The following is a 115,343-nucleotide window of genomic DNA, read 5'->3' on the forward strand; positions in this document are numbered from 1 at the left end:
GGTCAAGCACGACCGCGACCTGTTCTTCACCGCCAACCCGATCGGCAACCGCTGGCTGGAGCTGACCGTCGAGGACCGGCAACCCGCCTTCGACCAGGACTTCTTCCGGCACGTGCTGACCGAGAACCAGCGCGGCTTCACCGACCCGGCCGACCGGGCGACCAGCGGCCTCAGCGGCCTGCGGACCTTCCTGACCAGCACCATCGACGCCCTGGCCGACGACGCCGGCCTGGTCGACGAGATGTTCGTGGTCATCGGCCCGGTGCTCGCCGTCGCCGGCCTGCACGCCGAGTACCTGGCCATGGCGGGGCGGCGCTTCGACGACCACCGCCTGCTGGAGTGCGCGCGCCTGGTCGACCGGGTCTGCCACCACTGGGCGGCCCTGCGCATCGCCGTGGCCACCTGCCGCGCCGACCGCGCCGCGGCCGTGCCGTCGCTGCGCCGCCGCGCCCAGCGGCTGCTCACCGAGCACGAACTCGTGCTGACCGAGATCGACCGCGTGCTCGCGTAGGGGAAATCCCCTACTCCCGGCCGGAGCCCGGTTTCGGCCATTCTGTTTCCGTCTGGTCCTGAATCCGTCGGAATCATCGACGGACAATGCGGGAGGAATGCTGAAGTGAGCGTTCAGTCTTGCCCGGAATGCGCGGCGGACGTGGCTTTCGCCGCACCCCCGGAACTCAACGAGATCATCGAGTGCGGTGAGTGCGCGGGCGAGTTGGAGGTCGTCTCCGTCGACCCGCTGATCATCGCGGTCGCGCCCGAGGCCGAGGAGGACTGGGGCGAGTGATCCGCGCCGCGATCGTCGGGGGAGCCGGGTACATCGGAGGTGAACTCCTCCGGCTCCTCCTCGGCCACCCCGAGGTGGAGGTGGTGGCCAGTACCTCCGCCCGGCTCGCCGGCAGGCGGGTGGACGGCAGCCACCCGAACCTGCGCGGCCTGACCGACCTCGTCCACAGCAGCCCCGACGCCCTGCCCGACTGCGACGCGGTGTTCTTCGCCAGCTCCGGCCTGGACGATCCGGCCCAGCGGGCCGCCCTGGCGAGCCGCGCCAAGCTGGTCTTCGACCTCAGCGCCGACCTCCGGCTCACCGACCCGGCCCTGTTCGCCAAGCACTACGGCGCGCACCCGACCCCGGACCTCCTCGGCACCGCCACCCGCGGCCTGCCCGAGGTCGACCGGGCGGCCCTGCGCACCGCGAACCTGGTGTCCGTGCCCGGCTGCATGGCCACCGCGGGCATCCTCGGCCTGCGCCCGCTCGTCGAGTTCATCGACGGACCGGTCACCGTGGATGGTCGCGTCGGCTCCAGCGGATCCGGCGCCTCCGCCGGCGAGATGAACCTGCACGCCGAACGCGCCAACGTGCTCCGCGTGTTCGCCCCGCTCGGCCACCGGCACCAGGCCGAGATCAGCCAGGCCACCGGGCTGACCGTGCGCATGACCGCCACCGGCGTGGACGCGGTGCGCGGGGTGCAGGTGCTCTGCCGCACGCAGGTGCGGGCGGGCGTCACCGAGACCGACATCCGCAAGGCCTACCGCGCCGCGTACGCCGACGAGCCGTTCGTGCGCGTGGTGGCCCAGAAGCGCGGCAACTACCGCCTGCCCGAACCGAAGATCCTGCTCGGCTCGAACTTCTGCGACGTCGGCTTCGCCCTCGACGCGGACACCCGCGAGCTGCTGGTCGTCGGCGCCCTGGACAACCTGGTCAAGGGCGGCTCGGGCAACGCCGTGCAGAGCCTGAACATCCGGATGGGCTGGGACGAGCGCCTCGGCCTCGGCTTCCCGGGGCTGCACCCCGTCTGAGCCGGTGTCCGCACCGCGACCCAGGGAGATCATCATGACCGACCACGTCACCGTGGTGAAGTGCGGCGGCGGCCGCACGCTGGACCGGGAGGCGGTCTGCCGCGACCTGGCCGCGCTGTCCGCCGCCGGCGGACCGGTGGTGCTGGTGCACGGCGGCGCGGCCGACGCGGACCAGCTCGCCGGGCGGCTCGGGGTGCCGCAGCGCAGGCTGACCACCCCGAGCGGTTCCTCCAGCCGCTACACCGACCCGGCCACGCTGGAGGTGCTGCTGATGGCGCTGGCCGGCAAGATCAAGCCCGGTCTGGTCGCCGCGCTCGCCCGGCACGGCGCCCGCGCCGCCGGCCTGACCGGCATGGACGGCAACCTGTTGCGCGCCAAGCGCACCGCCACCCACCGGGCGGTGCTGGACGGGCGCACCGTGGTCGTCCGCGACGACCACAACGGCCGCATCCGCGCCGTGGACCCCGCGATCCTGACCACGCTGCTCGACCGGGGGATCGTGCCGGTGGTGTCCCCGCCCGCGCTGGGTGAGGACAGCCAGCCGGTCAACGTGGACGCCGACCGGGCCGCCGCGGCCATCGCCGCCGCGCTGTCCACAGTGGTCCCCGCGACCCTGGTGCTGCTCACCGCCGCGCCCGGGGTGCTGGCGGACCACACCGACGAGCGCACGCTGCTGCCCGACTTCCGGGTGCCGCCGGCGGGTCCGGTCGGCGCGGAGGCCACCGGCGGCATGACCGTGAAGCTGCAAGCCGCCCGCGACGCCCTCCTGGGCGGCGTGGGCACGGTAGTCATCGCCGACGGACGCGGCGACAGCCCGGTGAGCAACGCGCTCGCCGGTGCCGGGACCCGCGTGCGCGTGGCCGAACTGGCAGGGAGCCACTGATGTCGAGTCCGGTGCGGCCCGCTGGGCGCAGCCTCGCGGACACCCGCAAGGCACTGCTCGCGCTGCGGGAGAAGCAGCAGAAGTCGCTGCGCGCCACCAGCGACACCGTCACCCCGGTCCCGCGCGACAGGGCGCTGCCACTGTCGTTCGCCCAGCAGCGGCTGTGGTTTCTGGACCAGTGGGCGCCGGGCCAGGCCGTGTACAACTCGCCGGTCGCGCTGCTGCTGCGCACCGAGCTGGACCACACGGCCTTCCAGGGCGCGCTGACCGACCTGGTGGCGCGGCACGAGGTGCTGCGCACGCGCTACCCGGTCGAGAACGGCGTGCCCTACCAGGAGATCGAGCCCGCGCCGGAGTCGGTGCCGCTGCCGGTGACCGACCTGACCGGGGCCTCGCGCACCGAGGTCGAGGACTGGGTGTCCGCGTTCGCCCAGCAGCCCTTCGACCTGGAGCGCGGTCCCGTCCTGCGCGCGGCCCTCGGCAAGCTCAGCGACCGCGAGCACGTGCTGGTGCTGAACACCCACCACATCGCCACCGACGGCGCCTCCACCGGCATCGTCACCACCGAACTGGTCGAGCTGTACCAGGCCCGCCGCCAGCACCGGCCGGCGCTGCTGCCCGCGCTGCCGGTGCAGTACGCCGACTACGCGGTCTGGCAGCGCGGCCACCTCACCGGCGAGGTCCTGGACAAGCAGCTGGCCTACTGGCGCCAGCGCCTCGCCGACCTGCCCACCCTGGACCTGCCCACCGACCGGCCTCGGCCGGTGACCCCCAGCCAGGCGGGCGCGACCCTGCAGACCCTGCTGCCGCCGGCGCTGCGCGACCGGCTCAACGCGGTGGCCCGCGAGGAGCGCGTCACCCTGCTCACCGTGGTGCTGGCCGCGTTCACCGCGCTGATGGCCCGCTACACCGGGCAGGAGGACATCGTGCTCGGCTCGGTGTTCGCCGGCCGCACCCGCCCCGAGGTCGAAGGCCTGGTCGGCTTCTTCGCCAACACGCTCGTGCTGCGCACCTCGGTGCACGGCGACCCGAGCTTCCGGGAGCTGCTGGCCCGCGTCAACGAGACCGTGCTCGGCGCGCACTTCCACCAGGACCTGCCGTTCGGTCGCCTGGTCGAGGAGCTGCGCCCGGACCGCGACCCCAGCCGCAACCCGCTGTTCCAGACCTGCTTCACCCTGCAGCACGCCACCGTGGAGTCGGCGACGGTCGGGGACATCGAGGCCGAGACCTTCGACATGGAGCTGGGCACCGCGCGGTTCGACCTGGCCGTGCAGCTCACCGAGATCCCCGAAGGCCTGCGCCTGTGGGCGGAGTACTCCACCGACCTGTTCGACACCGACCGCATCCAGCGGCTGTTCGACCACTACACCGAGATCCTCACCGCCGTCGCCGCGAGCACCGCGCCGCGGCTGAGCGAGCTGCCGGTGCTGACCGAGGCCGAGCGCGAGGCGCTCACCGGCACCTGGAACGACACCGCGCGCCCGGTGCCCGACAGCACCTTGCACCAGCTGTTCGAGTCCGTTGTGGACAGATACCCGGACGCGGTGGCCACCCGGTTCGAGGGCACCCGGCTGACCTACGCCGAGCTGGACGCCCGCGCCAACCAGCTCGCCTGGGCGTTGCGCGGCAACGGTGTCGGGCCGGAGACCGTGGTCGGCGTGCTGCTGGAGCGCGGCCCCGGCCTGCCAACGGCCTTCCTCGGCATCCACAAGGCGGGCGGCGCCTACCTGCCCCTGGACCCGGACCACCCGGCCGCGCGCTGGGAGCTGGTGCTCGCCGAGGCCCGGTCCACCCTGGTGGTCACCACCACCGACCGCGCCGGCGCGCTGCCCGACGGCGTCACCGCGATCTGCCTGGACGCGCTCGGCGAGCAGTCCGCGCGGCGCCCGCCGGTCACCGCCCGGCCGGACAACCTGGCCTACCTGATCTTCACGTCGGGCTCCACCGGCCGCCCCAAGGGCGTGCAGGTCGAGCACCGCTCCATCGTCAACTTCACCGCGGGCATCATCGAGGAGTTCCGGCTGGGCGTGGGCGACCGCGTGCTCCAGTTCGCCAACCCCGCCTTCGACGTCAGCCTGTTCGACTTCTTCGCCGCCCTGTGCTCCGGCGCCACCCTGGTGGCGGCCCCGCGCCGCACCCTGCTGGACCCGGCCGGCCTGACCGAGCTGATGCGCGCCGAGCGGGTCACCGTCACCGACCTGCCGCCCGCCGTGCTCGGCCTGCTCGACCCGACCGCGTTCCCCGACCTGCGCGCCCTGTTCGTCGGCCTGGAGGCCTTCCCGGGCGAGCTGGTCAACCGGTGGAACACCCCGGGCCGCGAGTTCCACAACGGCTACGGCCCCACCGAGGCGACCGTGGCGTGCGTGGACCACCGCTGCCCGAAGGTCGAGCACACCGCGATGCCGCCCATCGGCGCGCCCCTGGCGAACTACCAGGCGCACGTGCTCGACGAGCACGGGAACCTGGTGCCGGTCGGCGTACCCGGTGAGCTGCACATCGGCGGGGTCGGCGTGGCCCGGGGCTACGCCAACCAGCCAGGGCGGACCGCGGAGAAGTTCGTCCCGGACCCCTTCGGGCCCCCCGGCAGCCGCCTGTACCGCACCGGTGACCTGGTGCGCCGCCGCGCCAACGGCGACCTGGAGTTCGTCGGCCGGGTGGACAACCAGGTCAAGATCCGCGGCCTGCGCGTGGAGCCCAGCGAGATCGAGCACGTCATCAAGCAGCACCCGGCGGTCGACGAGGTCGTGGTGATCGGCCGGCACCACGGCGCCGAGGCCCGCCTGCTCGCCTACCTGACCACAGTGGACGGACAGTGGCTGGACACCGAGCAGCTGCGCGGGCACCTCACCGGCGAGCTGCCCGCCTACCTGGTGCCCGCGGTGTTCACGGTGCTGCCCGAACTGCCCCGCACGGCCAGCGGCAAGCTCGACCGCACCCGCCTGCCCGAGCCCGGGGTGCGCGCCGCGGTCCGCGAGTCCGTGCCACCGCGCAACCCCACCGAGGAGACCCTGGCGGTCATCTGGCGCGAGCTGCTCGGCCTGCCGGAGCAGGCGCCGGTCGACGTGCACGACAACTTCTTCGCCGAGGGCGGCACCTCGCTCACGATCACGCGGCTGGCCTCGCGCATCCGCGACGCCTTCGGCGTGAGCCTCCAACTGCAGGACCTGTTCACCAAGGCCAGCATCGCCCAGCTCGCCGAGCTGGTCGAGGCCGAGGAGATCGCCGGCGTCGACGACGAGGAGCTGCTGCGGCTGCTGCGGGAGGTGGACGGATGAGCGCGTCCCTGCTCGACCACGACCCGGTGCTCACCCCGGCGCAGGTGGAGTTCCGCCGCCAGGTGCGGGCCTTCTTCGCCGAGGACCGGGTGCGCGAACTCGCCGAGGAGATCGCCGGCTACCCGGTGGGCACCGAGGCCGCGCTGCTGCCGGTCTACCGCTGGCTCGGTGAACGGGGCTGGCTGGCCCCGAACTGGCCGGTGGAGTACGGCGGCGCCGGGCTCGGCGCGGTCGAGGCGGCCATCGTCACCGAGGAGATGACCCTGGCGGGCATCCCCGACGACGTGCACGTGCTCAGCATCGACATCGTCGGCCTGTTCCTGCTGCTCAAGGGCACCGAGCAGCAGAAGCGCGCGCACCTGCCCGCCCTGGCGGCGGGGGAGCGCATCGCCACCGTGCTCTTCACCGAGCCCGAGGCCGGCTCCGACCTGGCCGCGCTGCGGACCCGGGCGGTGCGCGACGGCGACGGCTGGCGCCTGTCCGGCAGCAAGGTCTACAACATGAAGTCCCAGTACGGCGACGTGGCGCTGTGCGCGGCCCGCACCAGCGACAGCCCGGTGGGCATGCACGGCATCACGTTGTTCCTGCTGCCGCTGCGCTCACCCGGCGTGCACGTCGAACCCGTGCCCAGCTACGCCAACGACCGGTTCAACCTGGTCGTCATCGACGGCGTGCGGCTCACCGAGGCCGACGTGATCGGGCGCGTGGACGACGGCTGGGCGCTGATGAACGAGATGCTCCAGCTGGAGCGCACCGGCATCGACTTCCACGCCAAGGCCCGCCGCCTGCTCGACCTCGTGCTCCGGCGCGCGGCCGAGACCGGGCGGCTGGCCGACCCGGCCTACGCCATCCCACTGGCCGAGCTGGACGCGAAGCTGCGCGCCGGGCACGCCCTGGCCTGGCAGATGGTCCGCGACCTCGGCGAGCACAACCCGGACCCGGTCGCCTCGGCGATGTCCAAGTGGTACGTCACCGAGCTGTTCCAGCCGATCCTGACCGCCGCGGCCGACATCGACGGCATGGACGCGCTGCTCACCGCCTGGGACGGCGACGCGCCCGCACTCGGCCAGCTGGAGGCCGGCTACCGGTTCGGGCCCTCGCACCGGCTGGCCTCCGGCACCTCCGAGGTGATGCTCATGCTGATCGCGACCAACGGACTGGGGCTGCTCTGATGACCGCCGTCGCCGAACTCTTCCACCCCGACCTCAACCCCACCCTGCGCAGGCTGGGCGAGCGGCCCAGGGGCGCGGGCCGCGCCGGACCGTCCGAAGAGGACAGGCAGGTGCGCGAGTCGGTGTGGGCCACCCTGGCCGAGCTGGACGGGCTGCGCGGTCCCGGGCTGCTCGACACCGCCGAGCTGATGGGCCCCGGCCTGTACCAGAGCCCGTTCCTGGACACCGTCTTCGCCGCCGAGCTGCTCGCCGCGGACGGGCGCTTCGGCGCCGAGCTGGACCGGATCGCCGCCGGGGAGCTGACCCTGGCCGTGGCCATGCGCGAGCACGGCACCGACGAACCCGACCAGCCGGCCGCGCTGACCGTGGCGCGGGACCGGGTCACCGGCGTGCGCCGGTTCGTCGCCTTCGCCGCCGAGGTGGATCACCTGCTCGTCGTCGGCGGCCAGGAACCGGTGCTGGCCCTGGTGCCCGTGCGGCAGCGGGGCGTGCGCACCCGCAGACAGGACGACCTCGGCCGCGGCGACCTCTACGAGGTGGTCCTGACCGGTGCGCGGGCCCGGCTGCTCACCTCGGGCGGGCACTACGCCACCGCGCTCGCGAACGCGCGGCTGCGGCTGGCCGCGCACCTGGCCGGGATCGCGCGCGGTGCCGTGGAGCTGTCCGCCGCGCACCTGAAGGACCGGCGGGCCTTTGGCGCGCCCCTGGCCCGCCAGCAGGTCCTGGCGCACCGGCTGGCCGCGCTCGCCGCGCGCACCACCGCCGTGCTGACCTTCGCCCGCACCGCCGCCAGGGCCGCCGGAACCGGCGCGGACGTGCGACTGCCCGCCGCGCAGGCGCTGTTCCTGGCCGCCGACCTGGCCCGGGAAGCGGCCGCCGAGGCCGTGCACCTGCACGGCGCGCGCGGGCTGACCGAGGAGTGCGACGCGAGCGTCTTCCACCGCAGGGCCGCGGTCACCGCACTCACCCTCGGCACCCCGGCCGGGCTGCGCCGCCTGGCGGCCACCCTGCTCGCGAACGCACACACGGTTTGAGACGGAGACGTTGTGACGACCCCAGCCACCGATCCGGTGCCCCTGCTCCAGGAGCTGATCCGGATCAACACCACCAACCCGCCCGGTGACGAGGGCGCCTGCGTGGCCCACATCGCCGAGATCCTGGCCCAGTGCCCGGAGGTCGACGTCCAGGTCCTGGGCCCCGACAACGACCGCACGAACCTCGTCGCCCGTTTCCCCGGCCGGGGCGAGGCCGCGCCGCTGCTGCTGCACGGCCACTCCGACGTGGTCCCGGTGACCGGCCAGGACTGGCTCTACCCGCCGTTCGAGGGCCTGCTCGTCAACGGCGAGGTGTGGGGCAGGGGCGCGATCGACATGAAGGGCGGGCTGGCCATGATGCTCTCCGCCCTGATGCGCCTGCGCGCGGCCGGGGAACGCCCCGCCGGGGACGTGCTGCTGGCCGTGGTGGCCGACGAGGAGAACGGCAGCCGCGTCGGCGCCGGATACCTGGTGGACAACCACCCGGAGCTGTTCGCCGGCGTCCGCTGCGCGATCGGCGAGGAGGGCGGCGCGGGCGTCGAACTCGGCGGCCGCCGCTTCCACCCGGTCGTGGTCGCGGAGAAGCGGGCGTGCTGGCTGCGCATCACCCTGCGCGGCCCGGGCGGCCACGGTTCGCGCCTGGCCCCGCCGGACACCCCGATGGCCAAGCTCGGCCGCCTGCTCACCGTGCTCAGCGGGGTGCGCCTGCCCCGCCACCAGACCCCCGCCGCCGACCGCATGCTGGCCACCCTGGCCGCGGCGCTGCCGGAACCGCTGGACGAGGCGGTGCGCAGGCTGCGCGCCGACCACGTCCGCGACGGCGTCCCGGCCAGCCTGCCGCTGCCCGAGGCGCTGTACCTGGACTCGGTGCTGCGCCACACGGTCAACCCGACCATCGTGCGCACCACCGAGAAGATCAACGTGGTGCCGGGCGAGATCTCGGTCGACCTGGACGGGCGCATCCTGCCCGGGGAGTTCTCCGTGGCCGACTTCACCGCCGAGCTGCGCGAGCTGATCGGCGCGGACGTCCAGGTGGACCTGCTGCTGGAGGGCTCGAAGGTCGATCCGGCCAAGCTGGTCGAACCCGAGTTCGGCGACTTCTACGACTGCCTGGTCGAGATCCTCACCAAGGCCGACCCGGACGCCGTGCCGCTGCCGATGATCACCCCGGCGTCCACCGACGCGCGCCTGTTCGCCCAGCTGGGCATCCGCTGCTACGGCTGGCTGCCCATGCAGCTCCCGGCCGGCAGCGACCACCGCAGCCTGCTGCACCGCGCGAACGAGCGCATCCCCGTGGACGCCCTTGAGTTCGGCACCCAGTGCCTGACCGAGCTGCTCCGCACCTACCGGTACACCAACTGCTAGGGAGCCCCTGCCATGCGATCGGCCTGGTTGAGCGAGGACCGCAAGGCCCTGCTGCGTCAGCTGCGACAGCGCGAGGGCCTCGGCGGCGCCGTGCCCGGGATCCAGGCCCGCCCCGACCCGGCCGCGCCCGCCCCGCTGTCCCACGGTCAGCGCAGGCTCTGGTTCTTCGACCGCCTCCAGCCCGGCAGCGCGCTGTACAACGTGGCCGCGGCCGTCCGCTTCCGCGGCGCCCTCGACCACGGCGCGCTCCGGCGCGCCCTCACCGCGATCCTGACCCGGCACGAGGTGCTGCGCACGACCTACCACGCCGACGACACCGGCGGCGCGGTCGCGGTCGTCGGCCCGGTGCCGCCCGTCGAGCTGCCGGTGTCCGATGTGGACGACGCCGTGGCCGAGGCGCGCCGGCTGGCGGTGCGGCCGTTCGACCTGGCCACCGGTCCGGTGCTGCGCACCCACCTGCTGCGCGCAGCCGAGGACGAGCACCTGCTGGTGCTCGCCGTGCACCACATCGCCTGCGACGGCTGGTCCCTGGAGATCCTGCTGCGCGAGCTGGTCGCCCGCTACCGCGACCCCGGGGCCGTGCTCGCCGAGCTGCCCGTGCAGTACGCCGACTACGCCGCCTGGCAGCAGGAGTGGCTGGCCTCCCCCGCGGCGGAGCAGCAGCTCGCGCACTGGCGCGACCGCCTCGCCGACGCGCCGTTGCTCGACGTGCCCGCCGACCACGCCCGGCCCGCCGAACCCACCTTCGCCGGCGGCACGCACACCTTCACCCTGACCCCCGAGGCCGGGCGCGCGCTGACCGCTCTGGCCGAGGCCGAGCGCACCACGCCGTTCGTGGTCGCGCTGACCGCGTTCGCCGCCGTGCTCGGCCGCTGGTCCGGGCAGCGGGACCTGGTCATCGGCATCCCCGTCGCGGGCCGTTCCCGCGCCGAGGTCGCGCCCCTGGTCGGGTTCTTCGTCAACACCCTGCCGCTGCGCCTGGACCTCTCCGGCGACCCGACCGTCCTGGACCTGCTGCGCCAGGTCCGCTCGGCGGTGCTGGACGCCCGGTCCCACGCCGACATCCCGTTCGACCACCTGGTGGAGAAGCTGCGCCCGGCCCGCGACGCCGGTGGCCGCACCCCGCTGGTCCGGCACCTGTTCCAGACCGACGAGGCCCCGTTCCGGCCGGTCACCGCGGGCGCGGTCGAGCTGGAGGTGGTGCCGCTGAGCACCGGGACCGCCAAGTTCGACCTCAACGTGGACCTGACCCCGCTGCCGGACGGCGGGTGGACCGGGCACGTCGAGTACAGCCGCGAGCTGTACGCCGACGAGACCACCGCCCGGCTCACCGACAGCCTGCGCCTGGTGCTCTCCGCACTGGCGCCCGGGCTGCCGGTGTCGCGGCTGCCGCTGCTCACCGCCGAGCACCGCGCCGAGCTGGTCGACCGGCACAGCGGCGCCGCCGTGCCCGCGCCGCGCTCCGGGCCGGCCACCCTGCACGGGCACATCGAGGCCCAGGTCGACGCCACCCCGCACGCCGAGGCCGTGCGCTTCGAGGACACCGCGATCAGCTACGCCGAGCTGGACCGCCGCGCCAACCAGCTCGCGCACCTGCTGCGCGCGCGCGGCGTCGGCCCGGACACCGTGGTCGGCGTGTGCCTGCCCAGGAGCATCGAGCTGATGGTGGCGCTGGTCGCCGTGCTCAAGGCGGGCGGCGCCTACCTGCCGCTGGACACCGGCTACCCGGCCGCGCGCCTGGCGGGCATGCTCACCGACGCGCACGCCGCCGTGGTGATCGGCGACAGCGGCGAGTTCACCGTGGACGGTGTCGAGCTGGTCTGCCCGAAGCGGGACGCGGCGCTGATCGCCGCCCAGCCGAGGACCCGGCCCGCCGTCGAGGTGTCCGAGCGCGACCTCGCCTACGTGATCTTCACCTCCGGCTCGACCGGCCGCCCCAAGGGCGCGATGAACGAGCACCGGGGCGCGCTCAACCGCCTCCTGTGGATGCAGCGGGCCTTCCCGCTCGCACCGGGCGAGGGCGTGCTGCAGAAAACCCCGATCGGCTTCGACGTGTCGGTGTGGGAGCTGTTCTGGCCGCTCATGGTCGGCGCCCGCGTGGTGCTGGCCCGGCCGGGCGGCCACGGCGACCCGGACTACCTGGCCGGGCTGATCGACGCCGCGTCGATCAGCACCGCGCACTTCGTGCCGTCCATGCTGGCCGCCTTCCTCACCGCACCCGATCTCGCCCGCGCCGGCGCGCTGCGGCGCATCGTGTGCAGCGGCGAGGAGCTGCCCGCGAGCCTGGTCGACGACTGCGCGCGGCTGCTGCCGGACGTGCCGGTGTTCAACCTCTACGGCCCGACCGAGGCCGCGGTCGACGTCACCTGGTACGACTGCCGCGACGGCTACGGCCACCGCGTGCCGATCGGCTTCCCGGTGGACGGCGCCCGGATCTACCTGGTGGACGAGCACCTCGCGCCCGTGCCCGCGGGCATGCCCGGTGAGCTGCTGATCGGCGGCGTGCCGGTGGGCCGGGGCTACCGCGACCGGCCGGCGCTCACCGCCGCCCGGTTCATCCCGGACCCCTTCGGCGACCCAGGCGAGCGCCTGTACCGCACCGGCGACCTGGCGCGCCGGCGCCCGGACGGCGCGATCGAGTACCTGGGCCGCATCGACAACCAGGTGAAGCTGCGCGGCATGCGCATCGAGCTGGGCGAGATCGAGGCCGCGCTGACCGCGCTGCCGGGCGTGGACTCGGCGGTGGCCGGGCTGCACACCGCGCACACCGGCCCGCGCCTGGCGGCCTGGCTGCGCGCGTCGCCAGCGCCCGACCTGGCACGGGTGCGCGCGGCGTTGCGGGAGAAGCTGCCCGCGCACATGGTGCCCACCGACCTCGTGCTGGTCGACGAGTGGCCGTTGAGCCCCAACGGCAAGCTCGACCGCCGCCGGCTGCCCGAACCCGCCGCGGCCGACGCCGGGGGCGAGCACGTGCCCCCGGCCGACGACACCGAGCGCGCCCTGGCGCTGCTGTGGCAGGAGGTGCTCGGCGTGGACCGCGTCGGCACCACCGACAACTTCTTCGACCTGGGCGGCCACTCCCTGCTGGCCACGCAGCTCATCCTCCGCGTGCGCTCGGCCTTCGGCGTCGAGCTGCCGCTGAACAAGCTGTTCGCCTCCCCGACCGTGGCCGCCATGGCACGGGCCGTCCGGGAGGGCACCGCCCGGCGCCCGGCGAGCGGTCCCGGCCTGCGCCGGGTGGACCGCTCCCGCTACCGCGCCCCCGTCCCGTCCACCGCCCCGTCCACCGTCCCGCAGGAGCCAACCCGATGACCGAGGACCTGTACGTCCTGCCCGCCAGCTTCGGGCAGAAGCGGCTGTGGCTGCTGGAGCAGGTGCAGCCGGACACCCCGCTGTACACGATGGCGGCGGCCCTGCACCTGCGCGGCCCGCTGGACACCGAGGCGCTGAACCGGGCGCTGACCGCGGTGGTCGAGCGGCACGAGGTGCTGCGCACGGTGCTGCGCCTGGCGGGCGGCGACGTGGTCCAGGTGGTCCGCGCCCCGGCACCGGTGGCGCTGGAGGTGTCCACAGTGGACGGGGACGTGGCCGCCGCGGTGGCCCGCGCCGAGGAACTGGCGGCGATCCCGTTCGACCTGGCCGAAGGGCCCCTGCTGCGCTGCCACCTCCTGCGCCTGTCGGCGCGGGAGCACGTGCTGCTGAACGTCGTGCACCACACGGTGGCCGACGGCTGGTCGATGGGGGTGCTGCTGAACGAACTGATCACCCGGTACGCCGACCCGGCGGCCGAACTGCCGGAGCTGACCGTCCAGTACGCGGACTACTCGGTGTGGCAGCAGGAGCAGCTGGACAGCGGCGAGCTGAACGACCAGGTCGAGTACTGGCGCACGGAGCTGGACGGCGTCCAGGCACTGCGCCTGCCCGCCGACCACACCACCCGGGCCACCTCCGGCGCGCACACGGTCCCGGTGCGGGTCCCGGCCGCGGTGGTCCGCCAGTTCCGGCTGGTGGGCCCGAACGGCGTGACGGCAGCCATGGTGGCGATGGCGGCCTACGCGACGATGCTGTCCCGCTGGAGCCGCCAGACCGACCTGGTGGTGGGAATCCCGGTGGCTGGCCGCAGCGAGGTCGAACTGGAACCCCTGGTGGGCTTCTTCGTGAACACCCTGCCGATCCGGCTGGACCTCAGCGACAACCCCACCTTCCTGGACCTGCTGACCCAGGTCCGGGACCGCTGCCTGAGGGCCTACGCCAACGCGGACGTCCCGTTCGAGCTTCTGGTGGAGGAGCTGAAGCCGGAGCGCCGCGCGGGCCGGCTCCCCCTGGTGCAAACCATGCTGGCGATCAACAACACCAGCCTGCCCAGCGCAACCGGCATCCAGGGGCTGACCATCGAGCCCCTCCCGCTGTCCACGGCCACCGCCCAGTTCGACATCTCCGCGGACCTCGCCGAAGACCAGGACGCCCTGACCGGCACCCTGACCCTCGCCGCGGACCTGTTCACCGCGGACTCGGCCACCCTGGCGGCGAAGTCGCTCACCACGATCCTCCGCACCGCGGTGGCCAGCCCGAGCACCCGCCTGACCGACCTGCCCTGCCCCATCGCCGACGCCCGCCCCCTGGCGGACGCCCCGCTGCCGCAGGACCCGGCCAGCCCACCGGCGGCGGAGGCCGGCGACCCGTCCCCGCGCACCCCGGTGGAGTTGCTGCTGACCCGCCTGTGGTCGGAGATCCTGGAGGTCGACACGGTGAACGTGCACCAGGAGTTCTACGCCTCCGGCGGCAACTCGCTGCGCGCCGTGCGGGTGGTCATGCGTGCCAGGGAGATGGGCGTGGAACTCCCGGTGGACCTGGTCCTGGGTGAACACACCATCCGCCAACTGGCCCGCGGCCAGCTGGGCGGGACCCCGGCGGCCGCCCGGTCACAGGCGCCGGGCGAGGACGCGGCGCCCGGGCTCCTGGTCTGACCTCGAAGGACCTCCGGGGCGCGGGAACCAGACGGGGGCCACCGCGGTGTGGCGCGCGCGGCCGTGGACCGCCGCGCGCCCGGCCCACCAGCAGGTCCGCCGTCTGGTCAGCCACGCCCGAACCCGCGCCCGGTCCGGACCCGGCGGCTGGAGGATTCCTCGCATCCCCGGCCCGGTGGTGCGGAAATCCGCGATCTGCCGGGCACATCTGGGGACGAGCACGCGGATCGGTCTGATTCGTCCCGTTCGCGGATCCGCGGGTGACGACACCGGGTCGCACCAGTCCCGGTGACGAGGAGAGCGATCACGAGCCCCACGGTTCAGCGGCATGTGGTGGTCCTGGGTGGCAGCGCGGGTATCGGCCTGGCGACCGCGCGCCTGGCCGTCGACCGCGGTGCTCGGGTCACCCTGGGCGGCCGCGACCGGGAGCGGCTCGCCGCCGCCGCGGCCACCGTCGACGGCGCGGCGGGGATCCCGGTCGACGCGGCGGACCGGGTCTCCTTGGCCGAGTTCTTCCGCGCCGCGGGCCCGGTCGACGACGTCGTGATCACCGTGACCCGCCGGGGTTCCCGCCCGCCCGCCCCGACCCTGTCGCGCGAGGTGTGCCGCTGGCCGGCCGCGGTCCCGGCCGGCTGTCCCGCCGGACGGCTCAGGGCGTCCGCAGCGACCGCACCGGCCCGAACACCACGGGCAGTGCCGAGGCCATGAGCACGACCGGCGCGATCCACAGCACGCCGCCCGCCCCCCACGAGTCCACCAGCACGCCCGACAGGGCCGCGCCCACGGGAACGGCCCCGGAGTTCATGAGCCGATAGGTGGCGGTCATCCGGGCGTGCAGGTGCGGCGGGGTGAGGCGCTGCCGGAGGGTCACCGAGACCACGCTGCCCGTGGCGGAGCCCACGCAGCCGAGGAAGTAGCCGAGCGCGGCGAGGGAGGTGGCCCGCGCCGCCGACCCGGCAGCCCAGGGCAGCAGGAAGTACGACGTGGTGGACAGCACGAGCGCCGCCAGGAAGGTGTTGCCGTACCCGACCCGGGCGATGACCGCGGGCGCGAGCAGCGCGCCGCAGACCGCGCCGAGCCCGCCCACGACCATGACCACGCCGTACAACCCGCTGCCCAGCCCGAGATCCCGGACGAAGTGAACGAGGAACCCGACCGTGACCAGCTCGATGCCGGCGTTGTAGATGGCCGCGTGCACGGCGATGGACCGGATGTGGCGGTTGCCGAACACGGCCCGCAACCCGTCCACCAGCTCCCGCCGCACGTCCCGCCGCACGGGCGCGGTGGGCACCTCCCGATGCCGGATTCCCAGCAGGCACACCGCCGACACCCCGTACGACAGCGCGTCCAGGACCACGGTGGACGCGGACCCGACGATGCCGTTCAGCCACCCCGCGATCCCCGGCCCCACCACCGAGCCGACCGCCTGGTCCGCGCTGAGCTTGCTGTTGGCCGAGTCCAGGTGCTGTGCCGCGACCAGGCGCGGGAGGTAGCTGGCCGCCGCGATGTCGAACACCACGCTCATCGATCCCACGGCCAGCGCCACGACGTACAGCTGTGTCAGCGTCAGCGCGTCCAGCCACGCCGCCAGCGGCACGGTCAGCAACAGCGCCGCCCGGCACAGATCCATCGTGATCATCACCGGTCGTCGCGCCCGCCGTTCCAGCCACACCCCGGCGAACAGCGGCAGCGCGAAGAACGGGGCCGTGTACAGCGCCTGCAGCACGCCGACCTCGGTGGCCGTGGCGCCCAGCGTGGAGATCACCAGCAGCGGCAGCACGAACAGGGTGATCTGCGAGCCCAACTGGGACACCAGGTCCCCGCCCCACAGCAGCCGGAAACCGCGCAGCCGCCGCCGGTCCGAGTCCACAGTGGACTTCTCGGTCGTGGTCATCGCCCGTCCTTGGTCGAGGGGTACGCACAGCGAACCTGACAGGACCGCCGGGTCGGGGGGAGTAGGGGAAACACCCGATCCCGCCCGGCCCCCGCAACCAGCAGGGTGGTCACCAGTCGCGCGGCGGGTCGAGCCGCGTCCTGGACGAACCTTGTGAGGGCGTTGCCGATGACCTGGCGTGATGTGCTCTCCGGCGTGGCCCGGCGCCGCCCGGACGCTACCGCGTTCACCTTCCACCCCGACTCCGGCGGCGCGCCGGACCGGCTGAGCTACGGCGAGCTGGACCGCCGCTCCCGCGCCATCGGGGCCGAGCTGCTGGCCAGGGGGCTCGGCGGGAAGACCGCGGTGCTGCTGTTCCCGGCGGGCCTGGACTACGTGGCCACCTTCTTCGGCTGCCTCTACGCCGGGGTGCTCGCGGTGCCCGCCTACCCGCCGAGCCGGCACAAGCGCTCGATCGACCGCCTCGGCGCGATCCTGGCCGACAGCGGCGCCGACACCGCGCTGACCACCGCCGGGGTCCGCGACAGGCTCGGCCCGCGCCTGTCCGCCGTGCCCGGCCTGGACCGGCTGCGCCTGCTCGCCACCGACGAGATCACCGACGAGATCGCCGCCGACGCCGCCGCCAGCTTCGTCGAGCCGGAGCTGACCGGCGACACCGTCGCCTTCCTCCAGTACACCTCCGGTTCCACCGCCACCCCGCGCGGGGTGGTGCTCACCAACGAGAACCTCCTCGCCAACACCGCGCTCATCGCGCAGCGCTTCGAACTCGACGAGGACATGCGCGGCGTGTCCTGGCTGCCGATGTACCACGACATGGGCCTGATCGGCTCGGTCATGGCCACCGTGCGCGCCGGCGGCCGGATGGCCCTGCTCGCGCCCAGCAGCTTCGCCAGCGACCCCGTGCGCTGGCTGCGCCTGATCAGCGACGAGCGCGCCACCGTCTCCGGCGGCCCCAACTTCGCCTTCGACCTGTGCGTCGACCGCGTCACCCCCGAGCAGCGCGCCGAACTGGACCTCAGCTCCTGGCGCGTGGCCTTCAACGGCGCCGAGCCGATCCGCGCGCGGAGCCTGGCCCGCTTCGCCGAGACCTTCGCCGACACCGGCTTCCGCGCCGAGGCCTTCCTGCCCTGCTACGGCCTTGCCGAAGGCTCCCTGCTGGTCAGCGCCGGACCCGTCGGCAGCGGTTTTCGCACGCACGCGGCGCCCGAGGGCTCCGGCGCGGCCGGGGAGATCGTGGCCAGCGGTGCCATGCCGCCCCAGCAGCGCGTCGAGATCGTCGACCCGGACATGCACGAGCCGTGCGCGGACGGCGAGGTCGGCGAGATCTGGGTCAGCGGCCCCTCCGTCGCCCAGGGCTACTGGAACCGCCCCGACGCCTCCGCCACCACCTTCGGCGCCCGCATCGCGGGCGAGCACACCGCGGCGTTCCTGCGCACCGGCGACCTCGGCTTCCGCACCGGCGGCCAGCTCTACGTCACCGGCCGCCGCAAGGACCTCGTGATCATCCGCGGCCGCAACCACTACCCGCAGGACATCGAGCTGACCGTGGAGTCCGTCCACCCTGGCCTGCGGCCCAACGGCGGCGCTGCCTTCTCCGTCCAGGACGACGCGGGCGAGGAACGCCTGGTCGTCGTGCACGAGCTGCGCAACGACCACGGCGTCGACGACCTCGACGCCCTGGCCCGACGCGTCCAGCAGGTGGTCGCCGAGCGGCACGAGGTCCGCCCGCGGTCGGTGGTGCTGCTGCGCGTCGGCGGCCTGCCCCGCACCTCCAGCGGCAAGGTCGCCCGGCACGCCGCCCGCGCCGGCTTCCGCGCCGACGACCTCCTCGTGCTCGCCCGCGTCGACGAGGCCGACACCCCCGCGCCCACCACCGAGCCCACCACCGCGCCCGCCGCCGCGCCCACCGGCCTGCCCGCCGCCGCACCCGAGGACACCCACCCCGAGGCGGTGGCCGAGTTCCTGCGCACCGTGGTCGCCGAGCTGCTGCGCACCGCCCCCGCCGAGGTCCCGCTGGACCAGCCGCTGATCGAACTCGGCCTGGACTCCCTGGACACGGTGCGCGTGCAGCACCGCGTGCAGAGCTGGCTGCGCGTGCAGGTCGTCGTGGAGGAGGCGCTGTCGGCCACGATCACCGAGCTGGCCGCGACGTTGGCCGCCGCGCCGCGCACCGCCGAGGCCGCCGAACCGGTCGCCGACACCCCCGCCGACCACCCGCTCTCCCACAACCAGCGGGCCATGTGGTTCCTCAACCAGCTCGCCCCGCACAGCGCCGCCTACCACATCACCGCCGCCGCCGACCTGCGAGGCGAGCTGGACGCGCCCGCCCTGGGCCGCGCCCTCGCCGCCGTGGTCGCCCGCCACCCCGCGCTGCGCACCACCTTCCCCGTGGTCGACGGCGAGCCGGTGCAGCGCGTGCACGCCCACCTGCCCGCCACCTGCACCACCCACGACGCCCGGGAGTGGACCGAGCAGCAGCTCGCCGACGCCGTCCACGACGCCGCCTTCCGGCCCTTCGACGTCGCCGAGGGCCCCCTGGTGCGCGTCGCGGTCTTCCACCGCGCCGCCACCGAGCACCGGCTCGTGATCAGCCTGCACCACCTCGTCACCGACCTGTGGTCGATGGAGGTGCTGCTGCGCGAGCTGGACCTGCACTACCGCGCGGAGCTGACCCAGTCCACAGTGGACCTGCCGCCGGTCACCGGCTACCCGGCCGCCGCGCGCTGGCGGGCCGGTGTGCTCGACGGCGGCGAGGCCGACCGGCTGTGGGAGTTCTGGCGCACCGAGCTGGCCGAGGCCCCGCACGTGCTGGAACTGCCCGCCGACCACCCACGCCCGCCCGAACAGCGCTTCCGGGGCAGGGTCCGCCGCTTCACGCTGGACACCGCGCTCACCGCGCGCCTGACCGGCCTGGCCACCGCCACCGGCAGCACGCTGTACACGGTGCTGCTCTCCGCCTTCCAGGTGGTGCTCTCCCGCTACACCGGCCAGCGCGACCTGCTCGTCGGCTCCCCGGTGCACGGCCGCGACCGCGCCGAGGTCTCCGGCACCATCGGCTGCTTCGTCAACACCGCGGTGCTGCGCGCCCAGCTCGACCCGGCGGAGAGCTTCACCCAGCTGCTGCACCGCGCCGGCCCGCGCGTGCGCACCGCGCTCGCCCACGCCGACCTGCCACTGTCCGAGCTGGTCGAACGCCTCCAGGTGACCCGAAACCCCAGCCGCCAGCCCCTGGTGCAGGCCATGTTCACCCTCCAGCGCCCCACCGGTCCGCAGGGCAACGCCCTCGCCGCGTTCGTGCTCGGGCACCCGGGCGCGAGCCTGGAGTTCGGCGGCCTGACCCTGCGCCCGGTCACCCTGGACCAGCCGAACACCCAGCTGGACCTCGCCCTGACCTTCGCCGAGACCGGCGGGCAGCTCGGCGCGCTGCTCCAGTACGACACCGACCTGTTCACCGACGCCACCGCCGCCCGGTTCGCCGCGCACCTGGAGACCTTCCTGCGCGCGGTCGCCGCGCACCCGGACCGGCCGCTGCACGCCATCGACCTGCTCAGCCCGGCTGAACGGGACACCGCGCTGCGCTCCTGGAACACCACCGAGACCCCCTACGACCCCCACCGCACGGTGGTGGACCGGATCGCCGAGCAGGCCGCCCGCACCCCGGACGCCCCGGCCGTCGCCCACGACGAGCAGCACCTGACCGGCCCCGACCCGGCCGCCGTCCTCGGCGTGCCCACGCTCACCTACGCCGAGCTGGACCGCGCCGCCAACCGCCTGGCGCACCGGCTCGTCGCCGAGGGCGTCGGCCCGGAGCAGGTCGTCGGCGTGCACCTGCCGCGCTCACTGGAGCTGGCGGTCGCGCTCATCGCGGTGCACCGCGCCGGCGGCGCCTACCTGCCGATCGACCCGGACCTGCCGCCCGAGCGCCTGTCCTACATGCTCGCCGACAGCGGCGCGCGGCTGGTGCTCACCCACTCCGCGGTGGACGGGGCGCTGGCCGGCGTGCCGGTCCGGCGGATCCGCGTGGACGAGCTGCCCCACGACGGCCCGGACACCGCGCCGGACGTGCGTGTGCACCCCCTCAACACCGCCTACGTCCTCTACACCTCCGGCTCCACCGGCCGCCCCAAGGGCGTGCAGGTGCAGCACGCGTCGATGGTCAACTTCCTGGTCGGCATGCAGGAGCTGCTCGACTTCCGGGCCGGGCAGCGGCTGCTCGCGCTGACCACGTTCTCCTTCGACATCTCCGTGCTGGAGCTGTTCCTGCCGCTGGTCACCGGCGGTACCAGCCACATCGCGGGCCGCTCGGTCAAGGCCGACGGCGACCAGCTGCGCCTGCGCCTGGAGTCCGGCGTCGTGGACAGCGTGCAGGCCACCCCGGCCAGCTGGCAGCTGCTGTGCGACGCGGGCTGGACCGGCACCCCCGGCCTGGTCATGCTCTCCGGTGGGGAAGCGCTGCCGCCCAGGCTCGCCGAGCGCCTCGGCGGCCTCGGCGAGCAGCTGTGGAACCTCTACGGCCCCACCGAGACCACCGTGTGGTCCTCGGCCACCGCGGTCGACCCGGCGGCCGGCCCGATCCCGATCGGCGCGCCCATCGCCAACACCCGGATCTACGTGCTGGACGAGTGGCTGCAGCCGGTGCCCGAGGGCGTCACCGGCGAGGTGTGCATCGGCGGCGACGGCCTGGCCAGGGGCTACCTCGGCCGCCCGGGGCTGAGCGCGGAGAAGTTCGTCGCCGACCCGCACAGTCCGCGCCCTGGCAGCCGCATGTACCGCACCGGCGACCTGGCGAGGGTGCGCCCCGGCGGCCGCATCGAGTTCCTCGGCCGCGCCGACCACCAGGTCAAGTTCCACGGCCACCGCATCGAGCTGGGGGAGATCGAGGCCGCGCTCGGCCGCCACCCCGCGGTCCGCCGCGCGGTCGTGCAGGTGGTGGGGGAGCGCGCGATGGTCGCCCACGTGCAGCCGCGCTCCCGCGCCAGCACCGCCGCGTTCGACCGGCAGGAAGCCAACCGGGCGCTGCGCGAGGCACTGCGCCAGAGCCTGCCCGCCTACATGGTGCCCACGCACTTCACCTGGGTGGCCGAGTTCCCGCTCAGCGCCAGCGGGAAGGTCGACCGCAAGCGGCTGCCCGTCCCCGAGGACCTCGGTGCCGGGCAGGCGAGACAGGCCCCGGTCACCCCCACCGAGAAGGCGCTGGCCGACATCATCGGCGATCTCCTCGGCGGCGCGTCCGTCGGCCGGCGCGACAACCTGTTCGAGCTGGGCGCGCACTCGCTGCTCGTCTCCCGCCTGGCCATCCGGGTGCGGGAGTCCTTCGGCGTGGCGCTGCCGCTGCGCAGGCTGTTCGAGTCGCCCACCGTGGCCGGACTGGCCGAGCTGGTCGACAACTCCGAGGCCCGCAGCACCGCCCCGGCCATCACCAAGGTCGACCGGGCGCGCTACCCGGGCCCCACCACCGTCCAGCGCAGTGACGTGCTGCGCAAGCTCCAGGCCGCGCGTGCCCTCCGCTCGCGTGCCGACGACTGACCCCGTGGAGAATCCGATGACCGCCGAGCCGATGGTGTTCCCCGCGGCTTACGCCCAGCAGCGCCTGATGATCATCGAGCAGCTGTTCCCCGGTACCGCCGCCTACCACGTGCCGTTCGCGATCCGCCTGCGCGGCACGCTGGACAAGCCCGCGCTGACCCGTTCCGTCGAGGCCATCGTGGCCAGGCACGAGGCCCTGCGCACCGTGTTCACCACCAGCGACGGCGTGGCCGTGCAGGTCGTGCACCCGGTGATGGCGGTGCCGCTGGAGGAGCTGGACCTGACCGGCACGCCCGAGGCCGCCGACGAGCGCCTGCTCGCCGAGTTCCTCGGTCAGCAGGCGCGCCGCCCGTTCGACATCGCGGCGCGCCTGGTCCGGGTCACGCTGTTGCGCCTGGCCGAGGACGAGCACGTGCTCGCCGTGACCATGCACCACCTGGTGTCGGACATGTGGTCCTGCGGGATCTTCGTCCGCGAGCTGGCCGCCTGCTACCCCGCGTTGCTGGCCGGGGAGGAGGTGGCGCTGCCGGAGCTGCCCGTGCAGTACGTGGACTACACCATCTGGCAGCGCGAGCACCTCGGCGAGGCCAAGCTCGCGCCGCTGGTGGAGTTCTGGCGCAAGGAGCTGGACGGCGCGCCGCCCGTGCTGGAGCTGCCCGGCGACCGGCCCCGGCCGTCCGTGCAGACCTTCCAGGGCGAGATGCTGCCGGTGAAGCTGAGCCCGGAGCTGTCCCGCGCGGTCACCGCGCTGTCCCGGCGCCTGGGCGCCACGCCGTTCATGACCGTGCTGGCCGCGTTCAAGACCGCCGTCGGCCGCTGGGCGAGCAGCAAGGACGTCGTGGTCAGCACCGGTGTGGCCACGCGCACCGCGCAGGTGGAGGCACTGATCGGGTGCTTCATCAACGTCGTGCTCTTCCGCACCTCGCTGGCCGGGGACCCGACGTTCGGCGAGCTGGTCGGCCGGGTGAAGCGGACCGTGCTGGACGCCTTCGAGCACCAGGACCTGCCGTTCGAGAAGCTGGTCGAGGAGATCGCCCCGCAGCGCGACCTCAGCCACCAGCCGCTCACCCAGGTCATGTTCGTCATGCAGAACGCGCCCATGCCCAACCCGGCCATCGGCGAGCTGGACGTCTCCACCGTGCACGTGCCCAGGCACGCCACCCAGGTCGACTTCGACCTCCAGCTGTGGGACGGCGGCTCGTGCTACGAGGGCTTCATCGAGTACAGCGCCGACCTGTTCGACCCGGCCACCATCGAGCGGATGTGGTCGCAGTTCACCCACCTGCTCGCCGCCGCGGTGGCCGCGCCGGACACCCGCCTGTCCGAGCTGCCCCTGCTCACCCCCGCCGAGCTGGACACCATCGTCGGCGAGTGGAACGACACCGGCGCCGAGCTGCCCGAGGTGTGCCTGCACGAGCTGTTCGAGCGGCACGCCCGCGCCCAGCCGGACGCGGAGGCCGTGCGGCACCGGGACGGTGTGATCACCTACGGCGAGCTGAACGCGCGGGCCGACCGGATCGCGGCCGCGCTGCGCGCCCAGGGCGTCGGCCCGGACTCGGTGGTGGGCGCCTGCTTCGGGCCCCGGCCCGCACGGGTCGCGGCCTTCCTCGGCATCCTCAAGTCCGGCGGCGCGCAGCTGCCCCTCGACCCCGGGTACCCGGCCGAGCGGCTGGCGTTCATGATCGAGGACGCCCGGCCCGTCGTGGTGCTCACCGAGCGCGCGGTCGCCGGCCGGGTGCCCGCCGGGGTGCGCGTGCTGTGCGTGGAGGACCTGGCCGAGGCCGCGGTGGCGGAACCCTCGGCGGTGACCCCGGCGAACCTGGCCTACGTCATCTACACCTCCGGTTCCACCGGCCGCCCCAAGGGCATCTGCGTGGCGCACCGGGGCGTGGTCAACAACATCCTCGACCTCAACCGCGTCGGCCGGGTCGGTCCCGGCGACCGGCTGCTCGCGCTGTCCTCGGCCAGCTTCGACATGTCCGTCTACGACCTGCTCGGTCCGCTGGCCGGCGGCGCCACCGTGGTGCTGCCCGACCCCGACCGGCACCAGGACCCGAAGCACTGGGTCGACCTGGTCGCCGCGCACGGCGCGACGGTGTGGAACTCCGCGCCCGCGCTGCTGGAGTCCCTCGTGGACGACGCGGCCGCGCGCGGGGTGCGCCTGGACTCGCTGCGCCTGGCCTTCCTCGGCGGCGACTGGGTGTCCGTCACCCTGCCCGAGCGGGCCCGCCGGGTCACCGGCGAGTTCCGCGTGGTCGTGCTGGGCGGCGCCACGGAGGCCTCCATCCACAGCACGATCTTCGAGGTCGAGCGGGCCGATCCGGCGTGGGTGAGCGTGCCGTACGGGCGGCCCATGGACAACCAGCAGGTCCTGGTGCTCGACCAGGACGGCAACCCGGCGCCGGTCGGCGTCGCGGGCGAGCTGATGCTCGGTGGCGCCGGCCTGGCGCGCGGTTACCTGAACCGGCCCGCGCTGACCGCGGACAAGTTCGTGCCGCACCCCTGCGCCGGGCGCTACCCGCACATCCCGGCGGGCGCGCGGCTCTACCGCACCGGCGACCTGGCCCGCATGCGCGCTGACGGCGTGCTGGAGCTGCTGGGGCGCATCGACTTCCTCACCAAGGTGCGCGGGTTCCGCATCGAACTGGGCGAGGTCACCGCGGCCCTGCTCAGCCACCCCGCCGTCGCGGAGGCCGTGGTGGTGGCCCGCACCGACTCCGGCGCGGAGGCCAAGCTCGTCGGCTACTACGTGCCCACCTCGGGGCCGGAGCCCACGACCAGCGACCTGCGCGCGCACATCAGGTCGACACTGCCGGACTACATGGTGCCCTCGGCGTTCGTCGCCCTGGACGCGCTCCCGCTGTCGCCCAACGGGAAGCTCGACCGCAAGGCGCTGCCCGCCCCGGGCACCGCGCGCCCGACCCTGGAAGCCGCCTACCTGGCACCGCGCACCCCGGTGGAGGAGGTGCTCGCCGAGCTGTGGAGCACCGTGCTGGACATCGACCGGGTCGGCGTGCGCGACGACTTCTTCGAGCTGGGCGGCTACTCGCTGGCCGCCACCCGCATCGCCGCGCTCGTGGGCGAGACCTTCGGCGTCGACGTGCCGCTGCGCGCGGTGTTCGAGGCCCCGACCGTCGCCGAACAGGCCGCGGTCCTGGTCGCCGCGGGCGGGGAGCAGGACGTGGACGTGACCGCCATCGCGCAGATGGCCCTGGACATCGAGCAGCTGGGCGAGGACGAGGTCGCCGCACTGCTCGCCGAGCAGCAGTGAGGGAGCCGGGCATGGACCTCGATTCGTTGCCCCCCGTGGGCCTGTCGTCGCTGGCCGTGGCGGGCGCGCAGCGCCTGCGCCACCAGGACCCGGTGCTGCACGACCTGCTGGAGCGCGAGCAGCGCCGCCAGTCCGACACCCTGGCCATGATCGCCTCCGCGAGCTGGTCGGACCCGTCCGTGCTGGCCTGCGAGGGCAGCGCGAGCGGCAACATCACCACGGAGGGCTACCCGGGCCGCCGGTACCACGCGGGCTGCGAGGTCGTCGACGAGATCGAACGCCTGGCGATCGACCGGGCGAAGGCGGCCTTCGGCGCGCGTTACGCGAACGTGCAGCCGCACTCCGGCAGCACGGCCAACCAGCTGGTGATGACGGCTCTGCTCAACCCGGGCGACCTGGTGATGGGCCTGGAACTCGCGGCGGGCGGGCACCTGACGCACGGCTCGGCGGTCTCCTTCTCCGGCCGCTACTTCCGCTCGGTCTCCTACGGCGTGGACGAGCAGGGCCTGCTGGACTACGCGCAGATCGAACGCCTGGCCGTCGAGCACCGCCCGAAGCTGATCATCTGCGGGGCGAGCGCGTACCCCAGGGAGATCGACTTCGCGCGCTTCCGCGAGATCGCCGACCACGTGGGCGCGTTCCTGCTGGCCGACATCTCGCACATCGCGGGCCTGGTGGCGGCGGGCGTGCACCCGAGCCCGGTCGACCACGCGCACGTGACCACCACCAGCACCTACAAGCAGCTCTACGGCCCCAGGGGCGGCCTGGTGCTGGTCGGCAGGGACGCGGACCTGCGCGTGCACGGCCGCCCGCTGACCGCGGTGCTGCAGAACGCGGTCTTCCCGTACTTCCAGGGCACCCCGCGCATCAACGGCATCGCGGCCAAGGCCCGCGCGTTCGACCAGCTGAACACCCCGGAGTTCCGGCTGCTGGCCACCCGCATCCTCGGCACCGCCCGCACCCTGGCCGCGGAGCTGGCCGCCAGGGGCTGGCCGATCGTCACCGGCGGCACGGACAACCACATGGTCCTCGCCGACGTGGGCGCCCGGGGCCTGACCGGGGCGATCGCCGAGCAGGCCCTGGAGTCCTGCGGCATCATCGTCAACCGCAACAAGATCCACAACGACGGCCGCCCGGCCCGCATCGCCGGCGGCATCCGGTTCGGCACCAACATCCTGGCCCTGCGGGGCATGGACGACGCGGCGATCGCCGAGTGCGCCGCGATCGTGGACCAGGTCTGGACCTCCCTCACCCCGCTGGACGACACGGACTTCCTGCTGCCGGACCAGGTGCGCCAGTCGGCGCGGGCCGCGGTGGCCACCCTCTGCTGGCGCTTCCCGCTCCCGGCCTAGCCGCGGTGCCGGTCGGTCAGGGGCTCGCCGATCTGCAACCCGCAGCAGCGAGCGACCCCTGGGACCGAGGGAGACCCCGGAGCCGCCCTGGCCGAGGACGGCACGCCGAAGCCGCCCAGGGAGTTCCCCCGGGCGGCTTCGGCGGTGCTGAGCGGGCGTGAGCGGACGGTCAGGCCTGGTCCTGGTCCTGATCCTCGTCCTGGTCCTCGTCCTCGCTGGCCTTCCGCTCCGCCGCGCTGCGCTCCACGCAGAACTCGTTGCCCGCCGGGTCGGCCAGCACCACCCAGCCCTTGCCGTCCTCGGTGCGCCGGTCCTCGACCAAGCTCGCCCCCGCCGCCAGCAGCCGCTCGACCTCGGCGTCCCGCGGCAGGTCCGGCTGCAGGTCCAGGTGCACGCGGTTGCGCACGGCCGGCTTCGCGTCCGGGACCCGCACGAACAGCAGCATGGGACCTTCCCCGGCGGGCGGTTCCAGGCCCACCTCGTCGTCGCCGGGCTCATCCTCCGGGTGCACCGGGTGGCCCAGCACCTGGCTCCAGAACAAGGCCAGGTCGTAGGGCTCGTGCGGGGCACCGCAGTTCAGTGTGACGTGACGGACGACGGACTTCACACGCTCTCCCTCATGCCGTGCCGGTGACACGGCGGTTGCGGTTCGTGGCGGGGCGGTCCCGGGTCGGCCGCCGCCCGGCGGTGCGCGGGCCACCGCTGGGCGAGGAGCGGCCGTCGGTCACGCCCGGCCCCGGCCAGCAGCCGCTCGGCCGGCGCGGCCCCAGCGCGTCCCCGGCCGGTCATCCGCGGGCAGGACCATCGTCTGGCCAGCCCGACCCGGCGGCCGAGCGGACGGCGCGGTGCCCCACCGCCAACCTCCCTGTTCGGTCGTCGCAGAGTATCGGCCGACCCCGCCACCGGGCACAGTCGGGAGGATTCCCGACGCCGCCGCACGCCCTCGCGCTGCCAGGCTCGCCCCAGACGCAGCGGGAGAGGAGCCGAGGGTGACCGTGGTGACCCGGGAGGCGGCCGAACTGGCCGCCCTGGCCGTGCTGGCGAGCCGGTACACCGGTACGACCGAGCCGGCGTTCGAGGTGGCGGGCGCGCCCGCACCGGTGACGGTGTCCGTGACCGGGCAGGAGACCTTCGGCGAGCTGCTGACCGCCGCCGAACAGGCACTGTCCACTGTGGGATATTCGGGCGGGGGGTTCGCGCTCGCCGACGACACCCTCGACACCGAGGCCCTGGCGGCGCACCTGGCCCGGCTGGCCGGGACCGATCCGGCCACCCCCGTCGCCGGGCTGCCCGTGCTCACCGAGGACGAGCGCGAGACGGTGGTGCGCCGCTGGAACGCCACCGCCGCGCACTACCCGGAGGCGCCAGGGGCGAGCCTGCCGTGCCTGTTCGAGCGCTGGGCGCGGGTGCAGCCCGAGCACCCGGCGCTGCGCTTCGACGGCGAGCAGCTCACCTACGCCGAGCTGAACCGCCGCGCGAACCGCCTCGCCCGGCACCTCACCCGGCTGGGCGCCGGCCCGGAGACCGTGGTGGGCGTGCTCTTCGAACGCGGTCCGGCCCTGCCCACCGCGCTGCTCGCCATCCTCAAGGCGGGCGCGGCGTACGTGCCCCTGGACCCCGAGCACCCGGCCGACCGCCTCGCCTACCTCACCGGGGACGCCGGCTGCGCGCTCGTGCTCACCACCGCCGGCCTGGCCGCGCGCCTGCCGGAGGAGGTGCTGCCGATCTGCCTGGACGAGCCCGCCGTGCGCGCCGCCGTCGACGCGCAGCCGGACACCGACCCCGCGGCCGGGCCGCGCCCGGACTCCCTGGCCTACGTGCTCTACACCTCCGGCTCCACCGGCCTGCCCAAGGGCACGCTCGTGCAGCACGCCTCCGTGGTCAACCTGGTGCTGCACAGCCGCGCCGCCTACCGCATCGGCCCGGGCGACCGGGTCCTCCAGTTCGCCAACCCCTGCTTCGACGTCAGCGTGTGGGACATCTTCGGCACCCTGTGCAACGGCGCGACCCTGGTGCAGGCGCCGCGCCTGACACTGCTGGACCCGCGGGCGCTCGTCGAGCACATGCGCGCCGAACGCGTCACCGTCGTCGAGCTGCCGCCCGCGGTGGCCGCCCTGCTCGACCCGTCCGACCTGCCCGACCTGCGCATGGCCAACATGGGCGGCGAGGCCCTGCCGCTGGAGGTCGCGCGGCGCTTCCGCACCGGGGACCGCCTGGTGCACAACAGCTACGGCCCCACCGAGGTCACCGTGACCTCCACCGACTACCTGCTGCCGCGCGTGGTCGACCGCACGCCGCCGATCGGGCGCGCCATCGCCAACCTCCAGTGCTACGTGCTCGACCCGGCGGGCGAGCCCGTCCCGGTCGGCGCGCCCGGCGAGCTGCTCATGGGCGGTGCCGGCGTCGCGCGCGGCTACCTCAACCGGGGCGCGCTGACCGCGGAGAAGTTCGTGCCCGACCCGTTCGGCCCGCCCGGCGCCCGCCTGTACCGCACCGGTGACCTGGTGCGCTGGCGCCCGGACGGCCAGCTGGAGTTCCTGGGCCGCATCGACACCCAGCTCAAGGTCAACGGCATCCGCGTGGAGCCCGGCGAGGTCGAGGCCGCGCTGTGCACGCACCCGGACGTGGCCGCGGCCGTGGTGGACGTGCGCGGCGAGGCGGGCAACCGCCTGCTGGTCGCCTTCCTGGTCCCCGTCGAAGGGGCGACCGCCCCGGACACCACGGCGCTGCGCGCGCACCTGCGCGGCCGCCTGCCCGCCAACCTGATACCCGCCCGGGTCCACCCGGTGCCCGCCCTGCCGCTGACGCTCAGCGGCAAGGTCGACCGCCGGGCCCTGCACCGCGTCGCCGACTCCCAGTGAGAGGAAACCCCATGTCCGGTATCACCACCTGGCTCACCGGGCTGCCCAGCTCCGGCAAGTCCACCATCGCCGCGGCGGTGGCCGCCGAGCTGGGCAGGACCCACCCGGTCGAGATCCTGGACGGCGACGTGCTGCGCCGGGAGTTCTTCCCCGAGCTGGGCTTCAGCCGCGCCGACCGCGAGGAGAACGTGCGCCGCACCGGCCGCCTCGCCCTCACCCTGGCCAGCCACGGCGTGCACGTCCTGGTCCCGGTGATCGCCCCCTACCGCGACAGCCGGGACTGGGTGCGCGCCCTGCACGCCGACCAGGGCGTGCGCTTCGCCGAGGTGCACGTCGACGCCCCGCTCGCGGTGTGCCAGCACCGCGACGTGAAGGGCCTCTACGCCAAGGCCAGCCGCGGCGAGCTGACCGGCCTGACCGGCGTGGACGACCCCTACGAGGCCCCGCCGACCCCGGAGCTGCGCCTGCGCACGAACGAACTGAGCCTGCCGGCCTGCGTCTCGGCCGTGCTGGAACTGGTGCTGGGCACCCCGGTGGGCGTCCACCCGGTCGGCGCCCACTGACCCCGTCGCGGCGAGAGCCCACCCGGCCGGACCGGGTGGGCTCTCGCCGTGGCCGCCGAAACCGGCCGCCCCCGGCGCGGGGGCGCGCCGCGTCAGGCCACCGGGACGGGCAGCCGCCGCTCGCGCAGCGCCTCGTAGAACGGCAGGTGGTGGGCGCTGAACTCGGCCAGCCTCGGGTTGTTCTCGACCGTGTCCGCGTACTCGGTGCGGCGCGCGTCAAAGCCCGAACTGTTGGCCACCGACTGGTGCCAGCGGTTCGAGCGCTCCCACTCCGCCCGCGCCCCCGGCTGCCAGGACAGGGTCTCCGGCCGGTGCTCGATGCCCGCCCACGCGCAGTAGGCGGCCAGCGTCGCGTCCGGGCGCGCGGCCAGATCCTCGGCGTCGAGCACCACGGCCCGCCCGCCCGCCGCCAGCACCGCCTGGTACAGCTCGGACATCTGCTCCAGACCGATGCCGTCGCGGGTCATGTCCGGTTTGAGCGCGTAGTAGGAGGCGGCGATCTCGTCCGGGTGGCGGATCAGGAAGGCGTGCCGGGTCTCGCGCAGGAACGCCGCGTCGGCCAGCACCTCCGGGTAGCGGTAGTCGGTGGTGTCCTTGAAGAACACCGGCCGGGTCCGCGCGTGCCCTCGGATCGCGGCGATGAGTTCCGGCCCGGTGCGCACCTCCGCCTCGCCGACCGTGGTCGCGCCGTAGTCGACGAGGTTGCAGAAGGGCTCGTGCAGGGCGGTGAACTCGCCGCGTTCGACCATGCTGCGGAAGAACGCTGTGGACCGGGCCCGGGGCGCGCTCCACAGTGCGAGCACGCGGGGGCGGGCGAGAGGAGTCTGCATGCCGCCAGGCTCGCGGGCGCGCGCGGACCCGGGGCAGTCGGGGATAGCCCCTATCCCGCACGAGGACCCCGGCGCGGTTGCATCAGGCGCGACACCCGTCACCACGCGCTGCCTGGGAGGGCACATGCAGGCTTCGTCAACGCTGGCGGCGATCCCCCGGCCGGCGCCGCCGGTCCCACCGTTGTCGCACCTGGACGCGCTCGAATCCGAGGCGGTCCACATCTTCCGCGAGGTCGCGGGCGAGTTCGACCGGCCGGTCATCCTGTTCTCCGGCGGCAAGGACTCCACCCTGCTCGTGCACCTGGCGCGCAAGGCGTTCTGGCCGGCGCCCATGCCGTTCCCGCTGCTGCACGTCGACACCGGCCACAACTTCCCTGAGGTGCTGCGCTTCCGCGACGAGCTGGCCCGGTCGCTGGGCGCCCGCCTGGTCGTGGCGCACGTGCAGGACTGGATCGACGACGGCCGCCTCACCGAACGCGCCGACGGCACCCGCAACCCGCTGCAGACCGTGCCGCTGCTGGACACCATCGCGGCCAACCGGTTCGACGCGGTCTTCGGCGGCGGCCGCCGCGACGAGGAACGCGCCCGCGCCAAGGAACGGATCTTCAGCCTGCGCAACGCCTTCGGCCAGTGGGAGCCCAAGCGGCAGCGCCCCGAGCTGTGGAACCTCTACAACGGCAGGCACCGACCCGGTGAGCAGGTCCGCGTGTTCCCGCTGTCGAACTGGACCGAGCTGGACGTGTGGCGCTACATCGAGCGCGAGGGCATCGAGCTGCCGGAGATCTACTACGCGCACGAGCGCCCGGTGTTCCGCCGCGACGGCATGTGGCTCACCGAGGGCCCGTGGTTCGGCCCCCGCCCGGACGAACACGTCGAGACCAGGCTGGTGCGCTACCGCACGGTCGGCGACGGCTCGTGCACCGGCGCGGTCGAGTCCAGCGCGCGCACCGTGGGTGAGGTGATCGCCGAGGTCTCCGCGAGCCGGCTCACCGAGCGCGGCGCGACCCGCGCCGACGACCGGCTGTCCGAGGCCGCCATGGAGGACCGCAAACGAGAGGGCTACTTCTGATGACGCAGCTGCTGAGACTGGCCACCGCGGGCTCGGTGGACGACGGCAAGTCCACCCTGGTCGGCAGGCTGCTCCACGACACCAAGTCCGTGCTCGCCGACCAACTGGCCGCGGTGGAGCGCGCGAGCGTCGACAGAGGACTGTCCACACCGGACCTGTCGCTGCTGGTGGACGGCCTGCGCGCGGAGCGCGAGCAGGGCATCACCATCGACGTGGCCTACCGCTACTTCGCCACCCCGCGCCGCAGCTTCGTGCTCGCCGACACCCCCGGGCACGTGCAGTACACCCGCAACACGGTCACCGGCGCCTCCACGGTGCAGCTGGCCATGCTGCTGGTGGACGCGCGCAAGGGCGTGGTCGAGCAGACCCGCCGGCACGCCGCGGTGCTCGCGCTGCTGGGCGTGCCGGAGCTGGTGCTGGTGGTCAACAAGATCGACCTGGTCGGTTACGCGGAAGCGGTGTTCCAGGAGATCAGCGCCGAGTTCCGCGGGCACGCCGCCGCCCTGGGCTACGCCGCCTCGGACGTGGTCTGCGTGCCGGTGTCCGCGCTGGCGGGCGACAACGTGGTCGAGCCCTCGGTCAACACGCCCTGGTACGACGGCCCGACGCTGCTGCACCACCTGGAGACCGTCCCGGTCGCCCCGGACCCGCACGAGCGCCCGTTCCGCTTCCCGGTGCAGCAGGTGATCCGCCCGCGCACCGCCGAGCACCCGGACTACCGGGGCTACGCGGGCCAGGTCGCGGCCGGCGTGGTGCGCCCCGGCGACGAGGTCGTGGTGCTGCCCTCGGGGCGGCCAAGCACGGTCACCGGCATCCACACCCCGGACGGCCCGTTGGCCGCGGCGCAGGCCGGTCGGTCGGTGACGCTGCTGCTGGCCGACGAGGTCGACGTCTCCCGGGGTGACCTGATCGCCTCGGCGTCCGCGCCGCCCCAGCTGACCGACGAGTTGGACGCCACCCTGTGCTGGCTGCACGAGACACCGCTGCGACCGGGGGCGCGGGTGCTGGTCAAGCACGGCACGCGCACGGTCCCGGCGATCGTGACGGCGCTGGTCAGCCGCTTCGACGAGCAGACGCTCAGCAACACCGACGCCCCGGAGAGCTTCACGCTCAACGACATCGGCCGCGCCCGGCTGCGCACCGCCGAGCCGCTGCCGGTCGACGAGTACACCCAGGACCGCCGCACCGGCGCGTTCCTGGTCATCTCCCCGGCCGACGGCGCCACCCTCGCCGCGGGACTGGTCGGCGCGCCCCTTCCCGTGCTCTGACCACGGCACGAAGCCCCCGGGACGCGGGCCCCGGGGGCTTCGTCGTGTCCGCGTCAGAGCGTCAGCTGCCGCACGGCCTGCGTCTGCCCGAAGCCACCGGGTGACCAGGCCACCGTGTCCGGTCGGGCGGGCAGCGCCACCTCCGGCACGCGCGCGCCCCACGCCACCAGGCGCAGCGGCAGGTGCGCGCCCCGGAAGCTCACGGTGAGCGTGAAGCCCTCGTCCGGCGCCACGTAGTGCAGCGCCCACCGCCACTGGTTGCCGGCGTCGCGGTTGTCCTTGGCGGGCAGCTCGCGGCCGTTGAGGCGCACCGAGGTCATGCCGGTCGCCGCGTACACCGACAGCGCGGTGGCCTTGGCCTGGGCCGGGCTGATCCGCAGCGTCACCGTGCGCACCCCGTCCTCGGCCGCGCGCTCGTCGAGGATCTCCGCCTGCGGCACCGGAATGACGGCGTCGCGGGCCGGGCCCTGGCGCAGCGGTTCGGTGGGCAGGCCGGGGAAGGTCTCCGACACCGTCTCCGGCGCACCGGTCAGCTGCCGGTCCAGCCAGGGTTCCCCGGCCGGGGTGGGGCTGCGCAGCGCGGCGGCACCGGTGTCCACGTCCTTGGTGTAGGACAGCGACAGCTGCACCGGGTGCGCGGCGTCGGTGCGGTCGGTCAGCGGACCGGCCGCCACCAGCAGCACGCCCACCACGCCCGCCGCGACCAGCGCGGAACCCGGGACGCGCGGCACCGCGGGCAGGGCGGGCAACAGCAGCAGCGCCAGCACCAGCATGGTCACCGCGACCAGCGCCAGCCCGACCGTGGGCAGCAGGACGACCAGCAGCGGCAGCACCAGCGCCACCGCCGGAAACGCCGCCGCGGCCAGGGCGAGCGGCCGCCACGGCGAGCCCTCGGCCGGCAGCAGCGCGAGCCCGGCCACCGCGCCCAGCGCCGGCCAGGTGAACAGGTAGGCCGCCCCGGGCAACAGCACCGCCGCGAGCAGGCCCAGCACCGTGAACCAGATGGCCACCGCGGCCGCGACCACCGGTGCGGACCAGCGCCGCCGCACCCAGCGCAGCCACGCCACGCAGCACACCAGGACCAGCACGGCCAACCCGGCGGTCGGCAGCTCCGGCCGGTACGGGTCACCGAACTCGAAGTTCGCGTAGGCGGGCGCCACCAGCGTCAGCACCCGCCAGCCGAGCCAGCCGAGCACCGCCGAGCCGAGCACCGGCACCAGCACCAGCCCGGACACCGCGCCGACCGGGCGCAGACCGGTGGTGTCCCGGCGCCGCCACAGCACCACGCCCAGCCCCAGCGCGGACAGCCCGGCCAGCACCAGGCCCAGCCACTGCGGGTACCGCACGAGCACGCCGAACGCGGTGAAGTAGGTGATCTCCCCGGCACCGGCCAGGTCCAGCTCCGCCGCGCCCAGGGCCCGGGTGGCCGCGAGCACCGTGTCACCCATGTCCTGCAGGCTCTCCGGGCTCAGGTTCGCCAGGTCGTCCAGGGGCGTGTCGTAGCGCGCGGACCCGCCGACCACCGCGAAGTTCATGCCGGTGAACCCGGCTTCCTTGAACACCGTGAAGTCGGTGTCGTTGGGCAGCACCTGGTAGATCTCGTCGGAGGTCGAGGTGGTGAACGGCAGGCTGCCGGTCAGGTTGGGCACGACGGCCGCGGTGTGCGGGCCGGCCTCGAACATGACCAGGCGCCCCCTGGTGCCCCGCGCCTCCAGGTTCAGGATGACCGTGTGCGCGCGGTCGCCGGAGTCGGGGGAGTCGGCGAAGGCCTGCGCGCCCAACTGCCCGGGCTCCTCGGCGTCGGTGAGGAGCACCTCGACGGTGTTGCGCGGCGCCGGCTCGGCGGTCAGCGCGCGCATCGTCTCCAGGATCGTGGCCACGGCCATGCCGTCGTCGGTGGCCCCAGGACCGAGCACCACCGAGTCGTAGTGCGCGACCAGGAGCACCCGGCCAGTGCCGCCGGAGCCGGGCAGGGCGGCGCGGATGTTGTGCACCCGGCCGCCCAGGTGCGAGCCGCTGGGCCACACGCGCTGCGCCGTGGTGTCCTGCACGCGCGGGTTGAGCCCCAGGGCGGCGAGCTGCCCGACCAGGTACTCGCGCACCCGGGCGTTCGCGTCCGACCCGGTCGGGCGGGGCTCGGTCGCGATCCGCTCGACGTGCGCCTTGGCCCGCGCCGAGGCGAAGTCCGCGGCCGGGGTGTCCACCCCGCGGGGCGCCGGGGTCGTCAACGGGATCAGGGCCAGGGCGGCGACCACCGCCACGGCCAGCAAGGTCAGCGGGGCCGCCAGGCCCACCCGCCGCCTCGGCACGCTCTTCCTCAGCACGATCTCTCCAATCCGGGGCTTCCCGAGCGACTATCGCCTTCAGCACGCCCCGGACCGTAGGCTCAAGCCCTGGTCACAAGTGGTCTGGCAACAACAGGAACCCCCCGCCGCCGCCGTCCTGGCCCGGACCTCCGGGATCGCGGCGGTCTCGAACCGTTCCGGTGCCCCCAGCAGAATTCGCACCCGCGCTCCCACCTCCCGGGGGCTGTGGGGCGAGCACCGCGTCAACCCCCGCTGGTGGTTTCGGCCGTCGGTACTCCTGCGCCGTGGGATTCACGGCCATCCGCGGCGGCCTCGACCTCTGGCTAGGCGTCGGCCGGTGGAACCAGGAAGCCCCACACCCCCTCACTGCCGTCGATTCGTCCTTCGCTCGCACTTGTCGGCTCACGCACCTGCCACCCGGCCGGCCAATCTGACGTGATGTCCTGGTCCAGCCGGACTCTTGCCCCGTCGAACCTAATGGTGTCGTGAAAGGTCGCATCGAACCAGGCAGTGCTGTGAAAGGTGGTCTTGGCGAATCCGGCGAATTGATGGAAGGCCGCCTCGTCGAACCAACAGCTGTCGTGGAAGATTGCCTCTTCGAATTCGGCGGTTTCGTGGAAGGCAGCCTCGATGAACCAGGCGGAGCGGCGAAAGGTTGCACTGCTGAATCTGGCAGTGCGGTGGAAGGTCGCCCCGACGAAGCCGGCGAAACCCCGGAAGACCGTGCTGTGGAACGAGGCTAAGCCGTGGAACGTTGTTCCTCTGAAGTCCGCGCTGCTGACCTCGCACTGGTCGAAGTGCCAGTCGTGCAGGGTTGAGCCGGACAGATCGAGATTGATGCCCGCCCAAAAGTTGGTGTTGGTGGGTTCTCCGAAGTTGGTGCGACGGTCGGGCCGGAGATGGTTGATGAGGATGCGCTGGGCGGCTTGGCGGACCTGGCGTTCCTCGGCCCGCAGTTGGGCCCGCTCCTCACCGATCCGTCGGTCGTCCGCGGTGCCGGCGGCGGCGTGCTGCTCGTCCTGGACCTCGGTGTCGGAGAGTTCTTCAGCACAAGGCTGGGGCATTCGCAGGTAGGCGCAGATGACATCGACGATGGTCTGCCGGTGTTCCTCGTTGGCCTGAGCCAGGCGCTCCAGCGCGTACAGCCCGCCCAGACGCACCGGGGCCTTGTCCGAGCCGAGCTGCTCAACGGCCTTGGTGTACAGCTCGGTGATCCGCCGCTCGGTGGCGTCGTGCCGGGCATCCGCGGCGGCCTGCTCCTTCAGCCACAGGTCGTGCTCGGTGGACCGCTGTCGGCGCACCGCCAACAGCAGCGCCAGCGCCGCGCCGGTTCCGCCGGCTGTGGCCAACCCGACACGTACCGCCTGTGCCTGCTCCTGGGTGCGGATCGGTTCACTCAGCCCGTCAGCCTGCCGCCACAGCCACCACCCCACGCCAGAGCCACCGGCGATCACCAGGACCGCGGAGGCCGCCACCCACCACCACCGCAGCGGACGCAGGCGCGGGCGTGACGGATCGGGCCGGGACGAAGCACCTTGCTCAGCCACGTCCCGATCCTGCCCGGCTTCACCTGCCCGCAGGGGCTGATCCGCGTGAACCAGGTGTTGGAGCGGGAACGAGGCCTGAGAAGCCCAGTGCCGTGGTGAAACCCCAGATCGCGTGACTCTCCGTATCGTGACCAAGGTCACGTCGCCGGGTGCCCCAAACGAGACTTGATCAACATCTCGCGGGTTCCGTCGGCACACCATCGGCACGGACACCCGAAAAGAGCCGGGTTTGGCCGGCTACGGCCGGACATGATCGGGAAAGCAGAAGGCCCGCTGATCTGCGATAACAGCAGGTCAACGGGCCTTTCGTGGTGGTGCCCCCGGCAGGATTCGAACCTGCGCTCCCGCCTCCGGAGGGCGGTGCTCTATCCCCTGAGCTACGGGGGCCACCTCGCTTGCGCGATGGGAGAAGCTTAGCGCACTCCCGGAGTGGTTTTTACCGGGGGGTCCACCAACGGGTGGCTGAGGTGGCGGCACCCCTGTTGACCTGCGCGGATGATCAGCGCTGTGGCGAGTGGCGGGGTGGTGTGGCCCGTGCGGGCGAGGGCTGCCGGCCGGGCGTGGCCGGGGGACAATGGCAGTGGGGTAGCTCACGTGTGCCCTGAACGGGTGGTGGTGCTGTTCTCGCGTTGAACTTATGCGCATGTGACTATATGTTTGGCCGCGCGCGGACCGAGAGTGATCGGGCACGGCTGAGGAGGTAGTCGATGGGACAGGGGCACGGCCACGGGCATCTGCCGCCGCCTGGTGGGGGCAGCGCGTCGGCCAGGCATCTCAACCGGCTGTGGCTCTCCTTCGCCATCAGCGCGGCGTTCATGCTGGTCGAGGTCGTGGTCAGCATGACGACATCGTCCCTGGCGCTGGCCTCGGACGCCGCGCACATGTTCACCGACGTGCTCGGCGTTGGCATGGCGCTCGCCGCGATCGTCCTGGCCCGCCGCTCCCGGCGCACCCGCAACCGCACGTTCGGCCTCTACCGGGCGGAGGTGCTGGCCGCACTGGCCAACGCCGTGCTGCTGTTCGGGGTGGCCGGCTACGTGCTCTACGAGGCGGTCGGCCGGCTCGCGGCCCCGCCCGAGGTGCCCGGCCTGCCCGTGCTGCTGGTCGCGGCCGGCGGGCTGGTGGCCAACCTGGCCTCGTTCCTGCTGCTGCGGGACGGCGCGCAGGAGAGCCTGAACGTGCGCGGCGCCTACCTCGAAGTGCTCGCCGACCTGATCGGCTCGGTGGGGGTGCTGGTCAGCGGGGCGATCACGCTGCTGTTCGGCTGGCGCTACGCCGACCCGCTGATCGGTGTGGCCATCGGCCTGTTCGTGCTGCCCCGGACGTGGAAGCTGGCCAGGCGGGCGGTGCACATCCTGTTCCAGCACGCGCCGGAGCGGCTCGACGTGGCCGAGATGAGCAGCCGGCTCACCCAGGTGGCCGGGGTCAACGAGGTGCACGACCTGCACGTGTGGACGCTCACCTCGGGCATGGAGGTGGCCTCGGCCCACCTCGCCACCGAGGCGAACGCCGACCCGGCCGTGGTGCTCGCGGCGGCCCAGCGGCTGCTGGCCGAGGAGTACCGGATCGAGCACGCCACCCTGCAGGTCGAGCCCACCACGTCGGCCCACCGCTGTCACGAGCTGAGCTGGTGACGGCGGCGGTCAGTGCGGCAGCCAGTTGGCTACAAGGTGTAGTCATTGCGCCGAAGGTGGTCTGGTTCTCACCCGTTTGTCGGAGCGCCAGGCCGGGTTTTGTGGCTTAGCGTTACTAGACCCGATTGGAGTCGGTTGGTCCTTGCTGCGGCAAGGGCCTGGGTGGGGGCCGTGACCTCGGCCCGCCGCCCCGGGAAGAGGCAGGCGCCGCGCACGGGACAACGCCTGGCTCACGCCAACGGGCCGCCACCCGGGAGAGGGTGACGGCCCGTTGGTCGTGGTGATCACCAGACCGGCGTCGGCCGGTTTTCGCGGCGGCTAGTTCTGCAGCGGCTCGGCGCCCCGCTGGCGCAGCATCTCGGTCATCACGGTGACCTCGTTGCCCTGCGACTTGAGCATGTTGTCGGCCAGCGTGCGGACCACGCTCTGGCTGGCGTGCTTGGCCGCGTAGTCGGCCATGGGCGCGCCACCCTGGTGGTGGCGCAGCATCAACTGGAGGAAGTAGACGTCGAAGTCCCGGCCGGACAGCGAGCGCAGCCGGGCCAGCTCGCTCCCGGTGGCCATGCCGGGCATGGGCGCGGACGCGTCAGCCGGTGCGGCACCGCTGCTGGTGGCGCCCGAGTGGCCGTGTCCACCCGACTCGGCCATCCAGGCCATGTGCTGGCCACCGACCACCTGGTCGGGCTGGTTCCACAGGCTCAGCCAGCCCTTCATCCGGCCCACCTGCTCCTGCTGGGTGCTCTCGATGTCGAAGGCCAACTGCCGGACCTCCGGATCGGTGCTGCGCTCCCGCGCCGCGTTGGCCATCTGCACGCCCTGCAGGTGGTGCTGGGACATGTCCTGGCAGAAGCCCACGTCCACCGAGTCGGCCGCGGGCACACCCGGCGCGGAGTCGGCGAACGGGAGCCGGATGAGCAGCCCGACCGTGGCCCCCAGCAGCAGCACGGCCACCACCGCGGCCGACATGACCAGGGTCCGGGTGGCCGTGCCGGCGCGGGAACCGGCCGCCGACCGGTCGGTGTCCAACGTCACATCGCCCGGACGGGGGTCGGTGGGCTGCTCGTCGTGGGTCACCGGGCTCATCCGCCGTTCTGCGTGCCCGAACTCTGGGTGCCCGAACCCTGCGTGCCCGAGTTCTGGGTGCCCGAACCCTGGGTGCCCGAGTTCTCGGTCGAGCCGCTGGCCGGCGGGTTCGAACCCGAGGTCACCGCGCCGGTGGTCCCGGTCTGCGGGTTGCCCATCTGCTGTTGCTGCTCGTCGGTGGCGGTCTCGCCACCGTCCATCGGCACCGCGTCCGCACCCGGCGGCTCGGCCACGAACGCCGGCGGGTTGTCCGGGTCGAACTGGCCGGGGCCGAGCGCGTCGCAGGACGCGCCGATCTCCGGGTAGGTGTACTGGTTGGTGCGCAGCGACTGGATGAACTGGTCGATCCGCTCGTCGTCAACGCTGTCCAGCTTCAGCTGGTGACCCCAGGACTGCAGGGAGACCGGCTTGTCCAGCCCCGGGTAGGGCGACATCATCATGTACTGCTGGCCGTTGACCTTGCCCGCCAGCTTGGTCAGGGCGTCCCCGGTCACCTGGTCCGGGTTGTAGGCGATCCAGATCGCGCCGTGCTCCAGCGAGTGCACCATGTTCTCGGTGCGCACCGGGTTCGGGTACACCACACCGGTGCACGCCGCCCAGGCGTTGTCGTGCGGTCCACCGAACGGCGGGCTCTGGTCGTAGGCCACCCGCTGGGTCGCGGACACGTGCTTGCCCGACGGGTACTCCTTCTTCACCACCCCGGCGATCTGGTCGGACGGGTCCTTGTTGGTGTCCGAGGGCTTCCACTTCGCCAGCGCCGCCTCGCGCTCGTTGCGCGCGGAGATCTGGCTGTACGCGTAGCCGAACACCGTGCCGGCGAGCGCCAGGACGGCGACCACCGCGATGATCGTGCCCCAGGGCGTGGATTTCTTCGTCACCACCGAGGCGCGCGCCTGCTGCAGGCTGCGCTGCGCCTTGGTCTTCCTACCGCTGGTCATGCCCGATGGACCTCGTCTCGTGACCTACATGACGCCGATGTCACTGCCGCGTGCTGTGCGCGCGCTGACCGCGCGCCGCCGGCCAGTGTAGAGATCCCGCGTCGGAATCCTGTCAATCCAGGCCAACGCAGGGTGACCAACGTCCCCGAAGTGGTGATCGTGGCGGTATCCGGGCGTCCGTTCGGGCCATCACCGGGCGGTTCGCGGGCCATAACCCGCTCGTTAGCTGCGGGAACACATGCCTAAAATCTGCTGGGTGACTCCCGCAGCGCTCGCCGACCTCGTTCGTACCACCGCCGTGCACGTGCTGTCCACGCGTGGCCTGGACACCACCGCCCTGCCCGCCGCGGTGACGATCGAGCGCCCGCGCAACCCCGAGCACGGCGACTATGCCACAAACCTGGCCCTGCAGAGCGCCAAGCGGCTCGGCCTGTCCCCCCGCGAGCTGGCCGGCTGGCTGGCCGAGGCGCTGGCCGAGACCGACGCCATCGCCGCGGCCGAGGTCGCCGGCCCCGGCTTCCTGAACCTGCGGCTGGCCGCCGACGCCCAGGGCGACATCGTCCGGGCCGCGCTGCAGGCCGGCGACGACTACGGCCGGGGCGAGGCGCTCGCCGGCCGGTCGATCAACCTGGAGTTCGTCTCGGCCAACCCCACCGGCCCCATCCACCTGGGCGGCACCCGCTGGGCCGCGGTCGGCGACGCGCTCGGCCGCATCCTGGCCGCGCAGGGCGCCCAGGTCACCCGCGAGTACTACTTCAACGACGCCGGCGCGCAGATCGACCGGTTCGTCCGGTCGCTGATCGCCGCGGCCAAGGGCGAGCCCGCGCCCGAGGACGGCTACGGCGGCGCCTACATCGCCGACATCGCCGCCGAGGTGCTGCGCCGCGAACCCAGCGCGCTGTCCCTGCCCGGGGCCGAGCGGCACGAGGCCTTCCGGCGGATCGGCGTCGGCCTGATGTTCGACGAGATCAAGCGGAGCCTGCACGAGTTCGGCACCGACTTCGACGTCTACTTCCACGAGAACTCCCTGCACACCTCCGGCGCGGTCAGCAGGGCCGTGGAACAGCTCAAGGAGTCCGGTGCCCTCTACCACGCCGACGGCGCCTGGTGGCTGCGCTCCACCGAGTACGGCGACGACAAGGACCGGGTGGTGATCAAGAGCGACGGCCAGCCCGCCTACATCGCCGGTGACATCGCCTACTTCCAGGACAAGCGCGGCCGCGGCTTCGACCTGTGCATCTACATGCTCGGCGCGGACCACCACGGCTACATCGGCCGGCTCAAGGCCGCCGCCGCCGCGTTCGGCGACGACCCGGACAGCGTCGAGGTGCTCATCGGCCAGATGGTCAACCTGGTCAAGGACGGCAAGCCGGTGCGGATGAGCAAGCGCGCCGGCACCGTGGTCACCCTGGAGGACCTGGTCGACGCGGTCGGCGTGGACGCCGCCCGCTACTCCATGATCCGCTCCTCGGTGGACTCCTCGCTGGACGTGGACCTGGACCTGTTCAGCAAGCGCAGCAACGAGAACCCGGTGTTCTACGTGCAGTACGCGCACGCCCGGCTGGCCTCGATGGCCCGCAACGCCGCCGAGTTGGGCATCGACCTCGGTGACGTGGCCGACGCCGACCTGGGCCTGCTCACCCACGACCGGGAGGGCGAGCTGATCCGCACCATCGGCGAGTTCCCCGCCGTGGTGGCCACCGCGGCCGAGTTGCGCGAGCCGCACCGCCTCGCCCGCTACCTGGAGTCGCTGGCCAGCGCCTACCACAAGTGGTACGACACCTGTCGGGCGCTGCCCCAGGGCGACGAGCCGGTCACCCCGCTCAACATCGCCCGCCTGCACCTGAACAACGCGGCCCGCCAGGTCCTGGCCAACGGCCTCGGCCTGCTGGGCGTGACCGCACCGGAGCGGATGTGATGCGCGCCCACCCCGCCGGCCCCCGGCACGCCGACGTCATCGTGCCGGCCAACACCGCCGGCCCCCGCCCCACCGGCCACGAGGAACTGGACCGGCTGCACCCTGCGGTGTGGCCGCGCAACGCCGAGCGCGGCGCGGACGGCGTGGTCCGTCTGTCCGGTGTGGACGTTCGGGCGCTGGCCGAGGAGTACGGCACGCCCCTGTTCGTCGTGGACGAGGCCGACTTCCGGTCCCGCTGCGCCGACCACGCCACCGCGTTCGGCGACCCCGCCCTGGTGCACTACGCCGCCAAGGCGTTCCTCAGCGTGGAGATCGCCCGCTGGATCGCCCAGGAGGGCCTGAGCCTGGACGTGTGCAGCGGCGGCGAGCTGGCCGTGGCACTGGCCGCGGACTTCCCACCGGAGCGGATCACCTTCCACGGCAACAACAAGTCCGTGGCCGAACTGGTCAGGGCGGTGGAGGCCGGCATCGGCACGGTCGTGCTCGACTCGTTCCACGAGATCGCCCGGCTGGACCAGATCGCCAGGGAACGCGGCGTGCGCCAGTCCGTGCTCATCCGGGTGACCGTGGGCGTGGAGGCGCACACCCACGAGTTCATCGCCACCGCGCACGAGGACCAGAAGTTCGGCTTCTCCCTGGCCGCCGGCGACGCGGCCGAGGCGGCCCGCCGGGTGCTCAAGGCCGAGGGCCTGCGCCTGGTCGGCCTGCACAGCCACATCGGCTCGCAGATCTACGACGCCAACGGGTTCGAGGTGGCCGCCCGCCGCGTGGTCGGGCTGCTGCGCGCACTGCACGACGAGCACGGCGCCACCGCCATGACCGACGTGACCACCCTGGACCTCGGTGGCGGCCTCGGCATCGCCTACACGCCCAACGACGACCCGCCGCCCCCGGCCCAGCTGGCCAGGCAGCTGCACGAGATCGTGCGGCGCGAGTGCGAGCAGGCCGGCCTGCCCGTGCCCAGGGTCGCGGTCGAGCCGGGCCGGGCCATCGCCGGACCGGGCACGGTCACCCTCTACGAGGTCGGCACCATCAAGGACGTCACCCTCGACGCCGGCGCCCAGCGCCGCTACGTCAGCGTGGACGGCGGCATGAGCGACAACATCCGCACCGCCCTCTACGACGCGGTCTACGACTGCCGGCTGGTGTCGCGCTCCGCCGGCGAGCAGGCCGAGGCCACGCTGTCCCGCGTGGCGGGAAAGCACTGTGAGTCTGGTGACGTTGTGGTGCGGGACTGCTGGCTTCCCGACAACCTGGGACCGGGCGACCTGCTCGCGGTCGCCGCCACCGGCGCCTACTGCTACGCCATGGCCAACGGCTACAACCGGCTGCCCCGCCCGGCCGTGGTGGCGGTCCGCGACGGGCGGGCGCGGCTGCTGTTGCGTCGGGAGACCGACGCCGACCTGTTCCGGCTGGAGGCTTAGTGACCTGGGGTAATGCCACTGGGGGCACACCCAAACCGGTGCGTGTGGCACTGCTCGGCTGTGGGACGGTGGGCACCGAGGTCGTCCGGCTGCTGCGCGAGCAGGCCACCGACCTGGCCGCGCGCGTCGGCGCGCCCGTGGAGCTGACCGGCATCGGCGTGCGCCGACCCAACAAGCACCGCGGCCAGGTGCCCGCCGAACTGCTCACCACCGACGCCGCCGCCCTGGTCGACTCGGACGTGGACGTGGTGGTCGAGGTCATCGGCGGCATCGAGCCGGCCCGCACCCTGCTGGTGACGGCGCTGCGCGCGGGCAAGTCCGTGGTGACCGCCAACAAGGCGCTGCTCGCCGAGCACGGCGCCGAGCTGTTCGCCGCCGCCGACGCCTCCGGCGCCGACCTGTACTTCGAGGCGGCCGTGGCCGGGGCCATCCCGCTGCTGCGGCCGCTGCGCGAGTCACTGGCCGGTGACCGCATCACCCGGGTGATGGGCATCGTCAACGGCACCACCAACTACATCCTGTCCGCCATGGACAGCACCGGCGCCGGCTACGCCGAGACCCTGGAGGAGGCCAGCCGGCTGGGCTACGCCGAGGCCGACCCCACCGCCGACGTGGACGGCTACGACGCCGCGTCCAAGGCGGCGATCCTGGCGTCGCTGGCCTTCCACACCCGGGTCACCGCCGCCGACGTGCACCGCGAGGGCATCGCCTCGGTCACCGCGGCCGACATCGCCGCGGCCAAGGCGATCGACCGCACGGTCAAGCTGCTGGCCATCTGCGAGCGGGTCACCCACGCCGACGGCCGCGAGTCGGTGTCGGCCAGGGTGCACCCGGCCATGATCCCGCGCAGCCACCCGCTGGCCGGCGTGGGCGGCGCGTTCAACGCGGTGTTCGTCGAGGCCGACGCCGCCGGCCAGCTCATGTTCTACGGCCGGGGCGCTGGTGGCGCGCCCACCGCCAGCGCCGTGCTCGGCGACCTGGTCGCGGCCGCCCGCAACCGGGTGGTGGCCGGCCGGGGGCCGCGCGAGTCCGCCTACGCCGACCTGCCGGCGCAGCCCATGGGCCAGGTCTCGACCAGGTACCACATCAGCCTGGACGTGGCCGACCGGGCCGGGGTGCTCGCCCAGGTCGCCGCGGTGTTCGCCGAGCACGACGTGAGCATCGCCGCGGTCCGCCAGGAGGGCCGCGTCAACGACGCGAGCCTGGTCATCGTGACGCACGGCGCCTCGGACGCGGCGCTGCGCTCCACCGTGGACAAGATCGGTGGACTGCCCGTGGTGCGGGAGGTCGTCAGCGTCATGCGAGTGGAGGGCGAACAGCCGTGACCGTCGCTTCTGGGCCGCTGGGGGCCGGCACCCTGGCCGGTGCGGGCTGGCCGGGCGTGATCAACGCCTACGCCGACCGGATCGCCCTGCCCGAGGGCGCCGAGGTGATCACCCTGCACGAGGGCGGCACCCCGCTGGTCGAGGCGCCGCACCTGGCCGAGCTGACCGGCTGCCGGGTGCTGCTCAAGGTGGAGGGCGCCAACCCCACCGGCTCGTTCAAGGACCGCGGCCTGACCGTGGCCATCACGCACGCCCGCGCCACCGGCAGCAAGGCGGTGATCTGCGCGTCCACCGGCAACACCTCGGCGTCGGCCGCCGCCTACGCGGCCAGGGCCGGGATGACCAGCGCGGTGCTGGTGCCCAGCGGCAAGATCGCCCTGGGCAAGCTGGCCCAGGCCGTGATGTACGGGGCGCGCATCCTCCAGGTCGACGGCAACTTCGACGACTGCCTCGAACTGGCCCGCAAGACCGCGGCCGACCACCCGGTCACCCTGGTGAACTCGGTCAACCCGGTGCGCATCGAGGGCCAGAAGACCGCGGCCTTCGAGATCTGCGACGTGCTCGGCCGCGCGCCGGACGTGCACTGCCTGCCGGTGGGCAACGCCGGCAACATCACCGCGTACTGGAAGGGCTACCGGGAGTACGCCGAGGACGGCGTGGTGGCCGGCACGCCCCGGATGTTCGGCTTCCAGGCGGCCGGCGCGGCCCCGCTGGTGCACGGCGCGCCGGTCAGCCACCCGGAGACCGTGGCCACCGCCATCCGGATCGGCAGCCCGGCGTCCTGGGCCGGGGCGATCGCCGCCCGCGACGAGTCGGACGGGCTCATCGCCGCCGTCACCGACGAGCAGATCCTGGCCGCCTACCGGCTGCTGGCCGCCCGCGAGGGCGTGTTCGTGGAACCCGGTTCGGCCGCCAGCGTGGCCGGGCTGCTGGCCACCGCGCGCGACGGCCGGCTGCCCGCCGGGTCGCTGGTGGTCTGCACGGTCACCGGCCACGGCCTCAAGGACCCCGACACCGCCCTGCTCGGCCTGGGTGAACTCGCCCCCGTGCCGGTCGACCCCGGCGCGGTCGCGGCCGCGCTGGAGCTGGCGTGACCGCCGCCGGGACCAGGGTGGCCGCCCGGTCCTCGGGGGTGGGCGCCTCGGGCGTGCGGGTCACGGTTCCGGCGTCCTCGGCCAACCTCGGGTCCGGCTTCGACGCCCTGGGCCTGGCCCTGGCCCTGCACGACGTGGTCGAGGTCCGGCCCACCCAGGCCGGGCTCACCGTGTCGGTCACCGGCGCCGGCCAGGACCAGGTTCCGCTGGACGAGCGCCACCTGGTGGTGCGCGCCCTGCGGGCCGCCTGCGAGGTGACCGGGATCACGCCACCGGGTCTGGATGTGCGCTGCCGCAACGCCATTCCGCACTCCCGGGGCCTCGGCTCGTCCGCCGCCGCGGCCGTGGCCGGGGTGGCCGCCGGGTTCGCCCTGGCCGGCCGGCCGGTGGACGCCGAGGCGCTGCGGCTGGCCGCCGAGTTCGAGGGCCACGCCGACAACGCCGCCGCGAGCCTGTACGGCGGCCTGGTGGTCGCCTGGTCGGAGCAGGGCCGGTTCGCCGCGGTGCGCCTGGAGCCGCACCCCGCGCTGGCCCCGGTGCTGCTGGTGCCCGAACAGGAGTCCACCACGCACACCACCCGCGGCCTGCTGCCCGACCGGGTGCCGCACGCCGACGCCGCGTTCGCGGCCGGCCGGGCCGCCCTGGCCGTGCACGCGTTCACCCGGGAGCCCGCGCTGCTGCTGGCCGCCACCGAGGACCGGCTGCACCAGTCCTACCGGGAGAGTGCCTGGCCGCGAACCCTGCGCGTGGTCAACGACCTGCGCGCGCTTGGCGTGCCCGCCGCGGTCTCCGGCGCCGGGCCCACCGTGCTGGCGCTGCCCGGCGCGGCCGGCCTGCCCGCCGAGGTCGACCTGACCGGGTTCACCGCCCACCACCTGGCCGTGGACCGCGCCGGCGTCCGGGTCGAACCGATCGGCGGCGAACCCGACAGCGGTGGACCCGACAGCGGCGGACCCGACAGCGGTGGACCTGTTCGGGTGTCCTGAAACCAGGCACAGCGGACGAACCAGCCCGCGTCGCGCCCGCCACGGCGACCCACTACGGTATGCCCTGGTGCCACGGTAATCGGGTAGCTGGAATACCAGCCGGGCGCCTGACGTTGACTGGAACACGCCACACCGAGGCAGGTTGTTGCACCTGGCCCGAGCGGCGTCTACCCTCGGGGGCGATCAGTCACCGCGCGCACGGGCGCCGGTGCAGTTCCCGGGCATTCGTTCCGGGTCGCATCTCCTGCTGAGCTGGCTCTGCGCCGTTAGGGCGGGGTCGACGCTGACAGGTACCCGATTGCCGCGGTGGCCGAAGTCCCATGTAGGCGGTCCCGTCGTTCGTGTGAACACTCTCGCGCCTGGGCCGCCTCCACTGGGCGAACGTGCCGGTCCGCATCCCGTCGGACGGCAGGTCCGCTGGACCGCGTAGGAGGCGTGGTCCGGTCAGGAAGGACATGTGTGAGCAACACCGATCTGTTGAGCAGCGACGCGGGTCCTGCTTCATCACCAGCCGCAGCGGCTGGTTCACACGACCTGCAGGCCGTGTCGTCCGCCACCCGGTCCAACACCAAGGAGAACACGCTGACCACTTCCAACGGCAGCTCGCCGCGTCGTCGTGCCGGCCTGTCCGGCATGGTGCTCGCCGAGCTGAGGGAGCTTGCCGGCCAGCTGGGCATCACCGGGATCGCGGGCATGCGCAAGGGCGACCTGATCGCCGCGATCAAGGAACGGCAGGGCGGTACCTCCGGTCGGGGCAATGCCGCGACGCCGCCGAAGGCCGCCGAGCAGAGCACCGCCGCGCCCGCCGCTGAGAAGCCGGCGAGCCGGCCCACCCGCCGCCGCGTGCAGCAGGAGCCCGACCCGGCCCAGCAGCAGCTGGCCGTGCTGGACCGGCAGGCGGACAAGCCCGCCGAGGCACCGGCCGAGACCGCCCAGCCCGCCGCTGACCGCTCGGCCGGCGGCGAGGACGAGGGCACCCGCCGGGGCAACCGCAGGCGCCGGGCCAGCTCCCGGCCGGCGGGCAGCCCGGACGGCGCCGAGCGCACAGCCGGTGACGGCCAGGCCGAGCGCGGGCAGGGCGAGCGCGGGCGCGCCGAGCGCGGCGACGAGCGCACTGGCGAGCGCCAGCAGTCCGAGCGCGCCGACCGGTCCGGTGAGCGCACCGGCGACCGGTCCGCGGACCGGTCGGGTGACCGCGCCGGGGACCGGTCCAGCGACCGCTCCAGCGACCGCTCCGGCGACCGCTCCGGCGACCGCCAGCAGGGCGGCCGGCCCAGCGCCGACGACGATGACGACCGCAACCGGCGGGGCCGCCGGTTCCGCGACCGCCGGCGGCGTGGGGGCCGCGGCGAGGGCGGCAGCAGCAGCGGCGGCGGCAGCGACACCGAGATCCGCGAGGACGACGTGCTGCTGCCGGTGGCCGGCATCCTCGACGTGCTGGAGAACTACGCGTTCGTCCGCACCTCGGGCTACCTGGCCGGCCCCAACGACGTGTACGTGTCGCTGTCGCTGGTGCGCAAGTACGGCCTGCGCCGCGGTGACGGCATCAAGGGCGTGGTGCGCCAGCCGCGCGAGGGCGAGCAGCAGCGGCAGAAGTTCAACCCGCTGGTGCGGGTGGACTCGATCAACGGCATGGAGCCGGAGGCCGCCAAGAACCGCCCCGAGTTCCACAAGCTGACCCCGCTGTACCCGAACGAGCGGCTGCGGCTGGAGACCGAGCCGCACATCCTCACCACCCGGGTGATCGACCTGGTGATGCCGGTGGGCAAGGGGCAGCGCGCGCTGATCGTGTCGCCGCCCAAGGCCGGCAAGACCTCGGTGCTCCAGGCGATCGCCAACGCGATCACCACGAACAACCCGGAGTGCCACCTGATGGTGGTGCTCGCCGACGAGCGGCCCGAGGAAGTCACCGACATGCAGCGGTCGGTGAAGGGCGAGGTCATCGCCTCCACCTTCGACCGCCCGCCGTCGGACCACACCACCGTGGCCGAGCTGTCCATCGAGCGGGCCAAGCGGCTGGTGGAGATGGGCTACGACGTGGTCGTGCTGCTGGACTCGATCACCCGTCTCGGCCGGGCCTACAACCTGGCCGCGCCGGCGTCCGGTCGCATCCTGTCCGGTGGTGTGGACTCCACCGCCCTGTACCCGCCGAAGCGGTTCCTGGGCGCGGCCCGCAACATCGAGGGCGGCGGCTCGCTGACCATCTTCGCCACCGCGCTGGTGGAGACCGGGTCCACCATGGACACGGTCATCTTCGAGGAGTTCAAGGGCACCGGTAACGCCGAGCTGAAGCTGGACCGCAAGATCGCGGACAAGCGGACGTTCCCGGCCGTGGACGTGGACCAGTCCAGCACCCGGAAGGAGGAGCTGCTGCTCTCCCCGGACGAGCTGGCCGTCACCCACAAGCTGCGCCGGGTGCTGCACGCCCTGGACAGCCAGCAGGCGATCGAGCTGCTGCTCGACCGGTTGCGCAAGACGCGCACCAACATCGAGTTCCTGATGCAGATCGCCAAGAGCGCCCCGGGCAACGACGACTGACCAGTCGAGCGGCCCAGCGCCAGGCAGGCCGACGGCCCCACCGGATCGCGAAATCCGGTGGGGCCGTTGGTTTTCTCGCGTTCGCGTTCTCCGCCGATGGACGGATCCGGACTACCGGCTGGGCACGGCGCCCGGCGTCCAGCCGAGGTAGTTGTTGGAGTAGCCGTAGCCGCCGCCGGCCGTGGTGACGTGGCCGATCTTGCCGCCGACGCTGGTGGCGTAGAAGCCGCCGGCGCCGTCGGAGATGCCCACGTGCCCGTACCGGCTGATGTTCCAGTACGCGAAGGCACCGGCCGGTGGGTTGCGGTCACCCCTGTGCTTGGTGCTGGCGCCGTTCCAGTAGTGGGCGATGGCCGAGGGCCACACCCCGGTGGTCCGAACTGCCTCCTGTTTGTTGTTGATTAGTAACCAACTGCCGCAAGAAGCTAGTGAGGGATTTCCGTGGCGTCACTACGCCGGACGGCCCAACCTGGATCAGTGGCTCGACGGGCGAACCCGTGCGCGAACCAGGCACGGCCCACCCGCGCCGACCAGAACCGTTGGTCGGATGGGTCGACCCGGGCCGGCGGGTCGGTCAGGGCTCGGTCAGCGACCGGCGGCGATCGGGGCGGCCGCGTTCCCGGCTGCTGCCCTCCCGGACGCGGGGTTCTCGGCCCCTGAGCCTTCGGCCCCTGAGCCTTCGGCCCCTGAGCCTTCGACCGCTGAGCCTCCGACCGGTGGGCCCGCGGTCACCGGGCGCTCGACCGGGGAGGCCTCGGTCGCGGTGTCCGAGTCCGCCGCCTGCCGGTGCCGCCAGCACACCACGGCCAGCGCGGCCACGGCGGGCACGCCGACACCCGCGGCCACCGCGGTCGGCAGGGACAGGCCGTCGATGCCCAGGCCCACGGCCAGCACCGCGACCGGGTAGGACCAGCGCAGCCAGCGCCGCTGCCAGCGCGCACCCCAGCTCACCCGGCCGCTGGTGGCAATGGTCACCGCGGCGGCGGCACCGAACACCGAACTGGACAGGACCACGTGGAAGCCGGGCCGGGTGATCATGTCGACCAGCCAGGCCCCGGCCACGATCACGCCGGCCACGGCAGCGGTGAACACGATCGGGATGGCCAACCACATCGACACTCTGAGTGGGCGGCCAACAGCGCACAGCACGGCTCCCAGTGTGGAAGTGGCCACGGATGCGCGCTCGCCGGAACACCCCCAGAACGGGTGGACGGTCGTACTCTGCGCCAAACGGCTGAAAACCCCGGACGAGCGGTCACGGACGAGTGACGTGACCCGGCCGGTTGGCCCGGGCGGGAACACCTGACCGGCGCGGGGCGTTGCAGCCAACGTCAGCCCGTCTGGCACACTGTGAGGTCGAGTCCGGCTCCGGTTCACCCCATGGGGCAAAGGCCCAGGGGACCCGGCGGCCGTAACGAGAGGACGAGACGTTGAGGACTGGTATCCACCCCGAGTACGTGCCCACCCAGGTCACCTGCGGTTGCGGCAACACCTTCACCACCCGCAGCACCAAGACTTCCGGTGCCATCCAGGTCGAGATCTGCTCGAACTGCCACCCGTTCTACACCGGCAAGCAGAAGATCCTCGACACCGGTGGCCGCGTGGCGCGCTTCGAGGCCCGGTACGGCAAGCGCAAGAAGTGAACTGAGGAGTCGGTGCGGCCAGCCCCGCGCCGGCTCCACGGCTCCGCCCACCGGACCCCGGTTCCACCGCGGAGCAGCACGTACCCCACGGCGCCCGCCCGAGCGCACCCCGCGCCGGGCGGGCGCTGTCGTGTGGACGTCGCGCCCGACGAGACCCCGCCCAGTTGACCGGCCCCTCGCTCTCGCCCGGCGGGCAGGCGGACCGAACCGATCCCACCGGAGTGCTCATGACCCCTCCCGTGCAAGCTCCCCTGCCGGAGGCCCTTGACGCGCTGCTCGCCGAGCACGCCGACCTGGAACAACGCCTCGCCGACCCGGCCGTGCACGCCGACCAGGCCAACGCCCGCCGGCTCGGCCGGCGCTACGCCCAGCTCACCCCGATCGCCCGCACCGTGCGCGAGCTGGAACAGGCCCGCAACGACCTGGTCGCCGCGCGGGAGCTGGCCGAGGAGGACCCGGCCTTCGCCGGCGAACTGGCCGAGCTGGCCCAGCGCGTGCCCGAGCTGGAGGCCCGGCTCGGCGAACTGCTGCTGCCGCGCGACCCGCACGACGCCTCCGACGTGATCCTGGAGATCAAGTCCGGTGAGGGCGGCGAGGAGTCCGCCCTGTTCGCCGCCGACCTGCTGCGCATGTACCTGCGCTACGCCGAGCGCCGCGGCTGGCGCGCCGAGGTGCTCGACGGCATCGAGTCTGAACTCGGCGGCTACAAGGACGTCACCGTGGCCATCAAGGGCCGGGGCGACGAGGCCGAGGGCGTGTGGGCCCGGCTGAAGTACGAGGCCGGCGTGCACCGCGTGCAGCGCGTCCCGGTCACCGAGTCACAGGGCCGCATCCACACCTCGGCCGCGGGCGTGCTGGTCTACCCGGAGCCCGAGGACGTCGAGGTGGACATCGACGAGAAGGACCTGCGCATCGACGTGTACCGGTCCTCGGGGCACGGCGGGCAGAGCGTGAACACCACCGACTCGGCCGTGCGCATCACCCACCTGCCCACCGGCATCGTGGTCACCTGCCAGAACGAGCGCTCCCAGCTGCAGAACAAGGCCAGGGCCATGCAGGTGCTGCGAGCCAGGCTGCTCTCCCTGGCCGAGGAGAAGGCCCAGCAGGAGGCGTCCGCGACGCGGCGCAGCCAGGTGCGCACCGTGGACCGGTCCGAGCGGGTCCGCACCTACAACTTCCCGGAGAGCCGCATCTCCGACCACCGCGTGGGTTTCAAGGCCCACAACCTGGACGCGGTGCTCGACGGCGACCTGGACGCCGTGCTCGACGCGCTGACCGAGGCCGACCGGGCCGAACGCCTGGCCGCCAGCGCCGAACCCGAGGCAGCCCGGGCATGACCGCCGGCACCAGCGGCACGGGTGTGCGCCAGCCGCTGCGGCCGGCCCTGCTCGCGGCCGAGCGGGTGCTGGCCGACGCCGGTGTGGCCAGCCCCCGGGTGGACGCGGAACTGCTCGCCGCGCACGTGCTCGGCGTGCCCCGCACCAGACTGCCCCTGGTCGGCCCGGTGGACGCCGCCGCACTGGACCAACTGGCCGACCTGGTCCGGCGGCGCGCCGCCCGGGTGCCCCTGCAACACCTGACCGGCTGGGCGGTGATGGGGGAGCTGACCCTGCGGGTCGGCCCCGGCGTGTTCGTCCCCCGCCCGGAGACCGAGCTGCTGCTCGCCTGGGGCCTGGACCAGCTGCGCGGCACCGACCGGCCCGTGGTGGTCGACCTGTGCACCGGCTCGGGCGCGCTGGCCCTGGCCGTGGCCAACGCCCGACCCGACGCCGTGGTGCACGCGGTCGAGCGGGACACCGCGGCCCTGGCCTGGACCCGCGACAACGCCGCCGCGCGCGCCGAGGCCGGCGACACCCCGATCCGGCTGCACCAGGCGGACGTGACCGACCCGGCGCTGCTCGCCGACCTGGCCGGTGGCGTGGACCTGCTGCTGTGCAACCCGCCCTACGTGCCGGCGGCCACGCCGGTGCCCCCGGAGGTCGCCGACCACGACCCGGCCCAGGCGGTGTTCGGCGGCGCCGACGGGCTCGCGGTGATCCGCCACGTGGTCACCGCCGCCGCGCGGCTGCTGCGCCCCGGCGGGGCCGTGGCGGTGGAGCACGACGACACCCACGGCGCGGCCGTGCCCGCCCTGTTCACCGCGCACCAGGGGTTCACCGAGATCGCCGACCACACCGACCTGGCCGGCCGGCCCCGCTTCGCCACCGCCCGCCGCGCCTGAGCCCCGGCCGGGGTTCTCCCGCCGCTGCCGGTTCACGCGTCCCGGGCCGGTACTTCGACCGGGTGTCCGCGCGGGCGACCCCGCTCCGCTGTCCTGTTGTCCGGTGGCCTGTTTCGGCGGCTCGGCCCGCCGGTCCCCGGTGGCTCGGCCCGCGGGTCCTCGGTGGCTCGGCCCGCGGGTCCTCGGTGGCTCGGCCCGCCGTTCTGGTGGCTCGTCTTCGGCGGCGGCCCGCTGGCCCGTCCCCGGCGGCGGCCCGGTGCTCGGCCCATGCCAGGATCGGAGCGTGCGCGAGCTTGCGGGCCAACGAGCGGCGGTCGGACCAACGCCGCCGGCCGCGAGCGCGGCGCGGGGCCCGGCCACCGCCGCCAGCCCAGCCCCCGCCCTCCCAGGGGGGCGACCCCGGCTCCAGCCTATCCAGCACGGGGTGCGACAGCGGGGCGCGATTGCGCGGCTGTGGACAACACACCAGCCTGTGGACAACTGACACCACGGACGGGTGAACATGCGGGCGAAGCGACCTAACAGGTGTATACGGCGAGCAGTGGTGAGGTGGCGGCGTGAGCACGGTGTATGACTGCGGTCGGCAGGACAGTCGGGAGGCCGGACTGGCTGCCGCAGCCGGTGCGGTGCGGTCTGGTCGACTGGTCGTGATGCCTACCGACACCGTGTACGGCATCGGCTGTGACGCGTTTGACAGCGCGGCCGTCCGGTCGCTGCTGCAGGCCAAGGGGCGCGGCCCGGACATGCCCGTGCCGGTGCTCGTCGGGTCGTGGACCACGGTGGACGGGCTGACGCTGTCCGTGCCCACCTCGGCCCGGCTGCTGATCGAGGCGTTCTGGCCGGGCGGGCTGTCCATCGTGCTGCCCCACGCGCCCTCGCTGAGCTGGGACCTGGGCCAGACCAGGGGCACGGTCATGCTGCGCATGCCACTGCACCCGGTCGCCCTGGAACTGCTGCGCGAGGTGGGGCCGATGGCGGTCTCCAGCGCCAACCGCTCGGGCCAGCCGCCGGCCGCCACGGCCGAGCAGGCGCGCGAGCAGCTCGGCGAGTCGGTGCCGGTGTACCTGGACGGCGGTCCCTCGGGTGAACCCGTCGCCTCCACCATCGTCGACCTCACCGGCCCCGACCCCCTCGTGCTCCGGGTCGGCGCGGTACCCGTGGCGGAGGTCTCCGAGGTGCTCGGCACCGAGGTGTCCGTGGCCGAGTGAGCAACTCCCGCCGGCGAGCGCCGACGAGCGCCCCGCGAGTCGCCGACGGGTGGGGTCGAGTCGAGTGCCACCCGAGTCCGCACCGGAGCAGCACCCGACCACGTCGGGTGCGAGCGGCCGTGCGCGCGGTACCGGTCCACTCCGGACCGGTACCGGATGTGTCCGGCGTTCGCTGTTGGTGACCGGCCCTACGGGCGCCCGATGGGCGGTTGTGCTGCCGTCTGACATGGCTGTGTGGCGTGCCCACCGAGCTGGCCGGTGTAGTCCGTTCGGGAGCTGTCAGCCGAGGCGTCCCACCGACATGGGCGGCATGCCGGGCGCGGTAGCGTTGGCAATGGCCACCCGCAGCAATCGGGCGATGACCGACATCGGCCCAGCGGGGCTTCCCACCAGATCTTGTCCGACCTAGTCGAGGGGTCAGTCGCGCGCCGTGGGCAACTCGCCTGCATACACACCCGCCGGTCTTCCAGTCCGGGAATACCTGCTGGTCGCACTCACCGCAGCAGTGTTGACCTTCCTGCTCACCGGTCTGGTCCGCTTGCTCGCCTTCCGCGTCGGCGCGGTGGCCCATCCCAGAACCCGCGACGTGCACGCGAAACCCATGCCCCGCATGGGTGGGGTGGCCATCTACGGCGGGGTGCTCGGCGGCATGCTGCTGGCCCACCAGCTGCCGGTGCTGCGCCGGGCCTTCGACTTCTCCCTCGACCCGCTCGCCGTGCTGGTGGGCGGCGGCATCATCGTGCTGGTCGGCGCCCTGGACGACCGGTTCGAACTGGACTCGCTGACCAAGTTCGCCGGGCAGGTGACCGCGGCCGGCATCCTGGTGCTGTTCGGTCTGCAGTGGACCATGTTCTGGGTGCCGTGGGGCGGCCAGGACACCGGGTCCACCCTGGTGCTCGACCAGAACCAGGGCGCGCTGCTCACCGTGCTGCTGGCGGTGACCATGGTCAACGCGATGAACTTCGTGGACGGGTTGGACGGGCTGGCCGCCGGCATCGGCCTGATCGCCGCCACCGCCACCTGCGCCTTCTCGCTTGGCCTGCTGGAGAAGTCCGGCGGTGACGTGGTGGCGTACCCGCCCGCGCTGATCGCCGCCACCCTGGCCGGGGCCTGCCTGGGCTTCCTACCGCACAACTTCCACCCCTCGCGGCTGTTCATGGGCGACTCCGGGTCGATGCTCATCGGCCTGATGCTCACCGCGGCCAGCACGTCGGCCTCGGGCAAGCTCAACCCGGACCCGGGCACCACCGGTGCCAGGGACGTGCTCGCCCTGCTGTCGCCGCTGCTGGTGGTGGCCGCCGTGCTGTTCGTGCCCGTGCTGGACCTGCTGATGGCCGTGGTGCGGCGCACCCGGCGCGGAGAGAGCCCGTTCGCGGCCGACAAGATGCACCTGCACCACCGGCTGCTGGAGATCGGGCACTCCCACCGCCGCGCCGTGCTGCTGATCTACCTGTGGGCGGGCGTGCTGGCCTTCGGCGCGGTCGCGTTGACCCTGTTCGAGCCGGTCGTGGTGGGCTGGGGAGTGGGCCTGGGCCTGCTGCTGGCCCTGTTCGTCTCGGCCATCCCGCGCATCCGGGACACCCGCGTTCGGAACTCGCGGAACTGATCGCCCAATTCGGTCATCCGGCTGTACCTGATGCTGCGGCTGGGGCAACCTGACATCTTGCCAACCCCCTTGTGCGTGCGCTAGGGAGCAGCAGTCACAATGGACAGGTGACTTCGACATCGAAGCCCCTGTTGAACGCCGCCGCCACGACTCGCCGCATGCTCGTTCAGGCACTGCTGGTGCTGGCCGTGGTGGTGCCGCTGGCCGTGCTGGGCAGCTGGCTGGCCGCCGGTCTGCCCGGCCTGTGGGGGGCGCTGCTCGGCGCCGCGTTGGGGGCTGGATTCATGCTGGTCACGGTGGTGAGCGTGCTCAAGACCGCGAGCGCGTCACCCAACACGACCTTCGCGGTGATCGTGGGGTCCTGGCTGGTCAAGGCGATCGCACTGATCGGTGTGCTGTTCCTGATCAGGGACATGACCTTCTACTCCCGACCGGTTTTCGGGCTGGTCGCGATGGTGTCCCTGCTGGTCGTGCTGACCGTGGAGACATTGGTTGTCTTGCGTGGCCGGTCGCTCTACGTTGAGCCGGCCGGGAACTCAGGCGCTGGTCAGGGCAAGGTTCGTTGACCCCCGGTGTTCAACCTTCGTCCAAAAGGTTGGTAGGGTGCGCCTGAGATGAGTGACAAGCCGGACAAAGAGCGCCATTTGGGTGAGGCGGACGGCTGGTCGATCGTCAGCACACTGGTCGCCGGCCCTGTGGTCTGGGGCGCGGTCGGCTACCTCATAGACAAGGCCACCGATTCCAGCCTCTGGACCCCAATTGGGCTGGCGGTGGGTTTTGTCGCGGGTTTTTACATTGTGTACGTACGTCACGTGCGGAGCTGAGCCTCCGGGCGCGAGGACAGGGAGACCACACTGAACACGTTGGTGTTGGCCTCGTCGAGCGAGGGTGGGAGCGCGTATCACCCGCCGTCCGTGGCCGAGTTCTTCCCGGACGTCATCCTGTTCGCAGGCACGCCGTTCGCCATTGACCGGGTCATGCTGGTCCGTCTGCTGATGACTGTTGTGGTGGCCGTGTTCTTCCTGGTCGCCATGCGCAGCCCGAAGCTGGTTCCCAGGGGCGTGCAGAACGCCGCCGAGTACTTCCTGGACTTCGTGCGCAAGCACATCGCCGAGGACATCCTCGGGCGGGAACAGGGAAAGCGGTTCCTGCCGCTGCTGACCACGCTGTTCTTCCTGATCTTCGCCTGCAACGTCTCCGGCATCATCCCGCTGTTGAACATGCCGGGCACCGCCCGGGTCGGCCTGCCGATGGTTCTCGCGGTGGTCACCTACATCGTGTTCAACTACGCGGGCATCAAGGCGCAGGGCTTCGGCCCGTACCTGAAGAACAACCTCTTCCCCCCCGGTGTGCCCAAGCCCGTCTACATCCTGCTCACCCCGGTCGAGCTGCTGTCGACCTTCGTGATCCGGCCGGTCACCCTGACCTTCCGGTTGCTGGGCAACATGATGTCCGGACACCTGGTGCTGGTGCTGTTCTTCGGCGCCTCCTGGTACATGCTCTTCCAGATCTCTGACCTGTGGCTCAAGCCGGTCGGCGTGCTCAGCCTCGCCATGGGCTTCGTGTTCACCCTGTTCGAGATGCTGGTGCAGTTCCTGCAGGCCTACATCTTCACCCTGCTCGCCGCCGTCTACATCGACGGCGCCCTGCACGCGGAGCACTGAGACGCTCTCGTTTCGCGGGCACAAACAGGTTTTGGGACGACCCCGGTGGAGAGCGACTCCGCCGGGGCCAACCGGAAAGGGAAACACCAGAGATGAACCTCGCTGAAGTGGCCGGCAACGTCGCGACCATCGGCTACGGCCTCGCCGCGATCGGCCCTGGCATTGGCGTCGGCATCGTGTCCGGTAAGGCCTGTGAGGCCATGGCGCGCCAGCCGGAGCTGTCCGGTCAGCTGCGCACCACCATGATCCTCGGTATCGCGTTCTCCGAGGCGCTGGGCATTCTGGGCCTGATCGCCGGCTTCATGTTCGGCGGAACCGCCTGAGCTGCCGGCTGAACCGAGGACGGTGAAGCAATGACCACCATCCAGACCGTCGTGCTGGCGGCCGAGGAGACCCCGAGTCCGGTCCTACCTCAGCCGTACGACATTGTCTGGTCCCTGGTCTGCTTGGTGATCGTCGGGTTGGTCTTCTGGAAGAAGGTGCTACCGCTCTTCCAGAAGGTGCTCAACGAGCGCACCGAGCGGATCGAGGGCGGTATCGCCAAGGCGGAACAGGCCCAGGCTCAGGCACAGCAGGCGCTGGAGGAGTACCGGGCGCAGCTGGCCGAGGCACGGGCCGAGGCCGCCCGCATCCGCGATGACGCGCGGGCCGAGGGCCAGCAGATCATCGACGAGATGCGGGCCAGGGCCCAGGCCGAGTCCGACCGCATCGTGGCCCAGGGGCGGGCCCAGCTGGAGGCGCAGCGCGTCCAGATCGTCGCCGAACTGCGAGCCGACCTCGGACGGGTCGCGGTCGACCTGGCCAGCCGGGTGGTGGGGGAGTCCCTGGAGGACGAGGCCCGCCAGCGCGGCACCGTGGACCGCTTCCTGGACGAGCTGGACGCCGTGTCGGCGCCGGCCAACAAGTAAGAGAGTCGGGACATGACGACGCTGCTGCACGCCGCCAGTCGAGAGGCACTCGCCGCCGCTGAGCTGCGACTGTTGGAGGTCGCCGACAGTGCCGACGCCGCCACGCTGAGCACGCTCGGTGAGGAGCTGTTCGCGGTCGTCAACCTGCTCTTCCGGGAGACGGGACTGCGCAGGGCACTGGCTGACGCCTCGTCCGAGCCGACCGGCCGGGAGGCGTTGCTGCGCGGCCTGCTGGAGGGGAAGGTCGCCGACCCGACCCTGCAGGTGCTCACCGCGGTGGTCACGGCGCGCTGGTCGAGCCCGAGGGAGCTGCTCGACGGCGTCGAATCGCTCGCCCGCACCGCGCTGCTGGTGCGGGCCGAGCGGGAGGACCGGCTCGACACGGTCGAGGACGAGCTGTTCCGGCTCGGTCGGATCGTGGCGGGCCAGCCCGACCTCGACCGGCTGCTGTCCAACCCGGCGACCAGCCCGGACGGTAGGATTGCCCTGGTCAAGGACTTGATCGGGGGCAAGGCCGAACCGATCACCCAGACCCTGGTCGTCCAGCTCGTCGCGCACCCCGAGGGGCGCGACGTGGTCGAGGGGCTTGACGAACTCGCCAGCCTCGCCGCCAGGCGGCGGGAGCGGTCGATCGCCTACGTGCGTTCGGCGGTCGAGCTGACCGAGGCGCAGCGCTCGCGGCTGGCCGCCACCCTGACCAGGATCTACTCCCGACCGATCGCGCTGCACGTCCAGGTCGACCGGTCGATCGGCGGGGGCCTGCTGATCAAGGTGGGCGACGAGGTCATCGACGGCAGCATCCAGGGCCGGCTGAACGCCGTGCGCCGCGAGCTGGCTGGCTGACCATCCCCGGAACCGCGGCTGTGGTGGAGCCCCTTGCACCCGCGCGGTCCGTTGTGCCGGCAACCCGGGGGCCGGCGAGGACCGCAATCAAGAACGAAGCGAGAGCAGGAACGACATGGCGGAGCTGACGATCTCGTCGGACGAGATCCGCAGTGCGATCGAGAAGTACGTCTCCAGCTACTCCCCGGACGTCGACCGGGAAGAGGTCGGGATCGTCGCCGACACCGGTGACGGCATCGCCCACGTGGCGGGCCTGCCCTCGGCGATGATGAACGAGTTGCTGGAGTTCCCTGGCGGCGTCCTGGGCGTGGCCCAGAACCTGGAGACCCGGGAGATCGGCGCGGTCATCCTCGGTAGCTACGAGGACATCGAGGAGGGCCAGGAGGTCCGGCGCACCGGGCAGGTGCTGTCCGTGCCGGTGGGCGACGGCTTCCTCGGCCGCGTGGTGAACCCGCTGGGCCAGCCCATCGACGGACTCGGTGAGATCGTCGCCGACGGCCGCCGCGACCTGGAGCTGCAGGCCGCCACGGTGATGCAGCGCCAGCCGGTGAAGGAGCCGCTGCAGACCGGCATCAAGGCCATCGACGGCATGACCCCGATCGGCCGCGGCCAGCGCCAGCTGATCATCGGTGACCGCAAGACCGGCAAGACCACGGTCTGCGTGGACACCATCCTCAACCAGAAGGAAAACTGGGCGACCGGCGACCCCAAGCAGCAGGTCCGCTGCGTGTACGTGGCGATCGGCCAGAAGGGCTCGACCATCGCGGCGGTCAAGCACACCCTGGAGCAGGCCGGCGCGATGGAGTACACCACCATCGTGGCCGCCCCCGCCTCGGACTCGGCGGGCTTCAAGTGGCTGGCCCCCTACACCGGCTCGGCCATCGGCCAGCACTGGATGTACCAGGGCAAGCACGTGCTGATCGTGTTCGACGACCTGAGCAAGCAGGCCGAGGCCTACCGGGCCATCTCGCTGCTGCTGCGCCGTCCGCCGGGCCGCGAGGCATACCCTGGAGACGTGTTCTACCTGCACTCCCGGTTGCTGGAGCGCTGCGCCAAGCTCTCCGACGACCTGGGTGGCGGCTCCATGACCGGTCTGCCGGTGATCGAGACCAAGGCCAACGACGTGTCGGCCTACATCCCCACCAACGTCATCTCCATCACCGACGGGCAGTGCTTCCTGGAGACCGAGCTGTTCAACGCGGGCCAGCGGCCGGCCATCAACGCCGGTATCTCGGTGTCCCGCGTGGGCAACTCCGCCCTGATCAAGGCCATGCGCAAGGCCACCGGTTCGCTGCGGCTGGACCTGTCGCAGGCTCGTGAGCTGGAGGCGTTCGCCTCCATCGGCTCCGACCTCGACGCGGCCACCAAGGCCACCCTCGACCGCGGTGCCCGGCTGTGGGAGCTGCTCAAGCAGCCGCAGTACAGCCCGTTCCCGGTCGAGGAGCAGGTGGTGTCGCTGTACATGGGCACCCGGGGACACCTGGACTCGGTGCCGGTGGAGGACGTGCGCCGGTTCGAGCGGGAGCTGCTGGAGCACCTGCGCCGCAACCACGCGGGCATCCTCAGCGAGATCCGGGACACCAAGGACCTGTCCGACGACAACGAGAACCGGCTGGTCGAGACGATCAACAACTTCAAGAAGCAGTTCACCACCTCCAGCGGGGCGACCGTGATCAACGAGGCCCCGGCCGAGGCGCTGGGCGCCGACAAGGTCGGGCAGGAGTCGGTCACCGTGAACCGACCCGCCCCGGCGACGAAGTGACCTGGTGACCCATGGCTGCTGAGCTGCGAGCACTTCGTCAACGGATCCGCTCGACCCAGTCGATCAAGAAGATCACCAGGGCGATGGAACTCATCGCCGCGTCGCGCATCGCCAGGGCGCAGGCGAGGATCCAGGCCGCCCGGCCGTACGCAGCGGAGATCACCAGCGTGCTCTCCGCGCTGGCCGGCGCCTCCTCGCTGGACCACCCGCTGCTGGTGCCGCGCGAGCGGCCGAGGCGCGCCGCCGTGCTGGTGGTCACCAGCGACCGGGGACAGTGCGGTGGGTACAACGTCAGCGTCATCAAGCGGGCCGAGGAGCTGCAGGCACTGCTGCGCTCCGAGGGCAAGGAACCGTCGCTGTTCGTGATCGGCCGCAAGGGGCTGAACTACTACCGGTTCCGGCACCGCGAGATCGCCGGCTCCTGGACGGGTTTCTCCGAGCAGCCGCACTACGTCAACGCCTCCGAGGTGGGCCAGCCCCTGGTCGACAGCTTCATGGCGGGTGCCGACGACGGTGCGGACGGGCCGGGTGAGGACGGCATCCTCGGTGTTGACGAGCTGCACATCGTCTACACCGAGTTCGTGTCCATGGGCACGCAGAACCCGGTGGCCAAGCGGATCGCCCCGATGGAGGTCGAGTTCTCGGACAAGCCGGAAACGGCTCCGCCGGCCTACGACTTCGAACCGGATGCCGAGACGCTGCTCCGCGCGTTGCTCCCGAAGTACATCAAGACGCGGTTGTTCGCCGCGCTGCTGGAGGCCGCCGCGTCCGAGTCGGCCGCGCGCCAGCGGGCGATGAAGGCCGCGACGGACAATGCCAACGAGCTGATCGGCACGCTGACCCGCCAGGCCAACCAGGCGCGTCAGGCCCAGATCACCCAGGAGATCAGCGAGATCGTCGGCGGTGCCAACGCCCTCAAGGCTGCCGCAGGAAGTGATGAATAAATGACTGCCACTGTCTCTCCCTCGACGGCCGTCGGCCGGGTGGTCCGGGTCATCGGTCCGGTCGTGGACGTCGAGTTCCCCCGCAACGAGATCCCTGAGCTGTTCAACGCGCTGAAGGTGAAGACCACGCTGCAGGGTCAGGAGCGCACGCTCACCCTGGAGGTGGCCCAGCACCTCGGGGACAACCTGGTGCGCACCATCTCCATGCAGCCGGCCGACGGCCTGGTCCGGGGCGCCGCGGTGACCGACACCGGCAAGTCGATCTCGGTGCCCGTGGGCGACGTGGTCAAGGGCCACGTGTTCAACGCCCTCGGCGACTGCCTCGACCAGCCCGGCTACGCCAGCGACGCGGAGCACTGGAGCATCCACCGCAAGGCGCCGGACTTCGACAAGCTTGAGCCGAAGACCGAGATGCTGGAAACCGGTCTGAAGGTCATCGACCTGCTCACCCCGTACGTGCAGGGTGGCAAGATCGGCCTGTTCGGTGGTGCCGGTGTCGGCAAGACCGTGCTCATCCAGGAGATGATCCGCCGTATCGCCAAGAACTTCGGTGGTACGTCGGTGTTCGCCGGCGTGGGTGAGCGCACCCGTGAGGGCAACGACCTCATCCTGGAACTGGGTGAGGCCGACGTGCTCAAGGACACCGCGCTGGTGTTCGGTCAGATGGACGAGCCGCCGGGCACCCGTATGCGGGTCGCCCTGTCCGCGCTGACCATGGCGGAGTACTTCCGCGATGTGCAGAACCAGGACGTGCTGCTGTTCATCGACAACATCTTCCGGTTCACCCAGGCCGGCTCCGAGGTCTCCACGCTGCTCGGCCGCATGCCCTCGGCCGTGGGTTACCAGCCGACCCTGGCCGACGAGATGGGTGAGCTGCAGGAGCGCATCACCTCCACCCGTGGCCGGTCCATCACGTCCATGCAGGCCATCTACGTGCCCGCGGACGACTACACCGACCCGGCCCCGGCGACCACCTTCGCCCACCTGGACGCCACCACCGAGCTGTCCAGGACCGTGTTCTCCAAGGGCATCTTCCCGGCGGTGGACCCGCTGGCCTCCACCTCGACGATCCTGGACCCCGCGATCGTCGGCGAGGAGCACTACCGGGTCGCCCGCGAGGTCGTCCGGGTGCTCCAGCGGTACAAGGAGCTGCAGGACATCATCGCCATCCTCGGCATGGACGAACTGTCCGAAGAGGACAAGGTGCTGGTGCAGCGGGCCCGCCGGATCGAGCGGTTCCTGTCGCAGAACATGATGGCCGCCGAGCAGTTCACCGGCCAGCCGGGCTCCACCGTGCCGGTCAAGGAGACCGTCGAGGCGTTCGACCGGCTGCTCAAGGGCGACTTCGACCACATGCCCGAGCAGGCGTTCTTCATGTGCGGTGGCCTGGACGACCTGGAGAAGAACTACAAGAAGCTCACCGGCAAGTGAGCCAGCTGAGCTGACACCAGTTCGACCGGCCGAGGGGGCGGGAGTCCGATGTGGACTTCCGCCCCCTTCGCTGTCACGGCGCAGCCCTCGTCGCTGTCCGACGTGGACGCTCGGGCGGCCCGGGCGGCTACCGAGGCAGTGGTACGACCACCGGAGCGCCGCCCCTGGGCGTCACCTCCACCTCGGTGGCCGGATCCGGCAGCAGCCCGGCGTCGCGGCCGGTGTCCGCCGTGCGCCACGCCTCGCCCGGGCCGGTCCGGTAGCGCAGGGACGAGCCGTAGGCGGCCACCACCCAGCCCTGGCCGTCGGGCAGGCGCACGTGGACGGGCAGCGGGGCGGTCGGGTCGACCTCGCCGGAGAACAGCACCTGGGTCACGGCCCCGTTGGCATCCCGGAGCACGGTGAACAACCGGCTGGGCCGGTCGCCGTCCTGGCGCTCGCCGATGATGGCCGTGCCCCCGCCGGCCCGGCCCGCCAGCACGTTCCACCTGGTCACGCTGTGCCGGGCCAGGGGATCGGTGACGGCGGCCTCGGCCAGCGCCTGGTCGAACACGTCGCTGACCTGCTCGTCCGGTTCGTCCCCGGGGGTGGCTCCCACCCGGGCCACCCCGACGCCCGTCTCCCACCACGGCAGGGTGTGGTCCGGCTTGCTGGGCGCGCTGCTGGTGGGGGAGAGTTCGGCGCTGGCCTGGTACAGCCCCACGAAGGTCTGGGGGTCCGGTTCCCGGTCGGTGGGCCGCGGTGGTTGCCGGACGACCAGCCGGACATCGCCGGGGTCGGTGCCCTCGGGAAGCGTGACCACGCCCACGCCGTCGGCGCGCGGCACCTCCTGCCAGGACCGGGTGACCGCACCGGTCTGCGCGTAGGTCGCGCCCGCGGAGACGAACATCGGCTCGCCGTCATCCAGCGCCAGGACCGTGCGGTCGCCCGGGCCGAACTGGAAGCCGGCCCGGACGTAGTCGCCGCCCGCGACGTGGGGGGTGTAGGTCTTGACCAGCGTGAGTTGGCCGTTGGCCGGGTCGGTGGCCACCAGACCGACCAGGGTGGTGATCTGGTCGGCGTCCCCGGGCCGCGCGCTGCCGCGCGTGCCGACTCGCACGCGCTGAAGCACCACGGCGGCGGGACCGGCCTCGGTGGTGCCCGCCCAGTACACGTGCGGGTCGCCCCGCAGGTCGTCCGGGGCCTCGGGGAAGACGCGGCGCGGGCTGAGCACGCCGTTCCGCCAGGCGGCCACCACGTCGGTGGTGAACTGGCGGTCACCGCCGAGGTCGCCCCGGGTGGGCTGGTCGAACCGGGCGTCGGCCAGCTGCTCCTGACCGGGTGGCGCGGCCGGCCACACCGCGACCGCGGCACCACCAGCCAGCGCCGCGCACAGGGCCGCGCCGGCCGCGGCCGTGCGGCGCCGGGCCCGGCGGCGGCGTGCGCCCCGCAGCACGGCGGCGGTGAAATCCGGTCGGAGTTCGATCTGGTCGGTGGCATCGCGCATGCTCTGGCCGAGCAGTTCGGCGTCCATGTCGGTCATCGCCTCCTGACGTGGTGTGGGCGCACGGCCCGCGGCCGTGGTTCGCGCGGCGTGGCCGGGGCCGCACCCGACTCGGCCTGGCCGGGTGCCGCTGGGGGCGGCGCCGGGTGCTGGTGCGCCGGCTGGGCGGGCGGGGCCGGTCGGTCCACCAGCGTCTCCCGCAACCGGGCCAGCCCCCGGGAGGTCTGGCTCTTCACCGTGCCCACCCCGCAGCGCAGCGCCGTCGCGGTCTGCGCCTCGGTCAGGTCGTTGAAGAAGCGCAGCACCAGCACCGCGCGCATCCGAGGAGGCAGTGCGGCGAGGGCGCGCACCACCTGGTCCCGGTCGACAACGCCCTGTTCGTGGCCACCGACCGGCGGCTGCACCCCGTCGGTCAGCGATGTCTCCGGCACCCGCCGGGAGCGCCGGCGCCAGCGGTTGGCCGCGGCGTTGGCCAACGCGGCCCTGGCATAGGCCTCGGGGTCGCCGTTGATGCGGTGCCAGCGGCTGAACATGCGCTCCAGCACGTCCTGGAGCAGGTCCTCGGCCGCGCCTCGGTCACCACCGCAGAGCAGGTACGCGGTGCGCAGCAGGACTGGTGAGCGGTGGGTCACGAAGTCCGTGAAGTCGCCGCCGCCTGGATCCACTGTGCCCCCTCAGCTGGTTCGAGCCCTGCGGCCGGAGTCCGGCCGGGCTGGTTCACCGGGACTGACACCGGGAGGGGCGTCGAGGTTGTCAGCGCACCGTCTAGACTGGTCGTGACTGGTGGAAGACAAGGGAGATGCGCGTGGCCGAGATGTCCGTCCAGCTGGTCGCCGTGGAGCGTCGCCTGTGGTCCGGCACGGCCACCATGGTCGTGGCGCAGACCACCGAGGGCGAGATCGGCATCCTGCCCGGTCATGAGCCCATGCTCGGCGAGCTGGTCGAGGGTGGCGTGGTCAAGGTGCACACCACCAACGGCGAGTGGGAGACCGCGGCCGTGCACGGTGGGTTCCTGTCGGTCACCGGCAAGGGCGTGAGCGTGCTGGCCGAGTCCGCCGAGCTGGCCCACGAGATCGATGTGGAACAGGCCAAGGCCGACCTGCAGGCCGCGGACGAGGAGGCCAGGGTCAAAGCGGCCGCCCGGCTCCGGGCCGTGGGACTGTCGGCCTGAGCGGCGGATCGGGAACGAGCGGGCGCGGGCCGTGGGGATCGCCGAGATAACCGGGGTGGTCCTGTTCGCTGCGGCTGTCGTGCTGGGAATGCTCGCCTGGCGCCGGCTGCGGCTGCTCCGCGAGGGCGGAGTCCACGTGGCACTGCGCCAGCGCCTGGACGACTCCGGGCGGGGCTGGCACCTGGGTGTCGGCCGTTATCGCGGTGACGAGTTCGTCTGGTTCCGGGTGCTCAGCCTGGGGTCCGGCCCGAACCAGGTGATCCGCAGGGACGGCCTGGAGATCGCCACCCGGCGGGAACCCACCGGACCCGAGACCTACGCCATGCCCACCGCCTCCACCGTGCTGCGCTGTCGCGCCACCACGGGCGAGGTCGAGATCGCAATGGGCCCGGACGCGCTGACCGGCTTTCTTTCCTGGCTGGAAGCAGCGCCTCCGGGCCGCAGTGTTCCCTGGGCGTCCTGAGTCCTGACCCGGGCGTCGGCGGTGCGCGGCCAGTGGCCCGCCGCTACCGGTTCTCGCCGGGCCGCCACAGCACGTCACCGTCCGGGTTGGCCACCCGGGACAGGATGAACAGCAGGTCGGACAGCCGGTTCAGGTACTTCGCGGTCAGCGGGTTGGTGCGGTCGCGGTCGACCTCGATCAGCGCCCAGGTGCTGCGCTCGGCGCGTCGGGCCACGGTGCGGGCCTGGTGCAGCAGGGCCGCCGCCGGGGTGCCGCCGGGCAGGATGAACGAGTCGAGCTTGCCGACCCGCTCGTTGAACTCGTCGCACCACTGCTCCAGCCGGTCGACGTAGGACTGGGTGATGCGCAGCGGCGGGTACTTGGGGTCGGGCACGATCGGCGCGCACAGGTCCGCGCCCACGTCGAACAGGTCGTTCTGCACCTGCCGGAGCACCTCGGCCACGTCGTCGGCCGGGTTGCCCAGGGCCAGTGCCACGCCGATGGCCGCGTTGGTCTCGTCCACGTCGGCATAGGCCACGATGCGGGGATCGGTCTTGGCCACCCGGGAGAAGTCGCCGAGCCCGGTGGTCCCGTCGTCGCCCACCCGGGTGTAGATGCGCGTCAGATGTATGCCCATGGCAGAGACTCTAGGCCGGAACAACGGTGCCCGGTGTGACCGCGCCGCACTGGTCCTCGGCCCCTGCCTTGGCGGCGGGTGAACATCCGTACGATTGCCCGGGAGCTGTCCGGAACCCGCCCTGCCCAAGCCGGATTCGACAATCGCAGCAAGGAGAATTCGTGAGCACGCTTGCGAGCGAACCATTCAGCGCAGTGGCCGCGTGCGCGCTGCTGAGCGCCAGCGAGGTGGCCGCGTGAGTGAGCATTTCCAGGTCAGCGGCGGGGCTCGCCTGGTCGGTGCGGTCGACGTTGTCGGTGCGAAGAACAGCGTGTTGAAGCTGATGGCCGCCGCGCTGCTGGCCGAGGGCACCACCACCATCACCAACTGCCCCGAGATCCTGGACGTCCCGCTGATGGCGGACGTGCTGCGGAGCCTGGGCTGCACGGTCGACGTCACCGGGGACACCGCCACCATCACCACGCCGCGCGAACTGAACCACCGGGCCGACTCGGCGTCCATGGGCAAGCTGCGTGCCTCGGTGTGCGTGCTGGGGCCGCTGGTCGGCCGGTGCCGGCGCGCGGTGGTGGCGCTGCCCGGTGGGGACGCCATCGGCTCGCGTCCGCTGGACATGCACCAGAGCGGACTGCGTCAGCTCGGCGCCACCAGCACGATCGAGCACGGCTGCGTGGTGGCCGAGGCCGAGGACCTGCACGGCGCGCAGATCTGGCTGGACTTCCCCAGCGTGGGCGCCACCGAGAACATCCTGATGGCCGCGGTGCTGGCCGAGGGGACCACGGTCATCGACAACGCCGCGCGCGAACCCGAGATCAGCGACCTGTGCATGATGCTGCAGCAGATGGGCGCCAAGATCGAGGGCGCGGGCACGTCCACGCTGACCGTGCACGGGGTCGAGTCGCTGCAGCCCACCCAGCACCGGGTGATCGGCGACCGGATCGTCGGTGCCACCTGGGCTTTTGCCGCGGCCATGACCCGAGGTGACATCACGGTCCGCGGGGTTGACCCGCACCACCTGGACCTGGTGCTGGACAAGCTGAACAGCGCCGGGGCGCAGATCGACACCGAGATCGGCGGGGAGCAACTGGGCTTCCGGGTGGTCATGCCCGACCGGCCCAAGTCGGTGGACTTCGTGACGCTGCCGTACCCGGGGTTCGCCACGGACCTGCAGCCGTTCGCCATCGCGCTGTCCGCGATCTCCGAGGGCACCTCGATGATCACCGAGAACCTGTTCGAGTCCCGGTTCCGGTTCATCGAGGAGATGATCCGCCTGGGTGCCGATGCCCGGACCGACGGCCACCACGCGGTGGTGCGTGGGGTGGAGCGGCTGTCCAGCGCGCCGGTGTGGGCGTCGGACATCCGCGCGGGCGCCGGGCTGGTGCTGGCCGGACTGTGCGCCGAGGGCGTGACCGAGGTGTGGGACGTGTTCCACATCGACCGGGGCTACCCGCACTTCGTGGAGAACCTGCGGCGGTTGGGCGCGAACGTGGAACGGGCCACGGCGGAACCCGAGCGCTGACCGGCGACCGGAGGTCGCGGCCGGCACCTCGGGCGGGTGTGGTGGCGTGGCGGTGGGGTTGGTTCGGCTCTGGTGCGGGGCGCTGCTCCGGTGCTGGCCCGGGCCGGGGGCGGATACCACACACTGCCGGAGTCGCCTGCGTTTTCACCCGTTCGAGGTGCCGGTTGTGCACAGGGGCCGAGGTTGTCCACAGCGTCGCTCGTGGCGATGTTCCCGCGGGTGGGGGACGGATAGGCTGGACGCGGGGTCGCCCCCCTGGGAGGGCGGGGGCTGCGCTCGGGTTGGTCGGCGGTCCGCCGCGGGGATGCAGGGCTCGGCATCGAAACAGGTTTCGATTCAGTGACGCAACGCACGGCGCCACTTTGTTACTCGTCAGTACGCTGATCGCTACGACGAAGTTGAGCGGGTTGGCGCGGCACCTGAGCCAGGGTTGCCACTGGTGCGGCCAATCCGCGCCAGCGGGAGGTGGCCGTGCCCTACCCGACCGACCGCGAGCGGGATCGCCCGTGGGTGATGCGCACCTACGCGGGCCATTCCTCGGCAGCGGCATCCAACGCGCTCTACCGCCGGAACCTGGCCAAGGGGCAGACCGGCCTGTCCGTCGCCTTCGACCTGCCCACCCAGACCGGCTACGACCCCGACCACGAACTGGCCAGGGGTGAGGTCGGCAAGGTGGGGGTGCCCGTCAGCCACATCGGGGACATGCGCCAGTTGTTCGACCAGATCCCGCTGGCCGAGGCGAACACCTCGATGACCATCAACGCCACCGCCATGTGGCTGTTCGCGCTCTACGTCACCGTCGCCGGCGAGCAGGCCGAGCAGGCCGGGCTGGACCGGGGCGAGGTGCTGGCGAAGCTGGCCGGCACCACCCAGAACGACATCATCAAGGAGTACCTGTCCCGGGGCACCTACGTGTTCCCGCCCGGCCCGAGCCTGCGGCTGATCACCGACATGGTCACCTGGGCCGTGGTCAACGTGCCGAAGTGGAACCCGATCAACATCTGCAGCTACCACCTGCAGGAGGCCGGCGCCACGCCGGTCCAGGAGGTGGCCTACGCGCTGTGCACGGCCATCGCCGTGCTGGACGCGGTGCGCGACTCCGGTCAGGTGCCCGAGGACCGGTTCGGGGACGTGGTGGGGCGGATCTCCTTCTTCGTCAACGCGGGCGTGCGGTTCGTCGAGGAGATGTGCAAGCTGCGCGCGTTCGCCGCGCTCTGGGACGAGATCACCCGCGAGCGCTACGGCGTCACCCAGGCGCGCCAGCGCCGGTTCCGCTACGGGGTGCAGGTCAACTCGCTCGGCCTGACCGAGGCCCAGCCCGAGAACAACGTGCAGCGCATCGTGCTGGAGATGCTCGGGGTGACGCTGTCCCGCTCGGCGCGGGCCAGGGCGGTCCAGCTGCCGGCGTGGAACGAGGCGCTGGGCCTGCCCCGCCCGTGGGACCAGCAGTGGGCTTTGCGCATGCAGCAGGTGCTGGCCTACGAGACGGATCTGTTGGAGTACGAGGACATCTTCGACGGGTCCAGGGTGGTCGAGTCCCTTGTGGACGAGATCGTGCGCGGGGCGCGTGCCGAGATCGACCGGGTGCAGGCGATGGGTGGCGCGGTGGCCGCGGTGGAGAGCGGCTACATGAAGTCCGAACTGGTGACCTCGCTGGCCGAGCGGCGTCGCCGCATCGAGGCGGGCGAGGACGTCGTGGTCGGGGTGAACAGGTTCACCAGCACCGAGCCCAGTCCACTGCAGACTGACGGCGCGTCCTCCGTGGAGACGGTCGACCCCGAGGTGGAACGCCGCGCCGTGCGGGCGGTGCTGGCCTGGCGGGCCGGCCGGGATCACTCCACAGTGGACGCGGCACTGTCCGCGCTGCGCAACGCCGCCAAGACCGGGGCCAACCTGGTCGAGCCGACCCTGGTCTGCGCCAGGGCCGGGGTGACCACGGGGGAGTGGGCGGCGGCGCTGCGCGAGGTGTTCGGCGAGTACCGGGCGCCGACCGGGGTGACCTCGGCCAGTGCCTCGGGCGGGGCCGGTGCCTCGGGTGCGGCCGGGGCCGAGCTGGCCGTGGTGCGCGAGCGGGTCCGCCGCACCGGTGCGGAACTGGGCGAGCGGCTGCGCATCCTGGTCGGCAAGCCCGGTCTGGACGGGCACTCCAACGGGGCCGAGCAGGTGGCGGTGCGCGCGCGGGACGTCGGCTTCGAAGTGGTCTACCAGGGGATCCGGCTCACCCCCGGCCAGATCGTGGCCGCCGCCGTGCAGGAGGACGTGCACGTGGTCGGCCTGTCCGTGCTGTCCGGGTCGCACCTGGAGGTGGTGCCCGCGGTGGTGGCGGGGCTGCGCGCGGCCGGCGCCGGGGACGTGCCGGTGATCGTGGGCGGCATCATCCCCGGCGAGGACGCGGCCGTGCTGCGCGAGCAGGGCGTGGCCCGGGTGTTCACCCCGAAGGACTACGAACTCACCCAGATCATGGCCGAGATCGTGGACGTGGTGCGGGAGGCGAACAACCTGCCGGTGGAACGCGGCTGACGCGCCGGCCGGCGGTCCGGTCAACCGGTGTGGCCGGCGTGGTCAGCAGCAGTGCTGACCACGCCAGGCTGCCCGGCCCTCCTGCACCGCCACGGCGGCGATCACCAGCGCGACGATCGGGTCGGCCCAGGACCAGCCGACCAGGGCGTTGAGCAGCAGGCCGACCAGCAGCACACCGGACAGGTAGGTGCACAGCAGGGTCTGCTTGGAATCGGCCACCGCGCTGGCCGAGCCCAGTTCGCGTCCGGCGCGCCGCTGTGCGGCCGACAGGAACGGCATCACCAGCAGGGACACCGCAGCCAGCGCGATGCCCACCGGGGAGTGGTCGGCGGTCTCGGCGCCCAGCAGGGAGCGCACCGACTCGACCGTGACGTAGAGCGCGAGCGCGAAGAAGGACACCGCGATGACCTTCAACGCCGCCCGCTCCCGCTGCTGCGGGTCGGCGCCGGAGAACTGCCAGGCCACCGCGGCGGCCGAGGCGACCTCGATGACCGAGTCCAGGCCGAAGCCGATCAACGCGGTCGAGTCGGCGACCGATCCGGCCGTGAGCGCGACGACCGCCTCGACGAGGTTGTAGGTGATGGTCGCGGCGACCAGCAGCCGCACCCGCCGGGTGAGCACCGCCCGGCGGCGCGGGTCGAGCCGAGGACGGCTGCTGGGCTCGGGCGCGCAGCAGCCGTCCGCGCACCCGGCAGCCGTCCGCGCCGGGACTGCGGCTGGGGCTGGGGTCGGCGACAGGTCGATCCGGTGGTGGCGGGTGCTCATCGGGGTGCCTCCGCTGTGGTCGCGCCCGCGTCGGCCGGGCGCTCGCCGCTCGGGATGTCCGGCGTGTCGTTGAGGCAGGGCTCGGCGGTGTCGACGGCGAGCACGACCTGGACCAGCTCGCCCAGCGCCCGCGCGAGGTGCGCGTCGGCCAGGGCGTAGCGGACCTGGCGGCCCTGGTAGGTGGCCACGACCAGGCCGCAGCCGCGCAGGCAGGACAGGTGGTTGGAGACGTTGGAGCGGGTCAGGCCGAGGTGGTCGGCGAGCTGGGCGGGGTAGCTGACGCCGTCCAGCAGGGCCACCAGGATGCGGCAGCGGGTCGGGTCGGCCAGCGCCCGGCCGAGGCGGGCCAACGCGTCCTCCCGCGTCTCACACTTCAGCATGAGGACAACAGTACAGCGGTGACTGAACTGAAGCTGGGGTCTCGACGGGGTGGGGGCCGCGGCGCACGGGTGGACGGGTGGGGACGGGGTGTCGGCGGGATCAGCCGTCGAGGGCGACGCGCAGGCCCAGGGTGATCAGCACCAGGCCGGTGGCCCACTCCAGGGCGGTGCGGACCCGCTGGGCCGACAGCACCCGCCCGAGCACCGCGACCACCAGGGAGAACACCCGCCACCACAGCACGGCCAGGCCGAGGAAGACCAGGGCCAACACCGCTGAGGTGGCCAGCCTGGGCTCCTCCGGGGTGACGAACTGGGGCAGCAGGGTGAGGAAGAGCAGCGCGATCTTCGGGTTGAGCAGGTTGCTCAGCACGCCCTGCCGGAAGGCCGTGCCCCTGGTCAGGGCGGGCGGCTCGGGCTGGACCGGCGCGCCCGAGGTGGGTGTGCCGGCGGTGGGCGTGCTGGCGGTCGGGCCGGCGACGGTCGGAGCGGTGACCAGCGGTTCGGCCGCGGCTGGTGCGGTGACCAGGGGATCGGTGAGCAGGGGCTCGGTGACCAGGGGCTGGGCCTGGTCCGGGGTGAGCTGGACGGTGGACCGGCGCGCCCTCGGCCGCACCGACCACAGCGCGCTGGCGCCGAGGAAGACCAGGTAGGCCGCGCCGACCAGGCGCACCACCGTGTAGGCGGTGGCGGAGGCGGCCAGCACCGCGGCCAGACCGACCACGGCCGCGGTGGCGTGCACGGCGATGCCGGCGCAGCAGCCCAGCCCGGTCCACCACGCCAGCCTGGCGCCGCCGCGCACGCCATTGCGCAGCACCAGGACCATGTCCGGGCCCGGTGTCACGGTGAGCACCAGGACCACGAGCAGGAACGGGAGCAGCTGGTGGGGCACCGTTCCAGCCTAGCCAGGCCGACACGCCCTTCAGCTGTCGCCGGTTGCGGGCTACCGTGCCGAACATGGGCGATTACCAGCACATTCTCGTGATGCGGGACGGCGACACCGTGCGGATCACGATGAACCGACCGGAACGGCGCAACGCGCTGTCCGCCGACCACCTGGCCGAGCTGCTGGCCGCGTTCCGCGCCACCGCCGCCTCGGACGCCACCGGGGTGATCCTGGCCGGCGCCGGACCGGTGTTCTCCGCCGGCCACGACTTCGCCGACGTGGCCGGGCGCGACCTGGCCGGCGTGCGGGAACTGCTCACCCTGTGCACCGAGCTGATGCGTGCCATCGAGCTGGCCCCGCAGGTGGTGCTGGCCCGGGTGCACGGGCTGGCCACCGCCGCCGGCTGCCAGCTGGTGGCCTCGTGCGACCTGGCCGTGGCCGGGCACAGCGCCGGATTCGCCCTGCCCGGCGGCAAGGGCGGCTGGTTCTGCCACACCCCGGCCGTGCCGGTGGCCCGGTCCATCGGGCGCAAGCGGCTGATGGAGATGGCGTTGACCGGTGACGTCGTCGACGCGCACACCGCCGAGCAGTGGGGCCTGGTGAACCGGGTGGTGCCGGACGCCGAACTCGACGCGGCGGCCACCGAACTGCTGGCCCGCGCCACCAGGGGCAGCCGGGCCAGCAAGGCCCTGGGCAAGCAGACCCTCTACGCCCAGCTGGACCGGCCCGAGGTGGACGCCTACGCCCTCGCCGTCGAGGTGATGGCCGCCAGCGCGCAGACGCCCTCGGCCAAGGAGGGCATGGCCGCCTTCCTGGCCAAGCGGCCACCGGTCTGGCCGACCGGGCGGGAGTGAGACCCCACCGGGCGCAATCCGTCCCCCGTTAGGGGTTGACCTGCGGTTTTGGTGCGAGTGGCGGTGGCCTGGCCGGCTATCGTGCCCCTCGGCCGGGGGCGGTGGGAGCGTGCCGGGGGTGACTGCGGTGGCCGGCGATGCGGCGGAGAGCCCGGGGGCCGCGCCAGGGCGCGTCACCGGGACGCCGTCCCGGACCGGCCGACGGGACCAGGCGCTCGCCGTCGGTCTCGGCCTGCTGCTGCTCGGCGCGACCGCGGTGGGCGCGGTGGCCGAGCACGCCGCTGGCCGGCCCTGGATGGATCTGGCGGTGTACCGGGCCGCCGGGCAGGCCGTGCTGGCCGGGCAGCCGCTCTACGAGGTGGTCACCGACCTGGGGCTGGAGTACACCTATCCGCCGCTGACCAGCGTGCTGTTCGTGCCGTTCGCCCTGCTCGGCGTGGACGCGGCCGTCGCCGTCTGGACGGTGCTGTCCGTGCTGTGCCTGGTGCTGCTGTGCTGGGTGGTGCTGGCCGGGCTGGGCGTGGCGACACCGGAGCGGCGGCCCCTGCTCGCGGTGCTCGCCACCACCGCGGCGCTGCCCCTCTACCCGGTGGCCAACCACCTGGTCCTCGGCCAGGTCAGCGTGCTGGTCGTGGCCCTGGTCGTGGTCAGCACGATCGGGGCACGGCGGCAGAGCACGACCGGGATCGGGGTCGGCCTGGCCGCCGCGGCCAAGCTGACCCCGCTGATCTTCATCGGCTACCTGCTGCTGAGCGGGCGCGGCAGGGCCGCCGGCACGGCCGCGGGCGTGTTCGTGGCCGCCGCGGCCGTGGGCTTCCTGCTGTTCCCGCACGACTCGGCCACCTACTGGAGTGGCCTGTTCCTGGACACCAGCCGGGTGACCGCCGACCCGGCGCGGGTGATCAACCAGTCGCTGCGCGGCATGCTGCTGCGGCTGACCAGCCCGGCGGCCGCCGCCGACGGCGCGGTCGACCCGCTGTGGCTGCCGGTCGCCGCCCTGGTCGGGGCGGCGGGGCTGGTGACGGCCGCCGCGGCCAGCCGGCGCGGCCAGGAACTCGCCGGGGTGCTGTGCTGCGCGGTGACCGGGCTGCTGGTGTCCCCGGTGTCCTGGGACCACCACTGGATCTGGGTGGTCCCAGGGCTGCTGTTCCTGGCCGCGCACGTCCGGTTCGGGCCGGGCTGGTTCGGGGTGGCCGTGGCGTGGCTGGGGGTGGCCGCCACCTTCCGGTGGGAGGACTACCCCGACGGCGCTGACCCGTTCCTGCGCACCGGGGCCGGCGCGCTGTTCGGCAACCTCTACGTGCTCGCCGGCCTGGCCGCCCTGGCCTACGCCGCCTGCTGGGTCTGCCTCCGGCCGCCCCTGGCGTCGCCGCCGCAGGTCAGGCCCGGTACTCGTGCAGCAGCAGCAGGGTGTAGGCGGCCACCGACTGGGCGTCGGTGATCTGCCCGCGCGCGATCATCGCCTCGACCTCGGCGCGCGGGAACCAGGCGGCCCGCATGTCCTGCTCCTCCAGTTCCCGCTCGGGTGCCCCCTCGGTCAGCTCGGTGGCCAGGAACACCCGGCCGCGCTGGCTGGTCAGGCCCGGTGCCACGTCCAGCGTGCCGAGTTCGACCATGCGGCCGGCGCGCAGCCCGGTCTCCTCGCGCAGCTCCCGCTCGGCCAGCACCAGCGGGTCCACGTCGGCCCGGTCCGGCGCGGTGCCCTGCGGGAACTCCCACCGGCGCATGCCCAGCGGGTAGCGGAACTGCTCGACTAAGTGCAGCCGTTCCCCGTCCAACGGGATCACCAGCGCGTAGGGCGGCTTGTCCACCACCCCGTAGATGCCGGTGCTGCCGTCGGCCCGGCGGATCGGGTCCTCCCGCACGGTCATCCACGGGTTCGCGTACACCTGGCGAGAGCCGAGTTTCTCCACGTCCTGTTCCTCCCGCGCCCATCGTCCGATTCAGTCGGGGTTGGCCTGTTCCGCGCGCCCCTCCTGCGGGGATGACATTGTCAACCCCGCCCGGAGGCCGGCGCGGCGCGCCGTCCTACTAGCCTGGCTCGGTGCGCCTCGTCATCGCTCGTTGCCAAGTTGACTACGTCGGTCGGCTGACCGCGCATCTGCCCATGGCCCAGCGGCTGCTCATGGTGAAAGCGGACGGCTCGGTCCTCGTGCACTCCGACGGCGGCTCCTACAAGCCGCTGAACTGGATGTCGCCGCCCTGCTGGCTGATGGAGGAGCCGGGCATGTGGGTGGTGCAGAACAAGGCCGGTGAGAAGCTGCTGATCACCATCGACGAGGTGCTGCACGAGTCAAAGCACGAGCTGGGTGTGGACCCGGGCCTGGTCAAGGACGGGGTCGAGGCCCACCTGCAGGAGCTGCTCGCCGAGCACGTCACCACCCTGGGCGCGGGCTGGACGCTGGTCCGCCGCGAGTACCCGACCGCCATCGGCCCGGTCGACCTGATGTGCCGCGACGCCGACGGCCGGGCCGTGGCCGTGGAGATCAAGCGGCGCGGCGAGATCGACGGGGTGGAGCAGCTCACCCGGTACCTGGAACTGCTCAACCGCGACCCGCTGCTGGCGCCGGTGCAGGGCGTGTTCGCCGCCCAGCAGATCAAGCCGCAGGCCCGCACGCTCGCCGAGGACCGGGGCATCCGCTGCGTGGTGCTGGACTACGACGCCCTGCGCGGCACCGAGTCCGACGAGTTCCGGCTGTTCTAGTCCTGGTCGGGTGGCCCGGCCTGGCCCGGGCGGACCAGGCCGCTCTCGTAGGCGATGTGCACCAGCTGGGCGCGGTCGCGCGCGGCCAGCTTGGTCAGCAGCCGGCTGACGTAGGTGCGGACCGTGGCCGGGCTGAGGAACAGCCGCTCGGCGATCTCCTGGTTGGCGTGGCCGGCCGCGACCTCGGCGAGCAGTTCGCGTTCCCGCTCGGTGAGCCCGGCCAGCCGCGCCGGGTCGGTGCGCGGCCGGCCGTCCGCCACCGCGGCCAGCACCCGGCGGGTGACCGACGGGGACAGCAGGGCCTCGCCGCCGGCCACCGTGCGCACGGCCGCGCGCAGCTGGTCCGGCTCGGTGTTCTTGAGCAGGAAACCCGCGGCGCCCACCCGGATCGCGTCGAAGATGTGCTCGTCGGTGTCGAAGGTGGTCAGCACCACCACCCGCACGTGGCGCAGCCGCTGGTCGGCCACGATCCGCCGGGTCGCCTCGATGCCGTCCACCCCGGGCATGCGGATGTCCATCAGCACCACGTCCGGCCGCTGGGCGAGCACCACGGCCACGCCGGCCGCGCCGTCGGCGGCCTCGCCGACCACGGTGATGTCCTCGGCCCGCTCCAGCAGCGCGCACAGGCCGGCCCGCATCAGGTGCTGGTCGTCGACGAGCACCACGCGGATCACGCCGGCACCGCCAGCGGCAGGGACGCGTCCACCCGGCAGCCGGTGCCCGGCCGCGAGCCCACCGCCACCCGGCCGCCCAGCAGGCTGGCGCGCTCCCGCATGCCCGCGATGCCGCGTCCGGTGTCGGCCTGCTCCGGTCGGGCCAGGCCCTGGCCGTCGTCGGTGACGCTGATCTCCAACCGGTCGTCGAGGTAGCGCAGATCGACCTGCACGCTGCTGGCCCTGGCGTGGCGCAGGCAGTTGGTCAGCGCCTCCTGCACGATCCGGTACGCGGTGGTGTCCACCACCACCGGCAGCGGCACGGGCTCGCCGAGGGTGCGCAGCCGCACCGGCAGGCCGCTCCGGCTGGTCGCCGCCACCAGCGCGTCCAGGTGCCGCAGGCCGCCCACCGGGGTGCGGGCCTCGGGCTCGTCCGGGCCCCGCAGCAGCCCGAGCGTGCCGCGCAGCTCCCGCACGGCCTCGTCACTGGCCAGCCGGATCACCCCCAGCGCGGCGCGGGCCGCCTCGGGGTCGTCGGCCAGTGCCTCGTCCGCGACCGCGGCCTGCACCCGGACCACCGCGATGGTGTGGCCCAGCACGTCGTGCAGGTCCCTGGCGATGCGCAGCCGCTCCTGCTCGACCCGCCGGCGCGCCTCCCGCTCCCGCTCGGCCGCGGCCTGCCGCGCGGCGCGCCGCTGCTCGTCGCGCAGCAGCCGGGTGGCCCGCACGGCCGCGCCCAGCGCGATCGCGGTCAGCATCAGGCCGACGGTGGAGGCCAGCTCGAAGCCGAGCAGGTAGGCCGGGTCGTCGCCCTCGGCCAGCCGGAACGCCGTGCTCACCAGGAGCAGCGCGGCCGCGGTGCCGGTGGCGGCGACCAGCTTGCCGGCCTCGGCCGCCGAGTACAGCGCGGCCGCCACCGGCAGCGCCAGCCCGATCGCCGGGTAGCCGGCCGCGTAGTAGGCGAGCAGCCCGGTCGCCGCGGCCACCAGCGCCAGCACCGGGAACTGGCGGCGCACCAGCATCAACGCGCCCAGGCCGGCCGCGAACAGGTAGGCCACCACGTCGGGCTGGCGGTCACCGCCCAGGTCCATGCTGATCGCCGTGGCCACCACCACCGACACGGCCGCGCCGAGCACGGCGTCCGCGCGCCCGCCCCGGCGCCAGCGCTGTCCCTCGTCCACCCGGCGAGAATAACCAGTCGCCACGGTTTTTCCAGTCGCCCGGTGCTGACTGTGAATGTCGCCTGGTGACGACGTCCGGTGCGGGTCGGTGTTGGTGGAAATCGTCGTGAACTGACGATCCACGGCCGCTCACATTCCCGCGCACACCTGCCACGATCTGCGTCGACGCCGAATTCGGTGGAAATGTCGACGGTGGGTTCCGCGGAGAAGAAAAGCGGGAAGAAACAGCATGAGAACACTGGGTGTGGCCATTCTTGGCCTTTTCGCCGGCCTGGCGGTCGGTTTTCTAGTATTCAGCGAGCTGGTCGGCAGGCTGGTGGTCGGGAACGGGACGGTGGCCGCGCCGTGGGCCGCGGTGATCGGGTTCGGCCCGCAGGTGCTGGCCGTGGTCGGCGCGGTGGTGGCCGTGCTGGTCGACCGGGGCCGGCGCGGCCGGGCGGGGCGGGAGTAGCGCCGTGGCACTGTCCCGACGACACCTGCTGCGCCTGGCCGCCGGCGGGGTGCTGCTCACCCCGTTCGCGGCGGGCTGTTCCGCGCTGGGCACCGGCGGTGGCGCCAACCAGGAGACCGAGTCCAGTGCTGGCGGCCTGCTGACCAGCGAGTTAGCCCTGCCCGCGCCGTTCACCGCGCCGCTGCCGGTGCCGCCGGTGCTGCGGCCGACCCGCAGCGACGCGGACACCGACTACTACGAGATCACCCAGCGGGTCGGCGAGCAGGAGATCCTGCCCGGCCTGCGCACCCGGGTGTGGGGCTACGACGGGACGTTCCCCGGACCGACCATCGAGTCGCGGCGCGGCCGGCGGACCGTGGTCCGCCACCGCAACGAGCTGCCCGTGCCCGTCGTGGTCCACCTGCACGGCGGGCGCACCCCACCCGAGCACGACGGCTACCCCACGGACGTGATCGCCCCGGGTGGCACCCGCGACTACGCGTACCCGCTGGACCAGCCCTCGGCCACGCTCTGGTACCACGACCACCGGATGGACTTCACCGGCCCGCAGGTCTACCGCGGCCTGGCCGGGTTCCACCTGGTGCGCGACGACGTGGAGCAGGCACTGGGGCTGCCGGCCGGGGACCGGGACGTGCCGCTGATGATCGCCGACCGGGCCTTCGCCGCGGACGGCTCGCTGCGCTACCCGTCGCTGGACCCCTCGCTGACCGGCCAGCCCGGGGTCACCGCCGAGCACATGAGCGGGGTGCTCGGGGACTGCGTGCTGGTCAACGGCGCGCCGTGGCCGGTGCTGGAGGTGACCAACACCCGCTACCGGTTCCGGCTGCTCAACGCCTCCAACGCGCGCCGCTACCGGCTCGCCCTGGACCCGCCGCCACCGCGGGGGCCGGCCTTCACCCAGATCGGCAGCGACCAGGGGCTGCTCGCCGCGCCGGTCGGGCACGACGCGCTGCACCTGGCCCAGGCCGAGCGCTTCGACGTGGTCGTGGACTTCTCCGGCTACCCGCTCGGCCAGCGGGTGACGCTGGTGAACCAGCTCGGCCGGGGCGGCACGGCCCAGGTGATGCGGTTCGTGGTGGCCCGCAGGGGAACCGACGACAGCCGCGTCCCCGCGAAGCTCGCCGAGGTCGAGCCGCTGACCCGCGCGCAGGCGGTGGTGGAGCGGGAGTTCACGTTCCAGCGGGGTGGTGGGGCCGCCCACCACGGCGTCACCCCGTGGACGGTGAACGGGCAGCCGTTCCACCCGGACCACCTCGCGGCCGAGCCCGCCCTGGGCACGGTGGAGCTGTGGCGGCTGCGCGCGCAGAACGTGCCGCACCCGATCCACATCCACCTGGCGCCGTTCCAGGTGCTCAACCCGGGCCGGTACGCGACCGGCTGGAAGGACACGGTCGACCTGGGCAGCGGCGACGAGGCCGAGGTGCTGCTGCGCTTCGACGGCTACCGGGGCAAGTACGTGTTCCACTGCCACAACCTGGAACACGAGGACATGATGATGATGGCCAACTTCCAGGTGCGCTGACCGGTCGAGGGCGGCTTGAGCGCGCCGCGAGCGCCCCGCGGTTCAGTGGCAGCGGCGCAGTGGTGGGGGTCCGGGGTCGGCGGGGTGCCGCGCCCCGGGCCGTCCGGTGGTCGGGGCGATCTTCCGCGGCGCTCCGCTGATCTTCCTGGGTGACCGGACCCGCGTCCGGGTATGTGCCCGGCGTGTGCGGGCGTGACGTGTCTGTGTGTGGCCGGCGGCGGTCGCGGCTCCCTGAGCGAGGTACCTCCGCTTGGAGTAGTCGAGTGGCCGGGGGGTGTGATCTATGTAACGCTCACCTCCGGTGGGGGGCGTTCCAGCTGGTCGGGGCGGGTGCGAACGGGTTAATTGGTAGGGGCCCGCAACAAATTCGGGCACGGTTGTGTTTCGGCTGGTATACGGCAGGGCTACTGCGCGGTAATGTTTGAGCACTCCACCTTCTTGGTGAGTGTTGTTCGAAGGTGTTGGCTTGGAGGTGGCCTGTGTCCGTGCTGGCCGCAGCGGATCTCCGGTTGGACGCCGGGCCGCTCGACTACGCCCTGCTCGTTCTGTACTTCCTGCTGGTCCTCGGCATCGGCGTGATGGCGCGCCGGTCGATCTCGTCCAGCCTGGACTTCCTGCTCTCCGGTCGGTCGCTCCCGGCGTGGGTCACCGGTCTGGCGTTCATCTCCGCCAATCTCGGCGCGATCGAACTGCTGGGCATGGCGGCCAACGGCGCCCAGTACGGCATGCCGACCGTGCACTACTACTGGATCGGCGCGATCCCGGCCATGTTGTTCCTCGGCCTGGTGATGATGCCGTTCTACTACGGCTCCAAGGTCCGCAGCGTGCCGGAGTTCCTGCGCCGCCGCTTCGGCAAGGGCGCCCACCTGGTCAACGCGATCAGCTTCGCACTCGCCCAGGTGCTCATCGCCGGCGTCAACCTGTACGCCCTGGCCCTGCTGCTGAACCTGCTGCTGGGCTGGCCCATCCCGCTGTCGATCGTGATCGCCGCGCTCATCGTGCTCGCCTACACCGCGCTGGGCGGGCTGTCCGCGGCCATCTACAACGAGGTCCTGCAGTTCTTCGTGATCGTGGCCGCGCTGACCCCGCTGACCATCGCCGGCCTGTACAAGGTGGGCGGCTGGAGCGGGCTGGTGGACCGGATCAGCAACGGGCCGGGCGGGGCCGAGCAGACCTCGGCCTGGCCGGCCACCGAGCTGACCGGGCTGAACAATCCCGTGCTCAGCGTGATCGGCCTGGTCTTCGGCCTCGGCTTCGTGCTGTCCTTCGGCTACTGGACCACCAACTTCGCCGAGGTGCAGCGCGCGCTGTCGGCCAAGAGCATGTCCGCGGCCCGGCGCACCCCGATCATCGGCGCCTACCCCAAGCTGCTGATCCCGGCCGTGGTGGTCATCCCCGGCATGATCGCCGCGGTGGTGGTGCCGCAGCTGTCCGAACTCAAGGCCACCGGACAGGGCGACGTCGCCTACAACGACGCGCTCCCGCTGCTCATGCGCGACCTGCTGCCCAACGGCATGCTCGGCATCGCGATCACCGGTCTGCTCGCCTCGTTCATGGCCGGGGTGGCCGCCAACGTCAGCTCGTTCAACACGGTGTTCACCTACGACCTGTGGCAGGACTACGTCGTCAAGGACAAGCCGGACGAGTACTACCTGCGGATCGGCCGGCTGGCCACGGTGGGCGGCACGGTGGTGGCGATCGGCACCGCGTTCATCGCCTCGGGCTACGGCAACATCATGGACTACATCCAGTCCCTGTTCTCGTTCTTCAACGCGCCGCTGTTCGCCACGTTCATCCTGGGCATGTTCTGGAAGCGGATGTCGCCGTCGGCCGGCTGGGCCGGCCTGGTGTTCGGCACGCTCGGCGCGGTGGCGGTGTTCACCCTCTCCGAGACCGGCGTGCTCAACCTGCCCGGCCAGGGCGCCAGCTTCCTGGGTGCCGGGGTGGCGTTCGTGCTGGACATCGTGGTGAGCGTGGCCGTCTCGCTGGCCACCAAGCCGGTGCCGCAGGAGCGGCTGGTCGGGCTGGTCTACGGGCTCACCCCGAAGGAGAGCCTCAAGCACGACGCCACGGGTGAGAACGCCGGCTGGTACCGGTCGCCCGGTCTGCTCGCCGGCATCGCCCTGGCGATCACCATCGTCCTCAACATCGTGTTCGGCTGAGGGAGGCCCAGGTGAGCAAGGGAAGCAGTGCGAACGCGGGCGCCAGGAGCCACAAAGCCGGCCTGTTCGACCTGCGGTGGATCATCACCCTGCTGTTCGCGGTCTACGGGGTCACCCTGGTGGTGACCGGGATCGGCTTCACCTCGGAAGCCGACATCGCGCGGGCCGGCGGCATCAACATCAACACCTGGTCCGGTGTGGGCATGCTGCTGCTGGCCGCGTTCTTCGCGGTGTGGAGCCTGATGCGGCCGCTGCGGGTGCCGGACGAGCCGGCGGAGACACCCACCAACGGCGCCACTGGCGCTGGTGAGCGGTAACCCCGGGTGGCCCCGGCCAAGACGGGGCCCCTCACGGGTCGGCGACCGACGGGTCGGCGACTCCGAAGGCTCAGTGATCTGATTGTGATTGGCGAGCTGATCTGACGGTCAGACGACCTGTCCCACCTGGTTCGGGTTCCCCCGGGACGGGGACGGTGACACCAGGTGGGACGGGTCAGCGCCGCCGGCCGCGGTGGTGCGGGTAGACGGGGTTGAACGCCTCCACGGTCCAGTCGTCGATCCAGCGCACGGCCCTGCTCAGGCCGGTAGCCAGGGTCGCGCCGCGTGCCCTGGTCGCGAGGCGGCCACGTCCGGGGCCGGTCTGCCTCGGCTTGAACTTCACGAGGATCTCCTCTCGTTGGGTTGGTCACCTGCCTCCTGGTACAGCGTGCTGAGCTGCTGAATCGTTCCGGTTTCCCACGGTGACGCCGAACACGCTGACAGTGGTGGGGGAGGCACGGCGATTTCGCTCAATTGGAGGTTCCTGACCCAGTCTGGGCTACCGGCCGCTACCGTGCACGTCGTGCCCCGTGCTGCTCGATCCCTGCTCGCCGCCGTGACCGCCTGCTGCGCCGTTGGCGCGCTCGTGGCCTGTGGGGCCACCGAGGACCTCGCCAAGAAGACCTTCCCGCGCACCACCGTCCCGGCCGCGCGGCACGACCCGGCCTCGCCGGCCACCAGCCGCAGCACCGCGCCCAGCGGCGAACCGGCCGACCCGGCCTTCACCCCGGACAAGCTCCGCCTGGTCGACCCGTGCCAGCTGCTGGACACCAGCGTGCTGGCCGAACTGGGCACGCCGGCCAAGGCGGACCCCGAGGGGTTCTCCGAGTGCAACAACTTCATGCAGGACAAGCAGGGCAAGGACCTGAGCATCTCGGTGAGCGTCGGGGACACGTTCACCACCGAGGTGGCGCAGGCCACCACCAAGATCGGTGGTCTGTGGGCCGCGGAGAGCGAGCTGGAGGACAGCGGCGCCTGCTTCGTCAACCTGATCCTGCAGGACAACCCCGGCCTGGGCATCACCATCCAGACCGGCTACGACCACGGCGACCCGTGCGAGCCGGCCCGCACCGTGGCCGAGTCGGTGGCCGACCGGATGACCCGGGGCGCGCCCACCAGAACCCCCCAGCCGGGCTCCCTGATCACGGTTGACCCGTGCACGGTGGTGGGCGCCGGGCCGATCAGCGAGGTGGTCGGGGACAAGCGCGACCTGTTCGCCTACGGCCTGTACCACTGCTCGTGGGACGGCAGCAACGGCGTGGAGCTGTCCCTGGACCTGCGCGAGGCCTACGACCCCAAGGACGACGGCGTCGCCTCGGTCGACCTCGGCGGCGGGCACACCGCCTACCAGCGGGCGGACAACAACTCCTACCCCAGCTGTGAACTGTCCTGGGTGCACCGCCCGATCAACGGCGACGGGCTCGGCGAGGTGGTCGAGGTGCAGGTGGACAACATCGACAACATCCAGCTCGACGTGTGCGCCAAGGCCCAGGGCTTTGCCAGGGCGCTGCTGCCGGCGCTGCCCACGGCCTGACCGGCCGGTGCGGTGGAGATCGCGCCGGACGCCCAGTTGAGGCGCATATGCACCTTGCGCATCCGGTAAACCGGGTGCTGACGCGGGTTGTCCAGACGCCGTACTCTTCAGTAACGCCCGGTTGTGATCACCTGGGGAGGGGCCGATGACGCAGACAGCCTCGGACAAGGCGCCGCTCGCGCCGGCTACCAGCACCACAGGACACCCCGACACCGACCGTGAGCTGCTGTCCTGCCACGACCCGCGCACCGGCGAGCTGCTGGGCGAGTACCCGGTGCACACCGCCGCCGACGTCGCCGACGCCGTGGCCAGGGCCGCCGAGGCCGGGCAGTGGTGGGCCGCGCTGAGCTTCGCCGAGCGCCGCCAGCACCTGGACCAGTGGCGGCGGCTGCTGCTGCACCGGCAGGACGAGCTGGTGAACCTGATCAGCGCGGAGACCGGCAAGCCGGCCGACGACGCCCGCCTGGAGCTGGTGCTGGTCATCGACCACCTGCACTGGGCGGCGCGCAACGCCGCCCGCGTGCTCGGCCGGCGCAAGGTCCCGGCCGGCCTGCTGATGGCCAACCAGGTGGCCACCCTGGAGTACCAGCCGTTGGGCGTGGTCGGCGTGATCGGACCGTGGAACTACCCGGCGTTCACCCCCATGGGGTCCATCGCCTACGCCCTGGCCGCCGGCAACGCCGTGGTGTTCAAGCCCAGCGAGCTGACCCCGGGTGTCGGCCACTTCCTCGCGGACACCCTCGCCCAGGTGGTGGGTGAGCGGCCGGTGCTGTCGGTGGTCACCGGCTACGGCGAGACCGGCGCCGCCCTGTGCCGGTCCGGCGTGGCCAAGGTGGCGTTCACCGGCTCGACCGCCACGGCCAAGCGGGTGATGGCGGCCTGCGCCGAGTCGCTCACCCCGGTGCTGGTCGAGTGCGGTGGCAAGGACGCGCTGATCGTCGACTCCGACGCCGACCTGGACGCGGCGGCCCAGGCCGCGGTGTGGGGCGGGATGTCCAACGCCGGCCAGACCTGCGTCGGCGTGGAGCGGGTGTACGTGGTGGAGGCGGTGGCCGACCGGTTCATCGAGCTGGTCACCGCCCGCGCCGGCAGGCTGCGGCCCGGGGGCGAGCCCGGCGCCGACCTGGGGCCGATCACCCTGCCCAGGCAGGTGGACATCATCCGGGAGCACGTGCGGGACGCGCTGGACCGGGGCGGCCGGGCCGTGGTCGGCGGGCCCGAGTCGATCCGGCCGCCGTTCGTGGAGCCGGTGGTGCTGGTCGACGTGCCCGAGGACGCCGCGGCCGTGACCGACGAGACCTTCGGCCCCACCCTGACCATCACCCGGGTGGCCGACGCGGACGAGGCCGTGCGCCTGGCCAACGCCAGCCGCTACGGACTGGGCGGCACGGTGTTCGCCCGGGCCCGCGGGGACGAACTGGCGCGGGCGCTGCGGGCCGGCATGGTGGCGGTCAACTCGGTGATCTCCTTCGCCGCGGTCCCGTCGCTGCCCTTCGGCGGGGTCGGCGACTCCGGGTTCGGCCGCATCCACGGCGAGGACGGCCTGCGCGAGTTCGCCAGGGCCAAGTCGATCACCCGCAAGCGGTTCCGGGTGCCGCTGCAACCGATGACCTTCGACCGGGGCTCGCGCACGGTGCGCCGGCTGATGCGGCTGATCCAGCTGCGCTACCGCCGCTGAGGCTGGTCGGCGCGGTCCGCGTGAGTTGGCCCGGTGGAGTTTCCAGGTCGGGCCGACTCGGGTAGGAATGGCCTGGCGGGGCCAGCTCAGAGGCGAGCACACCCGCGGGAGGCCAGATGAAGAAGATCATCAACGATCCGTCGACGGTGGTGGCCGAGGCGCTGCGCGGCATGGCCGCCGCCCACCCCGACCTGCTGCGGGTGCACACCGACCCCGCGTTCATCGTGCGCGCCGACGGCCCGGTCGCCGGCAAGGTCGCGGTCGTCTCCGGCGGCGGCTCCGGGCACGAGCCGCTGCACGGCGGGTTCGTGGGCATGGGCATGCTCGACGCGGCCTGCCCCGGCGCGGTGTTCACCTCGCCCACCCCCGACCAGGTGCAGGCCGCCATCGCCGCCGCCGACGGCGGTGCCGGGGCGCTGCTGCTGGTCAAGAACTACACCGGGGACGTGCTCAACTTCGAGACCGCGGCCGAGCTGGCCGTGATCGACGGCACCGAGGTGCGCACCGTGCTCATCGACGACGACGTGGCCGTGCAGGACTCGCTGTACACGGCGGGCCGGCGCGGGGTCGGCGGCACCGTGCTGGTGGAGAAGATCGTGGGCGCCGCCGCCGAGCGCGGCGACGACCTGGCCGGCTGCGAGGCGCTGGCCAGGCGGGTGGTGGGCCAGGTGCGGTCCATGGGCCTGGCGCTGACCGCGGGCACCGTGCCGCACGTGGGTGAGCCCAGCTTCACGCTCGGCGCGGACGAGATGGAGATCGGCATCGGCATCCACGGCGAGCCCGGCCGGGCCAGGGTGAGCGTCGAGCCGGCCGACGTCATGGTGCGGCGGCTGCTCGACCCGATCCTGGCCGATCTGCCGTTCGGCAAGGGCGACCGGGTGCTGCTGTTCACCAACTCCATGGGCGGCACCCCGCTGATCGAGCTGTACCTGGCGCACGGCATCGCCGAGCGGCTGCTGGCCGAACGCGGCATCGTGGTCGAGCGCCGCCTGGTCGGCCCGTACACCACCAGCCTGGAGATGCAGGGCATGAGCCTGACGCTGCTGCGGCTGGACGACGAACTGATCGAGCTGTGGGACGCGCCCGTGCGCACCCCGGCACTGCGGTGGGGAGCGTGAACCCGAGTGGACTGCACGGTTGACGGGGTGCTGGCGGCACTGCGCGCGGTGACCGACACGGTGGTGGCGCACCGGGACGAGCTGGTCGGGCTGGACCGGGCGATCGGCGACGGCGACCACGGCGAGAACCTCACCCGCGGGTTCACCTCGGTGCTCGCCAAGTTCGCCGACGCCGATCAGCCGGGGACCCCGGGCCAGGTGTTCAAGCTGGTCGCCACCACGCTGATCAGCACGGTCGGCGGCGCGGCCGGCCCGCTGTTCGGCACGGCCTTCCTGCGCGCGGCCACCGCGGTCGGTGAGGCGTCCAGCCTGGACGGCGAACTGGTGGCGGCCGCGCTGCGGGCCGCCGTGGACGGCGTGGTCGCCAGGGGCAAGGCGGCCGAGGGTGACAAGACCCTGGTCGACGCGCTGGCGCCGGCCGCGCGCGCGGCCGAGACCGCGGCCACCGAGCCGAACGCCACCCCGGCCGCGGTGCTCGCCGCGGCCGCCCAGGCCGCCGAGGACGGGGCCGAGGCCACGGTGCCCCTGGTCGCCCGCAAGGGGCGCGCCTCCTACCTGGGCGAACGCAGTGCCGGCCACCTGGACCCCGGCGCCCGGTCCACCGCGCTGATCCTGCGCGCGCTGGCCACCAGCGCCTCGACCGCCGCCCAGGGCCCGGCGGGTGCCCGGTGAGCCCCCGGGTGGGGCTGGTGCTGGTCTCGCACAGCCAGAAGCTGGCCGAGGGCCTGGCCGAACTGGCCGCGCAGATGGCCCCGGACGTGCGGGTGCTGCCGGCCGGCGGGCTGGCCGGCGAACTGGGCACCGACTTCGAGGCGGTGTCCTCGGCGCTGGACCGCGCCGAGTCCGGCGCGGGCGTGGTGCTGCTCTACGACCTGGGCAGCGCGCAGATGACCGCCGAACTGGCGGTGGAGGCGCTGGGCGACCCCGGCCGCGCCCACGTGGTGGACGCGCCCCTGGTGGAGGGCGCGGTGGCCGCGGCCGTGGCCGCGCAGGGCGGCGCCGACCTGGACGGGGTGTCCGCTGCCGCCAGCCAGGCCGCCGGCGGCGCACCCGAGGCGGCCGCGCCAACCCTGGCCGCGCCGACCGGTGCGGTCAAGCGGGCCGAGGTGCTGTTGACCAACGAGATCGGCCTGCACGCCCGACCGGCCGCCCTGCTCGCCCGCAGCGTGGCGGAACTGGACGCCGAGATCGTGGTGCACCACGGCGACCAGCAGGTCGACGCGCGCAGTGTGCTCGGCCTGATGGCGCTGGGCGCCCGCGGCGGCGACCGGATCGAGGTGACCGCGCGCGGCACCGACGCGGACGAGGCGCTGCGGCGCATCACCGACCTGGCGGAGCGCCGCTTCGACGAGTGAGCCGGGGCCGGGGTCCCCACCATCCACAGTGGCCGATCAAGGCCGCCCGGTGTTCCGCCCGAGGACGACCAGCCGCTGCGCTGTCCACTGTGGAGGGTGGTAGCGGCCGTACCGCCGGATGGGGCAGGGGCGCTGCGACTGTGGCGCGACACACGCCCGAACGGGTTGCGGCGTCATCGATGACGGGATCGATCCGGTGGTGAAGCTCACCCGGAGCGGCCCGCCTCCCGTGGCACGATCGCCGGAAGTTACCGGCTGGTAGTGCTGTTTCGGCGCGACGTCGCGGGAGGTTGGCCATGGCACGTGAGTTCCACACGGTCGGAGTTGTCGGTCTGGGCACCATGGGGTCCGGCATCGCCGAGGTGTTCGCCCGCACCGGGCTGACCGTCATCGGTGTCGAGGCCGACGCCGCGGGCGTGACCCGGGCCCGCGCCCACCTCGACCGGTCCACCACCCGCGCGGTGGCCAGGGGCAAGCTGGGCGCGGCCGAGCAGGCCGCGCTGCTGGGCCGGATCAGCTGCGGCACCTCGCTCGCCGCGCTCGCCGACTGCGACCTGGTGGTCGAGGCGGTGCCGGAGGACCTGCCGCTCAAGGCCGAGATCCTCGGCGCGCTCGACCGGATCTGCCCACCGGCCACCGTGCTGGCCTCCAACACCTCGGCGCTGTCGGTCACCGAGATCGCCGCCCACACCAGCCGACCGGGCAAGGTGGTGGGCACGCACTTCTTCAACCCGGCGCCCGTGCTCAAGCTGGTCGAGGTGGTGCGCACGGTGATGACCGAGCCGGACGTGGTGACCGACGTGGTCGCGTTCCTGGAGAAGCTGGGCAAGGCCCCGGTGGTCATCGGCGACCGCGCCGGGTTCATCGCCAACGCCCTGCTGTTCGGCTACCTCAACCACGCCGTGCGCATGGTCGAGTCGCGCTATGCCACGCGCGAGGACCTGGACGCGGCCATGCGGCTGGGCTGCGGGTACCCCATGGGACCGCTGGCCCTGCTGGACCTGATCGGACTGGACACCGCCCACCAGATCCTCGACACCATGTACCACCAGTCACGCGACCGGCTGCACGCGCCCGCGCCGCTGCTCAAGCAGATGATCACGGCCGGGCTGCTCGGCCGCAAGAGCGGTCGCGGCTTCTACACCTACGCCGGCCCGGACTCGCCCGAGGTGGTGGCCGACACCCGCACCGCGACCACCACCGCGCCCGACGGGCCGGCCCGCGCGGTGCGCGCCGTGGGCGTGGTCGGCACCGGCACCATGGCCACCGGGATCGCCGAGGTCTTCGCCAGGGCCGGGCACCCCGTGGTGTTGCGGGCCCGCACCCGGGAGCGGGCCGAGGCCGCGCTCGGCCGGATCCGGCGCTCGCTGGAGCGGGCGGTGGCCCGGGGCCGGCTCAGCGCCGCCGACCGGGCCGCGGCACTGGACCGGACCAGCACCGCGGTGGAGTTCACCGCGTTGCGCGACTGCGACCTGTTGGTCGAGGCGGTGGCCGAGGACCTGGCGGTCAAGCGCGCGGTGTTCGCCGCGCTCGACGAGGTGGCCCGGCCGGGCGCGGTGCTGGCCACCACCACCTCCTCGCTGCCGGTGATCGAGTGCGCCGCCGCCACCAGCCGGCCCGCCGACGTGGTCGGCCTGCACTTCTTCAACCCGGCGCCGGTGATGAAGCTGGTCGAGGTGGTGGACACCATCGCCACCGCGCCCGAGGTCACCGCCACCGCCGTGCGGGTGTGCCGCAGCGTGGGCAAGCACCCGGTGAACTGCCGGGACCGGGCCGGGTTCATCGTCAACGCCCTGCTGTTCCCCTACCTCAACGACGCGATCCGGATGCTGGAGGCGCACTACGCCGGTGTCGACGACATCGACACCGCCATGAAGATCGGCTGCGGCCTGCCGATGGGGCCGTTCGAGCTGCTGGACGTCGTCGGGTTGGACGTGGCACTGGCCATCGAGCGCAGCCTGTACCTGGAGTTCCGGGAGGCCGGGTTCGCGCCGGCGCCACTGCTGGAACACCTGGTCACGGCCGGCCGGCTGGGGCGCAAGACCGGGAAGGGGTTCCGGGAGCACGACCGAGGATGACGGCTGAGCGTGCCGAATGCCCGGGTACCGTACCCCTGATCGGGTGAAAGGCGGTGCCATGCGACGGTTGGCAGTGGCGGTTTCTCTGGTGTGCGTCGGCCTGCTCACGGGCTGCGGCGAGCGGATCGCCGGTACCCCGCTCGCCGGCGCCCGACCCGAGTCCCCGGCGGCGCCCACGGCCACGTCCGCGCGCCCGCCGTCGTCCGCCTCGGCCAGCCCGACCAGCGGCGGCACCGCGTCGTCGCTGCCGGGCGTGCCGCCGGAGAACCTCTGCGCCCTGCTGACCTTCGCCGACCTGCCCTACAAGAACACCGACCCCGCCGCACCGCCCACCGAGGTCGGTTTCGACCAGGACTACGACCAGTCCTGCATGTGGAAGGTCAGCGTGGACAGCGTGGACGTCGGGGTCACCCTGCGGTACCGCAAGGGCCGGGGGCTCAGCATCGACCAGGCCAACGGCGAGTACCGGCTGGCCGACCGGACACTGTCCTACCGGGACCAGACCGCCAGCGCCGAGTACCAGGGCAACTGCGTGCTGACCATGGACTACGCCGGCGGCGGCATCGGCATCATCGTGATCGACGGCACGTTCCGCTTCGGCCCGCTGTGCGAGCAGGGCAAGCACATCGCCGAGGTGCTCGTCTCCCGCGAGCCGCGCTGACCCGGCCGGCCGGTCCCGCCCGGCCCCCGACCGGTGCGGCGGGTGCCGGGCCCTGCCCCGGACCGATCAGCTCCGTGGACCGATCAGCTCCGGACCGATCAGCGCCGTGGACTGATCAGCGCCGTGGACCGATCAGCCGCCGCAGCAGCCACCGCCGCAGCAGCCGCCGCCACCACCCTGAGCGGCCACCGGCGCCGCCCGGCCCGCACCGGCGGTGCCGGTGAGCGCGATGGTGGACAGCAGCTTGACCGAGTCCTCGTGACCGCCCGGGCACCGGGCAGGGGCGGCCGACTCGCTCATCGGCCGGTTCGCCGTGAAGGTCTGCGCGCACACGCGGCAGCGGTACTCATAGGTAGGCACGGTCTCATCATGCCGCACACCGCGCCGGTTACCGTGGTTCCTCGTGCCACGTCGCAACCACCCCCGCCGGTCCGGGTTATCGCCCCGGCCCTCCGAGTCGCGCCCGCTGGGCGGGTTAGCGGGGCCGAGGGTGGAGTCCGGCGGCGACGGCGACTGGCTGGTACGCAACGTGCCCGGCGCGCAGACCACCAAGTTCTACCGCTGCCCCGGGTGCGACCACGAGATCCGGCCGGGCACCCCGCACGTGGTGGCCTGGCCGGCCGAGGGCTACGGCTCGGTTGACGACCGCAGGCACTGGCACACCGGGTGCTGGAACGCCCGTGGCCGCCGCGGCCCCACCGCCCGCCGCTGGTGACCTGCCCACCGGCGTCCGCCGCGGTCGGCGCGCGGCCCGTCCGGGGTGCCGCCGTGACGAGTCTCGCCGCCGGCACGGCACCGGGTCGCCCGGTCGGGTGGCAGGATCGACGGTGATGAGCACCGACGACGCCGCGCCGATCCGGGCCAACACCGTGCTGCCCGCCAACCGGCAGCCGATCACGCTGACCACCGCCGACGGGCTGGAGCTGATCGGCGAACTCGCGCTGCCCGAGAACCGGCCGCCCAGAGCCACCCTGGTCTGCCTGCACCCGCTGCCGACCCACGGCGGCATGATGGACTCGCACATCTACCGCAAGGCGGCCTGGCGACTGCCTGCCCTGGCCGACATCGCGGTGCTCCGGTTCAACACCAGGGGCACCGCCAGCGAGGCCGGCCGCAGCCAGGGCGAGTTCGACAACGGCGTGGGCGAGCGGTTCGACGTGGCCGCCGCACTGGAGTACGCCGAGTTCCACGACCTGCCCGAGGTGTGGCTGGTCGGCTGGTCGTTCGGCACCGACCTCGCGCTCATGCACGGCTGCGACCCGCTGGTGCGGGGCGCGGTGCTGATCTCCCCGCCGCTGCGCTTCAGCAAGCCAGCACACCTGCGGGTGTGGGCGGAGTCCGGCAAACCGGTCGTCTGCCTGGTCCCCGAGTTCGACGACTACCTGCGTCCGGCCGAGGCCAGGCAGCGGTTCGGCGCCGACCTGCCGCAGGCCGAGGTCATCGACTTCCCCGGGGCCAAGCACCTGTTCGTCGGCCAGGCCGAGCCGGTGCTGGACGCCCTGGTCGCCGCGGTCGCCCCGGCGGTGGCCACCCCGCTGCCCAGGACCTGGAGCGGCCCGTACGAGACGCGTCAGGTCACCATCGTCGACTCCTGACCGCCGGGCGCTGGGCTGCCGCCGGGGCGGCGGAAGACCAGTTCCGGCCCGTGACCGAGGTCGGGGTCACCCGTTGTTTCACCCGTGGGGCGGAAACCGAGCTTGTGGGCGACGCGGACGGCGGCGCTGTTCGTCGGCTGGGTGATGATCACCACCGGTAGCTGGGGCAACGCCCGGTCCGCCCAGTCGAGCGCGGCGGCGGCCATCTCCGGTGCGTAGCCCTTGCCCCACGCGGCGGGACTGAACCGGTAGTAGAGGTTGAGGACCGGGGTCCCGTCCAGCTCGTGCCGGCGCAGCCCGCCGAGGCCGACCACTGTGCCGGGCTCGACAGCCGTCACCAGCCAGTAGCCGAAGCCGTGCCGCGCCCAGTGGTCGAGCCACTCGGCGAGCTGGGCCCCGGCCTGCGCCGGCGTGGGCGGCCCGGCGGGGTTGTGCCGGTTGGCCTCGGGATCGCACTGGACGCGCACGACCTCGGCCAGGTCCTCCTGGCGCACCCGGGCGAGCAGCAGTCGACCGGTGCGGAGCTGGTCCGGAAGCACGGTGGCCATGCCGGCACGCTATCGACCACCCCTGACAGTTCCCGGCCGGTTCGCGCCTGCTCCGGGCCCGACCCGGGCAGTACCCCCGAAGTGACCAACCACGTCACCCGAAGGCCTGAAGTGGCGCTGCCGGGCAGGATGGGGCCATGCACTACACCGACTCCGGAGCGGGCCTCCCGGTCGTGCTCGCGCACGCGTTCCCTGTGGACAGTCGCATGTGGAACGGCGTGCGCCAGCCACTGGCCGGCCGGGCCCGGGTGATCACGCCGGACCAGCGTGGTCTCGGCCGCAGCCCGTTGGACACCGGCGACGGGGTTCCCGAACCCAGTCTGGACGTGGCAGCCGACGACCTGCTGCGGCTGCTCGACGACCTCGGGGTGGACCGGTTCGTGGTGGGTGGCTGTTCCCTCGGCGGGTACGTGGCCATGGCCGTGCTGCGCCGGGCCGCCGAGCGCGTGGCCGGCCTGCTGCTGGTCGACACCAGGGCCACCGCCGACGACGCCGAGCAGCGGGCGACCCGGCTGGGCATGGCCGAACGGCTGGAGCGCGACGGCGCGGGCGACTGGCTGGCGAGCACGCTCGTGCCCGGCATGCTGGGTGCGACGACCAGGGCCGACCGGCCGGAGGTGGTCGAGGAGGTCGCCCGGTTGGTGTCCGACCAGCCCGCCGCGGGCGTGGCCTGGACGCAGCGGGCGATGGCCGCGCGGCCCGACTCCACCGACTTGCTCGGCGCGGTCACGGTGCCGGCGCTGGTGGTGGTCGGGGAGCAGGACACCATGACCCCGCCGCAGGTGGCCAGCCAGCTGGCCGCACGACTGCCCCAGGGGCGTCTGGCGGTGCTGCCGGAGTGCGGGCACCTGTCACCGGTGGAGGCACCCGAGGCGTTCGTCGACGCGGTGGGACCGTGGCTGACAGAGCTGGCCGGGCGCGGCTGACGTCGCTGGGCCCGGCTGAGGTGGCCGGGCCTGGTTGAGGTGGCCGGGCCTGGTTGAGGTGGCTGGGCCTGGTTGAGGCGGCTTGACCAGGCCTTTCACGACTGATCCCAGCCCCCACCCACCACCGGGGGGCGAGCCCTGCGCCAGCCTATCGGCCCCCCGGGTGGTGGGACAGCGTGGTGACGCGGTCTGGGGACAACCGCGTCGGGTGTGCACAACTGCGTGCTCGATCGGGTGATTGTTGAGCTGGGGCGTGCTGTTCGTGGTATGCGGTCAGCGCTTGGACGGGTGCTTGAACCGCTTGGTGGGCGTCCGGCCCTGGCCACCGCGCTGCTGACCAGTGGGCTGCTGACCAGTGGGCTGCTGGCCAGGCTGCTGGCCACCGGGTTGCTCACCGCCGGGCTGCTGGCCGCCCGGCGGTGTGGTGGCCGCTTCCTGGCCGCCGGCCGGTTGCTGGTCGAGTTCTTCCACGGGCAGGTGCAGCGTGGGCGGGTTGCCGGCGGCTGGCTGCTGCTGCGGCGCGCTGCGCTGGGCCTGGGGCCGCTGGTTGCCGGTCCGCTGCTGGGCGCCCGGCTGTCGGGTCGCCGCCGTGCCCTGGCCACCGGGCTGCTGCTGGTTGCCGGCCGGCTGCTTGGCGCTCTGCGCCGCCGGCCTGCCCTGCTGGCCGTTGCCCCTGACCTGGGCCAGGGCCGCCCTGCTGATCCGCTTGGTCTGCTCGGCGGCGTTGGCCGCGGCGGCCGCCTTGGCGTCGATCCGGGCGGTCCGCTCCGCTGAGCCGTCCACCGCGGGCGCCGCCGGGGCAGGTGGGGTGGCCTGGCCGGACTTCGGCTGCTCTGGCTTGGCCGGGGTTGCCTTGCCCGGGGTCGCCTTGGCGGGGGCGGCCGGAGTCCTGGCCGACGTCTTGGCCTGGGCCGGCTTGGCCGGTGCCTTGGCCGAGCCCGGCTTGGCCGGTGCGGGCTGCGCGGGCGTGGCAGCCGTCGGCGTGGGCTTGGCCGGCTCGCTGACCACGGTTGCCTCGGACGCGGTCGCGGCGGGTGCGGTGGGCGTCGGTTCGGTGCCCCCGGTGCTCCCGGTGTCCTTGGTGGCCGGGCTCTTGGTGGCCGGGCTCTTGGTGTCGGTGGCGCCTTGGGCGGTTCCGTCTCCCGAAGCCTTGGCAACGTCGGTGGCCCCGGTGACCTTGGGGACCGCGACCTTCACGGTGTCGGCGTCGGTCTGGGCCACCGCCGCTGGCGCGGCCTGCGCCTGCTGCTGCGGAGCCGGGGCTTGTGCTGCCGGGGCCGGCTCGGCCGGGGTGGCCGTGGCCGCGGCTGGCTGGGGCGCGGCCGGGGCGGGCTCGCCGCTGGTCGGTGCGGTCTCCGGCGGTGACGCGGCTTGCCCTGCCGGTTGGGGAGCCGCCGGCTGGGGCGCGGCCGATTGGGGAGCGGCCGACTGGGGCGCGACCGCCGGGGGAGTTGCCGTCTGCGGAGCGGCCGGTCGGGGCTCCTGGGCCGCGGCGGGGGCCACCGGGGACTCGGCCACCGCGGCGGGCGGCGTCGGCTCTGCCGTGACCTGGTCGGTGCTGGTCGCGGCGGTGCCGGTGGTCGGCTCGGGGTGCTGGGCGGCGTCCCCGGCCGAGGGCTGCGCCGGCTGGGCTGCCGGCGGCTGTTCGGTCGGGGTCACCGGGGCGGCGGCAGTGGTCGCCGGCGGGGCGGCGGGTGCCGGGGCGGCGGCTGACGGAGCCGCGGGTGGGGTCGCCGCAGTAGGGGTCGCCGCGGCGGGGGACTGGCCGGCCGGGGCGGGCTGGGCGGCCGGCGCGGACTGGGCGGCGTCGCCGCTGGCCGGCGGCTGGTCCGCCGACTCGGGGCGCTCCTGCGGGAGCTGCTCCAGCAGCGGTGCCGCGTCGACCAGCAGGCCGCGCGCGGAACTCAACTGGGTGGCGACCCGCTGCCGCAGCTGCCGCAGCGACTCCACGCGCGCGGTCGCGTGGTTGATCCGCCGGGTGGCTTCCTCGGTGGCCTCCCGAACCCGCCGGTTGGCCTCGTCGATCGCCTGCTGCACCCGGGCCTGCGCCTCGGCGATGGAGTCGTGCCGGCGCCGGTTGGCCTCGGTGGTGGCCTCGCGGATGCGGCGTTCGGCCTCCGCCTTGCTGGCCGCCTGCTCCTGAACGATCTGCTGGCGGACGCGGGCGGCCTCGTCGGTGGCCTCGCGCACCCGGCGCTCGGCCTCGGCCTTGCTGGCCGCCTGCTCCTGGGCGATCTGCTGGCGGATGCGCGCCGCCTCGTCGGTGGCCTCGCGCACCCGGCGGTCCGCCTCGGCCTTGCTGGCGGCCTCCTGCTCGGCGAGCTGGCGCATGGCCTCGGTGCGCCGGGAGGCCATCGCGATCTCGAAGTCCTCCTCCACCTGCTGGCGCTTGCGGGCGGACTCCTCGTCGAGCTGCTGCCGGCGCCGCGCCGACTCGTCGTCGAGCTGCCTGGCCTGCTCGCGCGCCGTGCCGGTGATCTTGTCCGCGTCGGCGCGCGCCTTCTCCAGCACGCCCCGGTGCTCGGCCTCCATCTCGGCCCGGCGGGAGTTCAGCTCGGCGATCAGCTTCTCGTGGCGCGCCCGCAACGCCGCCGCGTCCGACTCCGCCTTCACCCGGATGTGGCCGGCCTCGGCCTCGGCGCGCGCCCTGATCTCGTTGGCCTCGTCCTGGGCGAGCCGCAGCATGCGTTGCAGCCGCTCGCTGAGCCCCTCCAGAGTGCTGGGGGGCAGGGACAGCCGATCCACCTGGCCGCGCAGGTCGTCGATCTCCGACCGGGCCGCCTCCAACTGGCGGGCGAGGTCGTTCGCCTGGGACACGGCGGCGTCGCGGTCCGCGGCGAGTAGCCGGAGATCGGCGTCCACACGTTCCAGGTGATCCTCGACCTGGGCGCGGTCATAACCGCGCTTGACGATGTCGAATCCGGATCCCAGTGGAACAAGGTCACGATCGTCCGCGAGGCGCATGCCATCACGCTACCCGTTCGTGGCACCAGGTTCGCGTCTGCCGGCCGCGCAGCGCGGACGTTTCTTCGGGTTTTTTCCCCCTACTGGTCCCGAAAACGGTTGATCTCAGCCAAATGGGCGGCACGCAGCTCCTCGTCCCGAACGCCGAGACCCTCCTGCGGCGCCAGGCACAGCACGCCGACCTTGCCCTGGTGCCGGTTGCGGTGGACGTCGTGCGCGGCCTGCCCGGTGTCCGCCAATGAGTACACCTTGGACAGAGTGGGATGGATCTTGCCCTTGGCCACCAGGCGGTTGGCCTCCCACGCCTCGCGGTAGTTGGCGAAGTGCGAGCCGATGATCCGCTTGAGGTTCATCCACAGGTAGCGGTTGTCGTAGGAGTGGTCGTAGCCACTGGTCGACGCGCACGTGACGATCGTGCCGCCGCGCTTGGCCACGAAAACGCTGGCGCCAAAGGTCTCCCGGCCCGGGTGCTCGAAGACGATGTCCGGGTCCTCGCCGCCGGTCAGTTCGCGGATGCGCGCGCCGAACCGCTTCCACTCACCCGGGTCCTGGGTGTGCTCGTCCTTCCAGAAGCGGTAACCCTCGGCGGCGCGGTCGATGATCAGTTCGGCGCCCATCCGCCGGCAGATCTCCGCCTTCTCGGGGCTGGAGACCACGCACACCGGGATGGCGCCGCCGTGCAGGGCGAACTGGGTGGCGTAGGAGCCGAGGCCGCCGGAGGCGCCCCAGATCAGCACGACGTCACCCTGCTTCATGTCGGCGCCGTTGCGCGAGACCAACTGCCGGTACGCGGTGGAATTCACCAAACCGGGTGAAGCTGCCTCCTCCCAGGTGAGGTGGGCGGGTTTGGGCATCAACTGGTTGGCCTTGACCAGGGCCAGTTCGGCCAGCCCGCCGAAGTTGGTCTCAAAGCCCCAGATGCGCTGCTGCGGGTCGAGCATGGTGTCGCCGTGGCCGTCCGGGTGTTCCAGTTCCACGCTCAGGCAGTGCGCCACCACCTCGTCGCCCGGCTGCCAGGCGTGCACGCCGGGGCCGGTGCGCAGCACCACGCCGGACAGGTCGGAGCCGACCACGTGGTAGGGCAGGTCGTGCCGGGCGGCCAGCGGCGAGGTGCGGCCGTAGCGGCGCAGGAAGCCGAACGTGGACAGCGGCTCGAAGATCGACGTCCACACGGTGTTGTAGTTGATGGCGCTGGCCATCACCGCGACCAGCGCCTCGCCCGGCGCCAGCTCCGGGGTGGGCACCTCGTCCAGGTGCAGGGACTTGCGCGGGTCCTTCTCCCTGGTGGGCAGGCCGTCGAACATCTCGGTGTCCTCGGCGTGCACGGTCACGCCCCGGTAGTGGTCCGGAACGGGCAGCTCGCCGAGTTTGGCCAGGTCGTCGCCGAGGATGGCGTCAAGGATCTGCTGCACTGCGGTCCCCTTCGGATCGGCTGGTCGCGGCTGTCCGCGAACAGCTGGTGACGTGGATCGACGGGACGGGAGACTCCCGGGGCGGACAACAAGCGCGCGTTCATCGGTGCAGGTGACGGCAGGTTACTGACGAGTAAACGATCCAGTCGTGCCGGTGTGAGGCAGGGCACGTCCACGTCCCCCGAACGGACGAGCGATGGACTTGACCGGCCGGCCAACCAAGGCGGATTATCGGAAGTGGCCGAAGAGATTGGAGGTGGTCGTGATGGTCAAGCCGTGGACTCGCTGGCAGGACTGGGCAGAGGTGGTCTTGGGCGTCGTCGCCCTGCTCTCGCCCATCTGGCTGTCCGTGTCGACCGCGGCAACGTGGACGATGGTCGTCCTCGGTGTCCTGATCGCGATCGACGGCCTGTGGTCCCTTGCCGCGCCCGGCACGGTGGCGAGCGAGTGGATCCAGATCGTGCTGGGTGTGCTGCTGTTCATCTCGCCGTGGGTGATGGGCTACAGCGCGCTGACCGGCGCGGCGTGGACGTCGTGGATCATCGGCGTGCTGACCGTGATCGCGGGTGTCGCGGCGCTGCCCGCGGCGAACGCCGCCCACCAGGGGCTTGCCGGCCAGCACTGACCGGCCGTTGTCCGACAGCCCACAGACAGCCTGATCCGGCGAGCCGGTTGTGGACCGGCGATCGCCTCTGGTCGGGCGGAAACCTCGGGCCCACGACGGTGCACCGGGCGTCTCGGGCAGCCCGCGGGCGGAGTTCTCCCGACGCGGCGCGCGTTCCGAGCCAGCACCGGTCTCGTCGTGGGTCCTTGCTGTGGTAGCTGAAAATGGTGGCGGTGATGATGGCGGTGAAGGGGGTGCCCGATGGTGCGGGTGAGGATCGGCGGCGACGTCTCGGCGCGGGAGCGGATCCTGACCGCGGCCGAGGAGCTGTTCGCGGTCGCTGGCTTCGACGCCACCCCCACGTCGCGGATCGCCGAACGCGCCGAGGTGCCCAAGGGGTTGGTGCACTACTACTTCCGCCGCAAGTCGGATCTGCTGACCGCGCTGGTGGCCAGGCTGCCCGACGACCTGGTCGACCTGGCGCGCGTGGTGGTGCCCGGGGACATCGCGCAGAGCCTGCGCCGGCTGGTGACCCAGCTGGACGCCGCGCTGGACTCCTCCCGGCTGCTCAGCCACCTGCTGTGGCGGGAGGCCGACACGCACGCGGCGGTGCGCGCCGCCATGCAGGCCCGGTTCGAGCGCATCGTGGACCAGATCCGCTCGGTGATCGTGGCGGCCAGCCCGGAGAGCGCCGAACAGGCGGACGTGGACAGCGCGGCCGAACTGCTCGCGCTGGCGGTCAGCCACCGGCACTCCATGGCGCGGCACCTGGAGGTCGGCAAGACCCGGGTCGGCCTGATGGAGCGGGAGCTGCGGTTCATCGCGGGCGCGCTGGCGCAGGGGGCTGGTGGCCGGCTCAGCCCGGCCACCTGACGCGGTGGGGACCGGCCCGGCGCGCGCGGCCCGGCGGCGGGACGGGACCAGCCGGGATCAGCGGCGGGGCCCCAGTGGGTCAACTCCCGTGGGTCAACTCCCGTGGGTCAACTCCGGCGGGTCAAGGCCGGTGGGTCAACGCCGGTGGGCGGGCTCGGCGGGAACCTCGGCCGGCTGCACGAGTTCGATGAGCACCCCGCCGGTGTCCTTCGGGTGGACGAAGTTCACCCGGCTGTTGGCGGTGCCGGGCACCGACTCGTCGTAGACCAGGCGCAGCCCCTTGGCGCGCAGCGCGGCGCTCGCCTCGTCCACACTGGACACCCGGTAGGCCAGCTGCTGGATGCCGGGGCCGTGGCGGTCGAGGAACTTGCCGATGGGGGAGTCCGGGCGCAGCGGCGCCAGCAACTGCAGTGCCGCGCCGGTGGTGTCGCCGGGGGCCCGTAGCATGGCCTCGCGCACGCCCTGCTGCTCGTTGGTCTCCACGTGGGTCGGCTCGAAGCCGAAGGTCTCGCGGTGGAAGTTGATCGCCTCGTCGAGGTCGGGCACGGCGAGACCGACGTGGTCGATCGCGATAACGAAACTCCTGAGTTCCTCAAGCATGGACCGTAGGGTAGGACGGCTGAACCGGTCACGCTCGGTGAAATGTGGTGCGTGACATGCGCGGGTAACCTCGGAATCGGTGTAGTCGCCGCGCGCCTGTGCCGTGCGCTACACCACAGTCTGTCCGTCGGCTACCCACCGGTATCGTCCGGGTGATATCCGTCGACCACCGCCCGTGGAAGCTGACACCGCCCGTGGAGGCAACTGTGTCCGGAACCGTCATCGTCGCCGGGGCCCGTACGCCAATGGGTCGGCTGCTGGGCTCGCTCAAGGACTTCTCCGGCGCGCAGCTCGGTGGCTTCGCCATCAAGGGCGCGCTGCAGCGGGCCGGGATCTCACCCGACCAGGTGCAGTACGTGATCATGGGCCAGGTGCTCACCGCCGGCGCCGGCCAGATCCCGGCCAGGCAGGCCGCGGTGGCCGCCGGCATCCCCATGGACGTTCCCGCGCTCACCATCAACAAGGTGTGCCTGTCCGGTCTGGACGCCATCGCCCTGGCCGACCAGCTGATCAGGGCCGGCGAGTTCGACATCGTGGTGGCCGGCGGCCAGGAGTCCATGACCCAGGCGCCCCACCTGCTGCCCAAGTCGCGCTCCGGGTTCAAGTACGGCGACACCCAACTGGTCGACCACATGGCCTACGACGGGCTGTTCTGCGCGTTCGACCAGGTCGCCATGGGTGCCTCCACCGAGAAGCACAACGCCCGCTACGGGTTGACCCGCCAGGAGCAGGACGAGTTCGCCGCCCGCTCCCACCAGCGCGCCGCCGCCGCGATCAAGGCCGGCCTGTTCGCCGAGGAGATCGTTCCGGTGAGCGTGCCCCAGCGCAAGGGCGACCCGGTGCTGGTGGACACCGACGAGGGCGTGCGCGCTGACACCACGGTGGAGACGCTGGCCACGCTGCGGCCGGCGTTCGCCGCCGACGGCACCATCACCGCCGGCTCCGCCTCGCAGATCTCCGACGGCGCCGCCGCCGTGGTGGTGATGAGCAAGGCCAAGGCCGAGGCGCTGGGCCTGGACTGGATCGCCGAGATCGGCGCGCACGGCGTGGTCGCCGGCCCGGACGCCAGCCTGCACGAGCAGCCGTCCAACGCGATCCGGGTGGCCTGCGCCAAGGCCGGCATCGAGCCGGGCGAGCTGGACCTGGTGGAGATCAACGAGGCGTTCGCCGCGGTCGGCGTGGTCTCCGCCCGGCAGTTGGGCCTGGACGAGGACCGGGTCAACGTCAACGGCGGGGCCATCGCGCTCGGCCACCCGATCGGCATGTCCGGCGCCCGGCTCGTCCTGCACCTGGCCCTGGAGCTGCGGCGGCGCGGCGGCGGGGTCGGCGCGGCGGCGCTGTGCGGCGGCGGCGGCCAGGGCGACGCGCTGCTGCTCCGCGTGCCCACCACCAGGTGAGCCGGGGTTTCGCCGGTGCCGAGGACCGTTGACGTCGGCGAGCTGGTCGAGCGCGCGCGTGCCGGCCAGCCGCGCGCCGTGGCCAGGCTGATCTCCCTGGTCGAGGACGCCAGCCCGCAGCTGCGCGAGGTGGCCGCCGCGCTCGCCCCGTTCACCGGCCGGGCCGTGGTGATCGGCCTGACCGGCTCGCCCGGCGTGGGCAAGTCCACCACCACGTCCGCGCTGGTGGCGGCGTTCCGCCGGCAGGGAAGGCGGGTCGGGGTGCTCGCGGTGGACCCGTCCTCGCCGTTCTCCGGCGGCGCCCTGCTCGGCGACCGGGTGCGGATGCAGGACCACGCCACCGACAGCGGGGTGTTCATCCGGTCCATGGCCACCCGCGGGCACCTGGGTGGCCTGGCCTGGGCCACCCCGCAGGCGCTGCGCGTGCTCGACGCGGCCGGCTTCGACGTGGTGCTGGTGGAGACGGTCGGGGTGGGCCAGTCCGAGGTCGAGGTGGTGTCGCTGGCCGACAGCACGGTGGTGCTGCTGGCCCCGGGCATGGGCGACGGCATCCAGGCGGCCAAGGCCGGCATCCTGGAGGTCGGTGACGTGTTCGTGGTGAACAAGGCCGACCGGGACGGCGCCGACGCGACCGTGCGCGACCTCAAGCACATGATCTCGCTGGGCCGGCGGGAGCGGACGGGGCCGAGCTGGCGGCCCGCGGTGGTGCGCACCGTGGCCTCGGCCGGGCAGGGCGTTGACGAGCTGGTCGCCGCCCTGGACGAGCACCACCGGTGGCTGGTCGCGCACGGCGAGCTGGAGCGGCGCCGGGTGGCGCGGGCCAGCAGCGAGATCGAGGCGGTCGCGGTGGCGCGGCTGCGCGCCGAACTCGGCGACGTGCACCAGGGCGGTGCCCTCGGCCAGCTCGCCAAGCAGGTCACCAGCGGCGAGATCGACCCCTACCGGGCGGCCGACGAGCTGGTGGCGGGCCTGCGCGCCGGCCACTGAGCACCACCGGTCGGCACTGCGCACATCGGTTGATTTTGCGGGGACCGCACAGGTCGCGTTGTTAGCCTGAGCCGGTGACGTGGCAGCAGCCAGGGGGACCGTCGGGTCCTGTCCCGCCGGGTGGTCAGTGGCCGGCACAGCCCGGCCCCGGTCAGCAGTGGGGATCAGGCCAACAGCAGGGGGCCGGCCAGCAGTGGGGCCCGGGTCAGCAGGGGTGGTCAGCGCCGCAGCAGCCGGGGTGGGCGCCGCCGAGCCCCGCCGGGCCGGTGCCCGCGCCGCAGTACCAGCAGCCGCCCCAGCCGGCGCCCCCGCCTGCTGGGGCACCGCCTTCGGCTCCGCTGCCCTCGGCTCCGCTGCCCGGGGCGCCAGGGCCGCAGGGCGGGCCTGTGGTGATCGACATCGGCAGCCGGGACACCCGGCGGGTGCTGATCGGTGGGCTGGTGGCCGCGCTGCTGGGCGTGCCCACCCTGATCATGATCGCGGTGGCCGTTCCGCAGGCCCGCGGCGACGACTGGGTCGGCCTGCTCATCGGTGGGGTGATCGGCCTGGGGTTCACCGGCATCGCGGTGCTCGCGCTGGTCAACTGGAAGATGGTGTCCCGGCCGCGCAAGCTGGTCTTCGAGCCGGCCGGCATCCGCTGGGACGACCCCAGGGGCAAGCCGTGGGCGGTGGCCTGGGGTGAACTGGCCGCGGTGTCCATCTCCCGCACGGCCGAGCGACCGGTCCAGCTCAGCGACGCGGTGGTGCGCCGGGTGATGGTCCGGCTCGACCTGTTCCCCGGCGACGACGGCTTCCGGGCCAGGCACCCGGAGCTGGAGCACCTGTGGGAGCTGCACCGGGTGCGCAACGGCTACCGGCTGCCGCTGGGCGACGCCGGCCGGCTGATCCCGGTGCTGGAACGCGGCCTGGTCACCTTCGGCCCCCAGGTCTACCGGGGCATCCAGGACGAGGGCTTCTCCGTCGGCCTGAGGTGACCCCGGCGGCCCGCCGCACGGCGCCCACCCGTCGCGCGGTTCCTGGCGATCAGCACTGGGTCCGGTAGAAGTACTGCTCGTTGGCGGCCATGTCCTGGCCGGTGATGGCGACCAGGTCGGTCTGGGTCCGCCGCTGCACCGGCTTGCCCTCGATGGCGTTGACCGCCTGCTCGACGCCCCGGCGGCCGATGGTGGCCGGGTCCTGGGCGATCAGCGCCTGCACCACGCCGTTGCGCAGGTCCTCCACCTGCTTGGGGCTGGCGTCGAAGCCGACCAGGTTGACCGAGCCGGTGCGCCCGGCGTTGCGCAGCGCGGTGCCCGCGCCCTCACCGGTGTTGAGGTTGGTGGCGAACACGCCGATCAGGTCGGGGTTGGCGGACAGGGTGGCGGACACCTTCTGCGCGGCCTCGGCCGGCTGGTTGTTGGTGTACTCGGCGCCCAGGTAGCGCAGGTTCGGGTGCTTGGCGATCTCCTGCTCGAAGCCCTTGGCGCGGGCGTCCGTGGTGGAGGTGCCGGCGATGGTGTTGAGCACCAGCACCGAGCCCTGCCGGTCGCCGACCAGCGTGGCCAGGGTCTCGGCGGCCTTGCGGCCACCCTGCTCGTTGTCCGAGGACACCGAGGCCACCGCGATCGAGGTGTCCTGCAGCGCGGTGTCCACCTCGACCATGGTCACGCCGGCGTCCCTGCCCTGCTTCATCGGACCGGCCATGGCCCTGTCGTCGGTCGGCGCGATCAGGATGCCGGCCGGGCGGTTGGCGATCGCACCGGTCAGGATCGGGGTCTGCAGGGCGGCCTCGAACCGGTCCGGCGGCTGGGTCTCCAGCTCGTAGCCGCGGCTGCGGGCCTCCTCCTGCGCGCCGCACTGCATGGAGATGTAGAACGGCTCGGCCTTCACCCCCGGGATCAGCACCAGCTTCTTGTTGCCGGCCGCGCCGCTGGTGCCGGTGTCACCGACCTGGCCGGTGCCGCAGGCCGCCAGCACCGCCGCGGCCAGCAGGGTGGCGCCCACCGAGGCGACCACCCTGCGCGTGCTCCTCGCACCCACTGCCACCACTGTCGTTACCTCCGCACCTCGTCGGGACCGGGTAGGGGGCGGATCGGCTGGCGCAGCCAGTCGAGAGCCGCGAGAACACCGTTGGACAACATCCGTGGGGGATTTCAGGACCGGTTCCTGGCGCGGCGGCGCACCTGGTCGAACCACACCGCCGCGACCAGCACCACGCTCACCGCGATCGGCTGCCAGAACGCCTGCACGTGCAGGATCACGAACCCCTTGGTGAGCACGGCCGGGATGAACACGCCGATCACCGTGCCCAGCACCGAGCCCAGCCCGCCGAACAGGCTGGTGCCGCCGAGCACCACCGCGGCGATCGCGTTGAGGTTGTCGGTGCTGTGGCCGCTGATCGTGGTGGTGCGGAAGTAGGCCAGCGACATGAACCCCGCCAGCCCGGCGAGCAGCCCGACCAGCAGGTACACCAGTACCAGGTGCCTGGTCACCGCGATGCCGGCGCGCCGCGCCGCCTCGGCGTTGGAGCCGATCGCGTAGGTGTGCCGGCCGAACCGGGTGGTGCGCAGCACCAGATCGCCCAGCACGGTCACGGCCACGGCCAGCAGCACCAGGTTGGGCACCACCCCCAGCGAGGTGCCCGAGCCCAGGGTGTTGGCCAGGGCCGAGGGCACCGTGCGCACGTCCACCCCGTCGGTGATCAGCTGCGCCGCGCCCAGGGCCGCGCCGAACGAGCCCAGGGTGACGATCAGCGCGGGAATCCGCGCCCTGGCGATCAGCAGGCCGTTGACCAGGCCCCAGGCGCCGCCGCCGAGCAGGGAGACGACCAGGCCGGCGGCGATCACGCCCCAGCCGGCGTCGGTGGCGTCCCCGCCGGGGCTGAGCGCCTCCATGGTCTTCGCGCCCACCACGCCGGCGAACACCAGCACCGAGCCGACCGACAGGTCGATGCCGGCGGTGATGATCACGAAGGTCATCCCCACGGCCAGCACCAGCAGCACGGACGCCTCGATCAGCAGGGTCTGCGCGGTGAACAGGGTGAGGAAGGCCTCCGGTCGCAGCGCGCCGAACACCACGCACAGCGCCAGCAGCACCAGGCCGATCCACAGCGTGTTGGCCGAGCGCAGCCGCTGCCACGCGGCCGGCCGGGACGGGTCGTCGCCCTCCTCCGGGGTGTCCACAACGGACTGCTTTGCCGTGGTCATGCCGCGTCCTCCTGGGTGAGTGCCCCGGTCATCGCCCCGACGAGCTGTTCGACCGTGGTGTCGGCGGCCTGGAAGCGGGCCACCCGCTGGCCCAGCCGCAGCACCTCGACCCGGTCGGCCACGGCCAGCACCTCGGGCATGTTGTGGCTGATCAGCACCACGGCGATGCCCTCGTCGCGGACCCGCCGGATCACGTCGAGCACGCGCTGGCGCTGCACCACGCCCAGTGCGGCGGTGGGCTCGTCCATGAACACCACCCGGCTGGCCCACACCACCGAGCGGGCCACGGCCACGCTCTGCCGCTGGCCGCCGGACAGCGCGCCGATCGGCACGTCCACGCTCGGCAGCCGCACCCCGAGCCGGGCGAACTCGCGGGTGGCCCGGCGGCGCATCTCCGCCTTGTCCAGCACGCCCAGCCGGCCGAGCAGACCGGGTTTGCGCAGCTCCCGGCCGAGGAACAGGTTGGCGGCCGGGTCCAGGTCCGGGGCGACGGCCAGGTCCTGGTACACCGTCTCGATGCCCATCGCCCTGGCGTCGGTGGGGGAGGTGAACCGGACCGGCGCGCCGTCGAAGACGATCTCGCCGGCGTCCGGTGTCTCCACTCCGGACAGACATTTGACCAATGCGGACTTGCCGGCGCCGTTGTCGCCGACCAGTGCCACCACCTCGCCGGCCCGTGCCTCGAACGACGCGCCGCGCAGCGCCTCGACCGTGCCGTAGTGCTTGGTCAGCGCGCGGGCGGCGAGCAGTGGGGGTGTGCCGCTCATCGGCCTTCTCCTCGCGTTGCGTCAGCCGCGGCGCTGGCCGGGCCGGGCGGTGGCGGCTGGCAGCGGACGACCACCAGGTCGGCGCCGGTCAGGGTGGTGGGCCCGGCCGCGTGCGGGACCACGACGGTGCTGCCCCGGCGCAGGTGCAGCGTCTCGCCCCGGCCGGTGCGCAGCGTGCCGGTGCCGGTCAGGGCGACCAGCACGGCGTAGGACGGCGCCAGGTCCAGTCCGGTGCCCGGGTGCAGCCGCTGGGCGCGGAAGAACGGGTCGGCGTCGGCGCCGAACAGGTCCACCACCGGGCCGGGGTCCCCGGCGGTGTGCCGGAGCAGGGTGGCGATCCGCTCGGGTGGCCAGGCGGTGTGGTCCACGCAGGCCAGCGCGGTGGCGTAGCCCAGACCCAGGTGGGCGGTGTCCGGGCCGGGCACGAAGTCCCGCCACTCCAGCAGCACGGACATGTCGGCCGCCTGCTGGACCTCCACCACGAACACCCCGGCGCCGATGGCGTGCGGCAGCCCGGCCGGCACCAGCACGGTGTCCCCGGCGGCCACCCGCACCGGGTTGAGCGCGGCCAGCATGCCCTCGGAGTCCTGTGTGGACACCCAGTGCCGCACGGTGTCCTCGTCCGCGCCGTCCCGCAGTCCGATGTAGACGGTCGGGTCGGGGGTGTCGGCCGTGTCGCTGTCGGTGTCCAGCACCACCCACGCCTCGGTCTTGCCGTGCCGGCAACCCAGGTGGCGGGCGGCGAAGGCGTTGTCCGGGTGGCAGTGCACGGGCAGCCGCTGGCCGGCGTGCAACAGCTTGACCAGCAGGGCCGGGTCCGCGCCGAACGCGGCGACGTGCTCGGCGCCCAGCCAGCCCACCGGGTCGGCGGCCACCGCGTCCCGCAGTGTCCGCCCGTCCGGCAGGGTGGCCAGCCCCTCGGGGTCCTTGCCGAACAGCGCGGTGGTCGAGGCGACCCAGTCCTCCGGCCGGTACTCGTCCGGGCCCGGCGCGAGCTGGCGCAGCGCGGCGATGGCCGCACCACCCCGGTAGAACTGGCGGGGCTGGTTGGGCGGCAGCTCCAGCGGACTCATCGACACGGCAGCTCTCCTGACCCGCGCGGCACCAGCCGGACCGGCAGCACCACCCGGCGGGGCGGCCCGCTGTCCCCGTCCAGCCGGGCGAACAGCAGTTCCATGGCGGCCCGGCCCATCGCGGCGGTGTCGTGCGCGAGCACGGTCACCGGCGGATCGACCAGGTCGGCCAGCTCGAAGTCGTCGAAACCCACCAGGGCGGGCCGCGCCGCCGCGCCGGCCAGCGCGCGCAGCACGTGCACGGTGATCCGGTTGTTGCCGGCGATCACCGCGGTGGCCGGCCGCTCGCCCCCGCACACCCGGGCCAGCGCCCTGGCCGCGCCCGGTGCGTCGTGCGGCCCCATCACCACCAGTTCGTCGTCCCAGCCGAGGCCGGCCCGCGCGCAGCCCTCCCGGAAGCCGCGCAGCCGCTCGGCCGCGGTGAAGATCTGCGGGGCGTCGCCGAGGAAGGCGATCCGGCGGTGGCCGTGCGCGTGCAGGTGCCGGACCGCCGCCGCGGTGCCACCGGCGTTGTCCACCAGCACGGTGTCCGCCACCACATCACCGGCCGGCCGGTCCAGGAACACCACGGGGGTGCCGGTGCGCATCTCGGCCGCCAGGTACCCGTGCTGCCCGCCCGCCGGCACCACCAGCAGCCCGTCCACCCGCCGCGCGCAGAACTCCACGGCCAGTTCCCGCTCCCGGCTGGGCTGGGCGTCCGAGGAGCCGGTGAGCACGTGCCAGCCGCGCGCCCGCGCGGCCTCCTCCACCGCCCTGGTCAGCACCGAGGAGAACGGGTTGGCCACGTCTTCCAGCACCAGGCCGATGGTTTTGCTGGACGAACCGCGCCGCAGGTCGCGGGCGCCCAGGTGGCGCCGGAAGCCCAGCTGCTCGATGCAGGCCACCACCCGGGCGGCCGTGGCCGGGTGCACCCCGGGCTCGTCGTTGACCACCCGCGACACCGTCTTGATGCTCACGCCGGCCAGTCGCGCCACGTCTCCCATGGTGGCCCGGCGGACCCGACGCGGCTCGACCGCGGACAACGTTGTCATGGTGGCGGACTCTGATGCGTGCCGTTCGGGCCTGTCAACGGTTCGGAACCGGTCAAGGCGGTCCGCGCCGGCGCTATTCATCCGGCTGGCCCAACCGTCACTGGATCGGTGGAATCCTGGGGTGAACACGGCTCGGTGGGCCCCGCCGGTTAGCCCCGACGGGCGAACATCGCTGTCCTGAACCAGACATGTCCGGGGCGCGCTCTTGACGCCGTGCCGAACCGCTCCGCAAGGTGGCTGACGGCCCCGAAATCGGTGTGGACATGGGACAGGGTTGGTCGGCGGTCGGCTCCGCCCGGGGTAGCCCGCCGGGAGCACGTGGTCCGGCCAGGTCGTGGCCGCGAGCACGCCGGGACGTGTGGGAGGCAACGGTGTCGGACCGAGCCAGCAGACCAGCGAGCAGACCCCGACCAGTCGGTGCCGTGCTGGCGGTGACGGCGAGTGCGGCCCTGGTGGTGGGGCTGGCCCAGGCGGCACTCGCCGACCCAGGGCCCGAGTCGGGCGCCGCGGTGGCCCAGCAGCCGACCGAGGACCTGGTGCGCTGGGTGAACCCGCACGTGGGCACCAAACCCGGCGGGCAGGACCACGGCACCGGCGGCGGCGCCGGCAACACCTTCCCGGGCGCGGTCGTGCCGTTCGGCCTGATGCAGTGGAGCCCGGACACCGCGGTCAACCAGCCCGGCGGCTACTTCTACGACGACAACCGGATCACCGGCTTCAGCCTGACCCACCTGTCCGGCGCGGGCTGCACCACCTACCAGGACATCCCGTTCATGCCGGTGGTCGGCGAGGTCACCACCTCACCGGCGACCGACCCCGACCGGTACACGGCCACGTTCTCGCACGACAACGAGACGGTGACGGCCGGCTACTACGGGGTGCGGCTGGACAGCGGCGCCCAGGTGGAACTGACCGCCACCCAGCGCACCGGCACCGGCCGGATCACCTACCCGGCGCTGGAGCCGGCCACCCTGCTGGTGAACACCTCCGGGTCGATCGCCGGAACCGACGACGCCGAGGTCACCATCGGCGCCAGCAGCATCAGCGGGTGGGCCACCAGCGGCCGGTTCTGCGGCGCCGACCACCGCTACCGGGTGTACTTCCACGCCGAGTTCGACCAGCCCTTCGCCGAGGTCGGCACCTGGAAGGACGGCGCGGTCACCCCGGGCCGGACCAGCGAGCGCGGCGGCTCCCCGCCCCGGGTGGACCTGTCCGCGGCGAACGCCCCCAAGAACGGCACCGACCAGCCCCGGCCGAGCCAGCGCCAGGACACCACCGTGTCCGGCCCGGGCACCGGCGCCTACGTCACCTTCGACACCAGCGGGCAGCGCACCGTCACCGTCCGGGTTGGACTGTCCTTTGTGTCCGTTGACGGGGCGAGGGCGAACCTGGCGGCGGAGAACCCGCGACCGGAGTTCGACCGGACCCGCCAGGCCGCCAGCGACGCGTGGAACGACCGGCTCAACCAGATCCGGGTCAGCGGCGGCACCGACGAGCAGCGCACCACGTTCTACACCGCGCTGTACCACAGCCTGGTGCAGCCCAACGTGTTCTCCGACGTGGACGGTCGCTACCCCGGCTTCGACGGCCGGGTGCACGCGGTCGAGCGCGGCCACGCCGCGTACACCAACTTCTCCGGCTGGGACGTCTACCGCTCCGAGGTCCAGCTGCTCGCCCTGCTGGCGCCCCAGGAGACCAGCGACATCGCCCGCTCCATGATCGCCTACGCCGAGCAGGGCGGGTCCTGGGACCGGTGGACCGTGGCCAACACCTACACCGGCGTGATGAACGGCGACCCGTACCACATCATCGTGTCCTCGGCGTACGCCTTCGGTGCCAGGGACTTCGACGCGGGCAGGGCGCTGCTGCTGATGCTGCGCGGCGCCACCCAACCCACCCAGGGCTACCAGGAGCGGCCCGGCCTGGCCGACTACCAGAAGCTGGGCTACGTGGCCGGCGCCGCCGCCGACACCCTGGAGTACACCAGCGCCGACTTCGCCATCGCGCAGCTGGCCCGCCGGCTCGGTGACAGCGCCACCTGGCAGGAGTTCATGCGCCGCGCCCAGTTCTGGCAGAACCTGTACAACCCGGCCACCGGCTACCTCCAGCCGCGCAACCGGGACGGCTCGTTCGCCGAACCGTTCGACCCGGCCAACCCCAGCGGCTACGTGGAGGGCAACGGCGCCCAGTACACCTGGATGGTGCCCTACAACACGGCCGGGCTGGTCAGCGCGTTCGGCGGCGCGGCGGCCGTGACCGAGCGGCTGGACACCTTCTTCACCGAACTCAACGCCGGACCGCACGAGCCGTACGCGTTCCTGGGCAACGAACCCACCCTGCAGACCCCGTGGATCTACAACTACACCGGCCGGCCCGACCGCACCCAGGACATCACCCGCCGGTCGCTGACCGAGCTGTTCGGCCCGGACGCCGACGGCCTGGTCGGCAACGACGACCTGGGCCAGATGTCGTCCTGGTACGTGTGGGCGGCCATGGGCATGTACCCCTACCTGCCCGGCCGCGCCGAACTGGTGCTCAACAGCCCGCTGTTCGAGAAGATCACCGTCCAGCGGCCGGGCGCCGCGCCGATCGTGATCTCCGCGCCCGGCGCGTCGGCGGCCACCCGCTACGTCACCGGGCTGAAGGTCAACGGCCAGCCGTCCACCCGCACCTGGCTGCCCGAGTCGTTCGCCACCCGGGGCGGCACGGTCGAGTTCACCCTGGCCGAGCGGGCCGGCGCGACCTGGGGCACCGCGCCCTCGGACGCGCCACCGTCCTTCCGGGACGGTGAGGCGCTCACCCAGATCGGTTTCGCCCAGCCGTCCCGGCTGGTCATCCCGTCCGGCGGCAGCGCGTCGGCCACCGTGGGCGCCCAGGACGTGTCCGGTCAGGCGGCCACGGTGACCTGGAGCGCCGCCGCACCGCCCGGCCTGACCGTGACCCCCTCGTCCGGGCGGTTCACCGTGCCGGCGCAGGGCCGGGCCAGCGTGCCGGTGACCGTGGCCGTGGCCGGCGACGCCGCGCAGACCAGCCACCGCGTGCCGATCACGCTGAGCACGGGCGGCCGGACCCTGGCGCCGACCACCCTGGTGGTGCTGGTGGCCGAGCCGGGCAGCCTGCGCGCGGCCTTCGACAACGTGGGCGTGTCCGACGACACCGACCCGGCCCTGGCCGACTACGACGGCGGCGGCTGGAGCATGTCCGGCCAGGCGCTGGCCAAGGCCGGGGTGGTGCCGGGCCAACCGGTCACCGTGGACGGCCTGGCCCACCAGTGGCCGTCGGTGCCCGGCGGCGACCCGGACAACGTGGTGGCCCGCGGCCAGCGCGTCAGCGTGGCGGCCCCGGCCGGCGCGACCAGGCTGGCGCTGCTGGGCAGCGCCACCAACGGCAAGGCGTCCGGCACGCTGACCATCACCTACACCGACGGCACCACCCAGACCGCCGAGGTCGGTTTCTCCGACTGGACCCTGGGCGGTGGCGGCGGCGCGGTCCAGTTCGACAACCGGATCGCCGCCCGGACCGCCTACCGCAACCAGGCCAACGGCTCGCCCCAGCAGGTGAGCACCTACGTGTTCGCCACCGCGCCGATCAGCCTCGCCCCGGGCAAGCAGGTCGCGTCGGTGACCCTGCCGGCCAGCGTCACCGGCGGCGCCCTGCACGTCTTCGCGATCACCGCCGCCTGACTCCGTCCACTGTGATCCGTCTACAGAGGAGTGATCGGATGCCCGGTTCGTGGCGGGGTGCCGCCGTGTTAGCCCTCGCGGTCGCCGTGCCGGCCGCCCTGGCCGTGCCGACGGCGGCGGCCGACCCCACCCCGGGCGGTGCCGGCGTCGACCCCCTCACCGAGGTGAACACCTTCATCGGCACCAAGGACGACGGCAACACCTTCCCGGGCGCGGCCATGCCGTTCGGCATGACCCAGGTCAGCCCGATCGGGTCGCACTACGCCGGCTACCACTACGACGACCCGCTCATCCGGGGCTTCGGCCACTTCTTCCTGTCCGGCGCGGGCTGCTGGGAGCAGGGCGGCCTGATCTCCACCCTGCCCACCACCGGCAGCATCGGCCCCGGCGGTGACTTCGACACCACCGACCCGGCCAGCTTCGACCACACCCGCTACGCCTCGCCCTACACCCACGACGGCGAGGTGGGCCGGCCGGGCGACTACCGGGTCCGGCTCACCGGGTACGGCGGCATCGACGTGGCCGCCACCGCCACCACCCGCACCGGGGTGGAGCGCTACACCTTCCCGGCCACCGCGAGCACCGGCCACGTGTTCGTCAACACCGGCCAGGCCAACGACCGGGAGCCGGTGACCGCCAGCGAGATCCGGGTGGTGGACGACCACACCGTGGCCGGCGTGGTGGAGTCGCAGGCGTTCTGCGGCGGCAAGCCCTACCGCACCCACTTCGTCACCACCTTCGACCGGCCGTTCACCAGCTACGGCACCTGGTCCCCGCAGGGCGGCACGCCCGGCTCGACCGCCTCGGCCGGGGGTGCCGGCCTGCGCGGCGCCTGGCTCAGCTTCGACACCGGCGGCGGGCGCACCCAGGTCACCGCGACCACGGCGATCTCCCACGTGGACGGTGCCGGTGCCGCGCGCAACCTGGCGGCCGAGACCACCGCGCACGGCCGGCGGCTGAGCTTCGACGAGGTGCGCGAGCGCGCCCAGCGCGCCTGGCGGGAGGAACTGCGCAGTGTCGAGATCAGCGGCGGTGGCGCCGACGACCGCACGGTGTTCTACACCGCCCTGTACCACTCGCTGCTGCAACCGCTGACCGGCAACGACGTGGACGGCCGGTACCTGGGCTTCGACAACCAGGTGCACCGCGCCACCGGCTGGACCTACTACGAGTTCTTCTCGCTGTGGGACACCTACCGCACGCAGAACCAGTTCCTGGCGCTGCTGCGGCCCGCCCGCGCCCGCGACATCGCGCGCAGCCTGCTGGCCATCGACGAGCAGGGCGGCTGGCTGCCCCGCTGGGCCTACGCCAACCAGGAGACCAACACCATGACCGGCGACCCGGTCACCCCGTTCCTGGTCGACCTGTGGCGGTTCGGCGCGCTGCGCGGCCTGGAGGACCAGGCGTACGCGGCCCTGCTGCGCAACGCCACCCAACTGCCGCCGGCCGACTCCCCGTTCTCCGGCCGCGCCGGCAACCC

General features: G+C 73.0%; 94 protein-coding genes, 1 tRNA gene and 2 pseudogenes (2 of these 97 cut by a window edge). 67 read left to right on the forward strand and 30 right to left on the reverse strand.

All coding sequences use genetic code 11. The features are described 5' to 3' along the window. The 11 genes from LX83_RS19005 to LX83_RS19055 all read left to right on the forward strand — a co-directional run. A protein-coding gene (locus LX83_RS19005; RefSeq protein WP_253773219.1) for a BtrH N-terminal domain-containing protein crosses the window boundary here: on the forward strand, positions 1–511 show its 3' portion. The gene continues 494 nt to the left of window position 1, outside the view; the window shows 511 of its 1,005 coding nt (coding positions 495–1,005); its start codon lies beyond the left edge, outside the window; it ends in the stop codon at positions 509–511. Positions 512–616: 105 nt separating this feature from the next. Continuing rightward, positions 617–787: a lysine biosynthesis protein LysW gene (gene lysW, locus LX83_RS19010; RefSeq protein ID WP_253773221.1), complete on the forward strand. Its 171-nt coding sequence runs from the start codon at positions 617–619 to the stop codon at positions 785–787. Continuing rightward, positions 784–1,800 carry an N-acetyl-gamma-glutamyl-phosphate reductase gene (gene argC, locus LX83_RS19015; protein WP_253773223.1) on the forward strand — a complete coding sequence of 339 codons (1,017 nt, stop codon included), beginning with the start codon at positions 784–786 and terminating at the stop codon, positions 1,798–1,800. The genes lysW and argC overlap by 4 nt, the downstream gene beginning before the upstream one ends. 34 nt (positions 1,801–1,834) lie before the next feature. Next, positions 1,835–2,683 carry a [LysW]-aminoadipate kinase gene (locus LX83_RS19020; RefSeq protein WP_253773225.1) on the forward strand — a complete coding sequence of 283 codons (849 nt, stop codon included), beginning with the start codon at positions 1,835–1,837 and terminating at the stop codon, positions 2,681–2,683. Further along, positions 2,683–5,958, forward strand: a complete 3,276-nt coding sequence (locus LX83_RS19025) for a non-ribosomal peptide synthetase (RefSeq protein WP_253773227.1) — start codon at positions 2,683–2,685, stop codon at positions 5,956–5,958. Before LX83_RS19020 ends, LX83_RS19025 begins: the two co-directional genes overlap by 1 nt. Further along, a complete protein-coding gene (locus LX83_RS19030; protein WP_253773229.1) occupies positions 5,955–7,130 on the forward strand; it encodes an acyl-CoA dehydrogenase family protein in 1,176 nt (391 codons plus the stop codon). The genes LX83_RS19025 and LX83_RS19030 overlap by 4 nt, the downstream gene beginning before the upstream one ends. Next, positions 7,130–8,164 (forward strand): acyl-CoA dehydrogenase family protein, encoded by a 1,035-nt coding sequence (locus LX83_RS19035; protein ID WP_253773231.1) that lies wholly within the window; start codon positions 7,130–7,132, stop codon positions 8,162–8,164. The genes LX83_RS19030 and LX83_RS19035 overlap by 1 nt, the downstream gene beginning before the upstream one ends. Positions 8,165–8,176: 12 nt before the next feature. Next, on the forward strand, positions 8,177–9,529 hold the full coding sequence (locus LX83_RS19040; RefSeq protein WP_253773233.1) for a M20/M25/M40 family metallo-hydrolase: 1,353 nt from the start codon (positions 8,177–8,179) through the stop codon (positions 9,527–9,529). Positions 9,530–9,541: 12 nt separating this feature from the next. Next, complete coding sequence (locus tag LX83_RS19045; protein WP_253773234.1) at positions 9,542–12,841, forward strand: amino acid adenylation domain-containing protein; 3,300 nt, start codon at positions 9,542–9,544, stop codon at positions 12,839–12,841. After that, entirely contained in the window at positions 12,838–14,496 is a 1,659-nt protein-coding gene (locus LX83_RS19050) for a condensation domain-containing protein (RefSeq protein WP_253773236.1), read from the forward strand. The genes LX83_RS19045 and LX83_RS19050 overlap by 4 nt, the downstream gene beginning before the upstream one ends. 330 nt (positions 14,497–14,826) lie before the next feature. Continuing rightward, positions 14,827–15,204: an SDR family NAD(P)-dependent oxidoreductase gene (locus tag LX83_RS19055; RefSeq protein WP_253773238.1), complete on the forward strand. Its 378-nt coding sequence runs from the start codon at positions 14,827–14,829 to the stop codon at positions 15,202–15,204. Here the strand turns inward: LX83_RS19055 and LX83_RS19060 are convergent. After that, positions 15,146–16,390: an MFS transporter gene (locus LX83_RS19060; protein ID WP_253773240.1), complete on the reverse strand. Its 1,245-nt coding sequence runs from the start codon at positions 16,388–16,390 to the stop codon at positions 15,146–15,148. The genes LX83_RS19055 and LX83_RS19060 overlap by 59 nt on opposite strands. Before the next feature lie 168 nt (positions 16,391–16,558). Between LX83_RS19060 and LX83_RS19065 the strand changes: the two genes are divergently transcribed. Genes LX83_RS19065 through LX83_RS19075 form a run of 3 tightly spaced genes read left to right on the forward strand, consistent with a single transcriptional unit; the run spans position 16,559 to position 26,539 of the window. After that, entirely contained in the window at positions 16,559–21,916 is a 5,358-nt protein-coding gene (locus LX83_RS19065; protein WP_253773242.1) for a non-ribosomal peptide synthetase, read from the forward strand. Between the two features lie 16 nt (positions 21,917–21,932). After that, positions 21,933–25,187 (forward strand): non-ribosomal peptide synthetase, encoded by a 3,255-nt coding sequence (locus LX83_RS19070; protein WP_253773244.1) that lies wholly within the window; start codon positions 21,933–21,935, stop codon positions 25,185–25,187. Positions 25,188–25,198: 11 nt separating this feature from the next. After that, entirely contained in the window at positions 25,199–26,539 is a 1,341-nt protein-coding gene (locus LX83_RS19075; RefSeq protein ID WP_253773246.1) for a serine hydroxymethyltransferase, read from the forward strand. A 169-nt stretch (positions 26,540–26,708) separates the two neighbouring features. On the opposite strand, the gene LX83_RS19080 is transcribed toward LX83_RS19075, so the two are convergent. Then, positions 26,709–27,146, reverse strand: coding sequence for a VOC family protein (locus LX83_RS19080; protein WP_253773248.1), 438 nt, complete (start codon positions 27,144–27,146; stop codon positions 26,709–26,711). Between the two features lie 382 nt (positions 27,147–27,528). On the opposite strand from LX83_RS19080, the gene LX83_RS19085 reads away from it, so the two are divergent. Further along, positions 27,529–29,400, forward strand: coding sequence for a non-ribosomal peptide synthetase (locus LX83_RS19085; protein ID WP_253773250.1), 1,872 nt, complete (start codon positions 27,529–27,531; stop codon positions 29,398–29,400). A gap of 11 nt (positions 29,401–29,411) precedes the next feature. Next, entirely contained in the window at positions 29,412–29,963 is a 552-nt protein-coding gene (gene cysC / locus LX83_RS19090; protein ID WP_253773253.1) for an adenylyl-sulfate kinase, read from the forward strand. Positions 29,964–30,055: 92 nt separating this feature from the next. Here the strand turns inward: cysC and LX83_RS19095 are convergent, their stop codons facing one another. After that, positions 30,056–30,793 carry a sulfotransferase-like domain-containing protein gene (locus LX83_RS19095; protein ID WP_253773255.1) on the reverse strand — a complete coding sequence of 246 codons (738 nt, stop codon included), beginning with the start codon at positions 30,791–30,793 and terminating at the stop codon, positions 30,056–30,058. 124 nt (positions 30,794–30,917) lie between these two features. Here LX83_RS19095 and cysD point away from each other — a divergent pair, with 124 nt between their 5' ends. Further along, the gene (gene cysD, locus LX83_RS19100) at positions 30,918–31,862 is read left to right on the forward strand and encodes a sulfate adenylyltransferase subunit CysD (RefSeq protein WP_253773257.1); all 945 of its coding nucleotides are present in this window, start codon (positions 30,918–30,920) and stop codon (positions 31,860–31,862) included. Then, complete coding sequence (locus LX83_RS19105) at positions 31,862–33,130, forward strand: sulfate adenylyltransferase subunit 1 (protein WP_253773259.1); 1,269 nt, start codon at positions 31,862–31,864, stop codon at positions 33,128–33,130. Before cysD ends, LX83_RS19105 begins: the two co-directional genes overlap by 1 nt. A gap of 53 nt (positions 33,131–33,183) precedes the next feature. Here LX83_RS19105 and LX83_RS19110 read toward each other — a convergent pair whose 3' ends face one another. From LX83_RS19110 to LX83_RS19120, 3 genes are all read right to left on the reverse strand, one after another. Further along, positions 33,184–35,454, reverse strand: a complete 2,271-nt coding sequence (locus LX83_RS19110) for a M20/M25/M40 family metallo-hydrolase (protein ID WP_253773261.1) — start codon at positions 35,452–35,454, stop codon at positions 33,184–33,186. A gap of 305 nt (positions 35,455–35,759) precedes the next feature. Beyond that, positions 35,760–36,983 carry a pentapeptide repeat-containing protein gene (locus LX83_RS19115; protein WP_253773263.1) on the reverse strand — a complete coding sequence of 408 codons (1,224 nt, stop codon included), beginning with the start codon at positions 36,981–36,983 and terminating at the stop codon, positions 35,760–35,762. A 312-nt stretch (positions 36,984–37,295) separates the two neighbouring features. Then, positions 37,296–37,370 (reverse strand) — tRNA-Arg (locus LX83_RS19120). Between the two features lie 320 nt (positions 37,371–37,690). On the opposite strand from LX83_RS19120, the gene LX83_RS19125 reads away from it, so the two are divergent. Continuing rightward, positions 37,691–38,617 (forward strand): cation diffusion facilitator family transporter, encoded by a 927-nt coding sequence (locus LX83_RS19125; protein ID WP_253773264.1) that lies wholly within the window; start codon positions 37,691–37,693, stop codon positions 38,615–38,617. Positions 38,618–38,935: 318 nt separating this feature from the next. Here the strand turns inward: LX83_RS19125 and LX83_RS19130 are convergent, their stop codons facing one another. Beyond that, complete coding sequence (locus LX83_RS19130; RefSeq protein WP_308204005.1) at positions 38,936–39,700, reverse strand: DUF305 domain-containing protein; 765 nt, start codon at positions 39,698–39,700, stop codon at positions 38,936–38,938. Beyond that, the gene (locus LX83_RS19135; protein ID WP_253773266.1) at positions 39,697–40,638 is read right to left on the reverse strand and encodes a DUF3105 domain-containing protein; all 942 of its coding nucleotides are present in this window, start codon (positions 40,636–40,638) and stop codon (positions 39,697–39,699) included. The genes LX83_RS19130 and LX83_RS19135 overlap by 4 nt, the downstream gene beginning before the upstream one ends. A 256-nt stretch (positions 40,639–40,894) precedes the next feature. Between LX83_RS19135 and argS the strand changes: the two genes are divergently transcribed. From argS to rho, 6 genes are all read left to right on the forward strand, one after another. Then, on the forward strand, positions 40,895–42,556 hold the full coding sequence (argS, locus tag LX83_RS19140; RefSeq protein ID WP_253773268.1) for an arginine--tRNA ligase: 1,662 nt from the start codon (positions 40,895–40,897) through the stop codon (positions 42,554–42,556). Beyond that, positions 42,556–43,980, forward strand: coding sequence for a diaminopimelate decarboxylase (lysA, locus tag LX83_RS19145; RefSeq protein WP_253773270.1), 1,425 nt, complete (start codon positions 42,556–42,558; stop codon positions 43,978–43,980). Before argS ends, lysA begins: the two co-directional genes overlap by 1 nt. Before the next feature lie 38 nt (positions 43,981–44,018). Further along, positions 44,019–45,305, forward strand: coding sequence for a homoserine dehydrogenase (locus LX83_RS19150; RefSeq protein ID WP_253773272.1), 1,287 nt, complete (start codon positions 44,019–44,021; stop codon positions 45,303–45,305). Next, entirely contained in the window at positions 45,302–46,399 is a 1,098-nt protein-coding gene (gene thrC, locus LX83_RS19155) for a threonine synthase (RefSeq protein ID WP_253773274.1), read from the forward strand. The genes LX83_RS19150 and thrC overlap by 4 nt, the downstream gene beginning before the upstream one ends. Next, positions 46,396–47,385 carry a homoserine kinase gene (thrB, locus tag LX83_RS19160; protein WP_253773277.1) on the forward strand — a complete coding sequence of 330 codons (990 nt, stop codon included), beginning with the start codon at positions 46,396–46,398 and terminating at the stop codon, positions 47,383–47,385. The genes thrC and thrB overlap by 4 nt, the downstream gene beginning before the upstream one ends. Positions 47,386–47,844: 459 nt before the next feature. Continuing rightward, complete coding sequence (gene rho / locus LX83_RS19165) at positions 47,845–49,923, forward strand: transcription termination factor Rho (protein WP_407649612.1); 2,079 nt, start codon at positions 47,845–47,847, stop codon at positions 49,921–49,923. A 111-nt stretch (positions 49,924–50,034) separates the two neighbouring features. Here rho and LX83_RS19170 read toward each other — a convergent pair. Together LX83_RS19170 and LX83_RS19175 are read right to left on the reverse strand one after the other, a co-directional pair. After that, positions 50,035–50,313 (reverse strand): annotated as a pseudogene (locus LX83_RS19170) (CHAP domain-containing protein); the annotation flags it as partial. 195 nt (positions 50,314–50,508) lie between these two features. Further along, positions 50,509–51,030 carry a hypothetical protein gene (locus tag LX83_RS19175; RefSeq protein WP_253773280.1) on the reverse strand — a complete coding sequence of 174 codons (522 nt, stop codon included), beginning with the start codon at positions 51,028–51,030 and terminating at the stop codon, positions 50,509–50,511. Positions 51,031–51,353: 323 nt separating this feature from the next. Between LX83_RS19175 and rpmE the strand changes: the two genes are divergently transcribed. From rpmE to atpD, 14 genes are all read left to right on the forward strand, one after another. Then, positions 51,354–51,566 carry a 50S ribosomal protein L31 gene (gene rpmE, locus LX83_RS19180; RefSeq protein ID WP_253773282.1) on the forward strand — a complete coding sequence of 71 codons (213 nt, stop codon included), beginning with the start codon at positions 51,354–51,356 and terminating at the stop codon, positions 51,564–51,566. 227 nt (positions 51,567–51,793) lie between these two features. Then, entirely contained in the window at positions 51,794–52,903 is a 1,110-nt protein-coding gene (gene prfA / locus LX83_RS19185; RefSeq protein WP_253773284.1) for a peptide chain release factor 1, read from the forward strand. Beyond that, a complete protein-coding gene (prmC, locus tag LX83_RS19190; RefSeq protein WP_253773286.1) occupies positions 52,900–53,787 on the forward strand; it encodes a peptide chain release factor N(5)-glutamine methyltransferase in 888 nt (295 codons plus the stop codon). Before prfA ends, prmC begins: the two co-directional genes overlap by 4 nt. Positions 53,788–54,344: 557 nt before the next feature. Beyond that, the gene (locus LX83_RS19195; protein WP_253773288.1) at positions 54,345–54,995 is read left to right on the forward strand and encodes an L-threonylcarbamoyladenylate synthase; all 651 of its coding nucleotides are present in this window, start codon (positions 54,345–54,347) and stop codon (positions 54,993–54,995) included. 430 nt (positions 54,996–55,425) lie between these two features. Continuing rightward, on the forward strand, positions 55,426–56,601 hold the full coding sequence (locus tag LX83_RS19200) for a glycosyltransferase family 4 protein (protein WP_253773290.1): 1,176 nt from the start codon (positions 55,426–55,428) through the stop codon (positions 56,599–56,601). 107 nt (positions 56,602–56,708) lie between these two features. Further along, positions 56,709–57,167, forward strand: coding sequence for a hypothetical protein (locus tag LX83_RS19205; protein ID WP_253773292.1), 459 nt, complete (start codon positions 56,709–56,711; stop codon positions 57,165–57,167). 48 nt (positions 57,168–57,215) lie between these two features. Then, the gene (locus LX83_RS19210; protein ID WP_253773294.1) at positions 57,216–57,425 is read left to right on the forward strand and encodes an AtpZ/AtpI family protein; all 210 of its coding nucleotides are present in this window, start codon (positions 57,216–57,218) and stop codon (positions 57,423–57,425) included. Between the two features lie 90 nt (positions 57,426–57,515). Continuing rightward, entirely contained in the window at positions 57,516–58,265 is a 750-nt protein-coding gene (gene atpB, locus LX83_RS19215; RefSeq protein WP_253773296.1) for a F0F1 ATP synthase subunit A, read from the forward strand. Between the two features lie 92 nt (positions 58,266–58,357). Further along, complete coding sequence (atpE, locus tag LX83_RS19220) at positions 58,358–58,588, forward strand: ATP synthase F0 subunit C (protein ID WP_253773298.1); 231 nt, start codon at positions 58,358–58,360, stop codon at positions 58,586–58,588. Positions 58,589–58,618: 30 nt separating this feature from the next. After that, positions 58,619–59,173 (forward strand): F0F1 ATP synthase subunit B, encoded by a 555-nt coding sequence (locus LX83_RS19225; RefSeq protein WP_253773300.1) that lies wholly within the window; start codon positions 58,619–58,621, stop codon positions 59,171–59,173. A gap of 12 nt (positions 59,174–59,185) precedes the next feature. Continuing rightward, positions 59,186–60,016 (forward strand): F0F1 ATP synthase subunit delta, encoded by an 831-nt coding sequence (locus LX83_RS19230; RefSeq protein ID WP_253773302.1) that lies wholly within the window; start codon positions 59,186–59,188, stop codon positions 60,014–60,016. A 115-nt stretch (positions 60,017–60,131) separates the two neighbouring features. Next, positions 60,132–61,778, forward strand: a complete 1,647-nt coding sequence (gene atpA, locus LX83_RS19235) for a F0F1 ATP synthase subunit alpha (protein WP_253773304.1) — start codon at positions 60,132–60,134, stop codon at positions 61,776–61,778. An 11-nt stretch (positions 61,779–61,789) separates the two neighbouring features. Then, entirely contained in the window at positions 61,790–62,722 is a 933-nt protein-coding gene (locus tag LX83_RS19240) for a F0F1 ATP synthase subunit gamma (RefSeq protein WP_253773306.1), read from the forward strand. Continuing rightward, on the forward strand, positions 62,723–64,153 hold the full coding sequence (gene atpD, locus LX83_RS19245; RefSeq protein WP_253773308.1) for a F0F1 ATP synthase subunit beta: 1,431 nt from the start codon (positions 62,723–62,725) through the stop codon (positions 64,151–64,153). Positions 64,154–64,280: 127 nt separating this feature from the next. Here the strand turns inward: atpD and LX83_RS19250 are convergent, their stop codons facing one another. Next, positions 64,281–65,675 (reverse strand): hypothetical protein, encoded by a 1,395-nt coding sequence (locus LX83_RS19250; RefSeq protein ID WP_253773310.1) that lies wholly within the window; start codon positions 65,673–65,675, stop codon positions 64,281–64,283. Then, positions 65,672–66,301, reverse strand: a complete 630-nt coding sequence (locus tag LX83_RS19255; RefSeq protein ID WP_253773312.1) for a SigE family RNA polymerase sigma factor — start codon at positions 66,299–66,301, stop codon at positions 65,672–65,674. Before LX83_RS19255 ends, LX83_RS19250 begins: the two co-directional genes overlap by 4 nt. Before the next feature lie 140 nt (positions 66,302–66,441). Here LX83_RS19255 and LX83_RS19260 point away from each other — a divergent pair, with 140 nt between their 5' ends. Further along, complete coding sequence (locus tag LX83_RS19260) at positions 66,442–66,807, forward strand: F0F1 ATP synthase subunit epsilon (RefSeq protein ID WP_253773313.1); 366 nt, start codon at positions 66,442–66,444, stop codon at positions 66,805–66,807. Between the two features lie 61 nt (positions 66,808–66,868). Further along, a complete protein-coding gene (locus LX83_RS19265) occupies positions 66,869–67,270 on the forward strand; it encodes a DUF2550 domain-containing protein (RefSeq protein WP_301328546.1) in 402 nt (133 codons plus the stop codon). A gap of 43 nt (positions 67,271–67,313) precedes the next feature. Here the strand turns inward: LX83_RS19265 and LX83_RS19270 are convergent, their stop codons facing one another. After that, positions 67,314–67,886 (reverse strand): cob(I)yrinic acid a,c-diamide adenosyltransferase, encoded by a 573-nt coding sequence (locus LX83_RS19270; protein WP_253773316.1) that lies wholly within the window; start codon positions 67,884–67,886, stop codon positions 67,314–67,316. Between the two features lie 235 nt (positions 67,887–68,121). Between LX83_RS19270 and murA the strand changes: the two genes are divergently transcribed. Beyond that, entirely contained in the window at positions 68,122–69,402 is a 1,281-nt protein-coding gene (gene murA / locus LX83_RS19275) for a UDP-N-acetylglucosamine 1-carboxyvinyltransferase (protein WP_253773318.1), read from the forward strand. A 471-nt stretch (positions 69,403–69,873) separates the two neighbouring features. After that, positions 69,874–71,922 (forward strand): protein meaA, encoded by a 2,049-nt coding sequence (locus LX83_RS19280; protein ID WP_308204007.1) that lies wholly within the window; start codon positions 69,874–69,876, stop codon positions 71,920–71,922. Positions 71,923–71,964: 42 nt separating this feature from the next. Here LX83_RS19280 and LX83_RS19285 read toward each other — a convergent pair whose 3' ends face one another. The 3 genes from LX83_RS19285 to LX83_RS19295 form a co-directional block, all read right to left on the reverse strand. Beyond that, entirely contained in the window at positions 71,965–72,687 is a 723-nt protein-coding gene (locus LX83_RS19285; protein WP_253773320.1) for a cation transporter, read from the reverse strand. Beyond that, positions 72,684–73,067 (reverse strand): Cd(II)/Pb(II)-sensing metalloregulatory transcriptional regulator CmtR, encoded by a 384-nt coding sequence (gene cmtR / locus LX83_RS19290; RefSeq protein WP_253773322.1) that lies wholly within the window; start codon positions 73,065–73,067, stop codon positions 72,684–72,686. Before cmtR ends, LX83_RS19285 begins: the two co-directional genes overlap by 4 nt. Positions 73,068–73,167: 100 nt before the next feature. Continuing rightward, a complete protein-coding gene (locus LX83_RS19295; RefSeq protein ID WP_253773324.1) occupies positions 73,168–73,956 on the reverse strand; it encodes a LysE family translocator in 789 nt (262 codons plus the stop codon). A gap of 65 nt (positions 73,957–74,021) precedes the next feature. Here LX83_RS19295 and LX83_RS19300 point away from each other — a divergent pair, with 65 nt between their 5' ends. Together LX83_RS19300 and LX83_RS19305 are read left to right on the forward strand one after the other, a co-directional pair. Further along, entirely contained in the window at positions 74,022–74,804 is a 783-nt protein-coding gene (locus LX83_RS19300; RefSeq protein ID WP_253773326.1) for an enoyl-CoA hydratase-related protein, read from the forward strand. Positions 74,805–74,922: 118 nt separating this feature from the next. Next, positions 74,923–76,245 (forward strand): glycosyltransferase 87 family protein, encoded by a 1,323-nt coding sequence (locus LX83_RS19305; protein ID WP_253773328.1) that lies wholly within the window; start codon positions 74,923–74,925, stop codon positions 76,243–76,245. On the opposite strand, the gene LX83_RS19310 is transcribed toward LX83_RS19305, so the two are convergent. Continuing rightward, positions 76,184–76,717 carry an NUDIX domain-containing protein gene (locus LX83_RS19310; RefSeq protein ID WP_253773330.1) on the reverse strand — a complete coding sequence of 178 codons (534 nt, stop codon included), beginning with the start codon at positions 76,715–76,717 and terminating at the stop codon, positions 76,184–76,186. The genes LX83_RS19305 and LX83_RS19310 overlap by 62 nt on opposite strands. A 131-nt stretch (positions 76,718–76,848) precedes the next feature. Between LX83_RS19310 and nucS the strand changes: the two genes are divergently transcribed. After that, on the forward strand, positions 76,849–77,508 hold the full coding sequence (nucS, locus tag LX83_RS19315; protein ID WP_253773332.1) for an endonuclease NucS: 660 nt from the start codon (positions 76,849–76,851) through the stop codon (positions 77,506–77,508). On the opposite strand, the gene LX83_RS19320 is transcribed toward nucS, so the two are convergent. Beyond that, positions 77,505–78,182 (reverse strand): response regulator, encoded by a 678-nt coding sequence (locus LX83_RS19320; RefSeq protein ID WP_253773334.1) that lies wholly within the window; start codon positions 78,180–78,182, stop codon positions 77,505–77,507. The two genes, nucS and LX83_RS19320, sit on opposite strands and share 4 nt — an antisense overlap. After that, positions 78,179–79,342, reverse strand: coding sequence for a sensor histidine kinase (locus LX83_RS19325; protein ID WP_253773336.1), 1,164 nt, complete (start codon positions 79,340–79,342; stop codon positions 78,179–78,181). The genes LX83_RS19320 and LX83_RS19325 overlap by 4 nt, the downstream gene beginning before the upstream one ends. A gap of 229 nt (positions 79,343–79,571) precedes the next feature. Between LX83_RS19325 and LX83_RS19330 the strand changes: the two genes are divergently transcribed. The 4 genes from LX83_RS19330 to LX83_RS19345 all read left to right on the forward strand — a co-directional run bounded on the left by LX83_RS19330 (position 79,572) and on the right by LX83_RS19345 (position 83,794). Beyond that, entirely contained in the window at positions 79,572–79,793 is a 222-nt protein-coding gene (locus LX83_RS19330; RefSeq protein WP_253773338.1) for a DUF5957 family protein, read from the forward strand. 4 nt (positions 79,794–79,797) lie between these two features. Next, positions 79,798–81,315, forward strand: a complete 1,518-nt coding sequence (locus LX83_RS19335) for a multicopper oxidase family protein (RefSeq protein WP_253773340.1) — start codon at positions 79,798–79,800, stop codon at positions 81,313–81,315. Positions 81,316–81,794: 479 nt separating this feature from the next. Continuing rightward, positions 81,795–83,477: a sodium:solute symporter family protein gene (locus LX83_RS19340; RefSeq protein WP_253773342.1), complete on the forward strand. Its 1,683-nt coding sequence runs from the start codon at positions 81,795–81,797 to the stop codon at positions 83,475–83,477. Positions 83,478–83,488: 11 nt separating this feature from the next. Beyond that, the gene (locus LX83_RS19345) at positions 83,489–83,794 is read left to right on the forward strand and encodes a hypothetical protein (RefSeq protein ID WP_253773344.1); all 306 of its coding nucleotides are present in this window, start codon (positions 83,489–83,491) and stop codon (positions 83,792–83,794) included. A 175-nt stretch (positions 83,795–83,969) separates the two neighbouring features. On the opposite strand, the gene LX83_RS19350 is transcribed toward LX83_RS19345, so the two are convergent. After that, positions 83,970–84,137, reverse strand: a complete 168-nt coding sequence (locus LX83_RS19350; protein ID WP_253773346.1) for a hypothetical protein — start codon at positions 84,135–84,137, stop codon at positions 83,970–83,972. 180 nt (positions 84,138–84,317) lie between these two features. Here LX83_RS19350 and LX83_RS19355 point away from each other — a divergent pair, with 180 nt between their 5' ends. The 7 genes from LX83_RS19355 to LX83_RS19385 all read left to right on the forward strand — a co-directional run bounded on the left by LX83_RS19355 (position 84,318) and on the right by LX83_RS19385 (position 92,218). Continuing rightward, entirely contained in the window at positions 84,318–85,328 is a 1,011-nt protein-coding gene (locus LX83_RS19355; RefSeq protein ID WP_253773348.1) for a DUF3558 family protein, read from the forward strand. A 145-nt stretch (positions 85,329–85,473) separates the two neighbouring features. Next, the gene (locus LX83_RS19360; protein ID WP_253773350.1) at positions 85,474–87,006 is read left to right on the forward strand and encodes an aldehyde dehydrogenase family protein; all 1,533 of its coding nucleotides are present in this window, start codon (positions 85,474–85,476) and stop codon (positions 87,004–87,006) included. A 116-nt stretch (positions 87,007–87,122) separates the two neighbouring features. Then, positions 87,123–88,124 carry a dihydroxyacetone kinase subunit DhaK gene (dhaK, locus tag LX83_RS19365; RefSeq protein WP_253773352.1) on the forward strand — a complete coding sequence of 334 codons (1,002 nt, stop codon included), beginning with the start codon at positions 87,123–87,125 and terminating at the stop codon, positions 88,122–88,124. Between the two features lie 6 nt (positions 88,125–88,130). Further along, positions 88,131–88,796, forward strand: coding sequence for a dihydroxyacetone kinase subunit DhaL (gene dhaL, locus LX83_RS19370; protein WP_253773354.1), 666 nt, complete (start codon positions 88,131–88,133; stop codon positions 88,794–88,796). Beyond that, positions 88,793–89,479, forward strand: a complete 687-nt coding sequence (dhaM, locus tag LX83_RS19375) for a dihydroxyacetone kinase phosphoryl donor subunit DhaM (protein WP_253773356.1) — start codon at positions 88,793–88,795, stop codon at positions 89,477–89,479. The genes dhaL and dhaM overlap by 4 nt, the downstream gene beginning before the upstream one ends. Before the next feature lie 296 nt (positions 89,480–89,775). Then, positions 89,776–91,557, forward strand: coding sequence for a 3-hydroxyacyl-CoA dehydrogenase family protein (locus LX83_RS19380; protein ID WP_253773358.1), 1,782 nt, complete (start codon positions 89,776–89,778; stop codon positions 91,555–91,557). Positions 91,558–91,615: 58 nt separating this feature from the next. Continuing rightward, positions 91,616–92,218, forward strand: coding sequence for a DUF3558 family protein (locus tag LX83_RS19385; RefSeq protein WP_253773360.1), 603 nt, complete (start codon positions 91,616–91,618; stop codon positions 92,216–92,218). A gap of 132 nt (positions 92,219–92,350) precedes the next feature. Here the strand turns inward: LX83_RS19385 and LX83_RS19390 are convergent, their stop codons facing one another. After that, complete coding sequence (locus LX83_RS19390; protein WP_253773362.1) at positions 92,351–92,578, reverse strand: FmdB family zinc ribbon protein; 228 nt, start codon at positions 92,576–92,578, stop codon at positions 92,351–92,353. A gap of 43 nt (positions 92,579–92,621) precedes the next feature. On the opposite strand from LX83_RS19390, the gene LX83_RS19395 reads away from it, so the two are divergent. Further along, a complete protein-coding gene (locus LX83_RS19395) occupies positions 92,622–92,933 on the forward strand; it encodes a hypothetical protein (RefSeq protein ID WP_407649613.1) in 312 nt (103 codons plus the stop codon). A 115-nt stretch (positions 92,934–93,048) separates the two neighbouring features. Next, positions 93,049–93,813, forward strand: a complete 765-nt coding sequence (locus LX83_RS19400; protein WP_253773364.1) for an alpha/beta hydrolase — start codon at positions 93,049–93,051, stop codon at positions 93,811–93,813. Here the strand turns inward: LX83_RS19400 and LX83_RS19405 are convergent. Continuing rightward, positions 93,789–94,361 carry a GNAT family N-acetyltransferase gene (locus LX83_RS19405; protein WP_253773366.1) on the reverse strand — a complete coding sequence of 191 codons (573 nt, stop codon included), beginning with the start codon at positions 94,359–94,361 and terminating at the stop codon, positions 93,789–93,791. The two genes, LX83_RS19400 and LX83_RS19405, sit on opposite strands and share 25 nt — an antisense overlap. 137 nt (positions 94,362–94,498) lie before the next feature. Here LX83_RS19405 and LX83_RS19410 point away from each other — a divergent pair, with 137 nt between their 5' ends. Further along, complete coding sequence (locus LX83_RS19410; RefSeq protein WP_253773368.1) at positions 94,499–95,287, forward strand: alpha/beta fold hydrolase; 789 nt, start codon at positions 94,499–94,501, stop codon at positions 95,285–95,287. Between the two features lie 1,830 nt (positions 95,288–97,117). Here the strand turns inward: LX83_RS19410 and LX83_RS38905 are convergent. Further along, a pseudogene (locus LX83_RS38905) lies at positions 97,118–98,251 on the reverse strand (hypothetical protein); the annotation flags it as partial. Between the two features lie 80 nt (positions 98,252–98,331). Continuing rightward, positions 98,332–99,663, reverse strand: coding sequence for a crotonyl-CoA carboxylase/reductase (ccrA, locus tag LX83_RS19420; protein WP_253773370.1), 1,332 nt, complete (start codon positions 99,661–99,663; stop codon positions 98,332–98,334). Between the two features lie 265 nt (positions 99,664–99,928). On the opposite strand from ccrA, the gene LX83_RS19425 reads away from it, so the two are divergent. Together LX83_RS19425 and LX83_RS19430 are read left to right on the forward strand one after the other, a co-directional pair. After that, positions 99,929–100,288, forward strand: a complete 360-nt coding sequence (locus LX83_RS19425) for an SPW repeat protein (RefSeq protein WP_253773548.1) — start codon at positions 99,929–99,931, stop codon at positions 100,286–100,288. Positions 100,289–100,528: 240 nt separating this feature from the next. After that, the gene (locus LX83_RS19430; RefSeq protein ID WP_253773372.1) at positions 100,529–101,140 is read left to right on the forward strand and encodes a TetR/AcrR family transcriptional regulator; all 612 of its coding nucleotides are present in this window, start codon (positions 100,529–100,531) and stop codon (positions 101,138–101,140) included. A gap of 135 nt (positions 101,141–101,275) precedes the next feature. Here LX83_RS19430 and mce read toward each other — a convergent pair whose 3' ends face one another. Then, entirely contained in the window at positions 101,276–101,740 is a 465-nt protein-coding gene (mce, locus tag LX83_RS19435) for a methylmalonyl-CoA epimerase (protein WP_253773374.1), read from the reverse strand. A gap of 206 nt (positions 101,741–101,946) precedes the next feature. Between mce and LX83_RS19440 the strand changes: the two genes are divergently transcribed. The 3 genes from LX83_RS19440 to LX83_RS19450 all read left to right on the forward strand — a co-directional run bounded on the left by LX83_RS19440 (position 101,947) and on the right by LX83_RS19450 (position 105,098). Beyond that, positions 101,947–103,137, forward strand: coding sequence for an acetyl-CoA C-acetyltransferase (locus LX83_RS19440; protein ID WP_253773376.1), 1,191 nt, complete (start codon positions 101,947–101,949; stop codon positions 103,135–103,137). A 15-nt stretch (positions 103,138–103,152) separates the two neighbouring features. Then, positions 103,153–104,124 carry a methylmalonyl Co-A mutase-associated GTPase MeaB gene (gene meaB / locus LX83_RS19445; RefSeq protein WP_253773378.1) on the forward strand — a complete coding sequence of 324 codons (972 nt, stop codon included), beginning with the start codon at positions 103,153–103,155 and terminating at the stop codon, positions 104,122–104,124. Positions 104,125–104,510: 386 nt separating this feature from the next. Next, positions 104,511–105,098: a hypothetical protein gene (locus tag LX83_RS19450; protein WP_253773380.1), complete on the forward strand. Its 588-nt coding sequence runs from the start codon at positions 104,511–104,513 to the stop codon at positions 105,096–105,098. 49 nt (positions 105,099–105,147) lie between these two features. Here LX83_RS19450 and LX83_RS19455 read toward each other — a convergent pair whose 3' ends face one another. The 5 genes from LX83_RS19455 to LX83_RS19475 form a co-directional block, all read right to left on the reverse strand. Next, entirely contained in the window at positions 105,148–106,143 is a 996-nt protein-coding gene (locus LX83_RS19455) for an ABC transporter substrate-binding protein (protein ID WP_253773382.1), read from the reverse strand. 113 nt (positions 106,144–106,256) lie between these two features. Then, a complete protein-coding gene (locus LX83_RS19460; RefSeq protein WP_253773384.1) occupies positions 106,257–107,309 on the reverse strand; it encodes an ABC transporter permease in 1,053 nt (350 codons plus the stop codon). After that, positions 107,306–108,076 carry an ATP-binding cassette domain-containing protein gene (locus LX83_RS19465; RefSeq protein ID WP_253773386.1) on the reverse strand — a complete coding sequence of 257 codons (771 nt, stop codon included), beginning with the start codon at positions 108,074–108,076 and terminating at the stop codon, positions 107,306–107,308. Before LX83_RS19465 ends, LX83_RS19460 begins: the two co-directional genes overlap by 4 nt. Beyond that, positions 108,073–109,149 (reverse strand): class I mannose-6-phosphate isomerase, encoded by a 1,077-nt coding sequence (locus tag LX83_RS19470; protein ID WP_253773551.1) that lies wholly within the window; start codon positions 109,147–109,149, stop codon positions 108,073–108,075. The genes LX83_RS19465 and LX83_RS19470 overlap by 4 nt, the downstream gene beginning before the upstream one ends. Further along, complete coding sequence (locus LX83_RS19475; RefSeq protein WP_253773553.1) at positions 109,146–110,132, reverse strand: LacI family DNA-binding transcriptional regulator; 987 nt, start codon at positions 110,130–110,132, stop codon at positions 109,146–109,148. Before LX83_RS19475 ends, LX83_RS19470 begins: the two co-directional genes overlap by 4 nt. 479 nt (positions 110,133–110,611) lie before the next feature. Between LX83_RS19475 and LX83_RS19480 the strand changes: the two genes are divergently transcribed. Both LX83_RS19480 and LX83_RS19485 read left to right on the forward strand, forming a co-directional pair. After that, complete coding sequence (locus LX83_RS19480) at positions 110,612–113,863, forward strand: GH92 family glycosyl hydrolase (RefSeq protein WP_253773389.1); 3,252 nt, start codon at positions 110,612–110,614, stop codon at positions 113,861–113,863. A 38-nt stretch (positions 113,864–113,901) separates the two neighbouring features. Then, on the forward strand, positions 113,902–115,343 hold the 5' portion of the coding sequence (locus LX83_RS19485) for a GH92 family glycosyl hydrolase (RefSeq protein WP_253773391.1). The gene runs 997 nt beyond the window's last position; 1,442 of the gene's 2,439 nt are visible here — the first part of the coding sequence; its start codon is at positions 113,902–113,904; its stop codon lies beyond the right edge, outside the window.

Origin of the sequence: Goodfellowiella coeruleoviolacea (genome assembly GCF_024171785.1) — a bacterium.
Taxonomy (GTDB): domain Bacteria; phylum Actinomycetota; class Actinomycetes; order Mycobacteriales; family Pseudonocardiaceae; genus Goodfellowiella; species Goodfellowiella coeruleoviolacea.

Excerpts from the sequence above, each read along its gene's own strand:
- LX83_RS19020 (WP_253773225.1), top strand. The coding sequence starts at position 1,835 with ATGACCGACCACGTCACCGTGGTGAAGTGCGGCGGCGGCCGCACGCTG.
- LX83_RS19025 (WP_253773227.1), top strand. The coding sequence starts at position 2,683 with ATGTCGAGTCCGGTGCGGCCCGCTGGGCGCAGCCTCGCGGACACCCGC.
- LX83_RS19030 (WP_253773229.1), top strand. The coding sequence starts at position 5,955 with ATGAGCGCGTCCCTGCTCGACCACGACCCGGTGCTCACCCCGGCGCAG.
- LX83_RS19035 (WP_253773231.1), top strand. The coding sequence starts at position 7,130 with ATGACCGCCGTCGCCGAACTCTTCCACCCCGACCTCAACCCCACCCTG.
- LX83_RS19045 (WP_253773234.1), top strand. The coding sequence starts at position 9,542 with ATGCGATCGGCCTGGTTGAGCGAGGACCGCAAGGCCCTGCTGCGTCAG.
- LX83_RS19050 (WP_253773236.1), top strand. The coding sequence starts at position 12,838 with ATGACCGAGGACCTGTACGTCCTGCCCGCCAGCTTCGGGCAGAAGCGG.
- LX83_RS19060 (WP_253773240.1), bottom strand. The coding sequence starts at position 16,390 with ATGACCACGACCGAGAAGTCCACTGTGGACTCGGACCGGCGGCGGCTG.
- LX83_RS19065 (WP_253773242.1), top strand. The coding sequence starts at position 16,559 with ATGACCTGGCGTGATGTGCTCTCCGGCGTGGCCCGGCGCCGCCCGGAC.
- LX83_RS19070 (WP_253773244.1), top strand. The coding sequence starts at position 21,933 with ATGACCGCCGAGCCGATGGTGTTCCCCGCGGCTTACGCCCAGCAGCGC.
- LX83_RS19075 (WP_253773246.1), top strand. The coding sequence starts at position 25,199 with ATGGACCTCGATTCGTTGCCCCCCGTGGGCCTGTCGTCGCTGGCCGTG.
- cysC (WP_253773253.1), top strand. The coding sequence starts at position 29,412 with ATGTCCGGTATCACCACCTGGCTCACCGGGCTGCCCAGCTCCGGCAAG.
- LX83_RS19095 (WP_253773255.1), bottom strand. The coding sequence starts at position 30,793 with ATGCAGACTCCTCTCGCCCGCCCCCGCGTGCTCGCACTGTGGAGCGCG.
- cysD (WP_253773257.1), top strand. The coding sequence starts at position 30,918 with ATGCAGGCTTCGTCAACGCTGGCGGCGATCCCCCGGCCGGCGCCGCCG.
- LX83_RS19105 (WP_253773259.1), top strand. The coding sequence starts at position 31,862 with ATGACGCAGCTGCTGAGACTGGCCACCGCGGGCTCGGTGGACGACGGC.
- LX83_RS19125 (WP_253773264.1), top strand. The coding sequence starts at position 37,691 with ATGGGACAGGGGCACGGCCACGGGCATCTGCCGCCGCCTGGTGGGGGC.
- LX83_RS19130 (WP_308204005.1), bottom strand. The coding sequence starts at position 39,700 with ATGAGCCCGGTGACCCACGACGAGCAGCCCACCGACCCCCGTCCGGGC.
- LX83_RS19135 (WP_253773266.1), bottom strand. The coding sequence starts at position 40,638 with ATGACCAGCGGTAGGAAGACCAAGGCGCAGCGCAGCCTGCAGCAGGCG.
- lysA (WP_253773270.1), top strand. The coding sequence starts at position 42,556 with ATGCGCGCCCACCCCGCCGGCCCCCGGCACGCCGACGTCATCGTGCCG.
- prfA (WP_253773284.1), top strand. The coding sequence starts at position 51,794 with ATGACCCCTCCCGTGCAAGCTCCCCTGCCGGAGGCCCTTGACGCGCTG.
- prmC (WP_253773286.1), top strand. The coding sequence starts at position 52,900 with ATGACCGCCGGCACCAGCGGCACGGGTGTGCGCCAGCCGCTGCGGCCG.
- LX83_RS19210 (WP_253773294.1), top strand. The coding sequence starts at position 57,216 with ATGAGTGACAAGCCGGACAAAGAGCGCCATTTGGGTGAGGCGGACGGC.
- atpE (WP_253773298.1), top strand. The coding sequence starts at position 58,358 with ATGAACCTCGCTGAAGTGGCCGGCAACGTCGCGACCATCGGCTACGGC.
- LX83_RS19225 (WP_253773300.1), top strand. The coding sequence starts at position 58,619 with ATGACCACCATCCAGACCGTCGTGCTGGCGGCCGAGGAGACCCCGAGT.
- LX83_RS19230 (WP_253773302.1), top strand. The coding sequence starts at position 59,186 with ATGACGACGCTGCTGCACGCCGCCAGTCGAGAGGCACTCGCCGCCGCT.
- atpA (WP_253773304.1), top strand. The coding sequence starts at position 60,132 with ATGGCGGAGCTGACGATCTCGTCGGACGAGATCCGCAGTGCGATCGAG.
- LX83_RS19240 (WP_253773306.1), top strand. The coding sequence starts at position 61,790 with ATGGCTGCTGAGCTGCGAGCACTTCGTCAACGGATCCGCTCGACCCAG.
- atpD (WP_253773308.1), top strand. The coding sequence starts at position 62,723 with ATGACTGCCACTGTCTCTCCCTCGACGGCCGTCGGCCGGGTGGTCCGG.
- LX83_RS19250 (WP_253773310.1), bottom strand. The coding sequence starts at position 65,675 with ATGACCGACATGGACGCCGAACTGCTCGGCCAGAGCATGCGCGATGCC.
- LX83_RS19270 (WP_253773316.1), bottom strand. The coding sequence starts at position 67,886 with ATGGGCATACATCTGACGCGCATCTACACCCGGGTGGGCGACGACGGG.
- LX83_RS19285 (WP_253773320.1), bottom strand. The coding sequence starts at position 72,687 with ATGAGCACCCGCCACCACCGGATCGACCTGTCGCCGACCCCAGCCCCA.
- cmtR (WP_253773322.1), bottom strand. The coding sequence starts at position 73,067 with ATGCTGAAGTGTGAGACGCGGGAGGACGCGTTGGCCCGCCTCGGCCGG.
- LX83_RS19300 (WP_253773326.1), top strand. The coding sequence starts at position 74,022 with ATGGGCGATTACCAGCACATTCTCGTGATGCGGGACGGCGACACCGTG.
- LX83_RS19330 (WP_253773338.1), top strand. The coding sequence starts at position 79,572 with ATGAGAACACTGGGTGTGGCCATTCTTGGCCTTTTCGCCGGCCTGGCG.
- LX83_RS19360 (WP_253773350.1), top strand. The coding sequence starts at position 85,474 with ATGACGCAGACAGCCTCGGACAAGGCGCCGCTCGCGCCGGCTACCAGC.
- dhaK (WP_253773352.1), top strand. The coding sequence starts at position 87,123 with ATGAAGAAGATCATCAACGATCCGTCGACGGTGGTGGCCGAGGCGCTG.
- LX83_RS19380 (WP_253773358.1), top strand. The coding sequence starts at position 89,776 with ATGGCACGTGAGTTCCACACGGTCGGAGTTGTCGGTCTGGGCACCATG.
- LX83_RS19385 (WP_253773360.1), top strand. The coding sequence starts at position 91,616 with ATGCGACGGTTGGCAGTGGCGGTTTCTCTGGTGTGCGTCGGCCTGCTC.
- LX83_RS19400 (WP_253773364.1), top strand. The coding sequence starts at position 93,049 with ATGAGCACCGACGACGCCGCGCCGATCCGGGCCAACACCGTGCTGCCC.
- LX83_RS19405 (WP_253773366.1), bottom strand. The coding sequence starts at position 94,361 with ATGGCCACCGTGCTTCCGGACCAGCTCCGCACCGGTCGACTGCTGCTC.
- LX83_RS19410 (WP_253773368.1), top strand. The coding sequence starts at position 94,499 with ATGCACTACACCGACTCCGGAGCGGGCCTCCCGGTCGTGCTCGCGCAC.
- LX83_RS19425 (WP_253773548.1), top strand. The coding sequence starts at position 99,929 with ATGGTCAAGCCGTGGACTCGCTGGCAGGACTGGGCAGAGGTGGTCTTG.
- LX83_RS19430 (WP_253773372.1), top strand. The coding sequence starts at position 100,529 with ATGGTGCGGGTGAGGATCGGCGGCGACGTCTCGGCGCGGGAGCGGATC.
- mce (WP_253773374.1), bottom strand. The coding sequence starts at position 101,740 with ATGCTTGAGGAACTCAGGAGTTTCGTTATCGCGATCGACCACGTCGGT.
- LX83_RS19460 (WP_253773384.1), bottom strand. The coding sequence starts at position 107,309 with ATGACCACGGCAAAGCAGTCCGTTGTGGACACCCCGGAGGAGGGCGAC.
- LX83_RS19465 (WP_253773386.1), bottom strand. The coding sequence starts at position 108,076 with ATGAGCGGCACACCCCCACTGCTCGCCGCCCGCGCGCTGACCAAGCAC.
- LX83_RS19470 (WP_253773551.1), bottom strand. The coding sequence starts at position 109,149 with ATGAGTCCGCTGGAGCTGCCGCCCAACCAGCCCCGCCAGTTCTACCGG.
- LX83_RS19475 (WP_253773553.1), bottom strand. The coding sequence starts at position 110,132 with ATGGGAGACGTGGCGCGACTGGCCGGCGTGAGCATCAAGACGGTGTCG.